Raw genomic sequence first — 106877 nt, 5'->3', positions numbered from 1 at the left:
CCGCCCGCACCGCGCGGGCGCACGACGCCCGAGCCGGCGACGCCGGCCGCAGCAGCGCCGCTCGAGGTCATCGAAGCGCCGCCCGCGGCGCGCGCGACGATGATCGTCGACAAGCCGCTGCGCTCGGGCCAGCGCGTCTATGCGAAGGGCGCGGACCTGGTCGTGCTGGCGGTCGTCAGCTTCGGTGCCGAGGTGATCGCCGACGGCAACATCCACGTCTACGCGCCGCTGCGCGGCCGCGCGCTCGCCGGCGCGCTCGGCGACACCGGCGCGCGCATCTTCACGACGTGCATGGAGCCGCAGCTGCTGTCGATCGCCGGCATCTACCGCACGACCGAGACCGAGCTGCCCGCCGCGGTGCTGGGCAAGCCGGCGCAGGTGCGCCTGGCCGGCGAGAAGCTCGTCGTCGAGGCGCTGAAATCCGATTGATGAAGAAACACTGACCAAAGAGGATCTGAAGACATGACCAAGATCGTCGTCGTGACCTCCGGCAAAGGGGGCGTCGGCAAGACCACGACCAGCGCCAGTTTCGCGTCGGGCCTCGCGCTCGCGGGCCACAAGACCGCGGTGATCGACTTCGACGTCGGCCTGCGCAACCTCGACCTGATCATGGGCTGCGAGCGCCGCGTCGTCTACGACCTGATCAACGTGATCCAGGACGAGGCGAACCTGCACCAGGCGCTGATCAAGGACAAGCAGTGCGACAACCTGTTCGTGCTCGCCGCGTCGCAGACGCGCGACAAGGACGCATTGACGCAGGAAGGCGTCGAGAAGGTCCTGAACGACCTCGCGGCGATGGGCTTCGACTACATCGTCTGCGACTCGCCGGCCGGCATCGAGACCGGCGCGCTGATGGCGATGCACTTCGCCGACGAAGCCCTGGTCGTGACCAACCCCGAGGTCTCGTCGGTGCGCGACTCGGACCGCATCCTCGGCATGCTCGCCTCGAAGACGAAGCGCGCGATCGAAGGCAAGGAGCCGATCAAGGAGCACCTGCTGATCACGCGCTACAACCCGAACCGGGTCGAGGGCGGGCAGATGCTCTCGCTCGGCGACATCAAGGACATCCTGCGCATCGAACTGATCGGCGTGGTGCCCGAGTCGGAGACCGTGCTCGACGCCTCGAACCAGGGCGTGCCGGCGGTGCACCTGAAGGGCACCGACGTCTCGGAAGCCTACAAGGACGTGGTCGCCCGCTTCCTCGGCGAGACGCGGCCGATGCGCTTCACCGATGCCGTGAAGCCCGGCTTCTTCAAGCGCGTGTTCGGAGGGAGGTAAGCATGTCCCTTCTCTCCTTTTTTCTCGGCGAGAAGAAGCACACCGCCAGCGTCGCCAAGGAGCGGCTGCAGATCATCCTCGCGCACGAGCGCAGCGGGCGCGGCGCGAGCCGGCCCGACTACCTGCCGGCACTGCAGCGCGAACTGATGGCGGTGATCTCGAAGTACGTCTCGATCAAGGCCGAAGACATCAAGGTGCACCTGGAGCGGCAGGAGAACCTCGAGGTGCTGCAGGTCAAGATCGAGCTGCCGGACGCGTTGCGCTGAGTCGGGCCGACCGGGCCATCATCAGGCTTCGGGGCAACCGTCGCCCATCTTCGCCATCTCCTGGCGGATCTGCTCGGGGGTCAGGTCGCGCGTGTGGGTCGCGACCGACCAGTGGTGGCCGAAGGGGTCTTCGAGCGTGCCGTAGCGGTCGCCCCAGAACATCTCGGCCACCGCCATCTTGACCTTCGCCCCGGCCGCCACCGCGCGCGCCACCGTGGCGTCCACATCGGGCACGTACAGGTGGATCGTGACCGGCGAGCCCTTCAGCGCCTTCGGCCCGAGCATCTGCCATTCGGGCGCTTCGTCGACCAGCATCAGCGTCGAATCGCCGATGCGGACCATCGCGTGCATCAGCTTGCCGTCGGGGCCTGGCAGGCGCGTCAGTTCGACGGCACCGAACGCCGATCGGTAGAACGCGATCGCGTCGGCGGCGCCGGCGCAGACCAGGTGCGGGGTCAGCGAATGCATGCCCTCGGGAATCGGTTTGACGGTGCTGGCTTGGCTCATGTCGGGTTCCTCGTTGCAAAGCGTGGATGGATCGTCCGAGGCGCGTGCTGTCGCGGGCCTCAATGCGACGACGCGCGAGCGCACTGCCTTTCGACACCGGCGGGACGGAATATTGCGGCAGCAGGGATCGTCTACCCCGTGCGGACATCCGTCGTCCGCGCCTTGGACGGAAGAACCCCATGCACTTCACGATGAAACGCGGCGTCTCACGCCTGATCCTGACCGGCGCACTGCTCGGCGGCTGCGCATCCCTGCTCGCCGCCCCGGCGAAAGTGACCGACGGCGTGCTCGTCGGGCCGAACGGCATGACGCTCTACACCTTCGACAAGGACACCGCCGGCAGCGGCAAGTCGGTGTGCAACGCCGGCTGCGCGACCAACTGGCCGCCGCTGATGGCGAGCGATGCCGATCAACCCGACGCCGACTACACGATCGTCACGCGCGACGACGGCAAGAAGCAGTGGGCGCTGAAGGGCAAGCCGCTGTACTTCTGGGCCAAGGACACGAAGCCTGGCGACAAGACCGGCGACGGCGTGCTCGGCGCCTGGCACACCGCGACGCCCTGACGCACGGCGCCGCGCGCCGCGGCCGGACTGGCGCGCGTCTTGCACGAGAATGCGCTGACCCTGGCGCACCGCATTGGGCGGCGCCGGTGGCCAGACGAGGGCGTGCACAGTGGCGAAGATTCCTCCCGGCGTGGGGCCGCGATTCCCGCAGGTCGTCGTGCTCTTCGGCGCGACCGGCGATCTGGCGCGGCGCAAGCTGCTGCCGGGGCTGTTCCACCTCGCGAGCGCCGGCTTCATCCCGGGCTGCCGGATCATCGGCGTCTCGCTCGACGACTTCGGCGTCGACGAGTTCCGCACTGCCGCGCGCGGCGCGCTCGATGAGTTCTCGAGCCGCAAGATCAGCGACGCCGCCTGGGCCGCGTTCGCCGGCAGCCTCGACTACGTGCCGCTCGGCGCCGGCGCGGCCGCGCTGCGCGCCGCGGTCGAGAAGGCCGAGCAGGCGCTCGATGGCCAGAGCCAGCGCCTGCACTACCTGAGTGTGCCGCCGAGCGCGGCGCTGTCGGCGGTGCGCCTGCTCGGCGACGCCGGGCTGGTCGAGCGCTCGCGCATCGTGATGGAAAAGCCCTTCGGCACCGACAGGGCCAGCGCGGTGACGCTGAACGCGAAACTGCACGCGGTCTTCGCCGAGGAGCAAATCTTCCGCATCGACCACTTCCTCGGCAAGGAGCCGGCGCAGAACATCCTCGCGTTCCGCTTCGCGAACGGGCTGTTCGAGCCGATCTGGAACCGCAACTTCATCGACCACGTGCAGATCGACGTGCCCGAGACGCTCGGCCTGGGCAAGCGCTCGGGCTTCTACGAGCAGACCGGCGCGTACCGCGACATGGTCGTCACGCACCTGTTCCAGATCCTCGCGTTCATGGCGATGGAGCCGCCGACCGCGCTCGAGCCGGCGCCGATCAGCGAGGAGAAGAACAAGGTCTTCCGCAGCATGCTGCCGGTGCAGCCGACCGACGTGGTGCGCGGCCAGTACAACGGCTACCGCAGCGAGGAGGGCGTCGACCCCGAGTCGGAGACCGAGACCTTCATCGCGCTGAAATGCTTCATCGACAACTGGCGCTGGGCCGGCGTGCCGTTCTTTCTGCGCACCGGCAAGCGGCTCGCGGAGGGCCAGCGCATCATCTCGATCGCGTTCCGCGAGCCGCCGAAGAGCATGTTCCCGGCCGGCTCGGGAGTCGGCGCGCAAGGGCCGGATCACCTGACCTTCGATCTTGCCGACGCGTCGAAGATGTCGTTGTCGTTCTACGGCAAGCGACCCGGCCCGGGCATGCGGCTCGACAAGCTGAGCCTGCAGTTCGCGATGCACGACACCGGCCTGATCGGCGACGTGCTCGAGGCCTACGAGCGCCTGATCCTCGACGCGATGCGCGGCGATCGCACGTTGTTCACGAGCGCCGAGGGCATCGAGCGGCTCTGGGAAGTCTCGACGCACCTGCTCGAGGCGCCGCCGCCGGTGCGGCTGTACCCTGCGGGCTCATGGGGGCCGAAGTCGATCCACCAGCTCATCGCGCCGCATGCGTGGCGGCTGCCGTTCGAGCGCGCGTGGCGCGATCCCAACAAGGTCGGCAGCTGAGAGGTCGAGAGGCTGTCGATTCGGCGCCGGCCGGTTCGTCGTCAAGACAGAAGCGGCCGAATTCCCGACCGCGCGCGACGCGGCAACGCGGCGCCTTGACCGATGGAGCGATGATGATCACCAAGCACCTTCCGACACGCGCCGCCGTGCTCGTGATGGCCTGCGCCGCGATCGCGGCGATCGCACTGGCGCTGGCCGGCCCCGCCGTCGCCGCGCCGGTGAACTACACGGTCGATCCGAACCACACCTACCCGAGCTTCGAAGCCGATCACATGGGCATCTCGGTGTGGCGCGGCAAGATGAACAAGAGCAGCGGCACGATCGTGCTCGACAAGTCGACCGGCGCCGGCAGCGTCGACATCGCGATCGACCTCGCAAGCATCGACTTCGGCCTGGAGCAGCTCAACGCCTGGGCCCGCGGCAAGGAATTCTTCGACGTGAAGAAGTACCCGAAGGCGATCTACAAGGGCCGCTTCGACGGCACGGCCGCCGACGGCCTGCCGACGCAGGTGCAGGGAGAACTCAACCTGCACGGCGTCACGAAGCCGGTCACGCTGAAGCTGAACCTGCTGAAGTGCGTCCCGCATCCGCTCTACAAGCGCGAGATGTGCGGCGCCGACGCGAGCGCGAGCTTCGAGCGCGATGCCTTCGGGCTCGACATGGGCAAGGCCTACGGCTTCAAGATGGACGTGACGCTGCGCATCCAGGTCGAGGCGCTGGCGGCTCGCTGAATCTCGACGGCGCCCGCCACGTCCAGGCCCTTGGCCGGCGGCCAACGCCGGCGTGCGCTCATGGGATATCGGCCACCGCCGGCCCTCCCATGGCGTCAATAGGCCCTGGCGGCAGACGCATGACGGTGCGTGATGCGGCGCGTCCATTGCACGACATCGTCGACGTAGGTGAACAGCACCGGAATCACCAGCAGGCTCAGGAAGGTGCTGGTGATCAGCCCGCCGATCACGACGATCGCCATCGGTGCGCGAAAGCTCGGGTCGGTGCCGATGCCCAGCGCGATCGGCAGCATGCCGGCGCCCATCGCGATCGTCGTCATCACGATCGGACGGGCGCGCTTGTGGCAGGCGTCGAGCAGCGCCTCCATGCGCGTCATGCCACGGTCGCGCCGCGCCATGATCGCGTACTCGATCAGCAGGATCGAGTTCTTCGTCGCGATGCCCATCAGCATGATCAACCCGATCATCGACGGCATCGACAGCGCCGTGTGCGTGATGAACAGGGCCAGGAACGCCCCCGGGATCGACAGCACCAGCGCCGACAGGATCGTGACCGGCTGCACGAAGTCGTGGAACAGCAGCACCAGCACGATGTAGATGCACAGCACGCCGGTCAGCATCGCCAGGCCGAAGCTCGCGAACAGCTCGCCCATCGCCTCGGCGTCGCCGACCGTCGTCTGCGACACGCCGGCCGGCAGGTTCTTCAGGCTCGGCAGCGCGAGCACCTGCTTCTCGACCTCGCCGAGCGGCATCTGGTTCAGCTCGATCTCGAAGTTGATGTTGCGCTGGCGGTCGTAGCGGTCGATCTGCGCCGGCCCGCTGTCGATCGCGAGGTTCGCGACATTGCCGAGCATCACCGGCCCGCGCGAGCCGGGCACCGCCAGCCGCGAGAGCAGGTCGAGATCGGTGCGCGCGTCGGCCTTCAGCTTCACGACGATCGGCACCTGGCGCTGGCTCAGGTTCAGCTTCGGCAGCGACTGGTCGTAGTCGCCGGCGGTGGCGATGCGCAGCGTGTCGGCGATCGCGGCCGAGGTCACGCCGAGGTCGGCGGCGCGCGCGGAGTCGGGCCGCACGATCAGCTCGGGTCGCACCAGGCTCGAGGTCGACACGACATTGCCGATGCCGGGGATCGTGCGCAGCTCGCGTTCGACCTGGCGCGCGTGGGCGCCGAGCGCATCGCCGTCTTCGCCGGCCAGCACCAGCACGTACTTCTCGTTCGAGCCGCCGAAGCCGACCTTGATGCGCGCGCCCGGCAGCACCGCGAGCGCGTCGCGCAGCTGCTGTTCGACGACCTGCTTCTTCACGCCGTGGCGTTCGTCGCGCGGTGTCATGTTGATCGTCAGCGTTGCCTTGCGGACCTCGGCCGCGCCGCTCGGCGCGAACGGGTCGCCGCCGGTGTTGCCGCCGCCGATCGCGGTGTAGATCAGCTTCACGTCCTTGTTCTTCTGGACGATCTCGCGCGCCGCCTCGGCCGTCGCGAAGGTCTGCGCGAAGTTCGCGCCCGGCGGCAGCGAGATCGAGACCTGCGTCTGCGAGAGGTCGTCCGGCGGGATGAAGCCGGTCGGCAGCAGCGGCACGAGCAGGAACGAGCCGACGAGGAACAGGGTCGCCGCGATCGTCGTCAGGATGCGGTGCTTCAGCGCCGCCTTGACCCAGCGCATGTAGATCTCGATCCAGCGGCCTTCCTTGTGCTCCTTCCTGGGCCGCTTCAGGATGTAGGCCGACATCATCGGCGTCAACATGCGCGCGACGACCAGCGAGATGAAGACCGCGATCGCCGCGGTCCAGCCGAACTGGACGAAGAACTTGCCCGGCACGCCGCTCATGAACGCGGTCGGCAGGAACACCGCGATCAGCGTGAAGGTGGTCGCGATCACCGCCAGGCCGATCTCGTCGGCCGCCTGCATCGCGGCGTCGAACGGCGACTTGCCCATGCGCAGGTGTCGCATGATGTTCTCGATCTCGACGATCGCATCGTCGACCAGGATGCCGACGACGAGCGAGAGCGAGAGCAAGGTCACGCCGTTCAGGGTGAAGCCGAACAGGTACATCACGCCGAACGCCGGGATGATCGACAGCGGCAGCGCGGTCGCGGAGACCAGCGTCGCGCGCCAGTCGCGCAGGAACAGCCAGACGACGAGCACCGCCAGTGCCGCGCCCTCGAACAGCAGCGTCATCGAACCGTCGTAGTTCTCCTGCACCGGATCGACGAAGTTGAAGGCCTCGGTGACGACGATCTCCGGGTGCGCCGCCTTCAGGATCTCGAGCTGCCGGCGCACGCCGGCCGCGACCTCGGTCTCGCCGGCACCGCGGGTGCGCGTGATCTCGAAGCCGACCACCGGCTTGCCGTTCAGCAGTGCCGCCGAGCGCTGCTCGGCGACGGTGTCCCAGACGGTCGCGACCTGGTCGAGGCGGATGCGCCGGCCATCGGAGAGCGTGACCTCCATGCGCGCGAGTTCCTCGGCCGACTTGACCGTCGCGATCGTGCGCACCGATTGTTCGGCGCCGCCGACATCGGTGCGGCCGCCCGACGCTTCCTGCTGCGTCATGCGCAGCTGGCGCGAGATGTCGGCGGCGGTCGCGTTCAGCGCCTGCAGCCGTGCCGGATCGAGCTCGACGCGCACCTCGCGCGTCACGCCGCCGACGCGCGCGACAGCGCCGACGCCGCGCACGCTGAGCAGCGTCTTGGTCACCGTGTTGTCGACGAACCAGCTCAGCGCCTCGTCGTCCATGCGCGTCGAGGCGACCGTGTAGGTCAGGATCGGCGAGCCCGACAGCTCCATCTTCGTGACGACCGGGTCGCGCAGGTCGCCGGGCAGGTCGGAGCGCACGCGCGCGACCGCGGCACGCACGTCGTCGACGGCCTCCTGGGTCGGCTTCTCGAGCCGGAACTCGGTCGTGACGATCGCACTGCCGTCTTGCACCGTCGTGTAGATGTGCTTGACGCCCTGCAAGGTTGCGATCGAGTTCTCGATCTTGCGCGCGACCTCGGTCTCGAGCTGCGACGGCGACGCGCCGGGCAGCGACGCGGTCACCGTGACGGTGGGCAGGTCGATGTCCGGGAAGTTCTGGATCTTCATCGCCTTGAAGGCCATCAGGCCCATCAGCGACAGCATGATGAACAGCAGCACCCCCGGAATCGGGTTGCGGATCGACCAGGCGGAGACATTCATGTCGCGCTCCTCACTTGCCGACCGTTGCCGGCGCGGCCTTGGCCGGGGCGGCATCGACGACGCGCACCGTGTCGCCGTCGCCGAGGAAGCCGCCGCCGGCCGCGACGACGCGCGCCGCGGCGTCGACGCCGCCCGTGATCTCGATGCGGTCGCCGATGCGCCGGCCGACGCCGACCTTGACCTGCGTCAGCTTCGAGTCCGGGCCGACGCGCAGCACGTAGCTGAAACCGTCGCGCAGCAGCACCGCGCTTTGCGGCAGGGTCAGCCCGGAACCGCTACCGACCTCGAACTCGCCGCGCGCGAACATGCCGGCGCGGGCTGCGCCGGCGCTTGTTCCTCCAGCGGCGGGCAAGTCGACGAAGACGATGCCGTTGCGCGTCTGCGGGTCGACGGTGGGCGCGACCATCCGCACCGTGCCCTTGATCGCCGGCCCGCTGCCGGCGGTGACGAGCGCGGCCATGCCGGGCTTCAGTGCCGCCATGTCGCTCGCGGCGACCTCGGCGCGCCATTCGAGCCGGCCCTGGCGGATCATCCGGAACAGCTCCTGCCCGGCCGGCAGCACCGCGCCGACGGTCGCGCTGCGCGCCGAGATGACCCCGAAGTCGGGCGCCAGCACCTGCGTCTGCTTCAGCCGCAGCTGCTGCATCTGCGCCATCGCGCGCTGCGCGTCGAGGCGCGCCTTCGCGGTGCGCTCGGCGGTCAGGTACTGGTTGATCGCGGCCTCGCTCAACGCACCCGTGGCCTGCAGCCCGCGCGCGCGCTGCGCGTTCGCCGCGGCTTCGGCGAGCGTCGCCTCCGCCTCGGCGACCGAGGCGCGGATCTGCGCGACATCGGCGTTCATCGTGTCGGGCGCGAAGGTCGCGAGCACCTGGCCGCGCTTGACGACGTCGCCGACGTTGACCTTCACGTCGGCCAGGCGCAGCCCGTTGGCCTCGCTGCCGACGCTGGCCTCCTGCCAGGCGGCGATGTTGCCGTTCGCGTTGACGCGCACCGGCAGCGCGGCGGCCTGCGGCTGCGTCACGTTGACCGTCAGCGCGGCCCTCGCGGGCGCCACTGGCGCGACCTTGTCGTCGGCCGCGCGCACGCTGAGCGTCAGTGTGGCAGCCGCCGTGAGAACGGCGACGGCCGAGGCGATTGCAGTGCGTGTGGTTTTCATTGGGTGGCGACAGAGGTGAGGGGGTTCGACCAGCCACCCCCGAGGGCGCGGTACAAGGTGATCCAGGCGGTCGCGCGCTCGCGCTTCAGATCGATCAGCGCGATCTCGGCCTGCAAGGCGGAGCGGCGCGCGTCCTCGAGCTCGTACAGGCTCGCGAGACCGCCGCGAAAGCGCGCTTCGGTCGCACGGAACGAGGCGGCGTAGCCCTCGGTCGCGACCTGCGCGTCGGTGCTGCGGTCGGCGCTGCTTCGCAGCGCGACCAGCGCCTCCTCGACCTCGCGTACCGCGCCGCGCAGCTTGCCGCGGTACGCCGTTGCGGCCTCGTCGAAGCGCGCCTGCGCGGCGACGACATTCGCGCGGCGGGTGCCGCCATCGAACATCGGCAGCGAGACCGTCACCGGGCCGATCGCCCACAGCGTACCGCTCTGGTTGCCGAAGTCCGACGACTCGAAGCGCGCCGCGCTGATGCTGCCGTTCAGTGCGATGCGCGGCAGCCGCGCGGCTTGCGCCTGCGCCACCTCGGCGCCCGCGGCGACGACCTCGCGCTCGGCGATCAGCAGATCGGGCCGCTGCGCCAGCGCCTGCGCCGGCACGCGCGTGATCGCGATCGACGCAGGCTGCGGCAGCCGAGCGGCACCGGCCGCGAGCTGGCCGCGCAGGGTCGGCTCGTCGACGCCCGTCAGCGCCACCAGGCCCTTGATCAGCACATCGCACTGCGCACGGCGCTGCGTCAGCAGGCTGTTGCCCTGCGCCGCGCTGGCCCGCGCGAGCGCCGCGTTCCCCGGCGATTCGAAGCCGGCCTTCGTGCTCAGGTCGGTCAGGCGCGCGGTTTCGCCGCGCGAAGCGCTGTCCAGCTGCGTCTGCAGCGCCTGCGCCTCGCACGCGCGCAGGCTGGTGTAGCTGGTCGCGACCTCGGCGGCCACCGCGACGCGCGCGTCGTGCCAGCCGGCCTGGGCGCCGGTGAAGCGCGCCCGCGCCGCGTCGCGCGCATGGCGGCGCGCGCCGAACAGGTCGAGCTCCCAGGTCGCCTGCAGCCCGACGCTGCCGGTGTTGCCGAGGCCGCTGACGAAATCCTGCCGGCCGCGCACCGCGCTGGCGTTCGCATCGAGCGATGGCAGCAGCGCCGCGCCGCTGGCGACACGCGTCGCGCGCGCCTGCTCGATGCGCGACGCCGCGGCGGCGAGGGTCGGGCTCGCGGCCTGCGCCGCGTCGATCAAGCGCAGCAGCACCGGGTCGTTGAACTGCTGCCACCAGGCCGTCAGCGTCGTGAGTTCGCCGCCGTGCGGCAACGGCGCCTGCCATTGCGCGGGGCTGTCGGCGGCCGCGGTCGATGCGCTCGTCGCCGGTGGCGGCCCGCTGCTGCAGGCCGCGAGGCCCGCGAGGGTGGCTGCGGCCGACGCGGCACGCAACAGGCTGAACCTGGACTTCATCACGAATCGCTTTCGAATTCTTCTGACACGCGGGTGGGGTGCTCGCCTCGGGTGACGGTGGGCGCGCGCGCGGATCGCACGGCGCCGCCGCAGTCGGCGAGGCTCGCAATATAGCAATGTGACGACGAACGACCTCCGCGAAAATCGACACGGCCGCACGCTGCTGACAACGCGGTGTCAGCAGCGTGCGGCCGGGCGGGTCGTGACGGGTGCGCTACCAGGCGAGCTGCTGCTGCGCCGACGGCGGGCGCGCACCGGCGTGCGGCACGTTCGCGGCATGCGGCACATAGCCGCGGGTCGCGAGGTTCCAGCCGTCGGTCGCGCCGGCGTCGGTCAGCGGCATCAGCACGGTCGTCGCCAGCTTGCGCGCGGCGGCGCGGGCCAGCAACGATTCGCACTGCGCGGCCGTCAGCTGGCGCGCGAAGCGGGTCCAGCGCTGCTGCACGAGCGAGGCACGCCAGGCGTCCTCGACCGCCCAGCGCGCGTGCAAGGCATCGCCGGAGCGGCCGGCCTCGATCACGCGCGGCAGCAGGCTCATGAAGAAGCTCTTGAAGTCGCCGCGCAGCGCCTTGCCGGGCAGCAGGTCTTCGAAGCGGCTGATGCGCTGGCTCCAGCCCGGCTTCAGCAGCTGCTGGCTGACGAAGGCCTGCAGCGCCTGCACCGGGTTGAACAGGCGCAGCCGGTTCGGCGGCAGCACCAGCAGCGGCAGCGCGCAGGCCTCGTCGTGCGAAAGCGGCTCGACGAAGCTGCACAGCACCGCGACCCGCGACCACTGCGGCGCGCTGAGGCCGCCGAGGCCGGGCACCCGGGCGGCGCCAGCGCCGTCCGGCCCGAGCGGTTTGGCGGCGCCAGCGCCGTCCGGCCCGAGCGGTTTGGCGGCGCCCGCGCCGTCCGGCCCGAGCGGTTTGGCGGCGCCCGCGCCGTCCGGCCCGAGCGCGTGCTCGGCCTCGATCTGCTGCACGAAGCGCTGCGCATCGCGAAAGCCGTGCGCCGCCTTCGCATGGTTCGCCTTCGTGCTCATCACCGCGAGGTTGCCGGCGGCGTAGCCGGCGTCGTTGCGGACGCGGTCGATCGACGCATCGCTGGTCTGCAGCGTCGCACTCGACAGCGCCACGCGCGTGATCGGACAATGGCTCGTGTCGATCTGCTGCAGGTAGTTCGGCGTGACCTGCACCAGCTCGACGCTGCGCCCGCGCAGCCAGGCGTGCAAGCGCAGCTGCAGCCACTTGCGCACGTGGCGGGTGGCAGCCAGCGTGCGCAGGCCGAACGCGGCCTGGCCGGCGAGCAGCCCGTGGCGCAGCGGCGAAGGTTCCTGCGCATACGGCGCAGGCAGGTTGACGCGGTAGTGCGCGTAGTCCCAGCCGAGCTCGAAGCCGACGTGCTCGTGCGCCGTCAGGCCGGTGTGGGGGAGGCCGGTTTGCAGATCGATCAGGTTCAGGGTCGTGGCGGTCATGGCGAGGCTCCGAGACAATCGCCGCGAACCGTTTCGCAGCGCTGATGCAAGTGTTGCGGCCGGGTGGCTCACAGCGTGAGCCAGCCACGGCGCGCGATCGCAGGGTATGCTCTGCGCCACTGGCTCACGCCATGAGCCACCCGCCTGTCAAGAACCCCGGCAAGGAATCCGCGCGATGGACCGCACCGAACGCTTCTACAAGATCGAGCTGCTGCTGAAGGGCCGCGGCTGCGTCAGCTTCGCCGCCCTGCAGGACGAGCTCGGCGTCTCGCCGGCGACGCTGAAGCGCGACCTGCAGTACCTGCGCGACCGCCTCAGCGCGCCGATCGTCTACGACGCCTTCAGCAACGGCTATCGCTTCGCCGAGGCGAACACCGGCGCGGCGAGCGCGACGCGCCACGAGCTGCCCGGCCTGTGGTTCAGCGAGAACGAGATCCACGCGCTGCTGACGATGCACCAGCTGCTCGCCGGGCTCGACGACGACGGCGTGCTCGCGCGCCACCTGCAGCCGCTGATGGAGAAGCTCCAAGGCATGCTCGGCACCGACGAAGGCACGGCGCGCGAGCTGATGCGCCGCGTCAAGGTGATCGTCACCGCGCGGCGGCGCGTGCCGAGCCGGCACTTCGAGCTGCTCGGCAGCGCGCTGCTGCAGCGCCGCCGGCTGCAACTGCGCTACTTCAAGCGCAGCGATCGCAGCGAGAGCCTGCGCGAGGTCTCGCCGCAGCGGCTCGTGAACCACCGCAACACCTGGTATCTCGACGCGTGGTGCCACGCGAGTGACGGCCTGCGCCGCTTCGCGCTCGACGCGGTGCGCGACGCGCGGCTGCTCGAGACGAAGGCGAAGAACGTCGCGCTGCGCGAGCTCGAGGCCGAGCTCGACGCCGGCTACGGCATCTACGGCGGCGGCGGCGCGAAGGTCAAGTGGGCCACGCTGGTCTTCGACGCCGACGCCGCGCAGTGGGTCGCGAACGAAGAGTGGCATCCGCAGCAGAAGGGGCGCTGGCCGGATGGCCCACCCGGCGAAGGCCGCTACGAACTGCAGGTGCCCTACAGCGACCCGACCGAGCTCGCGATGGACATCCTGCGCCACGGCGACAGCGTCGTCGTGACCGGCGACAAGGCGCTCGCCGCGCAGATCGGCCGGCGCCTGCGCAGCGCGGCGGCGCAATATCCGGGATGATCGGCACTGGTCGCATGCAACGGAGAGACTCTCGATGAAAGCCACCTGGAACGGCGTGACGATCGCCGAAAGCGACGACACCGTGATCGTCGAAGGCAACCACTATTTTCCCGAGGCCAGCCTGAAGCGCGAGTACGTCAGCTTCAGCAACCACCGCAGCAGCTGTGCATGGAAGGGGCAGGCGTACTACTACAGCCTGTTCGTGAACGGCGAGATGAACGAGAACGCGGTCTGGTACTACCCCGAGCCGAGCGAGGCGGCGGCGCAGATCAGGGGGCGCGTGGCGTTCTGGAAAGGCGTGCAGGTCACCGACTGAGCCGGTCGCTCGCCGTATCCGGCGAGCGGGGTGCTGTCACTTGCCCGCCTTGAAGGATGTGAAGATTCGGGTCTGCACGCGGCGAATCTCCTGCGGCGCGGCATCGGGCGGCGTCATGCGCTTCTTGTCGGCGTCGCTCAGGAAGATCGTCTTGTTCTCCGCCACGTCCTTCTTGACGAACTTCAGCGAGGCCGCGTTCGGGTTCGCGTAGAAGACCTTGTTCGTCAGCCCGGCCGCGACCTCGGGGCGCAGGATGTAGTTGATGAACAGGTGCGCGTTGTTCGGGTGCGGCGCGTCCTTCGGGATCGCCATCGTGTCGAAGAAGAGCGTCGCGCCGCCCTTCGGGATCAGCGCCTCGATCGCCGGCGGCGCCTTCGGATTCGCCTCGATGGCGCGCGCGCGGGCGATGTTGATGTCGCCCGAGTAGCCCATCACCGCGCACAGCTGGCCGCTCGCGAGATCGTTGATGTAGCCGGACGACGAGAAGCGCGTGACGTACGGGCGCACGCTCTTCAGCATCTTCGCGGCGGCGTCGTAGTCGGCCGCGCTCGTGCTGTAGGCCGGCTTGCCGACATAGAGCATCGCGACCGGCAGCACCTCGGAGGCCGAATCGAGGAAGTTCACGCCGCAGCCCTTCAGCGTGGCCGCGTACTTCGGGTCGAAGACCAGGCTCCACGCGTTGTCCGGCATCGGCAGGTCGCCGAGCGCGGCCTTGACCTTCGCGGTGTTGATGCCGACCGTGACGTAGCCCCACAGCCAGTCGACCAGGTACTGGTTGCCGGGGTCGACATTGGCGAGCTGCTCGAGCAGCCCCTTGTCGAGGTTGCCCCAGTTCGTCAGCTTCGTGCGGTCGAGCTTCTGCAGCAGGCCGCCGGCGATCTGCGTCTTCGCGAAATGCGAGCCGGGCACGACGATGTCGTAGCCGGTCTTGCCCGCCACCAGCTTGGCGTGCAGGATCTCGTTGGCATCGTAGTTGTCGTAGTTGACCTTGATGCCGGTCTCCTTCTCGAAGTTCTTGATCGTGTCGTCGGCGATGTAGTCGGACCAGTTGTAGATGTTCAGCAGCTTCGGCTCGTCGGCCGCGGCGGCGGCGAAGGCAAGCGCGCTCAGCGCGATCATCAGGGCGGTCTTCATCGGCTTCGACGTCATGACTGGCTGGCTCCTCAAGATGTTGGCAGTGCGTATGGCGCTGTGAGCGCGGGTTCCGCTTCGGGTTCCCCGAGCCGCAAATGCTAGCGGCAAACCTTCGGCGCGCCCGGATTTTGCTTGCCCGGGACTCCACACCGAAGGCATGATCCGTGCCGCTCGATCCGCCGTCTTCACAAGGAACACGCATGCGTCCGAACACCTTCAAGACCCTTCCCCTGCTGATCCTGACGGCGGCCCCGCTGCTGGCGCTCGCCCAGGCGGGCGGCACGCTCGACAAGGTCAAGCAGTCGGGCACGATCACGCTGGCCTACCGCGAATCGTCGATCCCGTTTTCGTACCTCGACGACAAGGCGCAGCCGGTCGGCTTCGCGTACGAGATCTGCCTGAAGATCGTCGACGAGGTCAAGAAGGCCACCGGCCGCGCCGATCTGAAGGTTGCACTGCAATCGGTGACCTCGGCGAACCGGATTCCGCTGCTGCAGAACGGCACGATCGACGTCGAGTGCGGCTCGACCACCAACAACAGCGAGCGCGGCAAGCAAGTGCAGTTCGCGACCAACTACTTCTACACCGGCACGCGCTTCCTCGTGAAGACCGGCACCACGATCAAGACGATCGACGACCTGAAAGGCAAGACCATCGTCTCGACCACCGGCACGACGAACTACAAGATCCTGCGCAACCTGAACGAGGAGAAGAAGCTCGGCATGGACCTGCTCGCCGCGAAGGACCACGCCGAGTCGGCGCTGATGGTCGAGAGCGGCCGCGCGGTCGCGTTCGGCATGGACGACATCCTGCTGTACGGCCTGCGCGCGAGCAGCCAGAACCCGGCCTCGCTGGCGGTCGTCGGCGAGCCGATCCAGGTCGAGCCCTACGCGATCATGCTGCGCCTGGACGACCCGGCGTTCAAGAAGCTGGTCGACGGCACGCTGGCGAACCTGATGAAGAGCGGCGAGTTCACGAAGCTCTACACGAAGTGGTTCATGTCGCCGATCCCGCCGAAGGGCATCAACCTGAATGCGCCGATGAGCAAGGAGTTGGTCGACAACATGAAGGCGCTCAGCGACAAGCCGGCGACATGACTTTGATCGTCACGGTTCCCGTGTTACACTGATTCAGTGTTACAAGGAGGTCTGCCGTGGCGAACGTGACGATTGCGGTCGACGATCAATTGCTGCGCGCCGCCCGTGTGAAGGCGGTGCAGCAAGGCACGAGCGTCAACGAGATCTGCCGCCAGGCGATCGAGGCGTTTGCGCAGGGCGCGGGCGACGCGCAGGCGCGCATCGCCAGGATCAAGGCAGTGGCGAAGAAGGTGCGCGCGGTCGACGAGCCGCTCTGGCCCGGCCGCGATGCGCTGTACTCGGAAATCGGCTCGAAGTGAGCTGCTTCTTCGACACCAACGTGCTCGTCTACGTGTTCGATCGCGGCGAGCCGCAGAAGCAGGCGCGCGCGCAAGAGCTCGTCACCGCGCACATGACGGCGCGCGACATGGTGCTGAGCACGCAGGTGCTGCAGGAGCTCTATGTCACGCTGACGCGCAAGAAGCGGCTCGGTGCGGCCGATGCGCTCGAAGTGGTGACGACCTTCGCGCAGGAGCGCATCGTGCCGGCCAGCGCCGACATGGTGCTGCGCGGCTTGGCGCTGAGCCAGCAGCGCCAGCTCTCGGCCTGGGATGCGCTGATCGTCCAGGCCGCGCTGCAGGCCGGTTGCACGACGTTGTTGTCCGAGGACTTTCAGACTGGCGCACGGTTCGACGAGCTTGTCGTCGTGAACCCTTTCGCGCCGCAGGTGCACGAGGCGAAGGCCGCCTACAAGCGCCGTTGATCGTGCGGCGCGTCGTAAGCTTCGCGCATGGTCGAAGTGCTGATCACCGTGGCGCATCGGCGCCGCCTGCGCGAGGTCTATCGGTCGGCCGGCTGGCCGTGCCAGGACACGCTCGAGATCGAGCTGCTTGCCGCCGGCCTGCTGGAACGCGTGCGCGGTCCGCTCGGCCACGAGTCCTTGCGCGTCACCGACGCCGGCATCGCGCTGATCGCCGAGACGCTGCAGCGCAATCGCGCGCGGCGCGATTTGCATGAGCTGCTGGTCGAACGCGTCGCGCGCGAGATGACGCGCGCCGGCCGCATCGCGTGGCGGGCCTTGAGCCTGCGCGCGAAGGTCGACGGGGCTTGGGCGATCGCGATGCCGGACGTGTTTTCGATCCGCCACACGACGGTCGAGGCCTACCTCGAACCGGTTGTGCACGAGGTCAAGGTGAACCGCGCCGATCTGCTCTCGGACCTGCGCAGCGCGGCCAAGCGTGCGGCTTACCTGCAGCTCAGCAGCGAGTGCTGGTACGTGATCCGCGCCGGCATCGCCGAGCCGGACGAGATCCCGACCGAATGCGGCGTGCTGATCGCGGGCGAGCAGGCGCTCGAGGTCGCACGCCCGGCACCGAAGCGCGCGATGCAGATGCCGTTCGGGCTGTGGATGGCGCTCGCGCGGTCCACGCCGCTCGAGGGGTGGCGACTCGAAGACGCGCAAGGCCAACTCGGCGACACTCGCGGGTTTCCACCCGAGATCTGACCCGGATGCCGCCCGCGATCGCCCCAACTGCGGCCCCGACCGCCACCCCGCCCGCCCGCATCGAGAGCACATTCCCGAGCCCCGTCGCGCCCGACCGCGCGCGCCAGGCGCTGTGGGCCGCGATCGCGATGGTCGTGGTCTGGGGCTCGAACTTCAGCGTGCAGAAGGCGGTGTTCGCGGCGCTGACGCCGGGCGGCTTTCTGTTCGCGCGCTACCTGATGATGCCGGTCGCGGCGGCCGCGCTGCTGCTCTGGCGCTTCGGCCCGAAGTGGCCGCGCGTGCCACGCGCCGACCTGTTCGCGCTGCTGCGGCTGGGGCTGGCCGGCCACCTGCTGCACGTCGGCCTCGTGACCTACGGCATCCACTGGTCGACCGCGTTCTCGAGCTCGCTGATCCTCGCCTGCGGCCCGGTGTTCACCTTGCTGATCCTGCGCTGGCAGGGGCTGGAGCAGCTGACGCGCGGCCAGGTCGCCGGTGTCGCGGTGGCCTGCGCCGGCGTGCTGGTCTTTCTCTCGGACAAGCTCTTCGGCGGCCACTGGCAGGCCGGCGGCGGCGACCTGACGCTGCTCGTCGCGGCCTCGTTCTTCTCGTACTACACGGTCAGCGCGAAGCCGCTGATCGAGCGCCACGGCGGCGTCACCGTGATGGCCTATGCGACGCTGCTCGGCAGCGCGCCGGTCGTCGCGCTGAGCCTGCCGGCCGGGCTGGCGGTCGACTGGAGCGAGGTTCGCCCGGCGATCTGGCTGGGGCTGGGCTACGCGGTGCTGATCTCGGCCTTCCTGGGCTGGCTGGTCTGGGGCTGGGTCAACGCGGTGCGCGGCGTTGCACGCAGTGCGCCGCTGATGTACCTGATGCCGCCGGTCGCAGGGCTGGTCGCGTGGGCCGTGACCGGTGAGCGCTACACCGGCGTCAAGCTGGCCGGCGCGGCCCTGACGCTCGCCGGAGTCGCCGTCGCGCAGTACGCTTCGACCCAACCCGGCGATCCGGTGCGCGAGGCGCCGGCGCCTGTCGACTGATCCGTACACTGCGCACTTCGACGAGGAGTTCATCCATGTTCCGCACGCCGCAACACGCCCTGACCGCGATCGCGATCGCCACGCTGCTGGCCGCCTGCTCGAAGCCCGCCGAGGTGGCAGCGCCCGCCACGCCGCCGCAGCCGCCGATCGCGAAGGTCGCGGCCGTCGATCACGCGGACTCGGGCATCGCCTGGAAGCACGCGTCCAGCGACGCCGATGTCGACGCCGCGTTCGCGCTGGCCAAGGCCGAGACCAAGCCGGTCTTCGTCTACTGGGGCGCGAAGTGGTGCCCGCCGTGCAACCAGGTCAAGGCGACGCTGTTCAATCGGCGGGACTTCATCGAACGCTCGCGCGCCTTCGTGCCGGTGTATGTCGACGGCGACAGCCCGGGCGCGCAGAAGCTCGGCGCCCGCTTCAAGGTCAGCGGCTATCCGACGATGGTGCTGTTCAACCCGCAGGGCACCGAGCTGACGCGGCTGCCGGGCGAGGTCGAGGCCGAGCGCTACACGCAGGTGCTGACGCTCGGAATGAACGCGCAGCGGCCCGTGAAGGACGTGCTCGCGCAGGCCAAGGCGGGCGGCGCCGGCCTCAGCGCGAACGACTGGCGCCTGCTCGCGTTCTATTCATGGGACACCGACCAGCAGCAGCTCGTGCCGAAGGACGGCGTGCCCGCGCTGCTGAAGCAGCTCGCCGACGCCTGCCCGGCCGACCAGACCGAGATCGCGACGCGGCTGCGCCTGAAGGCCCTCGCCGCGGTCGACGACAAGGCCCCCGCAAAGCCCGACCCGGCCGCGCAGGCCACGCTGCTGAAGGTGCTCGCCGACGCACCGACCGCACGCCCCTACATGGACGTGCTGACCAACTACGCCACCGACATCACGCGCGCGCTCAGCGCCAAGGGCACGCCGCAACGCACCGAGCTGCTGAACGCGTTCGACGGCGCGCTGAAGCGCTTCGAGGCCGACACGAGCCTGTCGCGCGCCGACCGCATGGGCGCGCTGATCGCGCAGGTCGACCTCGCGACGATCGACGCGCCGAAGGGCGACGCCGTGAAGGCGAGCCGACCCAAGCTGCCGCAAGCACTGCTTGCCGACATCCGCGAACAGACCGCGCGCGCCGACCGCGAGATCACCGACGGCTACGAGCGCCAGGCCGTCATCACCGCGGCCGCCTACCTGCTCGAGCGCGCCGACCTCGGCGATGAATCCGACACACTGCTGAAGGCCAACCTCGCGAAGAGCCATTCGCCGTACTACCTGATGAGCGAACTCGCGAGCAACGCCAAGGCGCGCGGCGACAAGACCGAGGCGCTGCGCTGGTACGAGGAGGCTTTCGACAAGAGCGAAGGCCCGGCCACCAGGCTGCAGTGGGGTTCGAGCTACGTCAACGCGCTGGTCGAGCTCGCGCCGCAGGACGAAGCCCGCATCGAGAGGGCCGCCGGCCAGCTGCTCGCCGAGGCAGCGAAGCAGCCGGACGCCTTCTACGAACGCAGCGGCCGCTCGCTGCAGCGCGTCGGCACGAAGCTGCAGGCCTGGAACAAGGCCGGCCAGCACAGCGCGGCCGTCAAGCGTCTGCAGGCGCAGCTCGACGGCGTCTGCGGCGCGCTCGCGGCCGACGACCCGAAGCGGGCGAATTGCGCGGGGCTGCTGAAGCCGGCAGCGAAGACCGCCGTGTGAGCCGGCACCGCGATGGCGGTGTAAACCTGATCTGCCCGGCATGGCGCTTGCCTTAGCATGCGCGCCATGCAAAAACTTGTTCCTCGAGGGCTGCTGCCGCGTCGCGCGGCGCTGCGGGCTGCGGCTTGCGGCCTCGCCTTCGTCGCCGCCGGGGCGATCGCCGCGGCGCCGGCCGCAGCACCGGCCAGCGGCGCTTCTGCCGCGGCGGCCGCTGCCAGCTGGGTCCATGCCTACGCCGCGTTCGGCGAGCCCAAGTACGCGCGCGGATTCGACCACTTCGAATACGTGAACCCCGCCGCGCCGAAGGGCGGCACGCTGTACCTCGCGAACCCGGATCGCCGCACGGCCTTCGACAAGTTCAACCCGTTCACCGTGCGCGGCGCCGCGCCGTCCGGCCTCGAGATCTTCATGCTGGAGACGCTGACCGCCACCAGCGCCGACGAGCCGATGACGATGTACGGTCTGCTCGCCGAGGAGATGCTGATCGCGCCCGACAAGAGCTCGATCACGTTCCGCCTGAACCCCAAAGCCAAGTTCTCGAACGGCGATCCGGTGACCGCGCAGGACGTGAAGCACTCGTACGACACGCTCGTCAGCAAGTACGCGTCGCCGGCGGTGCAGTCGACCTTCGCCGAAGGCGTGAAGCAGGCGGTCGTGGTCGACGATCGCACGATCCGCTTCGACCTCAGCGCGAAGACCAGTGCGACGCTGTTCAGGCTCGGCGGGCTGTACGTGTTCTCGCACAAATGGGGCCTGAAGCCCGACGGCAGCCACGTGCGTTTCGACGAGTTGCTGAACGAGATCCCGTTGCTGACCGGCCCGTACACGGTCTTCAGCCAGGACTCCGGGCGGCGCATCGAGTTCAAGCGCAACCCGGCCTATTGGGCGGCCGATCTCGGCGTGCGGCGCGGCTTCTTCAACTTCGACCGCGTCGTCTACCGCTACTACAAGGACGAAACCGTCTCGACCGAAGCCTTCAAGGCCGGCGAATACGACATCGTGAAGGTCTACGCCGCGCCGATCTGGGCGCGCCAGCATCGCGGCCCGAAATGGAACGACGGGCGCATCGTCAAGGACCCGTTCGAGACCAACGCCGGCAAGGGCCTGCAGGCCTATGAGCTGAACCTGCGCCGACCGATCTTTGCCGACATCCGGGTGCGCCAGGCGATCGCGCTGAGCTACGACTTCGAGACCAACAACCGCTATCACCGTCTGAAGCGCGCGAACAGCGTGTTCAACAACTCCGAGTTCGCGGCCCAGGGGCTGCCATCGCCGGGCGAACTCAAGCTGCTCGAGCCCTACCGGGCCGAGCTGCCGAAGGAGGTGTTCGGCCCGCCGTACCTCGCGCCACGCAACGACACCGACCAGAACGCGCTGCGCCGCAACCTGCTGAAGGCGCGCAGCCTGCTCGAGGCTGCCGGATGGAAGCTTGCGGCCGACGGCAAGCTGCGCAACGCCAAGGGCGAGCCCTTCATCTTCGAGTACCTGTCCGCGACCGGCCAGAACACCGATCAGCGGATGAACCCGTGGCGGCGCAATCTCGAGAAGCTCGGCATCGAGTTGCCCGACCGCAAGGTGGACTACGCGCTCTTCAACCGCCGCCTGACCGACTTCGATTTCGACATGGTGACGATCGTCGAGCCGGCGTTCACGCTGCCGCAGGTGGCCGACTACATCGACCTGTATGGCAGCAAGGCGGCCGACGAGCCCGGCAGCGGCAACTACCGCGGCGTCAAGAGCAAGGCGGTCGACCACGTGCTCGCGGCGATGGCGGGCGCGACGACGATGGAGGAGTTTCGCGACGCCTGCCGCGCCCTCGACCGCATCGTGACGTGGAACTATTGGCAGGTGCCCGAGCTGTACAGCAACTTCGAGGATGCCTCGTACTGGAACAAGTTCGGCAAGCCGGCCGTGCGCGCGAAGTACTTCCAGATCGACAACTCGCAGATGCTGACACCGCTGCTGGCCTGGCCGCTGGTCACGTGGTGGATCAAGGACCCGGCGCAGCGCTGAGACCGAAACAAGGGGCGAACCGCGATGCTGAGCTACATCCTCAAACGAATCCTGCTGATGATCCCGACCCTTCTCGGGGCGCTGACGATCACGTTCATCGTGATCCAGTTCGTGCCCGGCGGCCCGGTCGAGCAGATCATGGCCGAGCAGCGCGCCGGCATCGGCGGCGGCGCCTACAAGGCGCGCGCCGACAACAGCGCGCAGCAGATCGAGGAGCTCAAGAAGCTCTACGGCTTCGACAAGCCGGCGCATGTCCGCTATGTCGAGATGCTGAAGAACTTCGCGACCTTCCAGCTCGGCCGCAGCTTCATGCAGAACAAGGACGTGTGGGAACTGATCAAGGAGAAGCTGCCGGTCTCGATGAGCCTGGGGCTGTGGAGCTTCGTGATCTCGTACCTGATTTCGGTGCCGCTGGGCATCGCGAAGGCGGTGCGCGAGGGCAGCCGCTTCGACACGATCAGCACGCTGTTCGTGCTGATCGGCTTCGCGATCCCCGGCTTCGTGCTGGGCGTGTTCCTGATCGTGCTGTTTGCCGGCGGCTCGTTCTGGGACCTGTTCCCGCTGCGCGGCCTGACCTCCGACAACTGGGCCGAGCTCGCCTGGCCGGCCCGCATCACCGACTACCTCTGGCACCTGACATTGCCGCTGACCTGCCTGGTCATCGGCAGTTTCGCAATCATGACGATGCTGACGAAGAACACCTTCATCGAGGAGATGCGCAAGCAGTACGTGCTGGTCGCGCGCGCCAAGGGCCTGTCGCGGCAGAGCGTGCTCTGGAAGCACATCCTGCGCAACGCGATGATCCCGATCGTGACCGGCTTCCCGGCGGCGTTCGTCGGCGCGTTCTTCGCGGGGGCACTGCTGATCGAAAGCCTGTTTTCGCTCGATGGCCTCGGACTGCTCAGCTACGAGTCGATCGTGCGGCGCGACTATCCGGTCGTGCTCGGCACGCTTTACCTCTTCACGCTGATCGGCCTGGTCGTCAAGCTGGTCTCGGACCTGATGTACGTGGTGGTCGACCCGCGCGTGCAGTTCCAGGCGGTGGGCAAGTGATGGCAGAGATCATCACCCCGACCGCTCCTGCGCCGGCCACGACGGCGGCGAGCCTCGAGCCCGCAATGCCGCCGCTTTCGCCCAATCAGCGGGCGTGGCGGCGCTTCAAGCGCAGCCGGCTCGGCGCGTGGTCGCTGTGGATATTCGTGTTCCTGCTCGCGCTGAGCGCCCTTGCCGATGTGCTCAGCAACGACAAGCCGCTGATCGCGCGCTACAACGGCGAGCTGTTCTTCCCGCTGCTGAAGAATCCGAGCGAGGTGCGCTTCGGTGGCGACTTCATGACGCCCACCGACTGGAGCGACCCCTTCATCGCCGAGCAGTTCGCCAAGCCCGGCAACTGGATGCTGCGCCCGCCCAACCACCACTCGGCGACCTCGATCGAATACTTCGCGAAGCCACCGAACCCGGCGCCACCGAACAGCAACAACTGGCTCGGCACCGACGAGCTTGGCCGCGACATGATCGCGCGCTTGCTCTACGGCTTTCGCGTCAGCGTGCTGTTCGCACTGGCGTTGACCGCGATCGGCGTGGCGATGGGCCTCGCCGCGGGCGCCGTCCAGGGCTACTTCGCGGGCCGCATCGACCTGACCCTGCAGCGCCTGATCGAGATCTGGACCTCGATCCCCGAGCTGTACCTTCTGATCATCTTCGCGTCGATCTTCCGGCCTTCGGTGCTGCTGCTGTTGATCCTGTTGTCGCTGTTCGGCTGGGTCGGCCTGTCGGACTACACGCGCGCCGAATTCCTGCGCAACCGCTCGCTCGAGTTCGTCAAGGCCGCGCGCGCGCTCGGCCTGTCGAACCTGCAGATCATCTGGCGCCACGTGCTGCCCAACTCGTTGACGCCGGCGATCACCTTCCTGCCGTTCCGCATGAGCTCGGCGGTGCTGAGTCTCGTCGCGCTCGACTTTCTCGGCCTGGGCGTGCCACCCGACGTTCCCTCCCTCGGCGATCTGGTGCGCCAGGGCAAGGCCAATCTCGACGCGTGGTGGATCATCTTCCCGACCTTTGCGTTGCTGGTGTCGATGATGCTGCTGCTGACCTTCATCGGCGACGCGCTGCGCGACGCCTTCGACACGCGCAAGTCATGAGCGGCGACATGGGCACACGAAACCTCCTCGAAGTCGATCGCCTGACGGTGCGCTTCGACACCAGCACCGTCGTCGACGCAGTCTCGTTCAACATCGCGCCGGGCGAGAAGTTCGCGCTCGTCGGCGAATCGGGATCGGGCAAGTCGATCAGCGCGCTGTCGGTGCTGCGGCTCGTCGATGCGGCGGTCACGAGCGGCGCGATCCGCTTCGACGGCGACGACCTGCTGAAGAAGTCCGAGCGCCAGATGCGCGGCATCCGCGGCGCCGAGATCGCGATGATCTTCCAGGAGCCGATGACGGCGCTGAACCCGCTGTACACGATCGGCAACCAGATCGGCGAGGTGCTCGAGCTGCACGAGGGCCTGCGCAAGAACGAGGCGCGCGCACGCGCGATCGAGCTGCTGACGCGCACCGGCATCCCCGAGCCGGAACGCCGCATCGACGCGTTCCCGCACCAGCTCTCGGGCGGCCAGCGCCAGCGCGCGATGATCGCGATGGCGATCGCGTGCCGGCCCAAACTGCTGATCTGCGACGAGCCGACGACGGCGCTCGACGTGACGATCCAGGCCCGCATCCTCGCGCTCCTCGACGAGCTGCAGGCCGAGATGGGGATGGCGCTGCTGTTCATCACGCACGACCTGAACCTGGTGCGGCGCTTCACGCACCGCGTCGGCGTGATGGAGCGCGGCCGGCTCGTCGAGATCGGCGCAACCACCGAGGTCTTCGGCAACCCGCGGCATGCGTACACGCGCAAGCTGATGGCGAGCCGGCCGCGGCGCGTCGTGCAGCCGCTCGCGGCCGACGCGCCGATCCTGCTCGCCGGCGACGATGTCGGCGTCAGCTTCGCGATCGCGCAAGGCTGGTTCGGCAAGCGCGTGTTCGAGGCCGTGCGCCATGCGACCCTGCAGCTCAGGCGCGGCGAGACGCTGGGCATCGTCGGCGAATCGGGCTCGGGCAAGACGACGCTCGGGATGGCGCTGCTCGCGCTGCAGCCGATCTCGGGCGGCCAGGTCGAGATGGGCGGCCGGCGCATCGACAACGCCGAACGCAGCACCTTGCGCGCGATGCGCAGGCGCATGCAGGTCGTGTTCCAGGATCCGTTCGCGTCGCTGAGCCCGCGGCTGACGGTCGGGCAGATCGTCGGCGAGGGGCTCGCGCTGCACCGGCCCGAGCTGACGAAATCGGCGCGCGACAAGCTCGTGCTCGAGATGCTCGACGAGGTCGGCCTGAGCGAAGCGAAGGGCGTGGCCAACGTGCTGCAGCGCTACCCGCACGAGTTCTCGGGCGGCCAGCGCCAGCGCATCGCGATCGCGCGCGCGGTCGTGCTGCGCCCCGAGGTGCTGGTGCTCGACGAGCCGACCTCGGCGCTCGACGTCTCGGTGCAGCAGCAGGTGCTCGCGCTGCTCGGCGAGCTGCAGCGCCACTACGGCATGAGCTACGTGTTCATCAGCCACGACCTCGCGGTCGTGCGTGCGATGTCGCACCGCGTGATGGTGATGAAGAGCGGCGACGTGATCGAGCAAGGCGAGGCGCAGGCGCTGTTCGATGCGCCGCGCGAGAGTTACACGAAGGCGCTGCTGGCAGCGGCGCACCTGGCGTGACGCGTGGACTGACGAAGCGAAGGAACCCATGAACGAAGCGAACCCCGCGCCCCCGATTCCCGACCACCTGTCGGTCGACCCGCGCAGCCCTCATCACGTCGCCGCGGTGTTCGAGCGCGAGGTCGGCATCCGCCTGAACGACATCGAGCGCTTCGATGTCGAGGAATACTGCATCAGCGAGGGCTGGGTCAAGGTGCCCGCAGGCCGGGCGCTGGATCGCAAGGGCAAGCCGCTGCTGATCAAGCTGAAGGGCAAGGTCGAGGCGTTCTATCGGTAGCCGGCGGACGCTCAGCCCAGCGCCTCGCGCACGAACTCGAGCCGGTCCTGGCCGAAGAACATCTCGGTGCCGACGAACATCGTCGGCGCGCCGAACGCGCCACGCGCGACCGCCTCTTCGGTCGTCGCACGCAACGCGGCCTTGACCTCGGCGTCGCCGGCCCAGGCCATCACCTCGGCCGCGTCGAAGCCGGCGGCGGCGAGCGCCGCGGCCGCGGTGGCCGGATCGTTCAGGTTCTGCGGTTCGACCCACATCGCGTGGAAGACGCCGCGCAGATAGGCCTGGAGGCGCTCCGGCGCGCGCAGCTGCGCGCCGGTTGCACCGCGCATCAGCAGCAGGGTGTTGATCGGAAAGAACGGGTTCGCGGCCAGCGGCACGCCGTAGCGGCGCGCGTAGCGGGCCATGTCGACGTCCATGTAGCGCGCCTTCGCAGGCACCGCGGCGGGCGACGCATTGCCGGTCGCCTGGAACACGCCGCCGAGCAGCATCGGCCGATAGACGAGCTCGGCGCCGGCCTGCGCGCACAGCGCGGGCAGCTGGGTCCACGCGAGATACGTGGTCGGGCTGCCGACATCGAAGAAGAACTCGACTTGCTTCATGATGCTCACCTCGGGTCAAGCGCTCGCGGCGGTCTGCCGACGCGCTCGAACGATCCTAGTTCACGAAAGGACGGCAGCCGATGGCGACGAACCCGAACGAGGTGGCACTGGTGATCGGCGCCGGGGACGCGACCGGCGGCACGATCGCGAAGCGCTTCGCGGCCGGCGGCTACACCGCGTGCGTCACGCGGCGCGAGGCCGACAAGCTCGAACCGCTGCTGCAGAGCATTCGCGAGGCCGGCGGCCAGGCGCACGGCTTCGCCTCCGACGCGCGCAAGGAAGACGAGGTCGTCGCGCTGGTCGAGCGCATCGAACGCGAGATCGGGCCGATCGAAGTGCTGGTGTTCAACATCGGCGCGAACGTGCCCTGCAGCGTGCTCGAGGAGACCGCGCGCAAGTACTTCAAGATCTGGGAGATGGCGTGCTTCGGCGGCTTCCTGAACGGGCGCGAGGTCGCGAAGCGCATGGTCGCGCGCGGCCGCGGCACGATCATCTTCACCGGCGCGACCGCGGGGCTGCGCGGTGCCGCGAACTTCGCCGCATTCGCCGGTGCGAAGCACGCGCTGCGCGCGCTCGCGCAGAGCATGGCGCGCGAGCTCGGGCCGCAGGGCATCCATGTGGCGCATGTCGTCGTCGACGGCGCGATCGACACCGAGTTCATCCGCAGCAACTTCCCCGAGCGCTATGCGCTGAAGGCGCAGGACGGCATCCTGAACCCCGAGCACATCGCCGAGAACTACTGGCATCTGCACCGGCAGCCGCGCGACGCGTGGACCTTCGAACTCGACCTGCGCCCCTACATGGAACGCTGGTGACCATTCAGCGCCGGGGCCGCGTGAAGCGCAGCTCGTAGCGCGAGTTCCGGTCGTCGTCGACGAACTGCAGCGTGTCGCCGACCCACTCGTAAGGCACGCTGAACTCGTCGATCTGCACGACGTTGTGCATCACGACCACATCGACCTGGCTGCTGCGCAGCTGCAAGGTGTAGACGATGTCGTCGATGCGCACGCGCAGCGTGCCGTCGGGGCGCAGATCGATCTGGGCCGGGCCGCAGCTCGGCGCCTTCGGCAGCGTCGCGACGCAGAGCTCGGCCACGTGACGCCCTGCTGCGGGCCACTGCGCCGGCGCGGCCGACGACTGGCCGAACGCCAGCAGCGCGAGCAGCGCGATGCCCGGTCGCCATACCGCCCGTTTCACGTCAGCGAGGGAGCGTCGGGCGGGGTTGTCATGGGGCTTCATCGGTGGGTCGTTCGTCGGAAGTCGGCTGACGTCATTACACCGCGTCGCGGCACCCCCCGCTCGGACCTGCGCTCGAGCACGTTCAAGCGCTTTGAAGGCTGCATGCAGTCGCCCCGCCTGTCACAGCTCGACGGCGGCACTACATTGACTGCATGAACACCACCACTGCCCTGTCCTCCACTTCCTCCATCCAGCGCTCGCGCCAGGTCGAGCGGCTCGTGCGCGGTCAGCCCACGTCCGATGGCGACGGCGTCAAGCTGACGCGCGTGCTGACGCAACCGCTGCAAAAGCGCCTCGACCCGTTCCTGATGCTCGACGCCTTCGGCAGCGACGCCGCGAGCGACTACATCGGCGGCTTCCCGAGCCACCCGCACCGCGGCTTCGAGACCGTGACGATCATGCTCGAGGGGCGCATGCGGCACCAGGACAGCGTCGGCAACGTCGGCCTGCTCGAGCCCGGCAGCGTGCAATGGATGACCGCGGGCCGCGGCATCATCCACTCCGAGATGCCCGAGCAGCAGGAAGGCCGGATGGCCGGCTTCCAGCTCTGGGTCAATCTCGCCGCGAAGGACAAGATGACGGCGCCCGCGTACCGCGACGTGCCGCCAGCCGGCGTGCCCGTCGTCGATCTCGCCGGCGGCGTGCGGCTGCGCGTGATCGCCGGTCAGGTGCTCGGCGTCGCCGGCGCGGTGCAGCGGCCGACGACCGAGCCGTTGGTGCTCGACATCGCGCTGCCGGCCGGCCAGTCGTTCGACGCCGTGATCCCGGCGGGTCACAACGCGTTCGCGTACGTCTACGGCGGCGGCGTCGTGACGATCGGTGAAGGCGCGTCGGCGCGGGTCGACAGCGAGCGCATGGCGATCCTGACGAACGACGCCGCGGCCGACGGCGTGCGCCTGCGTGCCGATACCGACGCGCGCGTGCTGCTGGTCGCGGGCGCGCCGCTGAACGAGCCGATCGCGCAGTACGGCCCGTTCGTGATGAACACGACCGCCGAGATCCACCAGGCAGTGGCCGACTTCCGAGGCGGGGCGCTGGCGACCTGATTCATCTTCGGGCCGATGTCATCATGAGATAGGCTCTCGGCTTTCCGCACCCCCGGAGGCCGAGACCGATGCCCCGCCAGACCCTGGGCGAATCCCGCCTGCACCCCGCAGTCCGCGACGAGGTCGCGAACCTGCATGCCGACATCGTGCACAACGTGCAGGCGGCTTCGCTGTCGAACCCGGTGCTGGTCGTCGGCATGGCCGGCAACCCGTTCTGCCGCCGCGCCCGCCGGCTTCTCGGCGAGGCCGAGATCGCCTTCCACTACCTCGGCTACGGCAGCTACTTCAGCGAGTGGCGGCCGCGCGGCGCGCTGAAGATGTGGAGCGGCTGGCCGACCTTCCCGATGGTCTTCGTGAAAGGCCAACTGATCGGTGGCGCGCAGGAACTGGAGCGGCTGATCAAGAGCGGCGAGATCAAGCGCCTGCTCGGTGAGTAGGCGCCTTCTGCTGGTGCTCGCGCTGGTTGCGAGCACCGGCGCCGCAAGCGCTCAGGCACTCAGCGACTGCCGTGTCGCCGGGCTGCGCAACAGTGTCAAGTGCGGGGTCGTGACGCGCGCGCTCGACCCCGCTCGGCCCGACGGCCCGAGCATCGACGTGCATTACGTCGTCGTGCCGGCGATGGCCCGGCGCAAGCTGCCCGACCCGGTCTTCCTGATCGCCGGCGGGCCGGGCCAGAGCGCGATCGAGGTCGCGCCGCAGACGATGCCGCTGTTCGGCCGGCTCAACAACCGCCGTGACATCGTCTTCGTCGACCAGCGTGGCACCGGCCAGAGCGCGCCGCTGACCTGCGCCGACCCGAAGCACGAGGCGCTCGCCGAGCAGGCCGGCATCGAGCAGCAGCTCAGGCAGCTGCAGCAGTGCCGGGCCGAGCTGCTGCGGCGCCCGTACATCAAGGCGCCCACCGACCTCGGCTTCTTCACGACGACGCTGGCGATGCAGGATCTCGACGCCGTGCGCCGCCAGCTCGACGCGCCGCAGATCGATCTCGTCGGCATCTCGTACGGCACGCGCGCGGTGCTCGAGTACATGCGCCAGTTCCCGAACGCGGTGCGGCGCGCGGTGCTCGATTCGGTCGCGCCGCCCGACATGATTCTGCCGGCGAGTTTCTCGACAGACGGCCAGGCCGCGTTCGATGCGCTGCTCGGTGCCTGCGAGCAGCAGCCCGAGTGCCGCGCGAGCTACCCGACCTTGCGCGCCGAGTGGGCCACGCTGCTCGCGAGCCTGCCGAAGCCGGCAAGCGCGCCGCATCCGCTTTCGGGCGCGCCCGAGCAGTTCATGCTGACGCGCGAGATGGTGCTCGGCGCGGTGCGTGGGGCTCTGTACGGCGCGGCGACGGCGGCGGCGCTGCCGGCCGCGATCCATGCGGCCGCCGGCGGGCGCTACGAGGCCCTTGTCGGCATGGGTTCGCTGCTCGGCTCGCGCCGCGGCATGCAAGTCGCGACGGGCATGCACTTCTCGGTCGTCTGTGCCGAAGACGCGCCGCTGCTCGCGAACGCGCATGACACGCCCGGCGCCGATTTCGGCAGCGCGTTCGCGACGCTGTACCGGCGCGCTTGCGCCGACTGGCCGCGCGGCGCCGTGCCGCCCGCGTTCTACACGATCGCGCCGTCGCGCACGCCGACCCTGCTGCTCAGCGGCGGCCTCGACCCGGCCACACCGCCGCGCCACGGCGCGCGCGTCGCGCAGGCGCTCGGACCGACCGCACAGCACGTGATCGTGCCGAACGCCGGCCACAGCGTGCTCGGCATCGGCTGCGCGCGCGACCTGCTGTACCGCTTCATCGACGCGACCGACGACCGCGATGCGACCTCGATCGACGCGAGCTGCCTGAAGGCCATCCCGCGCCCGGGCGTGTTCAAGCCGATCGAGCTCGCCGCGGGAGACTCGAAGTGATCACGATCGAACGCCTTGCAAAGGCCTTCAGCGCGCCCGGCGGCGGCACGAAGTCGGCGTTGAAGCGCAACCCGCCGCGCGTCGTGCGGGCGGTGCGCGACGTGAATCTGCACGCGCCCGACGGCCGCATCACCGGCCTGCTCGGCCCGAACGGCGCCGGCAAGACGACGACGCTGCGCATGCTCGCCGGGCTGATCCCGGCGGATGCGGGCCGCATGCACGTCGACGGCATCGACGTCGCGAGCCAGCCGCGCGCCGCGCTCGCGCGCATGGGCGTGCTCTCGGATGCGCGCGGCTTGTACCCGCGCCTGACCGCGCGCGAGAACATCGTCTACTACGGACGGCTGCAGGGCATGGCGCGCGACGCCGCGAACGCGCGCGCCGAGCAGCTCGCGCAGATGTTCGAGATGCGCGCGCTGCTCGACCGCCGCACCGACGGCTTCAGCCAGGGCGAACGGATGAAGACCGCGCTTGCCCGCGCGCTCGTGCATGACCCGGCCAACATCATCCTCGACGAGCCGACCAACGGCCTCGACGTGCTCGCGACGCGTGCGCTGCGCGACAGCCTGCGCTGGCTGCGCACACCCGAAGGCGGCGCGAAGTGCATCGTGTTCTCGACGCACATCATGCAGGAGGTCGAGCGGCTGTGCGACGGCGTCGTCGTCGTCGCACAGGGCCGCAGTGTCGCAAGCGGCACCGTCGCCGAGTTGCTCGCGCAGACCGGCGAAGACGACTTCGAGGAGGCCTTTGTGAAGCTCGCGTTCACCGAAACGCAGCAACGCGAAGGGCTCGCCACATGACGCGCCTGCAAGCCATCGTCACGGTCTTCGCGAAGGAGATCGTCGACGCGCTGCGCGACCGCCGCACGCTGCTGACGGTGCTCGCGTCGTCGGTGCTGATGGGGCCGCTGGTGCTGCTGGCGATCTCGGCGCTGGTCGCGACGCTGGAGGCCAGCGCCGAGCGCCGCGAGGTCGTCGTCGCCGGCATCGCGCAGGCACCGACGCTGACGAACTTCTTCGAGCGCCAGACCTACACCGTGAAGCCGGCGCCGGCCGACTACGAGCAGCTGCTGCGCAAGGCGAAGCTGACCGACGCGGTCGTCCTCGTGCCGCGGGATTTCGAGGCTGCGTTGGTGCGCGGCGACGCACCGATCGTCGAGCTCGTCTCCGACAGCGCGAACCAGCGCTCGCAGGCCAGCGCCGGGCGCGTCGCGCGGCTGCTCGAAGCCTTCGGCCGCGAGCGCGCGACCTTGACCCTGGCGCTGCGCGGCATTTCGCCCGACGCACTGGAGGCGATGCGCGTCGCGGAACGCGATCTCGCGAGCTCGCAGACGCGCGCGACGCAGATCACCGGCATGCTGCCGTTCTTCGTGTTGATGGCAGTGCTGGCCGGCGCGCTGAACGCCGCGCTCGACACGACCGCCGGCGAACGCGAGCGCGGCTCGCTCGAACCGCTGCTGATGAACCCGACCGAGCGCTGGGTGCTCGTCCTCGGCAAATGGGGCGCGGTGGCCAGCGTCGGCATGCTGATCGCGGTGCTGGCCTGCTTCAGCTTCCTGCCGGGCCAGTGGCTGCTGCGCAGCGACACGCTGGCGGCGATGTTCCAGTACGGCGTGCGCGAGGCGCTGCTGTTCCTGGCGGTGCTGCTGCCGTTCGCGGCAGCCGCGTCGGCGCTGCTGATGGCGGTGGCGATCCGCTGCAAGAGCTTCAAGGAGGCGCAGGCCAGCACGACGCTCGTGATGCTCGCGGCCTCGCTGCTGCCGCTGATCAACGTGTTCAGCCTCGGCGAAGAGTCACCGTGGTATCTGTGGGTGCCGGCGCTGGCGCAGAACGTGTTGATGACGCATGTGCTGAAGGGCGAGGCATTGGCGGCCGAGCAGCTCGCGATACCGCTGACGGTGTGCGCGCTGCTCGCGGTCGGCGGCGTCTGGTTCGTCGCGCGGACCTTGCGCAGCGCCGCGGTACGCTAGCGTGCCGGGATGCGCATCTCGCGCACCCGATCGCCTTCGAGAACGAAGAGAAAGCGGCTCGCGCCGCCGTGCAAGTCGCTGCGCCAGTCGGCCTCGAACGTCACGATATCGCCGTGCTGCGCGCTTGTGGTAACCGTCATGCGGCCGTTCGCGCCAATGAACTCCGCGTCGCTCCAGGCACGGATCGCGGCCAGACCTTCGAAGCGCCGGCCCCCATCGTCGACGACAGCGTCGCCCACGAAGAGGGCCAGGAACGCGGCCGTGTCACCACGGTTCACGGCGTCGACCAGCGCGGCAATGGGCGCCGGCAGCGAAGGGTACGAATTCAAGGGAACGGCTCCGTGGGCTGCGGGTTGTCGTTCGTGCGGGATCGGGGCACGCCGTCGGAATTCTGCGAGCGACTGCGCTCGCGCGTCCTCGACGAAAGTGAACCTTTGCAAAATCTCGCGGCCCCTGCGGCGCCCGACAGCCCCTGCGAATCCACGATCATTGCGGGATGAATACGGACCCTTCGCTTCCTCCGACCTGGCGCTGCTGCCGTTTCGCTGAACTGAGCGTGTACGAGTTGCAGGCGATCTATCGCGCGCGCCAACTGGTGTTCGCGGTCGAGCAGGCCTGTGCGTACCTCGATGCGGACGGCTTCGACGAGCGTGCGCTCCATCTCGCCGCATGGCCATCGCCGACCGACCGTGCGCTGCCGCTGGCCTATGCGCGGATCCTCGAGCCGGGCTGCAAATACGCCGAACCATCGATCGGCCGTGTGCTCACCACCGGCTTCTCACGCAGCACCGGGCTCGGCCGCGAGCTGATGCGGCGATCGATCGCGCAGTGCACGGCCGCATTCCCGGGCCACGGCATCCGCATCTCGGCGCAGACACGGCTCGAGCGCTTTTACGCCGAGCTCGGTTTCGCGCCGGTCGGCGCGCCCTACCTGGAAGACGGCATCGACCACACAGAGATGCTCCGACAAGGCTGAGCGCGGGCTTCGCCCTTTGCGACGACGTGCCGTCGGCCACTGCCTACAATTCCGCTTTGCTCAAAAAGCAGGCGAGCGATGTTGTTCCCGAAGGAATTCGATGTGATCGTGGTCGGCGGCGGCCACGCCGGCACCGAGGCCGCGCTGGCCTCGGCGCGCATCGGTGCGGCCACGCTGCTGCTGACGCACAACATCGAGACGCTGGGCCAGATGAGCTGCAACCCGTCGATCGGCGGCATCGGCAAGGGGCACCTCGTCAAGGAGGTCGACGCGCTCGGCGGCGCGATGGCCGCGGCGACCGACGAAGCCGGCATCCAGTTCCGAATCCTGAACGGCTCGAAGGGCCCGGCGGTGCGCGCGACCCGGGCACAGGCGGATCGCATCCTCTACAAGGCGGCGATCCGGCGCCGATTGGAAAATCAGCCGAACCTCTGGCTGTTTCAAGGGGCCTGCGACGATCTGATCCTCGAGGGTGACCGAATTGCGGGCGCCGTCACGCAAGTGGGCATTCGCTTCAGGGCGCGTGCGGTGGTGCTGACGGCCGGCACTTTCCTCGACGGAAAGATCCACGTCGGGCTGCAGAGCCACAGCGCCGGCCGCGCCGGCGATCCGCCGGCAGTCGCGTTATCGGCACGACTGAAGGAGTTGAAGCTTCCGCAAGGGCGCTTGAAGACCGGCACGCCGCCGCGGCTCGACGGCCGCTCGATCGACTTCAGCCTCTTGACCGAGCAGCCGGGTGACGGCGTCCCCCAGGCCGACGGCTCGCCCGCGACCGAGCCGATGCCGGTATTCAGCTTCCTCGGCGATGCGTCGCAGCACCCGCGCCAGCTGCCGTGCTGGATCACGCACACCAACGAGCGCACGCACGAGATCATTCGTGCCGGCTTCGACCGCAGCCCGATGTTCACCGGTCTGATCGACGGCGTCGGGCCGCGCTACTGCCCGAGCATCGAGGACAAGGTCAATCGATTCAAGGACAAGGACTCGCACCAGATCTTCCTCGAGCCCGAGGGCCTGACGACGCACGAGTTCTACCCGAACGGCATTTCGACCTCCCTGCCCTTCGATGTGCAGCTGGCCGCCGTGCGCAGCATGGTCGGTCTCGCGGACGCCTACATCCTGCGGCCCGGCTACGCGATCGAGTACGACTACTTCGATCCGCGCGAGCTGAAGGCGAGCTTCGAGACGCGCTCGATCGGCGGCCTGTTCTTCGCCGGGCAGATCAATGGCACGACCGGCTATGAAGAAGCGGCCGCGCAGGGCCTGTTCGCCGGCGCCAATGCCGCGCGCCAGGCGCAGGGCCTCGCAGCGTGGCTGCCACGCCGCGATCAGGCCTACCTCGGCGTGCTGGTCGACGACCTGATCACGAAGGGCGTGACTGAGCCGTATCGGATGTTCACGAGCCGCGCCGAGTTCCGGCTGCAGCTGCGCGAAGACAATGCCGACCTTCGGCTGACCGACTCCGGCCGCGCGATGGGGTTGGTGGACGACGTGCGCTGGGCGGCGTTCAACCGCAAGCGCGACGCGTTGACGCGCGAGATGGAACGGATGAAATCGACCTGGGTGCACGCGAGCGCGCTGCCGGCCGCTGATGCATTGCGGTTGCTCGGCGCGCCGATCGAGCATGAATACAGTCTCGCCGAACTGCTGAAGCGCCCCGATGTTGATTTCGACGCCGTCGCCGAGGTCGCAGCGATCGCCCGGCCCGACGTCGCTGTTTCACGTGAAACCTTGCATGGCGAGCTTGGTGTGTCGCTCGCCGATGCAGTGATCGATCAGACACAGATCAGCATCAAGTACGCCGGCTACATCGACAAGCAGAACCGCGATGTCGAGCGCGCCGTGTCGTACGAAGCGTTGCGCTTGCCGGACGAGCTCGACTATGCACAGGTGACCGCGCTGTCGTTCGAAGCACGACAAAAGCTGAGTCAGCATCGACCGGAGACCCTGGGACAGGCCTCGCGCCTGTCCGGAATCACGCCGGCCGCGATCTCGCTGCTGCTGGTTCACCTGAAGAAGGGTCGGTTCAAGGGGTTCGCGCCCCTGCCCGCCGGCACCGACGCAACGCCGGTTCATTGAGTCGCGGTGAGGATGGAATCCGCGATCGAAGCGCTGCGACCGGCGCTAAAGACCCTGATCGAGCGGCTCGCGCTTCGCGATGTCGGCAACGCACAGCTCGACGCCCTGCTCGGCCATGTCGCGCTGCTGCAGCGCTGGAACGCGACCTACAACCTGACCTCGGTGCGCGAACCCGAGCAGATGTTGATCCAGCACCTCGCGGACTGCCTTGCGGTGATCGAGCCGCTGGGCCAGCGGCTCGAAGCCGGCCGCCTGCTCGATGTCGGCAGCGGCGGCGGCCTGCCGGGGGTCGTGATCGCCATCATGCGTCCGGGCATCAACGTCACCTGCGTCGACAGCGTCGGCAAAAAGGCCGCGTTCATCCAGCAGGTCGCCGGTGAACTGCGGCTGCGCAATCTGCACGCGGAGCACGCGCGGGTCGAACAGCTCAAGGCGGCCCCATTCGATGTGATCGTCTCGCGGGCGTTCGCGTCGCTGGCCGACTTCAGCGCGCTGACCCGCCGCCATCTCGCCGCCAACGGAATCTGGATGGCGATGAAGGGCAAATCGCCTGCCGAGGAGCTGGCGGAATTGCCGGCCGATGTCGAATTGTTCCACGTGGAACAGCTGACGGTTCCGGGCCTGGACGCCGAGCGCTGCCTGATCTGGATGCGCCCGAAGCGCTGATTCCGACCGCGGCGCGGCGGCGTCGCTCCCTATAATTCAGGCGGCGCCGGGGCACTTTCGAGCCCTGTTCTCGCCCTCTTCCCCAACCCTTCGAGCGTTCATGGCCAGAATCTTCTGCATTGCCAACCAAAAGGGCGGCGTCGGCAAGACCACCACCACGGTGAATCTCGCAGCCGGTCTCGCGCAGATCGGCAGGCGGGTGCTGGTCGTCGACCTCGACCCGCAGGGCAACGCGACGATGGGTTCGGGCGTCGACAAGCGCGCGCTGGACCTGACGGTCTACGACGTGCTGCTCGAGAACGCCTCGATCGTCGAGGCGCGTCAACTGCGCACCAAGGCCGGTTACGACGTACTGGGCGCGAACCGCGAGCTGGCCGGCGCCGAAGTCGAGCTGGTCGAGCTGGAGCGGCGCAACAAGCGATTGAAGGGCGCCCTGCAGGCGGTCGACGCCGATTACGACTTCGTTCTGATCGATTGCCCGCCGTCGCTGAGCCTGTTGACGCTCAATGGGCTGTGCAGCGCGCACGGCGTCGTTGTGCCGATGCAGTGCGAGTATTTCGCGCTCGAAGGCTTGAGCGACCTGGTCAACACGATCAAGCAGGTGCACGCAAACCTGAACCCCGATCTGGAGATCATCGGCCTGCTGCGGGTGATGTTCGATCCCCGCATCACGCTGCAACAACAGGTCAGCGAGCAGCTCAAGGCGCACTTCGGCGACAAGGTGTTCAACACCGTGATCCCGCGCAACGTGCGGTTGGCCGAGGCACCGAGCTATGGCCTGCCCGGCGTCGTGTTCGACCCTGCCTCGAAAGGTGCGCTCGCGTTCGTCGAGTTCGCGAAGGAAATGTCGGAGCGCCTCGGCGCGCCGGCCGCTGTCGCGGCGGCGGCCTGAACCGATGGCCGGCGAGCCGTTGAACCCGGCTTTCGATGCAAGACTGCTGTCGCGCATCGAAGATGCCGGGCTGAACGCCAGCGCCCCGCCCCAGCAACGCTGGCTCGATGGCTGGCTCGTGCGCTTCTCGCCCGGCAAGGCGAAGCGGGCGCGCTGCGTCAACGCGGTCGCTGCCGGCCGCCTGCCGGTCGCAGATCGGCTGGCGGCATGTGCGCAGGTGTTCGAGCACGCCCAGCTGCCGCTGATCGTCCGCATCACGCCATTCACATTGCCGACCGCGCTCGACGGCCTGCTCGAACAACAGGGGCTGCGGCGCTTCGACGATACCCGCGTGATGGTGTCGTCCGGTCTCCCCGATGCCGACGCATCGCCGAGCGGCAGCGACCCGTCGATCCGGGCAATCAGCCTCGAAGCCTTCGCGCAACGCGTCGGCGCCTTCCGCGGCTCTCCGCTGGCACAGCGCCAGGCGCATGCCGAGCGGCTGCTGAATTCACCAGTGCCGTTTTCTGCGTTCGAGCTCCGGATCGATGGCGAGTCATTGGCCTGCGCACAGTTCGCGCTCGAAGGCGACGTGGTCGGGCTCTACGATGTGTTCACCGCGCCGTCGGCGCGTGGACGAGGTCTCGCCGGGATGCTGTGCCGGCACCTGCTGGCGCAGGCCCGGTCACGCGGCGCGCGCAACGCCTATCTGCAGGTCGGGGCCGACAATCACGCGGCGCGTGCGGTCTATCGACGGCTCGGCTTCGACGATGGCTATGCGTACCACTACCGTACGCGGGACCCGTCGGCCGCCTGACGACTTCGACAGGCGCGTCAGAGGCCCTTGCCTTCGTCGAGCCCGAGGTGCACGTTCATCGATTGCACCGCCGCGCCGCTCGCCCCTTTGCCCAGGTTGTCGAGCCGCGCCGTCAGAATCACCTGTGTCTCGTTCGCGAACACGAAGATGTCGACACGATTCGTGTCGTTGCAAGCCTGTACATCGAAGTAGCCGTCGGCCAGTGCGGCGGGATCGCGCAATGGCATCACCCGGATGAAACGCTCGCCGGCATAACGCTGCTCAAAGACGGCCTGGATGCCTTTCGGTGTGGTACCGGCCTTCAATTCAGAAAGATGTAAGGGCACGCTTACAGACAATCCCTTGTAGAACTTGCCGACGATCGGCATGAAGATCGGCCGCGTGATCAAGCCCGTGTGCGCAGTCATTTCCGGCACGTGCTTGTGAGCCAGGCCAAGCGCGTAAGGCCGCGGCGAATCGAGCCGCGGGTCGCCGCCGGCCTCGTACTGCTCGATCATCTTCTTGCCGCCGCCCGAGTAACCGGTGATCGAACTGGCCGAAATCGGCAACTCCGCGGACACCAGGCCGGCGTCGACCAGCGGGCGCAACAAAAGAATGAAGGCCGACGCATGGCAACCGGGGTTGGAGATGCGCTTGGAGGCGCGCAGCAGTGCTCGCTGGCTCGGCGCCAGCTCAGGCAGGCCGAAGACCCAGTCCGGCGCCGTGCGATGCGCGGTGCTCGCGTCGATCAGGCAGGTCCTCGGGTTCGTCACGAGCGCGGCGGCTTCCCTGGCGGCCGCGTCGGGCAGGCACAGGAATGCGACATCGGCGGCATTCAGCAGGCGCGCGCGCTCTGCCGCATCCTTGCGCTTGTCGGCCGCGATGCGCAGCACCTCGATGTCGTCGCGCTGCGCGAGATACTCGTGAATGCGCAGGCCGGTCGTACCTTCCTGGCCGTCAACAAACGCAAGCGTCACCATCACCGATCCTCTCGTCCAAACAGCCGGCAAGGATAAACCACTCTGATGACGAACGACGACTTCGAGGCCGTGCGCCTGCTGCTGTTGCCGGGTTGGCTCAACTCCGGCGCGCCGCACTGGCAGAGTCGCTGGGAAGCGCTGCACGGCTGTCGGCGCGTCGAGCAGGACGACTGGCTCTGGCCGAAGCGCGGCGACTGGATGGCGCGACTCGATGAAGTCCTGCTCGAATCGGATCGCCCCGCCGTGTTGATCGCGCACAGCCTGGGCTGCCAGCTCGTCGCCGCATGGGCCGCGCACTCGCGCCATGTGTCGCGTGTGCGGGCCGCGTTGCTGGTCGCGCTGCCGGACACCGAGCGCGCCGACATGCCGCCGAACCTGTTCAACTGGCGGCCGATCGCGCGCGCGCCTCTGCCGTTCGCGAGCCTGGCCGTGATCAGCACCGACGACCCGTTCTGTGCTCCCGAGCGCGCCGAGCAAATCGCGCTCGACTGGGGCAGTGCGGCGTTCGACATCGGCGCGCGCGGCCACATCAATGGCGAAGCCGGGCTCGGCGACTGGCCTCAGGGCTGGCTGCTGCTGCGGGAGCTGCTGGGCCGATCGCAGACAATCGTCTGATGGTCACCAAGAAACCCAAAGGCCTCGGCCTCGGCCTGGAAGCGCTGCTCGGCCCCCGCGTCAAGGAACCCGGCGACATGCCCGCGGCCGCGAACGATGGAGCGCCGCATGTCCTGAAGCTCACGCAGCTGCAGCCTGGCAAGTACCAGCCGCGCACGCGCATGGACGAAGGCTCGCTGTACGAGCTCGCCGAGAGCATCAAGGCGCAGGGTGTGATGCAGCCGATCCTGGTGCGCCCGGTCGCCGGCGATCGCTTCGAGATCATTGCAGGTGAACGTCGCATGCGGGCCGCAAGGCTCGCGGGTCTCGACGAAGTGCCGGTGCTCGTGAAGGACGTACCGGACGAATCGGCGGCCGCGATGGCGCTGATCGAGAACATCCAGCGCGAAGACCTGAATCCGCTCGAGGAAGCGCAGGGTCTGAAGCGCTTGACCGACGAGTTCGGGCTGACGCACGAGATGGCCGCGCAGGCCGTGGGACGCTCGCGCAGCGCCGCGAGCAATCTGTTGCGCTTGTTGAACCTGACCGAACCGGTGCAACAGATGCTGATGGCGGGCGACATCGACATGGGCCATGCACGTGCATTGCTGCCGCTCGAAGGTGCGCAGCAGATCCTGAACGCCACCGAGATCGTCGCGAAGAAACTCTCGGTGCGCGAGGCCGAGAAGCTCGTCGCGCGCGCGAGCGCGAGCTCGGGGCGGCAAGCGCCGCTGCTGCGCGCGAAGCACGAGAAGCCGCGCGATCTGCAGCGCATCGAGCAGGAATTGTCAGATGCACTGACAGCGGCGGTCGAGATTCGCGTCAAGAAGCGCACCAAGCGCGGCGAACAGGGCGAGGTCGCGATCGCCTTCGGTTCTCTCGACGAGTTGAACGGCCTGCTCGACAAGCTCGGGCTCGCGCAACGCTGAAGCCAGCGGCGGAACTTCATGCATGCGCGCACAGTCTTCAACACATCGAGGTCAACCGACACATCATCGGCACGTTGTTTGCTAAACGAATTCCGATGCAGTTGATGCTGTTGGACTGCCGCTGAATTGGGCGGCCTTGAACCTTGTACTCGAAGGACCGACTGGCGCAGAATGAACGAAGCTTGAATCACTCGATCCGCTGACGACGGAAAGCTCTGATGGCGCCCCACCGGGTGTCATCAGAACTTCCCCAGACGTTGAAAGCGAAGCACATGCGCGTTCAACGTCTCCTTGCCCCGCACAGGAGATCAGCATGGATGTGATCAGCAACTTTGCCGCCCGCTTCGAGCGCAGTCGCGAAGAAGAACTCTCGATCGAGGAATACCTCGCCGAGTGCAAACGCAACCCGATTGCGTACGCGACCGCCGCCGAGCGCATGCTCAAGGCGATCGGCGAACCGAAGATGGTCGACACGCGCAACGACCCGCGCATGTCGCGCCTGTTCGCGAACAAGGTCATCAAGATCTATCCTGCGTTCGCCGAGTTCTACGGCATGGAAGACGCGATCGAACAGGTCGTCTCGTACTTCCGCCACGCGGCGCAAGGCCTCGAGGAAAAGAAGCAAATCCTTTACCTGCTCGGGCCGGTCGGCGGTGGCAAGAGCTCGATCGCCGAGCGGCTGAAGTTGCTGATGGAGCAGGTGCCGTTCTACGCGATCAAGGGTTCGCCCGTGAACGAGTCGCCGCTGGGTCTGTTCGATGCGCTCGAAGACGGCCCGCTGCTCGAAAAGGAATACGGCATTCCGGTGCGCTATCTCAGTCGCATCATGAGCCCGTGGGCCGTGAAGCGACTCGAGGAGTTCGGCGGCGACATCCGCAAGTTCAAGGTCGTCAAGCGCCACCCGAGCGTGCTCAAGCAGGTTGGCGTGTCCAAGACCGAGCCGGGTGACGAGAACAACCAGGACATCTCGGCACTCGTCGGCAAGGTCGATATCCGCAAGCTCGAGACCTTCGCGCAGGACGACCCCGACGCCTACAGCTTCTCCGGCGGCCTGTGCCTGGCGAACCAGGGCCTGCTCGAGTTCGTCGAGATGTTCAAGGCGCCGATCAAGGTGCTCCACCCGCTGCTGACAGCCACGCAGGAAGGCAACTTCAAGGGCACCGAAGGCTTCGGCGCGATCCCGTTCGACGGCATCGTGCTGGCGCACAGCAACGAGAGCGAGTGGAAGACCTTCCGCAACAACAAGAACAACGAGGCCTTCCTCGACCGCATCTACATCGTCAAGATCCCGTACTGCCTGCGCGTCGGCGAAGAGGTCAAGATCTACGAGAAGCTGCTGCGCAACTCGTCGCTCGCCGAGGCCAAGTGCGCCCCGGGCACCCTGAAGATGATGAGCCAGTTCGCGATGCTGACGCGCCTGAAGGAGCCCGAGAACTCGTCGCTGTATTCGAAGATGCTGATCTACGACGGCGAGAACCTCAAAGACACCGACCCGCGCGCGAAGAGCTATCAGGAATACCGCGACTACGCCGGGGTCGACGAAGGCATGAGCGGCGTGTCGACGCGCTTCGCGTTCAAGATCCTGTCGAAGGTCTTCAACTTCGACCCGGCCGAGGTGGCCGCGAACCCGGTCCACCTGATGTACGTGCTCGAGCAGCAGATCGAGCGCGAGCAGTTCCCGGCCGAGCTCGAGCAGAAATACCTCGGCTTCATCAAGGAGCACCTGTCGGCGCGCTATGCCGAGTTCATCGGCAAGGAGATCCAGACCGCTTACCTCGAGAGCTACAGCGAGTACGGCCAGAACATCTTCGACCGCTACGTGACCTACGCCGACTACTGGATCCAGGATCAGGAATACCGCGATACCGACACCGGTGAGGTCTTCGACCGCTCGTCGTTGAACGCCGAACTCGAGAAGATCGAGAAACCGGCGGGCATCAGCAACCCGAAGGACTTCCGCAACGAGATCGTCAACTTCGTGCTGCGCGCACGCGCCAACAACGCCGGCAAGAACCCGCTCTGGACCAGCTACGAGAAGCTGCGCACCGTGATCGAGAAGAAGATGTTCAGCAACACCGAGGAGTTGCTGCCGGTGATCAGCTTCAACGCGAAGGCCAGCGCCGACGAGGCGAAGAAACACGAGAACTTCGTCAATCGGATGGTCGAGAAGGGCTACACCGCGAAGCAGGTGCGCCTGCTGTGCGAGTGGTACCTCCGAGTGCGCAAGAGCAGCTGAGCCGAGCGCCGCAGCAGTATCCAGAGATCGGAGTCGGAATGCTTCAGCAGATCATCGATCGGCGCCTCGCGGGAAAGAACAAGTCGATCGGCAACCGCGAGCGCTTCCTGCGCCGCCACCACGCCCAGGTGCGCGACGCGGTACGGCGCGCGGTCGATGGTCGCGGCATTCGCGACATGGAGCGCGGCGAAGACATCCGCATCCCGAAGAAGGACATCAACGAGCCGGTGTTCGGCCACGGCCCCGGTGGCACCCGCGAGATGGTTCACCCGGGCAACCAGGAGTACGTCGCCGGCGATCAGATCGAGCGGCCCAAGGGCGGCAGCGGCAAGGGCAGCGGCAAGGGCGAGGCCAGCGACTCGGGCGAGGGCGAGGACGACTTCGTCTTCCACCTGACCAAAGAAGAGTTCATGCAGATCTTCTTCGACGATCTGGCCCTGCCGCGCATGACGCAGACCCAGCTCGCCGAGACGCCCGAATGGAAGAGTCATCGCGCCGGCTTCGTCAGCGACGGCACGCCGAGCAACCTCAGCGTCGTGCGTTCGATGCGCGGCGCGATCGGCCGGCGGCTCGCGATCGGCGCGGTCTCGCGCAGCGAATTGCGCGAGCTCGAAGAGCAGCTCGAAGCGGTGCTTGCCGAACCGGCGAGCGCACTGCGCGATGCGCAGCGCGACGTGCTGCAACTGAAGATCGATGCGCTTCGCGCCCGTCTCGAGCGCATCCCCTACCTCGATCCGATCGACCTGCGCTTTCGCAGCCGCGTGCGTGTGCCGGTGCCGACGACGAAGGCAGTGATGTTCTGCCTGATGGACGTCTCCGGCTCGATGGACGAGGCGCGCAAGGAGCTGTCGAAGCGCTTCTTCATCTTGCTGTATCTGTTCCTGACGCGCCACTACGACAAGATCGATCTGGTCTTCATCCGCCACCATACGCAGGCGCAAGAGGTCAGCGAGGAAGATTTCTTCCACGCCCGCGAGACCGGCGGCACGGTCGTCTCGAGTGCGCTGGTGCTGATGGACGAGATCATCAAGGCGCGCTACTCGCCGACCGAATGGAACATCTACGGCGCCCAGGCCAGCGACGGCGACAACTGGCACCACGACAGCGGCCGCTGCCGCGAGCTGCTGACCGAGAACCTGCTGCCGGTGTGCCGTTACTTCGCCTACGTGCAGGTCGCCGAGGAAGAGCAGAACCTGTGGGAGGAATACACCCGGGTCCAGAGCAGTCAGCCGCACTTTGCGATGCGCAAGGTGACGCAGGCCTCGCAGATCTATCCGGTGTTCCGCGAGCTCTTCAAGAAGGAAGGCGCGGCCGCATGAAGGAGCACACACCATGAGCAGCTTCCCAGGCGAGCGCCGGGTCAGTGTCGAGGCGCCGGCACCGTATCCGCGCGACCGCCGCAAAGCCGAGAGCGGCCCGTTGCAGGCCCCGCGCCCACCCGGCCCGCGCCCGGCCGCGCCGCTGCCCGACCCGAGCGACTGGACCTTCGAACTGATCGAGCAATACCACGAGGCGATCCGCGCGACCGCGCAGCGCTTCGGCCTCGATACCTACCCGAACCAGCTCGAGATCATCACCGCCGAGCAGATGATGGACGCGTATGCCTCGGTCGGCATGCCGGTGAACTACCGCCACTGGAGCTACGGCAAGGAGTTCATCGCCAACGAGAAGAACTACAAGCGCGGCCACATGGGGCTGGCGTACGAGATCGTCATCAACTCCGACCCCTGCATCGCCTACCTGATGGAGGAAAACACCACCGCAATGCAGGCGCTGGTGATCGCGCACGCCGCTTATGGCCACAACAGCTTCTTCAAGGGCAACTACCTGTTCAAGCTGTGGACCGATGCGTCGTCGATCATCGACTACCTCGTCTACTCGAAGAACTACATCGCCGAGTGCGAAGAGCGCCACGGTCTCGGCCCGGTCGAGGAGCTGCTCGACAGCTGCCATGCGCTGCAGAACTACGGCGTCGACCGCTATCGCCGGCCGAGCAAGCTCTCGTTCGCCGAGGAACTCGAACGCCGCAAGGATCGGCTCGAACATGCGCAATCGCAGGTCAACGACATCTGGCGCACCTTGCCGAAGAAACCCGAGAAGGCCGACGACGCGGTCGACACGAAGCGCTTTCCCGCCGAGTTGCAGGAGAACATCCTGTACTTCATCGAGAAGAATGCGCCGCTGCTCGAGCCATGGCAGCGCGAGATCGTACGCATCGTGCGCAAGATCGCGCAGTACTTCTACCCGCAGCGCCAGACACAGGTGATGAACGAGGGCTGGGCCACGTTCTGGCACCACCACCTGCTGAACACGATGTACGACGACGGCTACCTGACCGACGGCGTGATGATCGAGTGGCTGAAGTCGCATACCAACGTCGTGTATCAGCCGCCGGTCGGGCACCGCGCCTACAGCGGCATCAACCCGTACGCGCTGGGCTTCGCGATGTTCACCGACATCAAGCGCATCTGCGAGAACCCGACCGACGAAGACCGCGAGTGGTTCCCGAATTTCGCCGGCAAGCCCTGGCTGCCGACGCTCGATCATGCGATGCGCAACTTCAAGGACGAAAGCTTCATCGGCCAGTACCTGTCGCCGAAGCTGATGCGCGACATGCGGCTGTTCGCGATCCTCGACGACGAAAACGCCGAGAACCTGACCGTTTCGGCGATCCACGATCCCTCGGGTTTCAGGCGCCTGCGCGAGGCGCTCTCGCATCAATACGACCTCAGCTCACGCGAGCCCGACATCCAGGTCTGGAACGTGAACCTGCGCGGTGACCGCTCGTTGACGTTGCGCCACACGCGGCACAACAACCGGCCGCTGCACGACAGCGCGCACGAAGTGCTGAAGCATGTCGCGCGGCTGTGGGGCTTCGGCGTGCACCTCGACAGCGTCGACGCGACCGGAACGAGCCAGCAGAGCCTGTCGGTGCCGGCACCCGTGCACCCGTGATCTGACGCGCCGCGGACGCGGCGTGTCAGATCACGAAGATCTTGCCCGGGTTCATGATGTTCTTCGGGTCGAGTGCCCGCTTCAGCGTGCGCATCATCTCGACCGCGCCGGCACCGGCTTCGGTGACCAGAAAGTCCATCTTGTGCAGCCCGATGCCGTGCTCGCCACTGCAAGTGCCCTGCGCGTCGATGGCGCGCTGCACCACATCGCGGTTCAGGCGCTCGGCGGTCTCGCGCTCGCTCGGCACGTTCGGGTCGACGAGGTAGGCGATGTGGAAGTTGCCATCGCCGACGTGGCCGACGATGTAGTGCGTCATGCCGGCGGCTGTGGCGTCATCGGACGCCTGCGTCACGCACTCGGCCAGGCGCGAGATCGGCACGCAGGTGTCGGTCGTCACGGTGCGGCTGCCGGCCTTGAGTTGCAGCCCAGCGAAATAGGCATGGTGGCGGGCGGTCCAGAGCCGGGTGCGTTCTTCCGGCGTCGTCGCCCACTCGAAGCCGGCGCCGCCGAACTCGCTCGCGATTTCCTGCACGCTCGCGGCCTGCTCGGCAACGCTCGCGGTGCTGCCGTGGAATTCCATCAGCAGCATCGGCGCCTCCGGCAGCGTGAGCTTGTCGTGCCGGTTCACCGCGCGCACCGCATGCACATCGAGCAGTTCGCAGCGCGCGATCGGAATGCCCATCTGGATGATCTGGATCGTCGTGCGCACGGCCGCATCGATGCTCGGGAAGGTGCAGGTCGCCGCCGAGATCGCCTCGGGGAGCGGGTACAGCCGCAGCGTGATCTCGGTCATCACGCCCAGTGTGCCTTCGCTGCCGACCATCAGCCGCGTCAGGTCGTAGCCCGCCGATGACTTGCGCGCACGCGTGCCGGTGTGGATCACGTCGCCGCCCGCGGTGACGACCGTCAGCCCGAGCACGTTCTCGCGCATCGTGCCGTAACGTACCGCGTTCGTGCCGCTCGCGCGTGTCGCGCTCATGCCGCCCACGCTCGCATCGGCGCCGGGGTCGATCGGGAAGAAGAGCCCCGTGTGGCGAATCTCGTTGTTCAGCTGCATCCGCGTGACGCCGGCCTGCACAGTGACGGTCAGGTCCTCGGCCTGCACCGCGATGATCTTGTTCATGCGTGACAGGTCGATGCTGACGCCGCCCTGCACCGCCAGCAGATGTCCTTCGAGCGACGAGCCGACGCCGAACGGGATCACCGGCACCGCGTACTGGTCGGCGAGCTTGACGACCGCGGCGACGTCTTCGGTGCTTTCGCAGTACACGACCGCCTCGGGCGGCGGGGCATCGATCGGCGATTCGTCGCGGCCGTGCTGTTCGCGCACCACGAGCGCGGTCGAGCAGCGGGCGCCGAAGTGCGCCTGAAGCGCTTCGAGCATCGCGGCCGGAACCGGGCGCGGCTCCAGGCGTGGCAGCAGGTGGGCGGGCAGCGGTGCGTTCATCTCGGTCTCCATGGCCGCGCAAGCGGCGGCCTGACGCGATTGTGCCAAGGCTGCGGCCGCTGGCCAGTGCGGCCGACCCGCGCGCCGCAAGGGTCGAGGGCTGGTCGTACTTCTCGAGCGGACAAGCCCGTGGCGCCCGTACACAACGGCGCGGTGCGCGTTGCCACGCGAGGCCCGCCGGCGTGCTTTACCGCGCGCACGCGATGTCGAGAATCGCTCGGCCGGTACGGCGTCCTGAAACACTCCCGGAGCAATGCGATGAGCGGCAAGTTCGAAGTCAGCAAGACCAGCAACGACAAGTTCATGTTCAACCTGAAGGCCGACAACGGCGCCATCGTGCTGACCAGTCAGCCGTACGAAGCCAAGGCCGGCGCGTTGCAGGGCATCGAATCGGTCCGCGTCAACGCAACCCTCGGCGAACGCTTCGAGCGCCTGAACTCGACGCAGGACCGGCCGCACTTCACGCTGAAAGCCGCCAACGGCCAGGTCATCGGTCGCAGCCAGACGTACGCATCGCTCGCGGCGCTGGAGACCGGCATTGCATCCGTCGCCAGGAACGCGCCTTTCGCGCCGACGATCGACCTGACGCTCTGACCGTCCGGCGGCGCGCTAGCATTGGCGCATGGCCAATCGACTCACGCAGATCGCGACCCGCACCGGCGACGACGGCACCACCGGGCTCGGCGACGGCACCCGCGTTCCCAAGGACCACCTGCGCGTGCAGGCGATGGGCGATGTCGACGAACTGAACTCGCAACTCGGCCTGCTGCTCGCCGAACCGCTGCCCGACGACGTGCGCGAGTTGCTCGTCGTGATCCAGCATGAGCTGTTCAACCTCGGCGGCGAGCTGTCGATTCCCGGCTACGAGCTGCTGAAGGCCGAAGCGGTGTTGCGGCTCGACGAAGCGCTGGCGCACTACAACGCCACGCTGCCGCGGCTGAAGGAGTTCATCCTGCCGGCCGGCACGCGCAGCGCGGCGCTCGCGCACGTCGGCCGCACGATCGCTCGCCGTGCCGAGCGCGCAGTGGTGGCGCTGACCGCGGTCGACGCGGTGCGCGCCGAGCCGCGCCACTACCTGAATCGTCTGTCCGATCTGCTGTTCGTGCTCGCGCGCGTGCTGAACCGCGCGAACCTCGACGGCCTCGGCGGCGACGACGTCTACTGGCACAGCGAGCGGCTCGCGCGCGAAGACAAGTGACGTGGCGCCGGTGCCGACCCGCGCTACTGCTTGACCGGCGGCGTCGCACCGACCGCGAACTCGGCCAGCGACAGGAAGCCGTCACGGTTCGTGTCGAGCTCGTCGAAACGCGCAGCGATCTCGGGGAAGCGCTGCGACTCGTCGCGCGAGAGCTTGCCGTCGCCGTTGCTGTCGGCGCGCGCGAACGCGGCCTCGATCGCCTCACGATCGGTGGCCGACATCTCCGCCGCCGCCGGCAACGCTTCCGCGAGTGCGCAGGCGACCAGTGCGACTCGACCGCAGCGCCGCAGCCAAACCAAGTTCTGAACCATCCGATGCCCCGGGGCGTGAAACCGATCCGATTGGACCCGCTCGGCGCCCGGCCTGCCAGCGCGTTTGCGCGCCCTTACGCCGGTTACCTCGCGGCTGCGCGGGCCTTCACGGCTTGGCTGAGCACCTCCAGCACCTCGAGCGAGTGATCCCAACCGAGGCAGGCGTCGGTGATGCTCTTGCCGTACTCGAGCTTGCCCGGATCGTCCTTGCCGGCGCTGAACTTCTGCGCGCCGGCATGCAGGTGGCTCTCGACCATCACGCCGAAGATGCAGCGGCTGCCGGCCTTCATCTGGGCCGCGACGTCGCGCGCCACATCGACCTGGCGTTCATGCTGCTTGCTGCTGTTGGCGTGACTGCAGTCGACCATCAGCGTGCAATCGAGCTTCGCCGCCTCGATCTCCTTGCAGGCCGCGGCGACGTGCGCGGCGTCGTAGTTCGGCGTCTTGCCGCCGCGCAGGATCACGTGGCAGTCCTTGTTGCCACGCGTCTCGACGATCGCGACCTGGCCGTTCTTGTGCACCGAGAGAAAGTGGTGCGGCCGCGCCGCGGCCTGGATCGCGTCGATTGCGATCCGGATATTGCCGTCGGTGCCGTTCTTGAAGCCGATCGGTGCCGACAGCCCCGACGCCAGTTCGCGGTGCACCTGGCTTTCGGTCGTGCGCGCGCCGATCGCACCCCACGAGATCAGATCGCCGATGTACTGCGGCGAGATCACGTCGAGGAACTCGCTGCCGGCCGGCATCCCGGCGCGGTTGATCTCGAGGAGCAACTGGCGCGCGATGCGCAGGCCCTCGTCGATGCGGTAGGTCTCGTCGAGGTAGGGGTCGTTGATCAGGCCCTTCCAGCCGACCGTCGTGCGCGGCTTCTCGAAGTAGACGCGCATCACGACCTCGAGCGTGTCCTTGTACTTCTCGCGCTGCAGCTTCAGCTTGCGCGCGTACTCGATCGCCGCAACCGGGTCGTGGATCGAGCACGGCCCCATGATCACGAGCAGCCGGTCGTCCTTCTTCTGCATGATGCGGCGGATCGCCTGGCGCGTGTCGCCGATCAGCGTCTCGACGGGCGTGCCGGCGATCGGGAAGAACCGGATCAGGTGCTCCGGCGGCGGCAGCGGCATCACGTCCTTGATCCGCTGGTCGTCGGTCTGGCTGGTGCGCTCGCTGTGCGCATACCAACCCTCGCTGGCGGCAGTGCTGGATTTGGTCGTCGTCATCGCGAGAGGCTCCAAGAAGTGAAGGTCGAAAAAAAACCGCCGGGGGTCAGCCCGGCGGTTTTCGGAGATCGTTGCGCGTTTACTTGGCGTGTGCGCTGGCCTCTCCGGCCGCAGGGCGGTGCGAGAACCAAAAATACGCAAAGTAAAAGGCGCGGGAAAGCATGAGCGGGAATGTAGCACACGCATTCGGCGTCTCGGGCCAGCGCCGGGCCGCCCCAAGCGGTCCGAGCGCCCCTCGGGGGCCGGACGCCGAAGGCGGCCTTGGGGCTGTCATCGTCATGCGGTTCCGCCAACGGTGAGTCGGTCGATGCGCAAGGTCGGCTGGCCGACGCCGACTGGCACGCTCTGCCCTTCCTTGCCGCAGACACCGACGCCCGGATCGAGCTTCATGTCGTTGCCGATCATGCTGACGCGGGTCAGCGCGTCCGGCCCGTTGCCGATGATCGTCGCGCCCTTCACCGGGTACTGGATCTTGCCGTTCTCGACCCAGAACGCCTCGCTCGCCGAGAACACGAACTTGCCACTCGTGATATCCACCTGGCCGCCGCCGAAGTTGGTTGCGTACAGCCCGCGCTTCAGCCCCGCGACGATCTCTTCGCGCGTCTTGTCGCCGCCGAGCATGTAGGTATTGGTCATGCGCGGCATCGGTACCGCGGCGTAGCTCTCGCGCCGGCCGTTGCCGGTCGGGCCGACGCCGCTCAGCCGCGCATTCATCGAGTCCTGGATGTAGCCTTTCAGGATGCCGTTCTCGATCAGCACGTTGCGCTGGCTCGGGTTGCCTTCATCGTCGACGTTCAGCGAGCCGCGCCGGTCCGGGAGCGTGCCGTCGTCGAGCACCGTCACTCCCTTGGCCGCGACACGCTGGCCGACGCGGCCGCTGAACGCGCTCGAACCCTTGCGGTTGAAGTCGCCCTCCAGGCCGTGGCCGATGGCCTCGTGCAGCAGCACGCCGGGCCAGCCCGGGCCAAGCACCACGCTCATCTCGCCGGCTTTCGCAGGCCGCGATTCGAGGTTCGTCAGCGCGGCGTTGACGGCGTCCTGCACATAGCTCTCGATGATCTCGTCGTGAAAGTAGCCGAAGCCGAAACGCCCGCCGCCACCGCCCGAGCCGACCTCGCGGCGCACCTCGCCATCGATCGTCTGCTCGGCGATCACCGTGACGCTGAGGCGCACCAGCGGGCGCACGTCGGCAGCGAGCGTGCCGTCGGCGCGCGCGATCATCACCACGTCGTATTCGCCAGCCAGGCCCGCCATCACCTGCACGATGCGCGGGTCCTTCGAGCGCGCGAGCTTCTCGACCTTCTCGAGCAGCGCGACCTTCTGCGTGCTGTCGAGCGTCGCGATCGGGTCCATCGGCGCGTACAACACGCGGCTGCTCCCGACCTTCTGCTTCGGCCCGACCTTGACCTTGCGGCTCTGGCCGGCGGCGGCGATCGTGCGCACCGTCATCGCAGCATCCATCAGCGCAGCTTCGGTGATGTCGTCGGAGTACGCGAAAGCGGTCTTCTCGCCCGCCACCGCACGCACGCCCACACCCTGGTCGATGCCGAAGCTGCCGCTCTTGACGATCCCTTCCTCGAGGCTCCAGCCTTCGCTGCGCGTGTACTGAAAGTACAGATCGGCGTCGTCGATCCGGTGCGTCGCGATCGTCGCAAGCGCCTTCGACAGCGTCGCGTCGGTCAGGCCAAAGGGCTCGAGCAGCAGCGAGCGCGCGACGGCCAGGCGCTCGATCGTGGGTTCGCGGGAGATCATGGGCGGCGTCCTGAAGCGGTGTCGCGCGATTGTAGGAGTCGGCCGATCGCGCGCAATGACGCCGCCCGCTTGCCCCTGCAGTGCGCTTGCCGGCTATGCGTCGTCCGTCGCGTTCCTCAGCGCCAGCGCGCGCTCGTACAGCGCGTTGCGCGGCGCGCCCGTCAATTCGGCGGCGAGCGCGACGGCCTGCTTCAGCGGCAACCCAGCGAGCAGCGTGCGCAGCGTCGCATCGAAGGCGGTGGCCGGGTCGGCGTCGGCGACCGCGCCCAGCGCATGCAGCACCAGCACGAACTCGCCGCGGCTGCGGTTGGCGTCGCCCGCCAGCCAGCCTCGCAACTCGTTCGCCGGCAGGGTGTGCACGGTCTCGAACTGCTTCGTCAGTTCACGGCAGACGGTCAGCGCGCGCGCGCCGCAGGCCTCGGCCAGCGCCGCGGCGAGCGCGTCGACGCGATGCGGCGCCTCGAACAGCACCTGCGTCTGCGGGCTCGCGGCCAGCTGCTTCAGCGCGAGCGCGCGTTCGCCGCTGCGTTGCGGCAGGAAGCCGCTGAACGTGAACGGCCCGCCGATCGCGTCGCCGGCGACGCTGAGCGCGGCGGCCGCGCTGCTCGCGCCAGGGATCGGCAGCGCGCGATAGCCCGCGGCCCGCACCGCAGCCACCAGGGCCGCGCCCGGGTCGCTGATCGCCGGCGTGCCGGCATCGCTGATGTACGCGACGCGTTCGCCGCGCGCCAGGCGCAACAGCACGCCGGCGGCCGCCTCGCGCTCGTTGTGTTCGTGCACCGCGATCAGCGCCTTGCCGTCGATGCCGAGCTGGCGCAGCAGCGGTGCGCTGTGGCGCGTGTCCTCGCAGGCGACCGCATCGACCAGCGCGAGCACATGGATCGCGCGCAGCGTGATGTCGGCGAGGTTGCCGATCGGCGTCGCGACCACGTACAGTGCGCCCGGCGGGTACTGCTGCGCGCCGGCCGCGCTCGCGGCGGCCTGCAGCATCAACGAGGCGACGGGTGTGGTCACGACAGGGGTTTCGACAAAGGAAAGCGGCGACGCGGGCGAGGCACGCGCGCTGGCGCACCTCCTGGCCCAGGGCCTGACCCTGGTGCAGCGCAATTATCGGGTCGCGCGCGGGCCGAACGCGCGCGGCGGCGAGATCGACCTGATCCTGCGCGAACGCGACGGCACGCTGGTCTTCGTCGAGGTGCGCGCGCGGCGCGGCGCAAATCACGGCGGCGCGGCCGCCAGCGTCGGCGCAACCAAGCAGCGCAGCCTGATGCTCGCGGCCCAGCATTTCCTGCGCACCCAGCGCACGCTGCCGCCCTGCCGCTTCGATGTCGTCGCGATCGACGGCGGGCACATCGAGTGGCTGCGCGCCGCGTTCGATGCCTCGTGATGGAACCAGCCTGGTGCATCGGTGTCATATGATCCATGCCCATGCTTGAACAACGCATCCAACAACAGTTCTTCGACAGCGCCGACCTGAAATACGCGGCCGCCGAGGTGCTCGCCAAGCCGATCGCCGACGCGGTCAGCGCACTCGTCGGTTGCATCACCGCCGGCGGCAAGGTGCTGGCCTGCGGCAACGGCGGCTCGGCCGCCGATGCCCAGCACTTCGCGGCCGAATTCGTCGGCCGCTTCGAGCGCGAGCGCCCGGGCCTCGCGGCCATCGCGCTGACGACCGACAGCTCGATCCTGACCGCGATCGGCAACGACTACGACTTCAACTCGATCTTCTCGAAGCAGGTCCAGGCGCTCGGTGCCCCCGGCGACGTGCTGCTCGCGATCAGCACCAGCGGCAACTCGAACAACGTGATCGCCGCGATCGAAGCGGCGCGCGCGAAAGAGATGGTCGTGATCGCGATGACGGGCCACAAGGGCGGCAAGATTCGCGAGATGCTGACCGAGACCGACGTACTGATCTGCGTCCCGCACGAACGCACCGCGCGCATCCAGGAGGTGCACCTGCTGACGCTGCATTGCCTGTGCGACGCGGTCGACCTGCAATTGCTGGGCGAACAGGAAAACACATGACCTTGACGACACCTTCGCCGCGCCTGACCGCGCTGCTCGCCGCGCTCGCGGCCGTCACCACGCTGAGCGCCTGCGCCCCGCTGCTGCTCGGCGGCGCGATCGTCGGCAGTTCGATGGTCGTGACCGATCGCCGCACCTCGGGCACGCAGGTCGACGACCAGGCGATCGAGCTGAAGGGCGTCAAGCGCATCAACGAGATCCTCGGCGATCGCGGCAACGTCAGCATCACGAGCTACAACCGCATCGTGCTGCTGACCGGCACCGTGCTGGCCGAGCCCGACAAGGGCGCGGTCGAGCGCGTGGCGGCCGGCATCGAGAACGTGCGTTCGGTCGTCAACGAGGTCGCGATCGGCCCGGCCGCGTCGTTCGGCAACCGCTCGAACGACACCTTGCTGACGAGCAAGGTCAAGGCCAGCTTCGTCGACGCGAAGGACGTTCAGGTCAACGCATACAAGGTCGTCACCGAGCGCAGCATCGTCTACCTGATGGGGCGCGTGACCGAGCGCGAGGCGAATCGCGCGGCCGACATCGCACGCGGCGTCAGCGGCGTGCAGAAGGTCGTCAAGGTCTTCGAGATCGTCACCGAGGCCGAACTGGCCGACCTGCAGCCGAAGCCGGCGCCCCTGCCGGCCGCCAACAAGCCCTGATCAGCGCAGCCGGCGCAGCAGGCTCGAGGTATCGAGCCGGTTGCCGCCCTGCGCCTGGATGTCGGCATAGAACTGGTCGACCAGCGCGGTCACCGGAAGGCGTGCACCGTTGCGCCTGGCCTCGTCGAGCACCAGACCGAGGTCCTTGCGCATCCAGTCGACCGCGAAGCCGAAGTCGAACCGGTCGTCGATCATCGTCGGGCCGCGGTTGTCCATCTGCCAGCTCTGCGCGGCGCCCTTGCCGATCACCTCGAGGACGGCACGCATGTCGAGCCCGGCCCGGGTGCCGAACGCGATCGCCTCGGCCAGGCCCTGCAGCAACCCGGCGATCGCGACCTGGTTGACCATCTTCGCGAGCTGCCCGGCCCCGCTCTCGCCGAGCCTTGTCACGGCCTTCGCGAATGCCATCGCCACCGGCCGGATCGACTCGAACGCGGCCGAATCGCCGCCGCACATCACGGTCAGCGCGCCGTTGATCGCGCCGAGGTTGCCGCCCGAGACCGGCGCATCGATGAACTGCAGCCCGAGCGGCCGCGCCGCGGCGCTCAGCTCGCGCGCCACTTCGGCCGACGCAGTCGTGTGGTCGACGAACACCGCGCCAGGCTTCATCGCGGCGAACGCGCCCTGCATGCCGAGCGCGACCGAGCGCAGGTCGTCGTCGTTGCCGACGCAGGCGAACACGATGTCGGCCTGCGCCGCGGCCTCGCGCGGCGTGGCGGCGCTCGCGTGGCCGTGTTCGGCGACCCATTGCGCGGCCTTCGCCGGCGTGCGGTTGTAGACCGTCACCCGATGACCGGCGCGCGCCAGGTGGCCGGCCATCGGATAGCCCATCACGCCGAGGCCGAGAAAGGCGACGCGTCTTGCGGGCATCGGTTCGTAGGTCTTGCTGGTCATCGCGAAACGCTCCTTCAAATGCGAAGCGGCCTCCGAAGAGGCCGCCGGAATGGGATGGCACGAGCCTACACGATGGTCAGGTGCTCGGTGCCGGCCGAGAGATCGCTGCTGCGCGCGCGCTGGCTGTGCAGCTTGATCTGCAGGCGCAGGTCGTTGACCGAATCGGCGTTGCGCAGCGCATCCTCGAACGTGATCGCCTGGCCCTCGTACAGGTCGAACAGCGCCTGGTCGAAGGTCTGCATGCCGAGCTCGCGCGAGCGTTTCATGATCTCCTTGATCTCGGCGACCTCGCCCTTGAAGATCAGGTCGGAGATCAACGGCGTGTTCAGCATGATCTCGACCGCCGCGACGCGGCCGCGCCCTTCCTGGCGCGGCATCAGGCGCTGCGAGATCAGCCCCTTCAGGTTCAGCGACAGGTCCATCAGCAGCTGCGCACGCCGCTCTTCGGGGAAGAAGTTGATGATCCGGTCGAGCGCCTGGTTCGCGCTGTTCGCGTGCAGCGTGGCCAGGCACAGGTGGCCGGTCTCGGCAAACGCGACCGCATGCTCCATCGTCTCGCGGTCGCGGATCTCGCCCATCAGGATCACATCGGGCGCCTGGCGCAGCGTGTTCTTCAGCGCCGCTTCCCAGCCTTCGGTGTCGATGCCGACCTCGCGCTGCGTGACGATGCAGTTCTTGTGGGCGTGCACGAACTCGACCGGGTCTTCGATCGTGATGATGTGGCCGAACGAGTTCTCGTTGCGGTAGTCGACCATCGCCGCCAGCGAGGTGCTCTTGCCCGAGCCGGTCGCGCCGACGAAGATGACAAGGCCGCGCTTCGTGACCGCGACATCTTTCAGCACCTGCGGCAGGTTCATGCTGTCGATCGTCGGGATGACCTGCGGGATCGTCCGCATCACCATCCCGATGTTGCCCTGCTGCACGAAGGCGTTGACGCGAAAGCGGCCGACGCCCTGCGGCGCGACCGCGAAGTTGCACTCCTTCGTGCGCTCGAACTCCGCGGCCTGCTTGTCGTTCATCACCGAGCGCGTCAGCGCCAGCGTGTGCTGAGCCGTCAGCGGCTGCGGCGAGACCTTCGTGACCTTGCCGTCGACCTTGATCGCGGGCGGGAAGTCGGCGGTCAGGAACAGGTCGGAGCCGTTGCGCGAGACCATCAGCCGCAGCAGGTCGTTGACGAATTTGGAGGCCTGGTCGCGTTCCATGTCTTGTTCCTCTATCCAGGGAAGTTCTCGGGGAACTTGGCCTTGCCGCGCGCCTCGGCCGGCGACACGACGTTGCGCCGCACGAGGTCGGCCAGGTTCTGGTCCAGCGTCTGCATGCCCATCGCGTTGCCGGTCTGGATCGACGAGTACATCTGCGCGATCTTCGCTTCGCGGATCAGGTTGCGGATCGCCGCTGTGCCCAGCATGATCTCGTGCGCCGCGACCCGGCCGCTGCCGTCTTTCGTCTTGCACAGCGTCTGCGAGATCACGCCGATCAGCGACTCCGACAACATCGCGCGGACCATCTCCTTCTCGGCCGCGGGGAACACGTCGACGACACGGTCGACCGTCTTCGCGGCGCTCGAGGTGTGCAGCGTGCCGAACACCAGGTGGCCGGTCTCGGCGGCGGTCAGCGCGAGGCGGATCGTCTCCAGATCACGCAGTTCGCCGACCAGGATCGCGTCCGGGTCCTCGCGCAGCGCCGAGCGCAGCGCGTTGTTGAAGCTCAGCGTGTGCGGGCCGACCTCGCGCTGGTTGATCAGGCACTTCTTCGATTCGTGCACGAACTCGATCGGGTCTTCGACCGTCAGCACGTGGCCGAACTCGTTCTCGTTCAGGTGGTTGACCATCGCCGCCAGCGTCGTCGACTTGCCCGAGCCGGTCGGCCCGGTGACGAGCACGAGGCCGCGCGGCTTCAGCGACAGCTCGGCAAAGATCTTCGGCGCGTTCAGGTTCTCGAGCGTCAGGATCTTCGACGGGATGGTCCGGAACACCGCACCGGCACCGCGGTTCTGGTTGAACGCGTTGACCCGAAAGCGCGCGAGCCCCTGGATCTCGAACGAGAAATCGCACTCCAGCGCCTCTTCGTAGGCCTTGCGCTGCGAGTCGTTCATGATGTCGTAGACCATCCCGTGGACCTGCTTGTGGTCCAGTGGGTCGACGTTGATGCGCCGGACATCGCCGTGCACGCGGATCATCGGCGGCAGCCCGGCCGACAGGTGCAGATCGGAGGCCTTGTTCTTGACCGAAAACGCCAGCAGTTGGGTGATATCCATCGGGTCTCGGGTGGGTTGGCGCCGGGCCACAGCAGGCCGGGCAGCGCGCGCAGGCGCTGCGGGATACTCGGCGCATTATGGCGATGATCGCAGACAACATACAACAAGTGCACGAGCGTGTGGCGCGTGCCTGCGCGCAGGCCGGGCGGCCCGTGCGAAGCGTCACGTTGCTTGTCGTCGGCAAGACTTTCGGTCCCGAGGCGGTGCGCGAGGCTGTGGCGGCCGGGGAACACCGCTTCGGCGAAAACTACGTGCTCGAGGGCGTCGAGAAGATCGCCGCGCTCGGCGATCTGCGCGAGCGGCTCGAATGGCATCTGATCGGCCCGCTGCAATCGAACAAGACACGCGTGGTCGCCGAGCAGTTCGACTGGGTCCATTCGGTCGATCGGCTGAAGATCGCGCAGCGGCTGAGCGAGCAGCGCCCCGCGCATCGGGCGCCGTTGCAGGTCTGCCTGCAGGTCAACATCAGCGGCGAGCCGAGCAAGAGCGGGCTGCGGCCCGACGAAGTGCCCGAGCTCGCGCACGCGGTGGCGGCACTGCCGGGCTTGAACTTGCGCGGCCTGATGGCGATCCCCGAACCCGCGGCCGACTTCGCCGCGCAGCGCGCACCGCACCGCGCGCTGCGCGAACTGCTGGCCCGGCTGCAAGCGAGCGGGCTGGCGCTGGACACCCTGTCGATGGGCATGAGCGCGGACCTGGAAGCCGCGATCGCCGAGGGCGCCACGCTGGTGCGCGTCGGCAGCGCGATCTTCGGCGCGCGCCCGGCCGTGTCAGGCTGAGCGCAGCCGCGGCAGTCCGCCGCGCCAGAACACCACCGCGTTGCCGGCCGCGACCAGCATCAGGCCGAGCAGCGCCGGTGCGGTCCAGTGATAGCCCTCGACGAGCGCCGAGACGTTCAGCGCGACGATCGGGAACAGCACGGTGCAATAGGCCGCGCGGTCCGCGCCCATCCGGCCGACCAGTGTCAGGTACGCCGTGAAGCCGATCACCGAACCCGGGATCGCGAGATAGAGCCACGCGCCGACGTACTGTGGCGAGGCATCGAAGCGCATCGGCTGCCCGCTGACCACCGCCCACGCGGCGACCAGCGTCGCACCGATCGCCATCGCCCATGCGTTGGTCTGGATCGGCGTCTGGCCCAGGCGCTGCATCGCACCCGACAGCAGGTTGCCGAGCGAGAAGCAATATGTGCCGGCGAGCGCCAGCCCCAGACCCCACAGCGTCTGCGGCCGGCCCAGGTCCTTCAGCACCTCGCCGCCGAACAGCAGCAGCAGACCGGCCAGGCCGAGCCCGGCACCGAGGATCACGCGCGCCGACAACGCCTTGCCGTGGAACAGCCGGCCATTCAAGGCGTTCCAGACCGGCGCGGTCGAGAAGCAGACCGCGACCAGGCCGCTGGCGATCCACTGGCTCGCGTACAGGAAGCACATGAAGTTCAGGCAGAACAGGCACAGCCCCTGGCCGAGCAGATGCGGCCAGATCCCGCGCGGCGGCATGCGCCAGGCACGCCGCCACGCCAACCAGGCGAGCAGCACGGCGGCCGCGAGCCAGAAGCGGTAGGCGATCGACCACGGGATCGGCACCGGACCGAGTTGCAGCTTCAGCGCGATCCAGGTCGTGCCCCAGATCAGCACGGTCGTCAGGTAGAGCATCAGGTTCGTCATCGTGGCCGCAGTCTGCGGCGGCGCCGTTCCCTCGCGTGGCAGGAACTTGCGCATTTGTCGCCGAGCGCCGACGACGCAGCGCCGTCGCGGCTTAAGCTGCGCGCATGGATGCGTCCGGCCCGTCGTCTCCCGTCGCCCAGCTCTCGGTCGGCAGTGCGCTGCTGCGCTCGCGCGCGACGCTGCGCCGCGCGCAGGCGCTGCCCGGCGGCGCGTGGCTGGCGCACTGGCGCAACGCCGACACCGCGGCCGAGTATGTCCAGCCCGAACACCACACGCTGTCGTTCTACCTGACCGGCGGCCGCGCGGTGCGCTGCATCGAAGCGCCCGCGGCGCGTGGCGAGCCGGGCGCGATGTGCGTTCTGCCGGCTGGCCACGACTCGCGCTGGGTGATCGACGACGAGCTGCAGCTGCTGCACCTGTACCTGCCGCAGCTGCAGCTCGCGCAGGCGGCCGAGCGCTGGTTCGATCTGGATCCGCGCAGCGCGACGCTGGCCGATCAGATCTACTTTCGCGACGCCCCGCTCGAAGCGCTGCTCACCCGCATCGCCACGGCCGACTGGCAAGCGACCGACGCACCGCTGCAGCTGCAGCAACTCGCGCTCGACGTGCAGGCGCGCCTGCTGGCCCGACACACCGTGCATCGGCATTCGCCGCGGGCGGTGCGCGGCGGCCTCGCGCCCGCGGCGCGCCGCCGCGTGCTCGAGCGCATCGAGTCGGGCCTGCGCGAACCGATCGGCGATCTGAGCCTGGCCGCGCTGGCCGATGCGGCGTGCTTGTCCGAGCACCACTTCGCGCGCATGTTCAAGTCCAGTTTCGGCTGCAGCCCGCACGCCTGGGTGATGCAGCGCCGGCTCGCGCATGCACGGGACCTGCTGGGCGAGCGCCGGCTGTCGCTCGCCGAGATCGCCGCGCGCTGCGGCTACGCGCACCTGTCGCACCTGAACGCGGCACTGCGCCGCGCCGGGCTGGCCTCGGCCGCGCGCTATCGCGCGGCGGACGCGCCGCCGGCCGCGCGCGAGGCCGGTGCCAGCGCCAGCGTCATGAAGATGCTGTTCGGGTCCTCGGCGTAGGTGCCGAACGGGCCGGTTCGCGCGAAGCCAGCGCTCTCGTAGAGCCGGTGCGCCGCCTCGAAGGCGGCCACCGACCCGGTCTCCAGACTCAGGCGCTCGTAGCCACGGGCGTGCGCGACCTCGATGATGTGCGTCAGCAAGGCTCGTCCCGCGCCGGTGCGGCGCCGCGCCTCGGGTGTGCGCATCGATTTGATCTCGCCATGCCGGCGGTCCAGCTCGAGCAACGCACCGCAGCCGAGCAGCACCTCGCCCTCCCAGGCCGACCAGAACGTGATCTCGGGCTGGCGCAGTTTTTCGAGGTCGAGCGCGTGCACGCTTTCCGGCGGCCCGAGTGCGTGCATGTTGCGCAGGTGTTCGTCGAGCAGCGCGTGAATCGCCGGGCGGGAGAGGTCGTCGAGCTCGATCTTCATCGTGGCGCCTGTCGGCCGGCGGCCCGCAGCGGCGTGGCAGTCGCGATCACGACCGCGTAGCGCGCCGGGCGCCGGGTGGGGTTGTGGAATTCGATCGGCCCATCGATGTGCAGCGCGAGGCAGTCGCCCGCCTCCAATCGGTGGCTGGCGTCGCCGAGCGTCAGCGTCATCGCGCCCTCGAGCACCCAGACCTGCTCGTCGACCGCATTCGCCGGTGTGCCGCCTTCGAGCACGACGCAGCCACCCGCGGGAAACTCGACCTCGACGATGCGCAGCGGCGAGGGATAGTCCGGCGGCGAGACGTTGCGCCGCAGGTAGCCCGAGGCCGGATCGCGCCACTCGGTCTGCTCGGCACGCCGCATCAGCGGGCCGGGCGCATCGCGTTCGACCTCGAACAGCGCCGCGAGCGCGACGCCGAGCCCGCCGGCGAGCTTCTCGAGCACGACGGCGGTCGCGCTCGTCTCGCCACGCTCGATCAGCGAGATCGTCGAGCGGCTGATGCCGCTGCGCGCGGCCAGTGCGTCCAGCGACAGCGCGCGCTCGGCCCGCAGCGCGGCGACGCGGTGGGCGATGCGCTGGTTGATGTCGTCGAGATCGGGGAGAGCTTGTTCCGTCATGATGGATACATTGTCCAACATGTTGGAAACGTCGTCAAATCGGCAGCAACGTCGTGTTCTTGACCTCCTCCATCACGGCGTAGGTGCGCGTCTCGCGCACGCCTGGCAGCGCCCAGATCACCGAACCGACGAACTCGCGGTAGGCCTGCATGTTGGCGACCCGGGTCTTGATCAGGTAGTCGAAGCCGCCGGCGACGAGGTGGCATTCCAGGATCTCCGGTCGCACCTGCACCGCGGCCTTGAAGAGGTTCATCGCATCGTGCGTCGTGCGGTCGAGCACGACCTCGATGAACACCAGCAACCCGGCGCCGAGCTTGTCCGGGTTCAGCCGCGCCTCGTAGCCGAGGATGAAGCCGTCGCGCGTCAGGCGCTTGACGCGTTCGAGCACCGCGGTCGGCGAGAGATGCACCGCCTCGGCCAGCTTCAGGTTCGAGATGCGGCCATCCGCCTGCAGCACGCGCAGAATTCGCGCGTCGGTGCGGTCGAGCGCCGGCGGCGAAGGTTCTTCGATGCCCATGCCGAATTATTCTCCGTAGTCCGAGTTGATTTCGGAGATTAATGCTAGAGACATATCCATAACCTAGCAACCAATCCACCCCACGAGGTTGCCCATGTTCAGCGTCGCACCGCCCTCCGCCCGCCTGCCGTACCCGTACCGCGATGAATTCGCGGTCTTGTCGGCGCTGCTGCAGGACATCGAAGGCGCCGTCGACTGGCCCGCCGCCGCGCGCAGTGCGCGGCCCTGGGTGCAGGCCGTGCGCGAGCACCCGGCGCCGTTCTGGGCGATGGAATCGCTGCTGCGCGAGTACCCGATCTCGAGCGCCGAGGGCCTCGCGCTGATGCGCCTGGCCGAGGCGCTGCTGCGTGTGCCCGACGCCGAAACCGCGATCGCGCTGACCGCCGATCAGCTCGGCAAGGCCGAGTTCGATGCGGCAAAGGGCCACGAGGGACCGGGCGGAGCCCGGTCCGCGGGCGGCCCGCACAAGCTGCTCGCGAACCTGTCGGCAAGCGCGATCGCGCTGTCGAAACGCTTCCTGCCCGAGAACGATTCGGAAAGTGGCATCCTGAAGCGCCTGGGCGCGCAGACGGTCGTCGCCGCGACCGTGCGTGCGATCCAGCTGCTCGGCCGGCAGTTCGTGCTCGGCCGCTCGATCAAGGAGGCGATGAGCGAGGCGTCGTCCGCGCGCAAGGCGCAGGGTGGCCTGCGCTTCAGCTACGACATGCTCGGCGAAGGCGCTCGTACCGAGGCCGACGCGCAGCGCTACCTCGCGTCGTACCGGAACGCGATCGACGCGATCGCGAGCGGCCGCGTCGCCGACAGCCCGGAAAGCGCCGACGGCATCTCGATCAAGCTCAGCGCGCTGTTCTCGCGCTACGAGGAGGCGCAGCGCGAGCGCGTCTTCACCGAACTGCTGCCGCGCGTCTGGCAACTGATGGAGTCGGCCGCGCGCGCGAACCTGAACCTGACGATCGACGCCGAAGAGAGCGACCGCCTCGAACTCTCGCTCGACGTGTTCGAGGCGCTGAGCGCACGCGTGGCGCGCGAGTTCCCGCAGTGGCGCGGCTTCGGCCTTGCAGTGCAGGCGTACCAGACGCGCGCGCTGCAGGTCGTCGCCGAGGTCGCGCGGATCGCGCGGGCGCACGGGCTGCGCTTCATGGTCCGCCTCGTGAAGGGCGCGTACTGGGACGGCGAGATCAAGCGCGCGCAGGAGCTCGGCCTGAGCGGCTACCCGGTGTTCACGCACAAGCACCACACCGACATCTCGTACCTCGCCTGCGCGCGCGCGCTGATCGCGAACGCCGACGTGATCTACCCGCAGTTCGCGACCCACAACGCCGGCACGATCGCGGCGATCGTCGGCATGGCGCAATCCAAGGGCGCGGCTTACGAGATGCAGCGACTGCACGGCATGGGCGAAGGCGTTTACCGCGAGCTGATGCGCGACAGCGCGGTCCCGGTGCGCGTCTATGCGCCGGTCGGCGAGCACCGCGACCTGCTCGCCTACCTGGTGCGCCGGCTGCTCGAGAACGGCGCGAACTCGTCGTTCGTGCACCAGCTGTCGGACGAAGCGGTCGACATCGATGTGCTGCTCGCGTCGCCGCTCGTGCCGGCCGCACGCGCGGGCATCGCGCCGCCGGTCGCGCTGTACGGATGGGACGGCCACGACCCGCGCAGCGGCCGCGCGAACTCGGCCGGTGTCGATATCGCCTGCCTGGCCGAGCGCGCGCCGCTGGACGGCGCGCTTGCAGCGAGCGTGGTCGCGACCGTGCCCGAAACGACGAAGGCCGAAGTCGACGCCGCGATGGCGCGCCTGCACGCCGGCTCGCGCGGCTGGAGCCGCACGCCGCTGGCGCAGCGCGCCGCAGTGCTGCGCCGCGCTGCCGACGCGCTCGAGGCGCGCCTGCCCGAGTTCTGCGGCCTGCTCGTGAAGGAGGCGCACAAGACGCTCGGCGACTGTGTCGCCGAAGTGCGCGAAGCGGTCGACTTCTGCCGCTATTACGCCGACCAGGCCGAGCTGCGCCTCGCGACGCAGGCACTGCCCGGGCCGACCGGCGAAAGCAACGAGCTGCACCTGCACGGGCGCGGCGTGTTCGTCTGCATCAGCCCGTGGAATTTCCCGCTCGCGATCTTCGCCGGGCAGGTCGCGGCGGCGCTTGTCACCGGCAACGCCGTCGCGGCCAAGCCGGCCGAGCAGACGCCCGCCGTCGCGCAGCGCTTCGTCGCACTGCTCTTCGAGTCCGGCGTGCCGAGCGATGCGCTCGCGCTGCTGCACGGCCCCGGCGAAACGGTCGGCGCCGCGCTCGTCGCCGACGCGCGCGCCGCCGGCGTCTGCTTCACCGGCTCGACCGCGGTGGCCCGGATCATCAACCGCACGCTCGCCGCGAAAGACGGCCCGATGGTCCCGCTGATCGCCGAGACCGGCGGCATCAACGCGATGATTGTCGACAGCAGCGCATTGCCCGAGCAGGTCGTCGACGCCGTCGTGCAGAGCGCGTTCCGCTCGGCCGGCCAGCGCTGCTCGGCACTGCGCCTGCTGTGCGTGCACGAGAGCATCGCCGACGGCATGATTGAGATGATCCGCGGCGCGCTGCGGGAACTCAGCGTTGGCGACCCGGCGCTGCTCGCGACCGACGTCGGCCCGGTCATCGACGCCGAGGCCTTCGAGGGCCTGAGCACCCACATCGCGCGGCTGCGCGCGCAGGCCACGCTGATCGGCGCGGCGCCGGTCGAATCGGGCTTGCCGCGGCTGATCGCGCCGATCGCGTTCGAGCTCGCGCGCATCGCCGACGTGACCGAAGAGATCTTCGGCCCGGTGCTGCACGTCGTGCGCTGGGCCGGCGACGTCGACCAGGTCATCGCGCAGATCAACGCACTCGGCTACGGGCTGACGTTGGGCATTCAGACCCGCATCGACTCGCGTGCGCTGCGCCTCGCAGCCGCGGCGCGCATCGGCAACGTCTACGTGAACCGCAACATGATCGGCGCGGTCGTCGGCGTGCAGCCGTTCGGCGGCGAGGGGCTGTCGGGCACCGGACCGAAGGCCGGCGGCCCGCACTACCTGTATCGCTTCTGCGCCGAGCAGACCGTGACGATCAACACCGCGGCCGCCGGCGGCAACGCTGCGCTGCTCGCCGGGGCTCACTGAGGCGGCGGCGTGCTACTGCCACAGCCCGTGACGCTTGTGCCACGCCTCCAGCGATTCGCTCGGCATCTCGTCGACATGCACATGTCCGGGTCCGCGCGGCACATCGACCCAGGCCGGCGCCCACGCCAGACCGATCTCGAAGACCTCGGGCGGCTTCGGCAGCTCGGTATCGATCGCCGACGCATGCGGGTGCACGAGCTCAGGCCAGCGCGGGTCCCACAGCCACAGCGGACTGCCGCACTTGAGGCAGAAGTGTCGGCCGGCCTTCGAACGCGTCGTGCGCCGGCCCGGCTCGCGCAGCAGTGCGTGGTACACGCCGAGATGCCGGCGGCCGCGCACCTTCAGCGTCGCCGCGTCACCGCCGAGGTTGATCGCGTAGCCGCCGCTGCCGGCCGTCTTGCGGCAGATCGAGCAGTGGCAATGCATGAACGGCACCGCGCTCGACGACTCCAGCTCGAAGCTGACGGCACCGCAATGGCACGAACCTTCCAGATGCATGGCAACAACTCCTTCGATGTCGATGCGTACACTCTGCGCATGATCATGATCGCACCGTCACGATGAAGTCAAAGGCACTCGCTTTCATTGGCGGCGGCAACATGGCCGGCGCGATCATCGGCGGCCTGATCAAGAGCGGCCGCGCGGCCGGCTCGATCCTCGTCGTCGACCCGGGTGATGCCCAGCGCGCGAAGCTGCAGTCCGAGTTCGGCGTGCGCAGCTTCGCCGCCGCCGACGCCGCGCTCGCCGAGGCCGCCACGATCGTCTGGGCCGTCAAGCCGCAGTTCTTCCAGGCCGCCGCGGCGCCGTGCGCGGCGTACGTCGGGCAGGCCCTGCAGCTCAGCGTGATGGCCGGCCTGCGCAGCGACGCGATCGCGCACGCGACCGGCGCGGCGCGCGTCGTGCGTGCGATGCCGAACACGCCGGCGCTGATCGGCCAGGGCATCGCCGGGCTGTTCGCGCGCGACGCGGTCACCGCGGCCGATCGCACCGAGGTCGAGGCGGTGCTCGCGCCGACCGGGCGCACGCTCTGGGTCGATCGTGAGGAAGATCTCGACGCCGTCACCGCGCTGTCCGGCTCGGGGCCGGCCTATGTCTTCTATTTCATCGGGGCGATGATGCAGGGCGCGCGCGAGATGGGCCTGAGCGAGGCGCAGGGCAAGCAGCTCGCGCTCGCGACCTTCGCCGGCGCGACCGCGCTGGCGCAGGCATCGGACGAGGCGCCCGAGGTGCTGCGCGAGCGCGTGACCTCGAAAGGCGGCACGACCCATGCGGCGCTCTCGATGCTCGAGGCGCGCGGCGTCAAGACGGCCTTCGTGCAGGCGATGCGCGCCGCGCAGCAGCGCGCCCGCGAACTCGGCGACGAATTCGGGCGCTAGGCGCCTGGGCAGCGCGCCGCGGCGATGCCGGGTTCGCCGCGGCTCATGCAAAGCCCGCATGGGGGGAACAGCCACTTTGCGCTGCGGCGGGTCTACAGTCTCGCCCCATGCAGGCCCGCGCGCCACGAGCACGCGGCGCCGGAGCATGAACCCCAACCTCATCGAGACCCACATGAGCTACCTCTCCTACGTCAGCCAGAAGGGCGACACCGCTTGGGACACCTACATCTCGCAGGTCGACCGCGTGCTGCCCTACCTCGGCAACCTCGCGCGCTGGTCCGAAACGCTGAAGCGCCCGAAGCGCGCGCTGATCGTCGACGTGCCGATCGAGCTCGACAACGGCAGCGTCGCCCACTTCGAGGGCTACCGCGTGCAGCACAACCTGTCGCGCGGCCCGGGCAAGGGCGGCGTGCGCTACCACCCCGACGTGACGCTCGAGGAGGTGATGGCGCTGAGCGCCTGGATGACGGTCAAGTGCGCCGCGGTGAACCTGCCGTACGGCGGCGCGAAGGGCGGCATCCGCGTCGACCCGAAGCTGCTGTCGCTCAAGGAGCTCGAGCGCATGACGCGCCGTTACACCAGCGAGATCGGCATCATCATCGGCCCGCAGCGCGACATCCCGGCGCCCGACGTCAACACCAACGGCCAGATCATGGCCTGGATGATGGACACCTATTCGATGAACACCGGCGGCACCGCCACCGGCGTCGTCACCGGCAAGCCGCTGCACCTCGGCGGCTCGCTCGGCCGCGTCAAGGCGACCGGCCGCGGCGTGTTCGTGACCGGCCGTGAAGCGGCGCGCCGCATCGGCCTGAACCTCGACGGCGTGCGCATCGCGGTGCAGGGCATGGGCAACGTCGGCGGTGCGGCGGCCGAACTGTTCGTGCAGGCCGGCGCGAAGCTGGTCGCGGTGCAGGATCACACCGGCACGCTGGTGAACCCTAACGGCTTCGACATCGCCGGCACGATGGAGACGCTCAAGCGCGACGGCGGCATCGGCAACTTCGCCGGCGCCGAGCGCGTCGACAACGAGTCGTTCTGGGATGTCGACTGCGACATCCTGATCCCGGCCGCGCTCGAGTCGCAGATCACCGCCGCGCGCGCGCAGCGCATCCGGGCCAAGCTCGTCCTCGAGGGCGCGAACGGGCCGACGCTGCCCGACGCCGACGACGTGCTGCATGACCGCAACGTGCTCGTCGTGCCCGACGTCATCTGCAATGCCGGCGGCGTGACCGTCAGCTACTTCGAGTGGGTGCAGGATTTCTCGTCGTTCTTCTGGAGCGAGGACGAGATCAACGTGCGCCTGGACAAGATCATGGTCGACGCGCTGCGCAAGATCTGGGACACCGCGGACCGCCACAAGATCAGCCTGCGCACCGCCACGTTCGCGGTCGCCTGCGAGCGCATCCTGACCGCGCGCGAAGAGCGCGGCCTGTATCCCTGATCGACAGGATCGACACCGTGCAACCGGCCTCTTGAAAGCGCCGGCCCGGGCCAATATTTATCTTTTCGGCAGCGCCGGCCCGATCGCGGCGCCGCAGGTTTTTCAACGGACCCAGCGAAAGGAGATTTGGCCATGTATGAATCGTTGTTCAGTTTCCCCGGCGCGTTCGCCGGGGACTTTCAGCGCCTGTACGACCAGCTCGACGACCTGTTCGGCGTCGGCCGGCCCGCGGCGATTCGCTCGGTGGCGCCCGGCGCATTCCCGGCGATCAACGTCGGCAACACGCCGGAGAACGTCGAGGTCTACGCGTTCGCGCCGGGGCTCGACGCGTCCAAGCTCGAGGTGACGGTCGACCGCGGCGTGCTCACGCTCGCCGGCGAGCGCCCGGCGACCCTGCCGTCGGCCGATGGCAAGGTCAACGTCTACAGCCGCGAGCGCGTCGGCGGGGCGTTCCGCCGCGCGATCAGCCTGCCCGACGATGCCGATCCGTCGAAGGTCGACGCCAGCTACCGCGACGGCGTGCTGCACATCACCATCGCGCGCCGCAACCCGCCGGCACCGACGCGCATCGCGATCCAGTGAGCCCTCGAATGACAGGAGAACTCGCCATGGACAAGGAACAGTCTCTGACCACGGCCGACAAGGGCAGCAACGTCACCCCGACCACCGCAACGCAGGGCGCCGACAGCCGCTTCGTCGTGCCACGCGTCGACGTGCTCGAGGACGATTCGGGCATCACCTTGCTCGCCGACCTGCCCGGTGTGCCGAGGGACAGCCTCGAGCTGAAGATCGAGGGCGACACGCTGCTCGTCGAAGGTGTCGTCACGACGCCGATGCCGCAGCAGCTGCAATCGGTCTACGCCGAGGTGCGCGTGCCGCGCTACCGCCGCACCTTCACGCTGAGCCGCGAGCTCGACACCAGCCGCATCGAAGCGAACCTGAAGGACGGCGTGCTGAACCTGCGCATCCCGAAGCAGGAGCACGCGAAGCCGCGGCGCATCAGCGTTCGGGTCGGTTGAGCGCGGGGCGGCACTCCGTGCGCCGCCCTCAGACCATGCTGTCGAGCGCGACGCCGGCGAACACGGCAAGGCCGAGCCAGTGGTTCAGCCGGAACGCGCGAAAGCAGCCGTCGCGTGAGCGATCGCGGATCAGCGTGTAGTGCCATGCCGCGATCAGCGCCGCCGCCGCGAGGCCGGCGAAGTACGGCCAGTGCAGGCCGAGCCCGGTGCCGAGCGCGGCCCAGATCGCGATGAACAGGCCGTAGGAGGCCATCACGCCGGCCACGTCGAAGCGGCCGAGCGTGATCGCCGAGGTCCGGATGCCGATCTTCAGGTCGTCGTCGCGATCGACCATCGCGTATTCGGTGTCGTAGGCCAGCACCCAGAACAGGTTGCCGACGAGCAGCCCCCAGGCGAGCGCCGGCACCTGGCCCTGCACCGCGGCGAACGCCATCGGGATGCCGAAGCTGAACGCGACGCCGAGCACGGCCTGCGGCATCGAGAAGAAGCGCTTCGTGAACGGGTAGACGACGCTGACCGCGAGCGCGACGACGCTCCAGGCGATCGCCGCGGCGTTCGTCGTCAGCACCAGCGCGAACGCCAGCAGCGCGAGCGCGGCGCCGAACAGCAGCGCGTCGCGCGGGCGGATCGCGCCGCTCGTCACCGGGCGCTGCGCGGTGCGCTTCACGTGCTTGTCGAAATCGCGATCGGCGACGTCGTTGACCGCACAGCCCGCGCTGCGCATCAGAAACGTGCCGAGCACGAACACGGCGACCAGGTGCCAGCCGGGAAAGCCGCCGGCCGCGAGCCACAGCGCCGAAAGCGTCGGCCACAGCAGCAGATAGCTGCCAGCCGGCCGATCCCAGCGGATCAGGTCGAGGTACAGGTGCAGCCGGCTCGGCGGCGGGGCGGTGGGGAGATCGGTGCTCACGCGCGAATTATCCGCAGCCACGGCTGCCCCGCCGATGCGCGACACCGCTACGGCGTGCGCAGGGCCTTCAACCGGGCGAGCTTGCCTGCGTAGAGATCGTGGTCGCGTCGCGTCGTGCTCGTCTCCATCGCGCGCGCCAGGTGTTCGGCAGCGTGCGCCGTGTCGTTCAGTTCGGCATAGGTCACAGCAAGCCAGAAATGGAACTCGTGGTAGTCGGGCGCCCGCCTGACCTCGCGCTCGAACAGGCGCCGCGCGTCGTCGAAGCGGTGCTCGCGCAGCGCCGCCATGCCGAGCTGGAAGTCAACGAAGCGCGGGTGCGGATCGAGCCGATCGAGTCGCGCCTGCAGCGCACGGGCGTCGGCGAAGCGGCCCAGGTCGCGCAGCGCGAGGATCCGGTTCCCAAGCGCCTGCGTGTTGTCGGGCTCGCGCTCGTTGACACGGGCCCATGCCGCCTCGGCCAGCGCCGGCTGCTGGCGCTGACGATAGATCACGCCCAAGGTCACGTAGGCACTGAGCAGCTCCGGATCGCGTGCGATCGCCTCGCGCGCCCACCAATAGGCGTCGTCGGCGCCGCCGCGCACCAGCGCCTCGACTGCGCGGTTGTTCAGAAACATCGCGATGACGGTGTTCTCCTGCACGGTGCGCGTGCGCAGCACCCGGGTATCTTGCGACGGCAGGAAGTCGATCGTCCACGGATCGCGCTCGGTCGTCAGCACGCCGAGGCGCTGCATCCGGTCGTCCAGCGTCAGGTTGACATGCCCGATCGAGATCGCGATGTCGCCGGCGCGGTCGAAGGCTTCGTCGCCGAGCACCACCTGGTAGCGCACGGTCAGCCCGATCGCCTTCGCAAGCGCGCCGGTCATCATCACCAGGGCGAGGCAGTTGCCGGAACGCGCGTCGAAGGCCTGCGCGGCGGTGCGCGTCATGCTCGCGTCGTACTCAAGGCGCAAATCACCTTTGCGGTACAGCGCCTCCATCAGCCAGCGGCGCCGGTCGACGCCGAATGGCCCGTGGCGCAGGCGGGTCTCGATGTAGACACGCATCGGCTCGCTCAGCGCCATGGCCTGGGCCGCATCGACCGAGACCGTCGGCGCAGCGAAGAGTTCATCGTGGAACAGATCCGCGCTCGGCGGCATCGGCGGCGGCGTCGCGCAGCCGGCCAATAGCCACGCGATCAACGTGAGGGCGACGACGGCTTTCATGGGGGCGACCAGTCCCTCAATCTTCGGCCCCGCGCGGGGAAATTGCGACTGGTACTTTCACGGCGCCGGACAGGCCAGCACCCGCTCGACCCTAGCCGTCCAGCTGTTTCTGGAACACCAGCCCCGCATGCTCGCGCAGCGCATGGAACTTGATCTTCGGCCAGTTCGCCTCGATCGCGCGCAGCTCCGGGGCGTACTCGACCAGCACCGTCGGCGCATCGACCGCGTCGTAGGCGACGCGGTGGGCGTTGCCGTCGATGAAGCGCTGCAATTCCTTCGCGCCGCCGTCGGCCTCGCTGCAGCTGACCCAGCGCGCGACCTGGAAGCGGCTCGGCATGATGCGCGCCTTCACGCCGTATTCATGCTCGAGCCGGTGCGCGACGACCTCGAACTGCAGCTGGCCGACCGCGCCGAGCAGCAGCAGCGACGCGGCGACCGGCCGGAACACCTGGATCGCGCCCTCCTCGCCGAGCTGGATCAGCCCGGCCTTCAGCTGCTTCGTGCGCAGCGGGTCGGCGACCTCGACGCTGCGAAACATCTCCGGCGCGAAGAACGGCAGCCCGGTGTATTGCAAGGTCTCGCCTTCGGTCAGCGTGTCGCCGAGCTGCAGCACGCCGTGGTTCGGGATGCCGATGATGTCGCCGGCAAAGGCCTCGTCGAGCAGCTCGCGGCGCTGCGACAAGAAACTCACCACCGTGTTCGGCCGCATCTCCTTGCCGGAGCGCGAGACCCTGATCCGCATGCCGCGCTTGAAGTGGCCGCTCGCGACGCGCACGAACGCGATCCGGTCGCGGTGCGCGGGGTCCATGTTGGCCTGGATCTTGAAGACGACACCGGTCAGCTTCGGTTCGTCGGGCGCGACCTCGCGCTGGATCGCGACGCGCGGTCCCGGCGCCGGCGCCAGGTCGACGAGCGCATCGAGCACCTCGCGCACGCCGAAGTTGTTGACCGCCGAGCCGAAGAACATCGGCGTCTGGTGGCCGGCAAGAAACGCCTCGCGGTCGAACGGCGGCGCCGCGTCGGCGAGCAGCTGGATCTCGCCCTGGGCCTGCGCGTACTGCATGCCGAAACGCTCGGCGTAGGCCGGGTTGTCGAGGCCGGCGAGGATCTCGTCGTTCTGGTGGTTGCGGTCTTCGCCGGGGCGAAACACGCGCATCTGCTTTTCGCGCAGGTCCATCACGCCGTGAAACGCCTTGCCCATGCCGACCGGCCAGGTGAACGGCACGACCTCCATGCCGAGTTCGCGCTCGATCTCGTCCATCAGCGCCATCGGCTCCTGCACTTCGCGGTCCATCTTGTTCACGAAGGTCAGGATCGGCGTGTTGCGTGCGCGGCAGACCTGCAGCAGGCGCCGCGTCTGCGGCTCGACGCCGTTGGCCGCGTCGATCACCATCAGCGCCGCGTCGACCGCGGTCAGCACGCGGTAGGTGTCTTCGGAGAAGTCCTGGTGGCCCGGCGTGTCGAGCAGGTTGATCACGCAGTCGCGGTACTCCATCTGCATCACGCTCGAGGCCACCGAGATGCCGCGCTGCTTCTCGATCTCCATCCAGTCGGAGGTCGCATGGCGCGAGGCCTTGCGCGCCTTCACGCTGCCGGCGATCTGGATCGCGCCCGAGAACAGCAGCAGCTTCTCGGTCAGCGTGGTCTTGCCGGCGTCGGGGTGGGAAATGATCGCGAAGGTGCGGCGGCGGCGGACGTGGCGGCTGAGTTCGGACATGCGTGTGCGGCCGAAATCGCCGGCCGTCTCCTGGGACAACCGGCGATTATCGACGGCACCGCTCTCAGCGCCGCGGCGGCTCGAAATCCCGGCGCATCCAGTCGTCGATCAGGTTCTTCTCGTACGACAGCAATTCGCCGCTATGGAAACCGGTGCGGTGCAGGAAGCCGAGGTCGCGCAGCTGGCGCGAACCTTCCTTCAGCACCGCGCCCTGCGTCGACACCAGCTGGAAGGTCAGGTCAATGCGCGGCGGCGTCGAGTCGCGCACGATACGCACGTCCGACATCGGGGGCCGGCGCCAAGGCTCGAGCCTTCCAGCGCGCTGCACGTCGGTGATCGTGACCAGCAGGCGCTGCCCGTCGGGCAGCGCGCGTGCGGCGCGCTTCGCGACATAGCGGCTCAGCTCGTCGAGCCAGTCGGTGCGCTCCCCGAAGCTGCGGTCCATCTCGGTGAAGGCCGCCGGGTTGCGGTAGCTGACCTCGGCCTTGTCGGTGCTGAGGGTCGCACCCGGGATCGCGAATGCCGAGGCGGCTGCGGCAACGACGAGAAGCGCCGCCCCCAGCGCGGGGCGCAGCAGGCGGGGTGGGGTGATCGTGTTCATCGCGGGCTCCTGCGGTATGCGGGGGCGCGGCCGCCGGCGACTACGACGCCGGAACGAAGGGTCGCACCCGATCCAGCAACTTCGCAACATACGCCTCTTTTTCGCCGACCGGCGCGGCGTAGTGCAAAGCCCGCGCCGCCGCATCGAAGCCGGCGCCGCGCACCATCAGCCACGCGGCGAGGTACTGCGAGGCGAGGCACCCGCCGGCCGTGGCGATCGGCCCGCGCGCGTGGAACGGCGCGTCCTCGACCCGCACGCCGGCCTCGAGCAGCCAGGGCTTGGTCGTCAGGTCGGTGCAGGCCGGCATGTCGGCCAGCAGGCCGAGCCGCGCGAGCAGCAAGGCGCCCGAACACTGCGCGCCGATCAGCTGGCGGACGGGGTCGAGCTGCAGCCGGTCGAGCAGCGCGCCGCGCTTGCCGAAATCCTGCGCGATCGCGCGGCTGTAGAGGCCGCTGCCGAAGATCACCGCGTCGGCCTCGTTCGCGAATTCGAGTGGCTGCTGCGCCTGCACGGTCACGCCGCCCATCGACGTGACGTGCGCGGTCGGGCTCGTGATCTCGGCCTTCCAGCCCTGCGCGCCGAGGCGGTTCAGCAGCCCGAGCGCAATGAACGAGTCGAGCTCGTTGAAGCCGTCGAACGTGAGGATCGCGATGCGCACGCGCGAGGCTCAGGGCTCGAGCAACGCGCGCAGCATCCACGCGGCCTGCTCGTGCACCGTCAGGCGCTGCGTCAGCAGGTCGGCGGTCGGCTCGTCGCCGGCCTTGTCGGCGAGCGGGAACATGCTGCGTGCAGTGCGCGCCACGGCCTCGTGGCCCTCGACCAGCACGCGCACCATGTCGAGCGCGGCCGGCGGTGTAGCGGGGGCGTCCTTCAGCGAAGTGAGCGTGCCGAACTGGGCATACGACCCCGGCGCCGCGTGGCCGAGCGAGCGGATGCGCTCGGCGATCGGATCGACCGCGTTCCACAGCTCGGTGTACTGGACCATGAACATCGCGTGCAGCGAACTGAACATCGGGCCGGTCACGTTCCAGTGGAAGTTGTGCGTCGTCAGGTACAGCGTGTAGGTATCGGCGAGCAGCCGCGACAGGCCGTCGGCGATCGCCCGGCGGTCCTTGTCGCCGATGCCGATGTGGATGCCCGCGCGCGATGCCGCGCCGGGGGCGATGGATTTGGACTTGCTCTTGGCCATCGGGGACTCCTGCTGGATGAGGTTCTCGCGCAATGTAGCGCAGCTGATCAGGTTTTCGCGGCGACCGACAGCGTCGTCGCCGCGTCGGGGTCGACGGCACCAAGCGCGGCCAGCTTGCGCGCCACCGCCGCGCCGTAGGCCGGATCAGCCTTCGTGAAGTGGCCGATCTGGCGCTGTTTGGTCTCGGCGCTGACGCTCTTCATTGCGCCGGCGATGTTGCTGGTCAGGCGATCCTGCGCGGCCGCGTCGAGCACGCGGAACAGGTTGCCGGCCTGCGTGAAGTCATCCGACGTGCCGCGCTCGTCGAAGCGGCCCGCGGCAGCGCTCAGCGCCCAGCCCGCATCGCCGTGGCCGAAGCCGCGCGGTGCCGTGCCGGCCGCGTCGACGTTCGCGTAGTTCCGTGCCGACCCGCCGTTCTCGACCGCCATCGCACCGTCGCGCTGCTGGTGATGGACCGGGCAGCGCGGCCGGTTCACCGCCAGCTGCTGGTGGTTCGTGCCGACGCGGTAGAGCTGCGCATCGTGGTACGCGAACAGCCGGCCCTGCAGCATCTTGTCCGGGCTGTAGCCCATGCCCGGCACGATATTGGCCGGGCTGAACGCGGCCTGCTCGACCTCCTGGTGGTAGTTGTCCGGGTTGCGGTTGAGCTCGAGCACGCCCACCGGGATGCGCGGGAAGTCGCCGTACGGCCAGACCTTCGTCAGGTCGAACGGGTTCCAGCCGGTCCTGCGCTCCCAGGCCTCGGCCTGTGCCTCGGTCATCACCTGGATCGCGACGTCCCACTTCGGGAAGTCGCCCGCCGCGATGGCGTTGAACAGGTCGCGCTGCGCGTGGTCCGGGTCGGCCCCGGCGAGGCGCGCGGCTTCATCGGCGCTCAGGTTCCTGATGCCCTGGCGCGTCTTCAGGTGCCACTTGACCCAGACGCGCTCGCCGGTGGCGTTGATCAGGCTGAAGGTGTGGCTCCCGAAGCCGTCCATGTGGCGGTAGCCGTCGGGCGTGCCGCGGTCGGAGAACAGCATCGTGACCTGGTGCAGGCTCTCCGGCGCATGGCTCCAGAAGTCCCACATCATCTGCGGCGACTTCAGATTCGTCTGCGGGTCGCGCTTCTGCGTGTGCACGAAGTCGGGGAACTTGATCGGGTCCTTGATGAAGAACATCGGCGTGTTGTTGCCGACCAGGTCCCAGTTGCCGTCTTCGGTGTAGAAGCGCATCGCGAAGCCGCGCGGATCGCGTTCGGTGTCGGCCGAACCCTTCTCGCCGCCGACGGTCGAGAAGCGCACGAAGGTCTCGGTGGTCTTGCCGACCGCGGCGAACAGCCTGGCCTTCGTGTACTTCGAGATGTCGTGCGTGACGCTGAAGGTGCCGTAGGCGCCCGATCCCTTGGCGTGCACCACGCGCTCGGGAATGCGCTCGCGGTTGAAGTGCTGCAGCTTCTCGATCAGGTGGAAGTCCTGCAGCAGCAGCGGGCCGCGCGGGCCAGCGCCGAGCGAGTTCTGGTTGTCGGCGACCGGGAGGCCGGAGGCGGTGGTCAGGCGTTCGGACATGAGCGTTTCCTGGCGGTGAGGGGATGAACGCAAGTCTACGAAGGCACAATAGTCAACGCCAATTGATGATTGTTATCCGATAGATAGGCGTGAGGCCCACACCGCGTCGCCGCGTTGCTCAGGAGAGCCGCTTCACGCCCTCGAGCGGGCACGCGTAGATCGCGTTGCGCAGCGCCGCGATCGCTTCGTAGCGCGTGAACGTGCGGCGCCACACCAGCACGACGCGGCGTGTCGGCGCCGGCTTCGTGAATGCGATGTACTTGATGTGCGGTTGCGCGTCCTTCGGCACGCTGAGCTGCGGCACGACGGTCACGCCCATGCCCGACGCGACCATGTACTTGATGGTCTCCAGCGACGAACCTTCGAAGCTCTTGCGGATGCCGTCGGCCTCGCCGCTCCCGAAGCGCGCGTACTCGGGGCAGACCTCGAGCACGTGGTCGCGAAAGCAGTGGCCGGTGCCGAGCAGCAGCATCGTCTCGTTCTTCAGCTCGTCGGTGCTGATGCTCTTGCGTTTCGCGAGCGGGTGTAGCTTTGGCACCGCGGCCATGAACGGCTCGTCATAGAGCGGCGCGACCGCCAGCCCGGTGTCCGGGAAGGGCTCGGCCATGATCGCGCAATCGAGCTCCCCGGTGCGCAGCATCTCGAGCAGCTTCGCGGTGAAGTTCTCCTGCAGCATCAGCGGCATCTGCGGCACGTGCTCGATCGCCTGGCGCACCAGATCGGGCAGCAGGTACGGGCCGATCGTGTAGATCACGCCGAGGCGCAGCGGGCCCGAGACCGGGTCCTTGCCGCGCTGGGCGATCTCCTTGATCGCCGCGGCCTGCTCGATCACCGACTGCGCCTGGCGCACGATCTCTTCGCCCAGCGGCGTCACCGTCACCTCGTTCGCACCGCGCTCGAAGATCTTCACGTCGAGTTCTTCTTCGAGCTTCTTGATCGAGACGCTGAGCGTCGGTTGCGAGACGAAGCAGGCTTCGGCGGCGCGACCGAAGTGGTGCTCCCTGGCGACGGCAACGATGTAGCGGAGTTCGGTGAGCGTCATGGCGCGATTCTGGCCGAGGATCGCGCGCCAGGCCCGACACGATGCGCGCTCACGCCTTCAGGTAGTCCGAACGGCCGCCGAGCCAGCGCACGACGTGGTCGAGTGCGACCTGCGGGTAGCGGTCGAGCAGGACCGTCGCCGCCGCGTGCGCCTGATGCACGAGCGCTTCGTCGAGCGCCAGATCGGCGAAGCGCAGCAGTGGCGCGCCCGACTGGCGCGCGCCGAGAAACTCGCCCGGTCCGCGGATCTCGAGGTCGCGGCGCGCGATCTCGAAGCCGTCGCTCGTCTCCAGCATCGCCTTCAGGCGCGCCTTCGCGGTGTCCGACAGCGGCGTGCCATACATCAGCACGCAGGCGCTCGCGGCAGCGCCACGGCCGACGCGCCCGCGCAGCTGGTGCAGCTGCGACAGACCGAAGCGCTCGGCATGCTCGATCACCATCAGCGACGCGTTCGGCACGTCGACGCCGACCTCGATCACCGTCGTCGCGACCAGCACCGCCATCTGGCCGCTCGTGAAGGCCTGCATCACCGCGGCCTTCTCGGCCGCCCTCATGCGGCCGTGCAACAGGCCGACCGCCTGCCCCGGCAGCGCGGCGCTCAGGTGCTGGTGCGTCGCGGTCGCGTTCTGCAGATCGAGTGTCTCTGATTCCTCGATCAGCGGGCAGACCCAGTAGACCTGCTGGCCCTGCGCGACCGCGTCGCGGATGCGGCCGATCACCGCCTCGCGCTTCGAGTCGGCGAAGAGCTTCGTGACAACCGGCGTGCGGCCGGGCGGCAGCTCGTCGATCGTGCTGACATCGAGGTCGGCGAACAAGGTCATCGCCAGCGTGCGCGGGATCGGCGTCGCGCTCATCATCAGCGTGTGCGGCTCGATGGCGTTCGCGCGCAGTTTCTGGCGCAGGGCGAGCCGCTGCTGCACACCGAAGCGATGCTGCTCGTCGATGATCGCCAAACCCAGCTTCGCGAACACGACCTGCTCCTGGATCACCGCGTGCGTGCCGACGACCAGCGCGGCCTCGCCGGATGCAACCTGCTCGAGCATCTTCGTACGCGCCTTGCCCTTGCGGCTGCCGGTCAGCCACGCGACCGTGATGCCGAGCGGCTCGAGCCAGCCGACGAGCTTGCGCAGATGCTGCTCGGCAAGGATCTCGGTCGGCGCCATCAGCGCGCATTGCCAGCCGTCGTGGATCGCGATCGCCGCGGCAAGTGCGGCGACCACGGTCTTGCCCGAGCCGACATCGCCCTGCAGCAACCGGTGCATCGGCACCGCGCGCTGCAGATCGCGCGCGATCTCTTCGCAGACGCGGCGCTGGGCCGCCGTCAGCGTGAACGGCAGCGCCGCGAGCAGTTGCTGCTGCAGTCCCGCCGCGCGCACCTTGAAGCGCGGCGCGCGTTGCAGCTCGCGCTCGCGCTTGGCCTGCAGTTGCGAGAGCTGCTGCGCCAGCAGTTCCTCGAACTTGAGTCGCTGCCAGGCCGGATGGCTGTGGTCTTCGAGCGTCGCGATGCCGACGTTCGGTGCCGGGTGGTGCAGGAAGGTCAGTGCGTCGCGCAGCCCGAGCATGCCGCGCGGCACGACCTCGGCCGGCAGCAGTTCGGAGAGCTCGGCGCGCGCGAGGTTCGCGTCGACCGCCTTGCGCAGGTACAGCTGCGGCAACTGCGCGCTCGTCGGATACACCGGTGTCAGCGCGCTCGGCAGCGGCGTGTCCTCGGCGACGACCCGAAAGCTCGGGTGCACCATCTCGAGCCCGAAGAAACCGCCACGCGCCTCGCCGCGGACGCGCACGCGCCGGCCGACCGCCAGCGCCTTCTGGTGCGACGGGTAGAAATGCAGGAAGCGCAGCACCAGATCGTCGCTGCCGTCGTGCAGCCGCACGACCAGCTGGCGCCGGCCGCGGATCTGCACCTGGCTGTCGGTGACGACGCCCTCGACCTGCGCGCCGCTGCCGTCGCGCAGGCTCGCGATCGGCACCAGGCGCGTCTCGTCCTCGTAGCGGATCGGCAGGTGCAGCGCGAAGTCGATCGGCCGCACGAGGCCGAGCTTTTCCAGCGCCCGCTGCGGGCCGGACTTCTCCTGGCCGGCGGGAATCGCGGGAGCGGGGGGCATGGGAGAATTCTGCCTCCTCCTTGTTGGCACGGGCCGGTCCAGCCCTCAACCGATGACCTCGACCTACACGCTGAGCGATTTCGACTTCGCTCTGCCCCCCGAACTGATCGCGCAGCAGCCTGCTGCGCAACGCAGCGCCTCGCGGCTGCTCGACGGCACCGGCGCGCAGCCGGTCGATCGCGTGTTCCGCGAACTGCCATCACTGCTGTGCGCAGGCGACCTGCTGGTCTTCAACGACACGCGCGTGATCAAGGCGCGGCTGCTCGGCGCGAAGGCCAGCGGCGGCGCGGTCGAGGCGCTGGTCGAGCGCGTGCTGCCGGATCGCGAGGTGCTGATGCACCTGCGCGCAAGCAAGTCGCCGAAGCCGGGCAGCGTCGTGCACTTCTGGGGCGTCGACGGGGCCGACGCGTTCGAGGCCGAGGTACTGGGCCGCGCCGGCCCCCACGATGCGCTGTTCCGCCTGCGCTTCCCGGACGATCCGCTCGCGCTGCTCGAACGCCATGGCCACGTGCCGCTGCCGCCGTACATCACGCATACCGACACCGCCGACGACGAGCGCCGCTACCAGACCGTGTTCGCGGCGAACCCGGGCGCCGTCGCCGCGCCGACGGCCGCGCTGCACTTCGATGCGGCCCTGCTCGCCGAGTTCGCCGCGCGCGGCATCGCGACCGCGAACGTCACCTTGCACGTCGGCGCCGGCACCTTCCAGCCGGTGCGCACCGAGAACCTCGCCGAACACGCGATGCACAGCGAATGGTTCGACGTGCCGGCGCCCACCGTTGCCGCGATCGAGCGCACGCGCGCCGCGGGCGGGCGCATTGTCGCGGTCGGTACGACGACGCTGCGGGCACTCGAATCTGCGGCGTGGTCGGCCCCGGCAGGTGGCCTGCTCGAAGCCGGCCAGCGCGACACCGACATCTTCATCACGCCGGGCTTCGACTTCCGCGTCGTCGACGCGCTGGTGACGAACTTCCACCTGCCGAAGAGCACGCTGCTGATGCTGGTCAGTGCGCTCGCCGGCTTCGAGCACGTGCACGCGCTGTACGCGCACGCGATCCGCGAGCGTTACCGCTTCTTCAGCTACGGCGACGCGATGCTGCTCGCGCGCACGCCGGCGGCGGATCGATCGGCCTGAAATGCGCCTGCGACAATTCCGCGCATGTTGACGTTCGATCTGCTTCGCACCGAAGGCCTCGCGCGCCGTGGCCGCCTGACGCTGAACCACGGCAGCGTCGAGACGCCGGTGTTCATGCCGGTCGGCACCTACGGCACCGTGAAGGGCGTGATGCCCGCGTCGCTCGAGGCGATGGGCGCGCAGATCATCCTCGGCAACACCTTCCACCTGTGGCTGCGGCCGGGGCTCGAGGTGCTGCGGCAATTCGGCGGGCTGCATCGCTTCGAGGCCTGGAGCAAGCCGATCCTGACCGACAGCGGCGGCTTCCAGGTCTGGTCGCTCGGCGAGATGCGCAAGATCAGCGAAGAGGGCGTGAAGTTCGCGTCGCCGGTGAACGGCGACAAGCTGTTCCTGACGCCCGAGGTCAGCATGCAGATCCAGCGCACGCTGAACAGCGACATCGTGATGCAGTTCGACGAGTGCACCCCGTACGAGACCCACGGCCACGTGACGACCGAGCACGAGGCGCGCGTCTCGATGGCGCTGAGCCTGCGCTGGGCGCGACGCTGCCTGACCGAGCACACGCAGCTCGAGAACCCGAACGCGCTGTTCGGCATCGTGCAGGGCGGCATGTTCGAGTCGCTGCGCGAGGAGTCGATCGCCGCGCTGGTGGAACTCGACCTGCCGGGCTATGCGATCGGCGGCGTCAGCGTCGGCGAGCCGAAGGAGATGATGCAGCGCATCGTCGCGCACACGCCGCACCGGCTGCCGGCGCACAAGCCGCGCTACCTGATGGGCGTGGGCACGCCCGAAGACCTGGTCGAAGGCGTCGGCGCCGGCGTCGACATGTTCGATTGCGTGATGCCGACGCGCAATGCGCGCAACGGCCACCTGTTCACGCGCTTCGGCGACCTGAAGATCCGCAATGCCCGCCACAAGACCGACGAGCGCCCGCCGGACCTGAGCTGCGTGTGCCATACCTGCGCGAACTTCTCGCGCGCCTACCTGCACCACCTCGACCGCTGCAACGAGATGCTCGGGCCAATGCTCGCGAGCATCCACAACCTGCACTACTACGTGAACCTGATGCGCGAGGTGCGCGAGGCGCTCGACGCCGGTGCGTTCGCGGCGTTCGCGGCGCGCTTTCGCGAGGATCGCGCCCGCGGCGTGTAGCGGCGCTCGCGCGGCGCGCTGTTGGCGCGGATCCGGTTGACGTCGGACAAGTCTTACGCAGCCCTGTCGTGCTCTCCCGATGGACGGCGCGGGCAGCGCGGCCTAGCCTCGGCACGTCGTCGCGGCACGTGCCGCCATTTGACGCACAGGGGGCCGCACCATGGCAACGATCAACGACATCATGACCCGCAAGGTCTCGGTCATCCAGCTCACGGAGCCGCTGCAGGCCGCCGCCGAGCGCATGCGCGACCTGAACGTCGGTGCGTTGCCGGTGTGCGATGGCGAGACGCTCGTCGGCATGGTGACCGATCGCGACATCGCGGTGCGCGGCGTCGCGGCCGGCCTGGTGCCGGCCGATGCGCTGGTGTCCGATGTGATGACCGACGAGGTGCACGTTTGCGCGCCCGGCGACACGGTCGAGTCGGCGATGCAGCAGATGGGCGAGGCGCAGGTGCGCCGGCTCGCGGTGCTGGACGGCGAGCGCAAGGTCGTCGGCATCGTCTCGCTCGGCGACCTCGCGACGCGCCAGAGCGCGCCGACCGACGCGACTCTGCGCGAGATCTCGGAGCCCGACGCGATCAAGTGAGCGTCGCGTGAGCGCGCCCGCCGACCGGCCGCGCGGCACCCGCCGCGCCGGTCGGTTTCAGCAGTTGCTGCCGCCGCAGGCCCGCTCGCTGCTGCGCCATCCGGGCGCGTTCGCGTGGCGCACGCTGAAGGCCTTTCGCGCCAACCAGGGGCTGCTGCTCGCCGGCGCGGTCGCGTACTACGCGCTGCTGTCGATCGTGCCGCTGCTGATCCTGATCGTGATCGCGCTGTCGCACCTGATCGACCAGGCGGCGCTGCTCGACACGCTGGCGCGCTACCTCGAATGGCTGGTCCCCGGCCAGTCGCGCGCGATCGTCCGCGAGCTGGCGGACTTTCTCGCGCACCGCGAGCTGATCGGCTGGGTGCTGGGCATCACGATGCTGTTCTTCAGCTCGCTCGCGTTCACGGTGCTCGAGAACGCGATGTCGGTGATCTTCCTGCACCGCGTCGTCGCACGGCGGCGGCGCTTCGTGGTGTCGGCGCTGCTGCCGTACCTGTACATCCTGTCGCTCGGCGTCGGCCTGCTGCTGGTCACGCTGGTCGCCGGCAGCCTGCAGGCGATCGGCCAGGAGCGGGTCGAGTTCCTCGGCCGCAGCTGGTCGCTGCACGGCGTGTCGGGCGCCTTGCTGTACCTGCTCGGGCTGGTCGGCGAGATCTTCGTGCTGACTTCCGTCTACCTCGTGATGCCGGTCGGGCGGCTGCGCGTCAGCCACGCGCTGATCGGCGGGGTGACGGCCGCGCTGCTGTGGGAGCTGATGCGCCACGTGCTGGTCTGGTACTTCGCGACCTTGTCGCAGGTCAGCGTGGTCTACGGTTCGCTGACGACCGCGATCGTCGTGCTGCTCAGCCTCGAGATCGCGGCGACGCTGCTGCTGTTCGGGGCGCAGGTGATCTCGGAATACGAACGGCTGGGCCGCGAGCCCGCACTGGCCTGAGCGTCACCAGAAGACCCAGTTCCCCGTCGTCACGACCCACACGCCGAGCGCCCCGTTCGTCACCGCGTGCGCGATCACCGGCACCCACAGCTTGCCGGTGCGCACGTAGAGCCACGCGTACGCGAGGCCGGCGACGATCGCCGCGAGCCACAAGGTGTGCGCCAGCACGAAGACGAAGGTCGACAGCACGATCGCCCTCAGCGCGACCCGCTGCGGCAGCACCGATTCGAATTGCGGGCTCTGGATCCAGCGCATCAGGAACGAGCGCCAGAACAGCTCCTCCATCACCGGCACGATCAGCGCCGCGCCGATCCAGCGCAGCACGACCAGCGGCCAGATCAGCTGCCCCTGCGCATCCAGCGGCAGAAAGCTCGCGGACGGGCTGCCAATCGTCATCCACGGCGCATCGAGGTGGATCCACAGCGCGTACACGACCGCGCCGACGCCAGCGCCGAGCGCAATCTCGCCCGGGCCGGGCCAGGTCTGCGGGACCAGCTCGCCGTATTCGCGCCAGAAGTAAGCGAGCAGGCCGCCGACCACGACGACCGTCACGCCGTAGACCCAGCGCGGGTCGATGCCCCACGAGCCGTCGGCCGGCACTTCGCCGCGCGCCACCAGCAACAGCATGAACACCGCGAACGGAACGATGCGCGCGATGGCCGCGCGGCTCAGCTGCAAGGCCATGGCGCGCGGCTTCCCGGAGGTTGGCAAAAGGCGCTCAGGATGCCAGAAGGTGCGAGACCCGCTCGCGCAGCCCCGCCGGCGTCACGGCCGCGGCCGGCAGCGCATCGCCGGCGACGAGCCCGACGCGGCTGAACCAGCCGCGCCGGAAAGGCTTGCTCATCGCCGCACCGTCCTTGCGCGAGAAATACGAGCCCCACAGGTTCTGCAACGCCAGCGGCACGACGGGCACCGGGTTTGATTCGAGCAGCTTCATCACACCGCCCTTGAACTCGCCGAGCTCGCCGTCGCGCGTCAGCGCGCCCTCCGGGAAGATGCACAGCAGGTCGCCGTCGTTCAGCACCTCGCGGGCGCGCGCGAAGGCCTGCTCGTACGCGACCGGGTCCTCGCGCTGCGGCGCGATCGGGATCGCCTTGGCAAGGCGGAAGAACCAGCCGAGCACCGGCATCGCGAAGATCCGGTGGTCCATGATGAAGCGGATCGGCCGCGGGCTCGCCGCCATCAGCAGCACCGGATCGACGAACGCGACGTGATTGCAGACCAGGATCGCCGCGCCCTCGGTCGGGATGTGCTCGTCGCCACGCACCCGGAAACGGTAGACGAAACGCGTGACGATGAACGCGACGAAGCGCAGGAAATACTCGGGCACCAGCATGAAGATGTAGAAAGCGACGACCGCGTTCAGCAGCCCGGTGATCAGGAACACCTGCGGGATCGTGAAGTTCGCCGCCAGCAGGGCACCGACACCGATCGAGCTGACGATCATGAACAGCGCATTCAGGATGTTGTTCGCCGCGATGATCCGGGCGCGGTGGCTGGGCTGCGAGCGCAGCTGGATCAGCGCGTACATCGGCACGCTGTAAAGCCCCGCGAACAACGACAACAGCGCCAGGTCAGCCATCACGCGCCAATGCGCCGGCTGCGCGACGAACGCGCTCAGGCCGAAGCCTGCCGACGGTGCAAGCCCGCGCGCCGCGAAATACAAGTCGATCGCGAACACGCTCATGCCGATCGAACCCAACGGCACCAGCCCGATTTCGACGTGGCGCTTGCTCAGCATCTCGCACAGCAGCGAGCCGGTGCCGATGCCGATCGAGAACACCACCAGCAGCAGCGACGCAACCTGCTCGTTGCCGTGCAGCACATCTTTCGCGAACGCCGGGAACAGCGACAGGAACACGGCGCCGAAGAACCACATCCACGAGATGCCCAGCAACGAGCGGAACACGACGATGTTCTCGCGCGCCAGCATCAGGTTGCGCCAGGTCTCGGTGACCGGGTTCCAGTTGATGCGCAGGTTCGGGTCGCTGCTCGGCGACGCCGGTACCGCCTGCGCGGTGATGCGGCCGACCAGCGCGACCGCGACGCAGGCGAACGCGACGTAGTACCGGCCGACCTCGGGGATCGCGACCAGCAGTCCGCCCGCGACCTGGCCCAGCAGGATCGCGACGAAGGTGCCCATCTCGACCATGCCGTTGCCGCCGGTCAGCTCGCGCTCGCCGAGGTGCTGCGGCAGGTACGCGAACTTGACCGGGCCGAAGATCGTCGAGTGCAGGCCCATCAGCAGCACGCAAGCGAGCAGCACGACGACGTTGCCGGTCCAGAACCCGAACGCCGCGAGCGCCATGATCGCGATCTCGAGGTTCTTCACGAAGCGGATCACGCGCGTCTTGTCGAACTTGTCGGTCGCCTGGCCCGCGGTCGCCGAGAACAGCAGGAACGGCAGGATGAACAGCGCACCGATCACGAGGCCGGCCATGCTGGCCGGCAACCAGCTCACCTGCAGCTGGTACGTGATCATCACGGTGAACGCGAACTTGAACAGGTTGTCGTTGCCGGCGCCGAGGAACTGGGTCCAGAAGAAGGGCGCGAAGCGGCGTTGCTTCAGCAGCGCGAACTGGTTCGGGTGAGCGTGCTCGTTCGGGTTCATGCGGTCCCTTGTCGGTTTGTGAGCTTGAGCGCAGGCGGAATCTACCGGATCACCTGCACCGGCCCGCCCAGCCCACTGCGATTCAACCACGCGAACACCGAGTCGACCGTGACGGTTTCGATGCGATCGCTGAACCGCTTCGCGTTCGGATGATCGTCGAACGCGATGTTCGCCGCGGTCAGGCGCCCGCCGAGTCGCTTCAGCGCCGAGATGCGCAGGGTCGTCGGCTCGTAGCCCTGGAGCTGCAGCCAGGCCTGCGCCCGCTCGCGCGTCTGCGCGGCCGGCTCCTGCGCCATCGCGAAGGTCTCGAGCGCCCACTGGTTCGACTGCTGGTAGGTCTGCGCCCACGGATACGCGACCATGCTGTAGGCCGGCGTGTTCAGCTGCGCGAGGCGCGCGTTGTCGCGCACAACCCCCAGCAACTTGGCCTGGACCTCCGGCTGCGGGATCACCAGCGCCGCCTCGTACTCGTACAGATCGTCGAGGAAGAATTCACCGAGGCCCTGGCGATACACCGCGGCGCGGGCGCTGCCGCACTGGTTCAGCTTGTGCACGATGCGCCAACGCTTGTTGGCGTCGCGATACGCGAGTCCCAGGTGCGAGTAGCGCACATGGTATTCGCTCAGGTTCTGGCCGGCGCGGGCGAGCACGACGACCTGCGCGCCACTCCGATCGAGCTCCGCGGCGACGTGCTCGGCCAGTTGCATCGCGCGCTGGATCGCATCGACGCTCGGCAGCCTGTTCTCGCAGCTGCGGCCGGCGTGTGCGGCGGTGCTGGCCGCGATCCAGGCCGCGACCAGCGCGGCGCGCGCGCGGGCGTTCACCGCGTCACCCGTTCGTTGTAGAGCAGCGCCGCGCCGATCTCGTTCGGGATGAACGCGATCGCCTGGCTTGCAGTCGAGAGCACCCAGCCGGTACTGACCGCCGTGACGACGACGACCGTGCCGGCCGCGACCGACAGCGCACCGGCCGCCTGCGCGCCGAGCCTGACACTGGCCCGCGCACCGTCGGACGCGCGCTCCAGCACCCAGATCGCCCCGGTCGCCGACGCCTCGACCGCGACGACCGTCAGCGTCGCCCCGGCCGAGAGGATCATCACCGGTGCGGCGATCGAGACCGCGATCGGCAGCGCCGACAGCGCGCTGACTGCGGACACCTCGGACTGCGCCCGTGCGCCGGCGAGGCTGGCCGTCAGCAGCGCCGCGACGGCGGCGGACAACAGGCGGCGGCGAATCGTTGGGATCTTCATGTGAATGCTCTCCAAGGTTGAGGTTCAGCGCTGATCGGCGTCGCGCATCGCGATACCTTGCAGGCGCGCCTCGGCCAGCGCGGCCTCGTGCGCATCGCGCAGCGTCTTCGCCAGCGTGAACACGGTCGAGATCAGGAACAGCCAGCCGACGCCGAGGAACGCCTTGTAGGTCGGGTTCACGTCCATGCGCCACAGGCCCCAGGCCGTCAGCCCCATCGCCAGCATGAAGCCGCCCCAGACGACCGCGCCCCACATCGGCGTATCGGTCTTGCGCAACTCGTTGTCGCGCACGTATTTGGCGAGCGCGAACGCGGTCGACAGACAGAACATGTAGCCCATCACCATGAACGCGCGGTCCAGATCGGCGCCTGGCAGGTAGGCGAGCCCGGTGCCGCAGAGCAGGACCGCGAGGCCGAACGAGACCCAGACCTGGAGGCGCCAGGCGCGCGTGTCTTTGCGGATCATGGGGGCTTGCATGACGGGTCTCTCGATCGGTTGTTGAACACGAGCGCATGTTCGGCCGCGTGCCCGACGGTATCAATCACCCGAAGGAGGGTCGCGGTCGCTCACCCCTCTGGTATCTTCTGACGCTACTTTCTGGAGGACTTCCTGTGAGCACCACGCACGATCTGGTCACCGCGCTGAAGGCCGAGCTGAAGGCCGCCGGCATCACCTACGCGGACCTCGCCGCACAGCTCGGCATGGCCGAATCGAGCATCAAGCGCATCTTCGCGAAGGCCGACATGCCACTGTCGCGCATCGACGAGGTGCTGCGCGTGCTGAAGATGGACTTCGCCGAGCTCGCGCGCAAGATCGCCGACGCGCAGCCGCTGCGCCGCGAGCTCACGCTCGAACAGGAGCGCGCCGTTGTCGCCGACCGCAAGCTGATGCTGCTGGCGATCTGCTGCGTCAGCCAATGGACCTTCGAGCAGATGGTCGCGACCTACGCGATCAGCGACGCCGAGTGCGTGCGCTACCTGCTGCAGCTCGACCGGCTCGGCTTCATCGAGCTGCGGCCGCTGAACCGCTACCGGCTGAAGGTCGCGAAGGGCTTTCGGTGGCGGCCGCACGGACCGGTGATGGCGTACTTCCGCGAGCACGTCGCCGACGACTACTACAGCGGCGGCTTCGACGGCGAGGGCGAGACCCTGATGCTGGTGCACGGCCAGATCAGCACCGCGCAGGCGGCCAACTTCGTCGAGCGGCTCCAGCGCGTCGGTCAGGATTTCGCGCAGCAGCACCTGGCCGACCAGAAGCTCGGCGCCGAGCACAAGCGGCCGTACACGCTGGTCGTCGGGATGCGCTCGTGGCTGTTCGCGGCGTTCCGCGATCTGAAGCGTGCGCCGGCACCGGTCGGCGGCTAGGATCGCGGCGGGAGGAACCTTCGACATGCGCCACGCCATCATCGTTGCCAGCCTGCTGACGTCCACGCTCGCGAGCCATGCCGCCGAACGGGCGATCGACAAGGAGCTTGTCGTTGCCGCGCCGGTCGAGGCGGTCTGGCAGGACTGGACGACGAAGGCCGGTATCGAGTCCTTCTTCGCGCCCGAGGCCGAGATCGAGCCGCGCGTCGGCGGTGCATTCCACATCCACATCGATCCCTACGGCGAGCCCGGCCTGAAAGGCGCCGACGACATGCGCTTCATGGCGCTGCAGCCGATGAAGATGCTCAGCTTCGACTGGAACGCACCGCCCTCCTTGCCGCAGGCGCGGCAGCAGCGCACCTTCGTCGTCGTGCGGCTGTTCGATGTCGACGGCAAGACGACGCGCGTGACGCTGCACCACGTCGGCTGGGGCGACGGCGGCGAATGGGACAAGACCTTCGCCTATTTCGACCGCGCCTGGGGCAACGTGCTCGCCAACCTGAAGAAGCGCCACGAAACGGGCCCGCAAGACTGGAGCGACTGGCGCGAGCAGCTTCGCCGCATGCACGCGGCGCCGGCCAGGTAGGCGCCGCAGGCGCCCAGGGGCTGTCATCAGCCGGGGCGCTGCTCCAGCAGGTAGTTCGCGCCGTCGTACTGACCGAGCGTGTCGGTCAGGTAGGGCAGCACCTTCAGCAGCTCGTCGTGCAAAGTGAACGGCGGGTTGATGACGAACATGCCGCTGCCGGCGAGGCCGAAGCCTTGCTGGTCCGGCTGCTGCACCGTCAGCCGCGCGTGCAGCCAGCCTTTCGGCGCGAGCGCCTCCAGGCGCTTGGGCAGCTGCGCCGCCTCGAGCTTGCTGACCTGCGGGTACCAGACCAGGTAGACGCCTTCGGCGAAGCGGCCGATCGCCTCGCGCAGCGAAGCGATCACACGCCCGTAGTCCTTGTGGCCCTCGTAGCTCGGGTCCATCAGCACCACGCCGCGGCGCGAACCCGACAACAGCGGCGGCACCTGGCTCTTCAGGCCGTCGAAGCCGTCGGTGTCGTAGACCTCGGCACCCTTGAGCTCGCCGATGTAGGACTGCAGGATGCGGTGGTCGGTCGGGTGCAGCTCGAACATCCGCAACTGATCCTGCGCGCGCAGCAGCATCTGCGCGAAGGCCGGCGAGCCCGGGTATTGCTCGAGTCGGCCATCGGGATTGAATCGGCGCACCAGTTGCACGTAGTCAGCGACCGCCTCGGGCAGGTCGTCGCGGTCCCAGAGGCGCAGGATGCCCTGCTCGAACTCGCCCTTCTTCTGCGCGAAGCGGCCCTCCAGCGAATAGCCACCGGCCCCGGCGTGGGTGTCGACGAGCCGGTACGGCTTGTCCTTCTGGTTCATGTAACGCAGCACGAGCGTCAGCACGGTGTGCTTGAGGACGTCGGCGTGGTTGCCCGCGTGAAAGGCGTGTCGGTAGGCGAGCATGGTGCCAAGTGTCGGTGAAATCAGCCCGGCACTGTAGCCGGTGCGACACCGTGCTCGGAACGCAAAACGGGCGGTCTCGCGACCGCCCGTTCGTCATTCGCCGCGCCGCGCGGTCACGCGGGGATGCGCAGCACCTGCCCCGGGTAGATCTTGTCCGGGCTCGAGAGCATCGGCTTGTTCGCCTCGAAGATCTTCGGGTACTCGTTCGCGTTGCCGTACTGGTTCTTCGCGATCGCCGACAGCGTGTCACCGCGCACCACCGTATACCAGCGCGACGCGTCGGCCGGTTCCGCGACCGTCATTGCATCGTCGACCTGCGTCACGCCGGCGACGTTGCCGCAGCACAGGATGACCTTTTCCCGGGTGGCCTGGTCGGGCGCTTCGCCGGCGACCGAAACGGTGCCGGTCGCGCCGTCGAAGGCGATGTCCAGCGCGTCGACCTTCAGATTCTGCGTGCCGACGTAGGCGGCGATCGCATCGGCCGCGGTCTTGTTCGCCGCATCGACGTCGACCGCCGGCGCGTCGGGCGCGGGTGTCTTGTGACCGAAGAGTTTTTCGCCGGCGTCCTTGATGAAACTGATGAGGCTCATGAGCTTGCTTCCGTGGTGAGGTCAATGAACGACAGCGCGGGATGCAACGCACCCGGGCCAGCGCTCACGCAATGTAGCGAGGCCGCACGGCCGGCGACATCCCCAACGAATGCCGGTGTAACAGGCGCCATGAAGGTCGCGCCCAGCGTCGGCCCGGCGCGACGCGCGCGCGACGGAGTGCCGAAAAGCGGGCTCGCGCGCCGGCGATGCGGCCTCAGCCGACGCGGTAGCCGCGGTGCGCCGCGACGACGCGCTGGCCCTTCGGCCCCGCGATCCAGGCGACGAACAGCTTGCCTGCCGGGTGGCTGACGCGAAACGCCCGCATCACGTGCACGGCCTCGACCAGTTGCGGATCACCTTCGACCAGCACCGCGAGCGGCGCGCCGCCCTGCGCGGCCCACGCGCCGCGCTCGACCAGCGCGTAGGCACCACGCTCGCGGGCCTGCGCAATCAGGCTTGACCGCGCGTCGGCCGCCACGTACCACGGCGCCGCCGGGCCGACCTTCGCGCCACGCCACAAGGCCTGCTCGAGCACGTGCGTGCCCGAGCCGTCGGCGGCCGATGCGAACACGACCGCGTCGGGCAGTGCGAGCGCCGCGTTGCGCAGCTGGATCAGCGCGTCGGTGGCGCTGGCCAGGCCTTTGATACCGGCCGGGTCCTTGGCCTTGCCGCGCGGCGCCGGGCCGACAAGCACGAAGTCGCCGCTGGCGATCGCGTGGCGGTCGTGCGCGAGGCCTTGCTGTTCGCGCCTGATCTCGGCCTCGGGGACGTTCGTCAACGCGGCATCGAATTCCCCACGGTCGAGCGCATCGAGCAGCGGCAGCGCCGGCGCGCTGACGAGCTTGACGGCCACGCCGGTGTCGCGCCCGAAGCCTTGCTGCAAGGCCTTTGCCAGGCCGGCGTCGAACAGCGCGGTATCGACGCCGAGCCGCATCGGGTCGGCCAACGAGCGCCGCTGCTGCGCCTGCAGCGCCGAAGCCGGCAACAGCGTGGCCAGCGGCATGGACAACAGATGGCGGCGCGAGATCATCGGCGCATTATTGCCGTCAGGGCCGTGCGCGACGCCCCCCGCTGCGTGCGCCGCGGGCGCCGGAAGCGTCAGAAATTGCACGCATGACCCCATACAGAAACCGCATAACGCCCCGGATCCCGGTGGTTACGAGGCCATTACACTGACCCGACAATCGATCCAAGGAACTGTGCAGGGGGCGCGTCGATCCGACCAGGCCCACCGCCTGAAACCGGCTGTAACCCAGAAGGTTGCGACCCAGCGCCCAGCGGCATTGGGCAAGCCCGCCAGACCCGAGAACCGGGCGCGGCGGATTTGCCCAATCCCGCTTTTTTTGACTTCACTGATTGGATCCGCCATGAATCGTCCCGTGATGGAAGGGCTCGCGCTGAACGTTCCCGCCAACTTGCGCCACGCCAAACTGATCGCCTGGGTGGCCGAGATGGCCACGCTGACCGAGGCCGCCGGCGTCCACTGGTGCGACGGCAGCACCGCCGAGTACGACCGCCTGTGCGGCCAGCTCGTCGCCGCGGGTACCTTCAAGAAGCTGAACCCGGAGCTGCGTCCGAACAGCTACCTCGCCTGCAGCAGCCCGAGCGACGTCGCGCGGGTCGAAGACCGCACGTTCATCTGTTCGGAGCGCAAGGAAGATGCCGGCCCGACCAACAACTGGATGGCGCCGGCCGAGATGCGCCAGCTGCTGCAGACCGGGCCGAACGCGCTGTTCCGTGGTGCGATGCGCGGCCGCACGATGTACGTCGTGCCGTTCTCGATGGGCCCGTTGGGCTCCCCGATCGCGCACATCGGCGTCGAGCTCTCCGACAGCGCGTATGTCGCCGTCAACATGAAGGTGATGACGCGCATGGGCGCGAAGGTGCTGGCCGAGCTCGGCACCGACGGTCGCTTCGTGCCCTGCATGCACAGCGTCGGCGCGCCGCTGCAGCCGGGGCAGAAGGATGTGAGCTGGCCCTGCAACGAGACCAAGTACATCGTCCACTACCCCGAGACCCAGGAGATCTGGAGCTACGGCTCGGGCTACGGCGGAAACGCGCTGCTCGGCAAGAAGTGCTTCGCGCTGCGCATCGCGTCCAACATGGGCCGGCTGGCGTCGCAGGGCGCTGCCGGCAACCCGGGCTGGCTCGCCGAGCACATGCTGATCCTCGGCGTGACCTCGCCCGAGGGCAGCAAGCACTACGTCGCTGCGGCGTTCCCGAGCGCCTGCGGCAAGACCAATTTCTCGATGCTGATCCCGCCCGCCGGTCTGGCCGACTGGAAGGTCACGACGATCGGCGACGACATCGCCTGGATCAAGCCCGGCGCCGACGGTCGCCTGTATGCGATCAACCCCGAGGCTGGCTATTTCGGCGTCGCACCCGGCACCAACGACCTGACCAACCTCAACTGCATGGCCAGCCTGAAGCGCGACGTGATCTTCACGAACGTCGCGCTGACCGACGACGGCGATGTCTGGTGGGAAGGCCTGACCGAGACGCCGCCCGCGCACCTGCTCGACTGGCAGGGCAAGGACTGGACGCCCGCGCTCGCAAAGGAAACCGGCACCGGCGGCAAGCCCCGGCCCGCCGCGCACCCGAACTCGCGCTTCACGGTGGCCGCGACGAACAACCCGGCGCTCGATCCCGACTGGGACAACCCGGCCGGCGTGCCGATCAGCGCGTTCATCTTCGGCGGCCGGCGCTCGACGACCGTCCCCCTCGTCACCGAGGCGCGCAACTGGGTCGAAGGCGTCTACATGGCCGCGACGATGGGCTCGGAGACGACCGCGGCCGCGGCCGGCGCGCAGGGCGTCGTCCGGCGCGACCCGTTCGCGATGCTCCCGTTCGTCGGCTACAACATGAGCGACTACTTCCAGCACTGGCTCGATCTCGGCAAGACGCTCGAGGCCTCGGGCGCCAAGCTGCCGAAGATCTACTGCGTCAACTGGTTCCGCAAGGGGCCCGATGGCAAGTTCGTCTGGCCGGGCTACGGCGAGAACATGCGCGTGCTGCAGTGGATGATCGGACGCGTCGAGGGTCGCGCAAAGGGTAGTGAGAACGCGTTCGGCACGACGCCGCGCTACGGCGATCTGAACTGGAATGGCCTCGATTTCACGCCAGCGCAGTTCGACCAGGTCACCAGCATCGAGCTCGGCGCCTGGAAGACCGAGATCGGCCTGCACGCGGAGCTGTTCCAGCAGCTCGACTATCACCTGCCAGCCGAGATGACCGCCACACGGGCGGCGCTCGAGAAGCGGCTCGCGGCCTGAGCGTCGCGGTCGGGCCCTGACGGAAAGGCCGGCAATCGCCGGCCTTTCGCGTTTCCGGGTGTCCGGCGCTCAGTCGGCGTGCTGGCCTTCGTGACGGGCGGCCGCAGCGTACAGGTCGGCGGCAAAGCCGGGGTCGGTCTTCGAGTAGCTGTAGGCCAGGCGGCGAACCTTCTGGGCTTCGAGCGCCGCCGATTCGGACGCGCTGCGAGCCGCCGGCGCGCGCAGGCTGGCAGGGATCAGGCTGGCCAGCGTCGCGAGGGCATGCTGGGCGAAACGGCTGCGTTGCACTTGGGCGTGCAGGATGGCGGTGGTCATGGTGTGTTCCTTGCTTGAATCGGTTGAGTGATCGGCGGCTTCAGGCCAGGGGCCCTTGGCGGCTGGCGGCGCGAAGCTCCTTGGCCAGTTCGGGCTGAAGCGCTTCGCATTGGTCGGCAAACGCCATCAGATGGCGCTGGGCGCGGGCGCGGCCCGAGGCCTCGAGGACATCCCACAGGCCGTTCGCGGCGCGACGCAACCAACGGGTCAACCCTGCGCCAGCCGAGACGGCGGCCTGAGCTGCGGAGCCCGACGGCAGTGATGTGACAGCGGTGTTCATGCGAAATCTCCTTGAAGCGGCGGGGCCGAAGCTCCGGATGCCCCGAAGATTAGGGTTAACCCGCATAATTCACCAATCAATCTTATGAATCGCCGGTATCACCGTGGCGCATGACGATGGCTTCCGCCCTGAACTTCCGCACCCTCGACCTGAACCTGCTTCGGGTTTTCGACGTCGTGATGGCCGAGCGCAACTTGACGCGCGCCGCCGAGCGCCTGTCGATCACCCAACCTGCAGTCAGCAATGCGTTGAAGCGCCTGAAGGATTCAGTAGGTGAGGACTTGCTCACAAGAGCCGCCTCGGGCGTCAAGCCGACGCCGCGCGCCGAGGCCTTGTGGCCCGAGGTGCGGGCGGCGCTGGGCCACTTGCGGGCCGCGTTGTCGCCGGGCGAATTCAATCCACAGACCGATGCGGCGACCTTCCGCATCGCGATGGCCGACGCCACCGCGGCGCTGTTCATGCCGCCATTGGTGCAGCAGATCGAACACGGCCAGGCGCTCGCCAGCGTGCGCGTGCTGCCGCTGCAGACGCGCGACCCGGCCCCGATGCTCGAACGTGGCGACGCCGACCTCGCGATCGGCTACTTCCCCGAGACCGTCTCGGCCCTGACCGGCCAGGGCGCCGATTCGCCGCTGCGCCACGCCCGGTTGCACGACAGCGAGTACGTCTGCGTGATGCGCGAAGGTCACCCGCTCGCCGAAGGCGAACTGAGCCTCGACGCTTACTGCGCCGCCGACCACCTGCTGGTCAATTTCGCCGGCCGCCCGTATGGCCTGGCCGACCAGGCGCTCGCGGCGCTGAACCGCAAGCGCCGTATCGTGCTGACCGTGAACCAGTACTTCACGGCCGGCCGCGTCGTCGCGAACAGCAACCTGTTGACCGTCCTGCCGGCGTATTTCGTCGGTGCGACCGGCTATCGCGAGCAGGTCGTCACGCGCCCGCTGCCCTTCCACCTCGCCGGGCTGCACGTCGCGATGCTCTGGCACCAGCGCCACGACCGCGTCAGCAGCCACCAGTGGCTGCGCGCGCGGCTCCTCGAAGCGGCGTCGCAGCAGGCCGTGTGAGCCTCGTCCGGCCGCGCCCGGTTGACGCCGCGCGCGTCTTCCCGCATGCTCACCAAGTGGTCTAGACCACTTGGCCTTCCCAGCATGAAAGCGACGCGCCCGATGAATTCCAGCACCGACCTCAACACCGTCGCCGACGCCGCGCGCCGCGGCGCCCGTTCCGCCCCCGGCCGCATCGTGCGCGCGCCGCACGGCAGCACGTTGCACTGCAAGTCGTGGCTGACCGAAGCGGCGTTCCGGATGCTGCAGAACAACCTCGACCCCGAAGTCGCCGAGCGCCCCGAAGAGCTCGTCGTCTACGGCGGCATCGGCCGCGCGGCGCGCGACTGGGCCTGCTTCGACAGGATCCTTGAATGCCTGCGCGTGCTCGAGGACGACGAGTCGCTGCTGATTCAGTCGGGCAAGCCGGTCGGCGTGTTCAAGACCCACGCCGACGCGCCGCGCGTGCTGCTCGCGAATTCCAACCTCGTACCGAAATGGGCCACCTGGGAACACTTTCATGAGCTCGACCGCCAGGGCCTTTTCATGTACGGCCAAATGACTGCTGGATCGTGGATCTACATCGGCACGCAGGGCATCGTGCAGGGCACCTACGAGACCTTCGCCGAGGCGGGCCGCCAGCACTACGGCGGCGACCTCGCCGGGAAGTGGATCCTCACCGCCGGTCTCGGCGGCATGGGCGGCGCGCAGCCCCTGGCGGCGACCTTCGCCGGCGCGGTTTCGTTGAACATCGAGTGTCGACAGGCCAGCATCGACTTCCGGCTGCGCACCCGCTACGTCGACGAGCAGGCCACCGATCTGGACGACGCACTCGCTCGCATCGCGAGATACACGGCCGAGAAGAAGGCGGTGTCGATCGCGTTGCTCGGCAATGCCGCGCGCATCCTGCCGGCGCTGGCCGAGCACTTCAAGAACGGCGCGGGCAACCGGCCCGCGCTGGTGACCGACCAGACCTCGGCGCACGACCTGATCCACGGTTACCTGCCGCTCGGCTGGTCGGTCGAGGAATGGCGGGCAGCGGCCGCCGACTCGTCGCGGCACGCCGAACTGAAGGCCGCGGCCGCGAAGAGTTGCGCCGAGCATGTCAAGGCGATGCTGCTGTTCCAGGCGATGGGCGTGCCGACCGTCGACTACGGCAACAACATCCGCCAGGTCGCGTTCGACGAAGGCGTGAAGAACGCGTTCGACTTCCCCGGCTTCGTGCCGGCCTACATCCGGCCGCTGTTCTGCGAGGGCAAGGGCCCGTTCCGCTGGGTCGCGCTGTCCGGCGACCCGGAAGACATCCGCAAGACCGACGCGAAGATCAAGCAGCTGTTCCCGCACAACGCGCACGTGCACCGCTGGCTCGACATGGCCGGCGAGCGCATCGCGTTCCAGGGCCTGCCGGCGCGCATCTGCTGGCTCGGCCTCGGCGAGCGCCATCTGGCGGGGCTGGCCTTCAACGAGATGGTCGCGAGCGGCGAGCTGAAGGCGCCGATCGTGATCGGCCGCGATCACCTCGACACCGGTTCGGTCGCGAGCCCGAACCGCGAGACCGAAGCGATGCGCGACGGCACAGATGCCGTCTCCGACTGGCCACTGCTGAACGCGCTGCTGAACGTCGCCGGCGGCGCGACCTGGGTCTCGCTGCACCACGGCGGCGGCGTCGGCATGGGCTACTCGCAACACGCCGGCATGGTGATCGTCGCCGACGGCAGCGCGGCCGCGGCCAAGCGCCTCGCGCGCGTGCTCGTCAACGACAGCGGCTCGGGCGTGATGCGGCACGCCGATGCCGGCTACGACCTGGCCGTCCAGACCGCGCGCGAACAGAAGCTGAACCTGCCGATGATCTCGACGTGAGCCCGCAGCGCATCGATCTGCCGGCGATCGCGCCGCAGCTGTGGAAGAACGGCGCCGGCTTGACGCGCGAAATCGCGTTCGGCGACGCGAGCCGGGCGGACTTCGACTGGCGCATCAGCCTGGCCGAGGTCGAGCGCGACGCGGCTTTCTCGGCCTTCCCCGGCATCGACCGCTGCATCGCGCTGTGGCGTGGCGCCGGGATGCGGCTGCGCTCGCCCGACGGCGCGATCGAGCACGTGCTCGCCGAGCCGCTCGCGCCGTGGCACTTCCCGGGCGACCTCGCGCTCGATGCGACGCTGCTCGACGGCCCGAGCAGCGACTTCAACGTGATGACGCGGCGCGGCGTGTTCCGCAGCGAGCTGAGGCGCCACCGCAGCGCCGCGGCGCTGCGCGGCGGCGATGTCACGCTGCTGCTGTGCCGCAGCGGCAGCTGGTCGGTCGCGGCCGAAGCGCCGCCGCTGATGCTCGGCCCGATGCAGGCGCTGCTCTGGTGCGAGCCCGTCGACGCCTTGCACGTCGAGCCGATCGCCGGCGCGGCAGCCCTGCTGTTCGTGCGCCTGTGTCACGATCGCCGACCATGAGCCCCGAGACGCGCAGCCTCTTCGCCGCCCACGCACTGCTGCCCGAAGGCTGGGCGCCCGACGTGCTGCTGCGCTGGGACGAAAACGGCGCGCTGACCGGGGTGACTCCGCGGACGACCGCGCCTGCCGCGACGCCACGCGCCGCCGGCGTTCTGGTCCCGGGCCTGCCGAACCTGCACTCGCATGCGTTCCAGCGCGCGTTTGCCGGCCTGTCCGAATACCGCGGACACGCCACCGGCGGCGCGAACAGCTTCTGGACCTGGCGCGACCTGATGTACCGCGTCGCGAACGCGGTCTCGCCCGAACAGCTCGAAGCGATCGCGACGCAGCTCTATGTCGAGATGCTGCGCGCCGGCTACACCTCGGTCTGCGAGTTCCACTATCTGCACCACGACCCGCACGGTCGACCGTATGCCGACCCGGCCGAAATGGCGCTGCGCCTGCTTGCCGCGGCGCGCCGCGCCGGCATCGGCCTGACGCTGCTGCCGGTGCTGTACCAGCAGGCCGGCTTCGGCGGTCAGCCGCCGCGCGCCGACCAGCGGCGCTTCGTCAACGACACCGACGCGCTGCTCGACATCGTGCAGCGCCTGCGCGCGGAAGGCGTGGCCCGCGTCGGCGTCGCGCCGCATTCGCTGCGCGCCGTCGGGCATCGCGCGTTGCACGAGCTCGTCGCCGGCCTGCGCGCGATCGACGCGGACGCGCCGGTCCACATCCACATCGCCGAGCAGCAGCAGGAGGTCGACGACTGCGTCGCGTGGAGCGGCCAGCGCCCGGTCGACTGGCTGCTCGCGAACGCGCCGGTCGATGCGCGCTGGTGCCTGGTGCACGCGACCCACGTGACCGACGCGGAACGCCTCGCCCTCGCCGCGAGCGGCGCGGTCGCCGGACTGTGCCCGAGCACCGAGGCGAACCTCGGGGACGGCGTGTTCGACGCCGCCGCGTACCTCGCCGCCGGCGGCGCGTGGGGCATCGGCTCCGACAGCCACGCCAGCGTCGACCCGGCCGAGGAACTGCGCCTGCTCGAGTACACGCAACGCCTCGCGCGCCAGCAGCGCAACCTGCTGGCGAGCGACACGCAGCGCCACGTCGGCGACCGCCTCTGGCTCGGCGCCGTCAGCGGCGGCGCGCGCGCGAGCGGCCGCTCGATTCGCGGCCTCGCGGTCGGCGAGCAGGCCGATTTCATCGTGCTCGACGGCGGTGGCCTGCTGGCCGGCCTGGCGCCGGCGCAGGCGCTCGCGAGCCACGTGTTCGCGAACCAGCGCGCCAGCGCGGTGCGCGACGTGTGGGTCGGCGGCATCCAGCGGGTGCACGGCGGCGAGCACGCGCTCGCGCGCGTCGCCGGCGAGCGCTTCGTCGCGGCGCGCAACGCCTTGCTGGGCGAGGTCTGACGATGTCTGTCGCGTCGGCGATCGATCTGTTGATCCGCAATGTGCGGATCGTCAGCGGCGCCGACGACGACTGCGCCCCGTCGGCCCCGGCCTGCGTCGCGATCGCGCAGGGCGCGATCGTCGGCATCGGGCCGATCGGCGCGCCCGACCCGCAGCTCCCGGTGCGCGCCGAGCTCGACGGCGGCGGCGCCCTGCTGACCCCCGGCCTGATCGATTGCCACACCCACCTCGTCTACGCCGGCGATCGCGCGCGCGAATTCGAAATGCGGCTGCAGGGCGCGAGCTACGAAGACATCGCGCGGGCCGGCGGCGGCATCGTCTCGACGGTGCGGCAGACGCGCGATGCCGATCCGCTCGCGCTGCAGGCGCAATCGGCGCGCCGCCTGCAAGGCCTGATGCGGCACGGCGTGACCACGGTCGAGATCAAGTCGGGCTACGGTCTCTCACGAGACGCCGAGCTGAAGATGCTGCGGGTCGCACGCGCGCTCGGCGAGCAATTCCCGATCGACGTGCGCACGACCCTGCTCGCGGCGCACGCGCTGCCGCCCGAGTTCGCCGGCCGGCCCGACGCCTACATCGACGAGATCGTCGACCACATCCTGCCCGAGGCCGCGCGGCTGCGGCTCGCCGATGCGGTCGATGCCTTCTGCGAAACCATCGGCTTCACGCCGGCGCAGACGCGGCGCGTGTTCGAGGCGGCGCGCGCGCACGGGCTGCCGGTCAAGCTGCATGCCGAACAGCTGTCGAACCAGCACGGCGCCGCGCTCGCGGCCGAGTTCGGTGCGCTGTCGGCCGATCACCTCGAGCACGTCGACGAGGCCGGCGTGCAGGCGCTGGCGCGCGCCGGCACGGTCGCGGTGCTGCTGCCCGGCGCGTACTACTTCCTGCGCGACACGCAGGCGCCGCCGATCGCGCGCTTCCGTGCGCACCGCGTGCCGATGGCGATCGCGACCGACTGCAATCCCGGCACCAGCCCCGGCATGCACCTGCCGCTGATGATGAACATGGCCTGCACGCTGTTCCGCATGACGCCGGCCGAGGCGCTGCTCGGCGTCACGCGCCACGCGGCGCGCGCGCTCGGCCTGTCGTCATCGCGCGGGACCGTCGAGCTCGGCAAGCGCGCCGATCTGTGCCTGTGGGATGTCGATCACCCGGCCGAGCTGTCGTATGCGATCGGCAGCAGCCCGCTACGCGCGCGCCTGCAGAACGGCGTCGAGCATCCGCTGTAGCAACGGCCGGACCTGCGCCGCGAGCTCGGGCCGGTAGTCGAACGGCGCGGCCTCGCTCATGTAGGTCGACTGGCACATCTCGAGCTGAAGCGCATGGACGCCGGCGCCGGGATCGCCGTAGTGGCGCGTGATGTGGCCGCCCTTGAAGCGGCCGTTGCTGACGTGCGTGAACTGCGACTGTGCACTCAGCGCGGCCTCGGCCGCCGCCTGCAGCGCCGGCGCGCAGGCGCGGCCGTCGGCGGTGCCGAGGTTCAGGTCGGGCAGCTTGCCGTCGAAGAAGCGCGGCATCCTGCTGGCAATCGAATGCGCGTCCCACAACACGACGCTGCCGTGCAACGCGCGCAACCGGTCGAGCTCGGCGCGCAGCGCGTCGTGGTAAGGCTGCCAGTAGTCCGCGCGGCGCTGCTGCGCCTCGGCGGCATCGGGCGCCTGGCCGGGTCGGTACAGCGGCTGCTTGCGGAAGGTGTCGAGCGGCAGCAGGCCGGTCACGTCCTGGCCCGGGTAGAGGCTGGTGTCTTCGGGCGGCCGGTTCAGGTCGATCACGTGGCGCGCAAAGCGCGCCGCGATCGTGCTCGCACCCATCGCATGGACGAAGTCGTAGAGCCGCGGCAGGTGCCAGTCCACATCGGCACGCTGCAGCGCCTCGGGCGTCATCCGCGCCGCGAGGTCGTCGGGAATCTCGGTGCCGGCATGCGGGAACGAGACGAGCAGCGGCGCAGTGCCTGAGGTCAGCGTGAACATCGTCAAAGTGGTCTAGACCGGTTGAGCGCCAAGTGTAGACTGCGCGGCACGCCGCTTGCATCAAGCGCGCACCCCATCCACCCCCCGGGAGACACGATGAGTTCCGTTCGCCGACTGACCACGATCGCCGCCGTTGCCGCCAGCCTGTTCGCGGTTTCCGCGAACGCCGAAGACACCAAGGTCGCCATCGCGATCTCGGGCTGGACCGGCTTCGCGCCGCTGACCCTCGCGAACGAAGCCGGGCTGTTCAAGAAGAACGGCCTGGACGTGACGATCAAGAAGATCCCGCAGAAAGACCGCCACCTCGCGATCGCGTCGGGCGACGTGCAATGCGCCGCGACCACCGTCGAGACCTGGATCGCGTGGAACGCGAACGGCGTCGCGACGACGCAGATCTTCCAGCTCGACAAGAGCTACGGCGCCGACGGCCTGGTCGTGAAGCCGAACATCGCGAAGATCGCCGACCTGAAGGGCAAGACCGTCGCGGCGTCGGCCCCCGGCACCGCGCCGTACTTCGGCCTCGCGTGGATCCTGAAGAAGAACGGCCTGTCGGTGAAGGACGTGAAGGTGCTGACCCTGGAGCCGCAGCCGGTCGCCAACGCGATGATCGCCGGCACCACCGACTTCGACGCCGGCATGACCTACGAACCCTACCTCAGCGCGGTGCGCGCCAAGCCCGAGGCCGGCAAGATCATCGCGACGACGCTCGACTACCCGATGGTGATGGACACCTTCGGCTGCGCGCCGAAGTTCCTGAAAGAGAACCCGAAAGCCGCGAAGGCGCTCGCCGACGGCTACTTCGCCGCGCTCGACATGATCAAGGCGGAGCCGAAGAAGTCGTACGAGATCATGGGCGCCGACGTGAAGCAGTCGGGCGAGGCGTTCGAGAAATCGGCCGCCTACCTGCGCTGGCAGGACAAGGCCGCGAACCAGAAGTTCTTCGCCGGCGAGCACCAGCAGTTCACGAAGGAAGCGGCCGACCTGCTGCTCGAGATCGGGACGATCAAGCAGATCCCCGACCTGAAGAGCCTGGCCGACACGAGCTTCATCAAGTAGTCGCCTGAAGCACCGCCTTTGAAACCCAGCATTTGAAGCCGCTTCGCGAGATCAGCCCCGGCCGGCGCAATGCGCTCGGGCTGGCGTTCTTCATCCTCTTCTTCGCGCTGTGGGCCGCCGCAACGCTGGGCGGCTTCGTGCCGAAGACCTTCCTGGCCGATCCGATCGCGATGGTCAGGTCGGGCTGGACCCTGCTGACCGAGCAGGGCTTCAGCAAGGACATCGGCTTCACGATCTGGCGCGTGCTCGGCGGCTTCGTGCTCGCCGCGCTGCTCGCGGTGCCGCTGGGCGTCGCGATGGGCGCGTACAAGGCGGTCGAGGCCTTCTTCGAGCCCTTCGTGTCGTTCGCGCGCTACCTGCCGGCCTCGGCCTTCATCCCGCTGTTGATCCTGTGGGCCGGCATCGGCGAGGCACAGAAGCTGGCGCTGATCTTCATCGGCTCGTTCTTCCAGCTCGTGCTGATGATCGCGCTGCAGGTCGGCGGCACGCGGCGCGACCTGGTCGAGGCCGCGTACACACTCGGCGCGAGCGACCTCGGCATCGTCAAGCGGGTGCTGATCCCGGCCGCCGCGCCGCAGATCGCCGAGACCCTGCGGCTCGTGCTCGGCTGGGCCTGGACCTACGTGATCGTCGCCGAGCTGATCGGCGCATCGAACGGCATCGGCCACATGATCACCGACAGCCAGGCATTGCTCGCGACCGACCAGATCATCTTCGGCATCATCACGATCGGCGCGATCGGGCTCGTCTCCGATCTCGCGTTCAAGCGCGCGAACCGCGCGATGTTCAAGTGGGCATCGATCTGAGATGAGCACCTTGTCGATACAAGGCGTTGGCCGCACGTTTGCGGGCGTCAACGGCGGCAAGCCGACGCTGGCGCTGCAGCCGACGAACCTCGAGGTCGCGCACAACGACTTCATCACGATCCTCGGGCCGTCGGGCTGCGGCAAGTCGACGCTGTTGCGCATCGTCGCGGGCCTCGACACGCCGACGGTCGGCCAGGTACTGCTCGACGGCCAGCTCGTCACCGGCCCCGGCGCCGACCGCGGCATGGTGTTCCAGAGCTACACGCTGTTCCCGTGGCTGACCGTGCGCGAGAACATCTGCTTCGGCCTGCGCGAGAAGGGCATGCCGGCGCCGGAACAGGCGCAGATCGCGGGCCGCTTCATCGCCGAGGTCGGGCTGACCGGCTTCGAGTCGCACTTCCCGAAGCAGTTGTCGGGCGGCATGCAGCAGCGCGTCGCGCTCGCGCGCGCGCTCGCCAACGACCCGAAGATCCTGCTGCTCGACGAACCCTTCGGCGCGCTCGACAACCAGACCCGCGCGCTGATGCAGGAACTGCTGCTGTCGATCTGGGAGCTGCACCGCAAGACCGTGCTGTTCGTGACCCACGACATCGACGAAGCGATCTTCATGGCGAACCGCTGCGCGGTGTTCAGCGCGCGCCCCGGGCGCATCAAGAACGAACTGCGGATCGACCTGCCCTACCCGCGCCACTACACGGTGAAGACGACACCGCGTTTCTCCGAGCTGAAGGCGCAGGTCACCGAAGACATCCGCGTCGAGACGCTGCGCGCCGTGCAGATGGAGAGATGACGACCCCTCGCCCGACGGGTACATCGGGCGATCCCCCGAGGGGATGCGGGCCGGCAGAGGGCCACGAGGTGGGCCTCTTCGTGGCCCATGGCGGCCCGGCGCTCGGCCCGCTTGCGCCGCCGCGAATTACACGCCGGCCTCGACGAGCGCGATCGCCGCGTCGATGTCGGGCGCCATCAGCCGGTCGACGCTGAGCCGCGCGACGCGCTCGCGCAGCCGGGCGAGCAGCGCCTCGATCGCGCTGGAGGAGCGCAGCGGCCGATGGAACTCGATCGCCTGCGCCGCGCACAGCCACTCGATCGCGACGACGCCGGCGGTGTTGTCGAGCATCGCATGCAGGCGGCGTGCCGCGAAGGTCGCCATCGAGACGTGGTCCTCCTGATTCGCCGAGGTCGGCAGCGAATCGACGCTCGCCGGGTGCGCAAGTGACTTGTTCTCCGACGCGAGTGCGGCCGAGGTCACCTGCGCGATCATGAAGCCCGAGTTCAGCCCGCCATGCTCGATCAGGAACGCCGGCAGGCCCGACAGCACCGGGTCCATCAGCATCGCGGTGCGGCGCTCGGCCAATGCGCCGATCTCGGCGATCGCGAGCGCGAGGTTGTCTGCCGCGAACGCGACCGGCTCGGCGTGGAAGTTGCCGCCCGACAGCGCCTGGTGTTTCGTCGGGTCGGGGTCGGCGAAGACGAGCGGGTTGTCCGAGACGCCGTTCGCCTCGACCAGCAGGATGCCCCAGGCGTGCTCGATCTGGTCGAGGCACGCGCCCATCACCTGCGGCTGGCAGCGCAGGCAGTACGGATCCTGCACGCGGTCGCAGGTCAGGTGCGAGGCGCGCAGCGCGCTGCCGGCGAGCCAGTCGCGATAGCGCGCCGCGACCTCGCGCTGGCCGCGCTGGCCGCGCACCGCATGGATGCGGTCGTCGAACGGCGTGTCGGAGCCTTTCGCCGCGTCGACCGTCATCGCGCCGATCGCGACCGCTGCGTCGAACACACGACGCAGCCGCTGCACCGCATGGATGGCGAGCGCGGTCGAGGCCTGCGTGCCGTTCAGCAGCGCGAGGCCTTCCTTCGGGCCGAGCGCGAGCGGCGCGAGGCCGGCGTGCGCGAGTGCCTGCACGGCGGGCACACGCTCGCCGTTCACGAAGGCCTCGCCGACACCGATCAACACGCCTGCGAGGTGCGCGAGCGGCGCCAGGTCACCCGACGCGCCGACCGAGCCTTTCTCCGGCACGACCGGCAGCACGTCGGCATTCAGCAGCGCCAGCAGCGCGGTGATCACCTCCATGCGCACGCCCGAGACGCCGTGCGCGAGGCTCGCGGCCTTCAGCAGCAGCATCAGCCGCACGACCGGCGGGCTCAGCGGCCGGCCGACGCCGGCGCTGTGCGACAGCACCAGGTTCGTCTGCAGTTGCGCGAGGTCGGCATCGGCGATGCGCGTCTGCGCGAGCTTGCCGAAGCCGGTGTTGATGCCGTAGACCGCGGCGTGCTGCGCGACGAGTTCGCGCACCGCGCCGACGCTCGCCTCGATGCCGGCGTGGGCCGACGCGGCGATCGACCAGCGCGCGCCGCCGGCCGCCGCCTGCTCGAGCATCGATGCGTCGAGCCGACCGGGAACGATGGTGTGATGCGGCGAGTTGTCCATGCAGGCGGGCTCCCAAGTGGTCTAGACAACTTTAGCATGCGCGTCGCTAGAATGAGCCGATGAAAGCGCTGCCCGCGTCGCCCCGTGTGCTCCCTTACGCCACCGTGAAGGCCGCGCTGCGCGAGCGCATCGCGCAAGGCGGTTGGGAGCCCGGCGTGCGGCTGCCGTCGGAACGCGAACTCGTGCAGGCCTTCGGCTGCGCCCGCATGACCGTGCACCGGGCGCTGCGCGAGCTCGAGGAAGAGGGGTTGATCGAACGCCGCCAGGGCTCGGGTTCGTATGTGGCCGAGTTGCACCCGATCTCGAACCTGCTGCAGGTGCGCGACATCCACGACGAGATCCGCGAACGCGGCCACGCGCACGCGACCCGCGTCTGCAGCGTCGTGCGCGAAAGGGCCGATGCGCGCACCGCGGCGGCGATGCGGCTCCCGAAGGGCGCGCCCGTCTATCACGTGCGGCTCGTGCACCTGGAGAACGGCGTGCCGATCCAGCTCGAAGATCGACACGTCAACCCGGCTCTCGCGCCGGACCTGCTGGCGCGCGACTTCACGCAGGTCACGCCGTCGTTCGTGCTGTTCGAGCACGCGCCGCTGACCGAGGCCGAGCAGGTCGTCGAGGCCGTGCTCGCGAGCGACGAGCAGGCCGCGCTGCTCGATGTTGCGGTGGGCAGTGCGCTGCTGATGGTGTCGCGCCGCACCGTGTCGCAAGGCGCGGTCGCGTCGGTCGCACGGCTGTACCACCCCGGCAGCCGCTATCGCCTGATCGGCAGCTTCTCCGTGTAGCTGTCGCCCCCGGCTGCGAGTACGCAGCCACCCCCCGAGGGGGTCGCCCCTGGCTTGGGGCGGCCCGGCGCTCAGGGGCGATCACAATGGCGTTCCAACGCGCCGAGAACCGCCATCATGCAACCCAAAGAAACCCCGCCGTCGGTCGCCGCCCGCGCCCACGACCTGACCGATGCCGAGTTCGCCGAGCTCGACGACCTGCTGCTCGAAACCCCCGAACCGCTGGAACCGCTCGACGCGGTGATGCTCGACGGCTACCTCTGCGGCGTGATCGTCCAGCCGGTGCTGCTCGAGCCGGCGACCTGGCTCGCGCACGTGTTCGATTTCGACGGCCGCCCGCTGCCCGACGATGTCGACGCCGACTGGCTGCAGCGCACGAGCGCGCTGATCCTGCGCCGCCACGCGGCGCTGAACCGTGCGATCGTCGAAGACGGCTGGTTCGACCCGCTGGTGCTGGAGTTCGACGACGAGCATCCGCGCGAGCCGGTCCCCGAAGGCGAGGTCGATCCGATGGCCGGCCTGAGCCCGGTCTCGCAATCGCTGATGCCCTGGGTCGCCGGTTTTCACCATGCCGCCGAGACCTTCCCCGACCTCGCGGAGATGGACGACGACGCGGTGATGACGGCGCTCGCGCGCCTGTACCGCCACCTGCCGGTCGAAGACGACGAGCAGCGCGAGCTCGTCGCGCTGCTCGATCGCGAGCACCCGCTCGCGACACTCGACGACGCGATGGAAGAACTCGTCGTGACGATCGCCGATCTGCAGGACCTGACCCACGAGCAACGCTACAAGGTCGAGACCGTGAAGCGCGAAAC

The 106877-nt window shown here is 68.8% G+C and carries 107 protein-coding genes and 1 pseudogene (1 of these 108 running past the window's edge); 64 read left to right on the top strand and 44 right to left on the bottom strand.

The annotated features are described in order from the left end of the window. From minC to minE, 3 genes are all read left to right on the top strand, one after another. Window positions 1-429, top strand: a 429-nt coding sequence (gene minC / locus AC1DTW_RS15445; RefSeq protein ID WP_477982101.1) for a septum site-determining protein MinC, incomplete at its 5' end; no start/stop codon positions are given. A gap of 33 nt (window positions 430-462) precedes the next feature. Beyond that, entirely contained in the window at window positions 463-1278 is an 816-nt protein-coding gene (gene minD / locus AC1DTW_RS15440) for a septum site-determining protein MinD (protein ID WP_477982100.1), read from the top strand. A 2-nt stretch (window positions 1279-1280) separates the two neighbouring features. Further along, window positions 1281-1544 carry a cell division topological specificity factor MinE gene (minE, locus tag AC1DTW_RS15435; RefSeq protein ID WP_477982099.1) on the top strand — a complete coding sequence of 88 codons (264 nt, stop codon included), beginning with the start codon at window positions 1281-1283 and terminating at the stop codon, window positions 1542-1544. A gap of 21 nt (window positions 1545-1565) precedes the next feature. Here minE and AC1DTW_RS15430 read toward each other — a convergent pair whose 3' ends face one another. Further along, window positions 1566-2051 (bottom strand): VOC family protein, encoded by a 486-nt coding sequence (locus tag AC1DTW_RS15430; RefSeq protein ID WP_477982098.1) that lies wholly within the window; start codon window positions 2049-2051, stop codon window positions 1566-1568. Between the two features lie 191 nt (window positions 2052-2242). Here AC1DTW_RS15430 and AC1DTW_RS15425 point away from each other — a divergent pair, with 191 nt between their 5' ends. From AC1DTW_RS15425 to AC1DTW_RS15415, 3 genes are all read left to right on the top strand, one after another. Continuing rightward, window positions 2243-2617, top strand: coding sequence for a COG4315 family predicted lipoprotein (locus AC1DTW_RS15425; protein WP_477982096.1), 375 nt, complete (start codon window positions 2243-2245; stop codon window positions 2615-2617). 109 nt (window positions 2618-2726) lie between these two features. Next, window positions 2727-4190, top strand: coding sequence for a glucose-6-phosphate dehydrogenase (zwf, locus tag AC1DTW_RS15420; RefSeq protein ID WP_477982095.1), 1464 nt, complete (start codon window positions 2727-2729; stop codon window positions 4188-4190). A gap of 110 nt (window positions 4191-4300) precedes the next feature. Further along, window positions 4301-4921: a YceI family protein gene (locus tag AC1DTW_RS15415; RefSeq protein ID WP_477982094.1), complete on the top strand. Its 621-nt coding sequence runs from the start codon at window positions 4301-4303 to the stop codon at window positions 4919-4921. Between the two features lie 95 nt (window positions 4922-5016). Here AC1DTW_RS15415 and AC1DTW_RS15410 read toward each other — a convergent pair whose 3' ends face one another. From AC1DTW_RS15410 to AC1DTW_RS15395, 4 genes are all read right to left on the bottom strand, one after another. Beyond that, window positions 5017-8094 carry an efflux RND transporter permease subunit gene (locus tag AC1DTW_RS15410; RefSeq protein WP_477982093.1) on the bottom strand — a complete coding sequence of 1026 codons (3078 nt, stop codon included), beginning with the start codon at window positions 8092-8094 and terminating at the stop codon, window positions 5017-5019. A gap of 10 nt (window positions 8095-8104) precedes the next feature. Further along, on the bottom strand, window positions 8105-9250 hold the full coding sequence (locus AC1DTW_RS15405; protein WP_477982092.1) for an efflux RND transporter periplasmic adaptor subunit: 1146 nt from the start codon (window positions 9248-9250) through the stop codon (window positions 8105-8107). Continuing rightward, the gene (locus AC1DTW_RS15400; protein WP_477982091.1) at window positions 9247-10680 is read right to left on the bottom strand and encodes an efflux transporter outer membrane subunit; all 1434 of its coding nucleotides are present in this window, start codon (window positions 10678-10680) and stop codon (window positions 9247-9249) included. Before AC1DTW_RS15400 ends, AC1DTW_RS15405 begins: the two co-directional genes overlap by 4 nt. Window positions 10681-10894: 214 nt before the next feature. Beyond that, window positions 10895-12133 carry a hypothetical protein gene (locus AC1DTW_RS15395; RefSeq protein WP_477982090.1) on the bottom strand — a complete coding sequence of 413 codons (1239 nt, stop codon included), beginning with the start codon at window positions 12131-12133 and terminating at the stop codon, window positions 10895-10897. A 175-nt stretch (window positions 12134-12308) separates the two neighbouring features. Between AC1DTW_RS15395 and AC1DTW_RS15390 the strand changes: the two genes are divergently transcribed. Together AC1DTW_RS15390 and AC1DTW_RS15385 are read left to right on the top strand one after the other, a co-directional pair. Further along, a complete protein-coding gene (locus tag AC1DTW_RS15390) occupies window positions 12309-13313 on the top strand; it encodes a helix-turn-helix transcriptional regulator (RefSeq protein ID WP_477982088.1) in 1005 nt (334 codons plus the stop codon). A 34-nt stretch (window positions 13314-13347) separates the two neighbouring features. After that, window positions 13348-13629 carry a DUF427 domain-containing protein gene (locus AC1DTW_RS15385; protein ID WP_477982087.1) on the top strand — a complete coding sequence of 94 codons (282 nt, stop codon included), beginning with the start codon at window positions 13348-13350 and terminating at the stop codon, window positions 13627-13629. Between the two features lie 36 nt (window positions 13630-13665). Here the strand turns inward: AC1DTW_RS15385 and AC1DTW_RS15380 are convergent, their stop codons facing one another. After that, complete coding sequence (locus AC1DTW_RS15380) at window positions 13666-14763, bottom strand: polyamine ABC transporter substrate-binding protein (protein WP_477982086.1); 1098 nt, start codon at window positions 14761-14763, stop codon at window positions 13666-13668. 200 nt (window positions 14764-14963) lie between these two features. Between AC1DTW_RS15380 and AC1DTW_RS15375 the strand changes: the two genes are divergently transcribed. From AC1DTW_RS15375 to AC1DTW_RS15325, 11 genes are all read left to right on the top strand, one after another. Next, window positions 14964-15860 (top strand): amino acid ABC transporter substrate-binding protein, encoded by an 897-nt coding sequence (locus AC1DTW_RS15375; protein WP_477982085.1) that lies wholly within the window; start codon window positions 14964-14966, stop codon window positions 15858-15860. Window positions 15861-15916: 56 nt separating this feature from the next. Next, window positions 15917-16159 carry a hypothetical protein gene (locus AC1DTW_RS15370; RefSeq protein WP_477982084.1) on the top strand — a complete coding sequence of 81 codons (243 nt, stop codon included), beginning with the start codon at window positions 15917-15919 and terminating at the stop codon, window positions 16157-16159. After that, window positions 16156-16602 carry a PIN domain-containing protein gene (locus AC1DTW_RS15365; protein ID WP_477982083.1) on the top strand — a complete coding sequence of 149 codons (447 nt, stop codon included), beginning with the start codon at window positions 16156-16158 and terminating at the stop codon, window positions 16600-16602. Before AC1DTW_RS15370 ends, AC1DTW_RS15365 begins: the two co-directional genes overlap by 4 nt. Before the next feature lie 27 nt (window positions 16603-16629). Then, window positions 16630-17343: a hypothetical protein gene (locus AC1DTW_RS15360; protein WP_477982082.1), complete on the top strand. Its 714-nt coding sequence runs from the start codon at window positions 16630-16632 to the stop codon at window positions 17341-17343. 5 nt (window positions 17344-17348) lie between these two features. After that, window positions 17349-18359 carry a DMT family transporter gene (locus tag AC1DTW_RS15355; RefSeq protein WP_477982081.1) on the top strand — a complete coding sequence of 337 codons (1011 nt, stop codon included), beginning with the start codon at window positions 17349-17351 and terminating at the stop codon, window positions 18357-18359. A gap of 35 nt (window positions 18360-18394) precedes the next feature. After that, window positions 18395-20035: a thioredoxin family protein gene (locus AC1DTW_RS15350; RefSeq protein WP_477982080.1), complete on the top strand. Its 1641-nt coding sequence runs from the start codon at window positions 18395-18397 to the stop codon at window positions 20033-20035. Window positions 20036-20101: 66 nt separating this feature from the next. Further along, on the top strand, window positions 20102-22048 hold the full coding sequence (locus AC1DTW_RS15345) for an extracellular solute-binding protein (protein WP_477982079.1): 1947 nt from the start codon (window positions 20102-20104) through the stop codon (window positions 22046-22048). 24 nt (window positions 22049-22072) lie between these two features. After that, window positions 22073-23101 carry a microcin C ABC transporter permease YejB gene (locus tag AC1DTW_RS15340; protein ID WP_477982078.1) on the top strand — a complete coding sequence of 343 codons (1029 nt, stop codon included), beginning with the start codon at window positions 22073-22075 and terminating at the stop codon, window positions 23099-23101. Then, entirely contained in the window at window positions 23101-24189 is a 1089-nt protein-coding gene (locus AC1DTW_RS15335) for an ABC transporter permease (RefSeq protein ID WP_477982077.1), read from the top strand. The genes AC1DTW_RS15340 and AC1DTW_RS15335 overlap by 1 nt, the downstream gene beginning before the upstream one ends. Before the next feature lie 8 nt (window positions 24190-24197). Further along, the gene (locus tag AC1DTW_RS15330; protein WP_477982076.1) at window positions 24198-25790 is read left to right on the top strand and encodes an ABC transporter ATP-binding protein; all 1593 of its coding nucleotides are present in this window, start codon (window positions 24198-24200) and stop codon (window positions 25788-25790) included. 28 nt (window positions 25791-25818) lie between these two features. Beyond that, window positions 25819-26067, top strand: a complete 249-nt coding sequence (locus tag AC1DTW_RS15325; RefSeq protein WP_477982075.1) for a DUF3297 family protein — start codon at window positions 25819-25821, stop codon at window positions 26065-26067. An 11-nt stretch (window positions 26068-26078) separates the two neighbouring features. Here AC1DTW_RS15325 and AC1DTW_RS15320 read toward each other — a convergent pair whose 3' ends face one another. Further along, window positions 26079-26669, bottom strand: a complete 591-nt coding sequence (locus tag AC1DTW_RS15320; protein WP_477982109.1) for a 2-hydroxychromene-2-carboxylate isomerase — start codon at window positions 26667-26669, stop codon at window positions 26079-26081. 77 nt (window positions 26670-26746) lie between these two features. On the opposite strand from AC1DTW_RS15320, the gene AC1DTW_RS15315 reads away from it, so the two are divergent. Then, on the top strand, window positions 26747-27481 hold the full coding sequence (locus AC1DTW_RS15315; RefSeq protein ID WP_477982074.1) for an SDR family oxidoreductase: 735 nt from the start codon (window positions 26747-26749) through the stop codon (window positions 27479-27481). A gap of 4 nt (window positions 27482-27485) precedes the next feature. Here AC1DTW_RS15315 and AC1DTW_RS15310 read toward each other — a convergent pair whose 3' ends face one another. Beyond that, window positions 27486-27863 carry a hypothetical protein gene (locus AC1DTW_RS15310; RefSeq protein WP_477982073.1) on the bottom strand — a complete coding sequence of 126 codons (378 nt, stop codon included), beginning with the start codon at window positions 27861-27863 and terminating at the stop codon, window positions 27486-27488. A 194-nt stretch (window positions 27864-28057) separates the two neighbouring features. Here AC1DTW_RS15310 and AC1DTW_RS15305 point away from each other — a divergent pair, with 194 nt between their 5' ends. The 5 genes from AC1DTW_RS15305 to AC1DTW_RS15285 all read left to right on the top strand — a co-directional run bounded on the left by AC1DTW_RS15305 (window position 28058) and on the right by AC1DTW_RS15285 (window position 32813). Beyond that, on the top strand, window positions 28058-28951 hold the full coding sequence (locus AC1DTW_RS15305; protein ID WP_477982072.1) for a pirin family protein: 894 nt from the start codon (window positions 28058-28060) through the stop codon (window positions 28949-28951). A 68-nt stretch (window positions 28952-29019) separates the two neighbouring features. Then, on the top strand, window positions 29020-29388 hold the full coding sequence (locus tag AC1DTW_RS15300) for a glutaredoxin (protein ID WP_477982071.1): 369 nt from the start codon (window positions 29020-29022) through the stop codon (window positions 29386-29388). Beyond that, entirely contained in the window at window positions 29381-30844 is a 1464-nt protein-coding gene (locus tag AC1DTW_RS15295; RefSeq protein ID WP_477982070.1) for an alpha/beta hydrolase, read from the top strand. The genes AC1DTW_RS15300 and AC1DTW_RS15295 overlap by 8 nt, the downstream gene beginning before the upstream one ends. After that, a complete protein-coding gene (locus tag AC1DTW_RS15290; RefSeq protein WP_477982069.1) occupies window positions 30841-31644 on the top strand; it encodes an ABC transporter ATP-binding protein in 804 nt (267 codons plus the stop codon). The genes AC1DTW_RS15295 and AC1DTW_RS15290 overlap by 4 nt, the downstream gene beginning before the upstream one ends. Continuing rightward, window positions 31641-32813, top strand: coding sequence for an ABC transporter permease (locus AC1DTW_RS15285; protein ID WP_477982068.1), 1173 nt, complete (start codon window positions 31641-31643; stop codon window positions 32811-32813). Before AC1DTW_RS15290 ends, AC1DTW_RS15285 begins: the two co-directional genes overlap by 4 nt. On the opposite strand, the gene AC1DTW_RS15280 is transcribed toward AC1DTW_RS15285, so the two are convergent. After that, the gene (locus AC1DTW_RS15280; RefSeq protein ID WP_477982067.1) at window positions 32810-33142 is read right to left on the bottom strand and encodes a nuclear transport factor 2 family protein; all 333 of its coding nucleotides are present in this window, start codon (window positions 33140-33142) and stop codon (window positions 32810-32812) included. The genes AC1DTW_RS15285 and AC1DTW_RS15280 overlap by 4 nt on opposite strands. Window positions 33143-33369: 227 nt before the next feature. On the opposite strand from AC1DTW_RS15280, the gene AC1DTW_RS15275 reads away from it, so the two are divergent. From AC1DTW_RS15275 to AC1DTW_RS15255, 5 genes are all read left to right on the top strand, one after another. Then, window positions 33370-33789: a GNAT family N-acetyltransferase gene (locus AC1DTW_RS15275; RefSeq protein ID WP_477982065.1), complete on the top strand. Its 420-nt coding sequence runs from the start codon at window positions 33370-33372 to the stop codon at window positions 33787-33789. 78 nt (window positions 33790-33867) lie between these two features. After that, window positions 33868-35868 carry a tRNA uridine-5-carboxymethylaminomethyl(34) synthesis enzyme MnmG gene (gene mnmG, locus AC1DTW_RS15270; RefSeq protein WP_477982064.1) on the top strand — a complete coding sequence of 667 codons (2001 nt, stop codon included), beginning with the start codon at window positions 33868-33870 and terminating at the stop codon, window positions 35866-35868. Between the two features lie 12 nt (window positions 35869-35880). After that, complete coding sequence (gene rsmG / locus AC1DTW_RS15265) at window positions 35881-36534, top strand: 16S rRNA (guanine(527)-N(7))-methyltransferase RsmG (protein WP_477982063.1); 654 nt, start codon at window positions 35881-35883, stop codon at window positions 36532-36534. A 100-nt stretch (window positions 36535-36634) separates the two neighbouring features. Then, window positions 36635-37426, top strand: coding sequence for a ParA family protein (locus tag AC1DTW_RS15260; RefSeq protein WP_477982062.1), 792 nt, complete (start codon window positions 36635-36637; stop codon window positions 37424-37426). Between the two features lie 4 nt (window positions 37427-37430). Continuing rightward, complete coding sequence (locus tag AC1DTW_RS15255; protein ID WP_477982061.1) at window positions 37431-38222, top strand: GNAT family N-acetyltransferase; 792 nt, start codon at window positions 37431-37433, stop codon at window positions 38220-38222. A 17-nt stretch (window positions 38223-38239) separates the two neighbouring features. Here AC1DTW_RS15255 and argC read toward each other — a convergent pair whose 3' ends face one another. After that, window positions 38240-39181, bottom strand: coding sequence for an N-acetyl-gamma-glutamyl-phosphate reductase (argC, locus tag AC1DTW_RS15250; protein WP_477982060.1), 942 nt, complete (start codon window positions 39179-39181; stop codon window positions 38240-38242). A gap of 45 nt (window positions 39182-39226) precedes the next feature. On the opposite strand from argC, the gene AC1DTW_RS15245 reads away from it, so the two are divergent. From AC1DTW_RS15245 to AC1DTW_RS15225, 5 genes are all read left to right on the top strand, one after another. Beyond that, the gene (locus tag AC1DTW_RS15245; protein ID WP_477982059.1) at window positions 39227-39796 is read left to right on the top strand and encodes an RBBP9/YdeN family alpha/beta hydrolase; all 570 of its coding nucleotides are present in this window, start codon (window positions 39227-39229) and stop codon (window positions 39794-39796) included. Further along, window positions 39796-40704: a ParB/RepB/Spo0J family partition protein gene (locus AC1DTW_RS15240; protein ID WP_477982058.1), complete on the top strand. Its 909-nt coding sequence runs from the start codon at window positions 39796-39798 to the stop codon at window positions 40702-40704. The genes AC1DTW_RS15245 and AC1DTW_RS15240 overlap by 1 nt, the downstream gene beginning before the upstream one ends. A 313-nt stretch (window positions 40705-41017) precedes the next feature. After that, window positions 41018-42940 carry a PrkA family serine protein kinase gene (locus AC1DTW_RS15235; RefSeq protein ID WP_477982057.1) on the top strand — a complete coding sequence of 641 codons (1923 nt, stop codon included), beginning with the start codon at window positions 41018-41020 and terminating at the stop codon, window positions 42938-42940. Between the two features lie 38 nt (window positions 42941-42978). Further along, the gene (locus tag AC1DTW_RS15230; protein ID WP_477982056.1) at window positions 42979-44259 is read left to right on the top strand and encodes a YeaH/YhbH family protein; all 1281 of its coding nucleotides are present in this window, start codon (window positions 42979-42981) and stop codon (window positions 44257-44259) included. A gap of 13 nt (window positions 44260-44272) precedes the next feature. Next, on the top strand, window positions 44273-45895 hold the full coding sequence (locus tag AC1DTW_RS15225; RefSeq protein ID WP_477982055.1) for a SpoVR family protein: 1623 nt from the start codon (window positions 44273-44275) through the stop codon (window positions 45893-45895). A 25-nt stretch (window positions 45896-45920) separates the two neighbouring features. Here AC1DTW_RS15225 and AC1DTW_RS15220 read toward each other — a convergent pair whose 3' ends face one another. Next, on the bottom strand, window positions 45921-47342 hold the full coding sequence (locus AC1DTW_RS15220) for an FAD-binding oxidoreductase (protein WP_477982054.1): 1422 nt from the start codon (window positions 47340-47342) through the stop codon (window positions 45921-45923). 258 nt (window positions 47343-47600) lie between these two features. Between AC1DTW_RS15220 and AC1DTW_RS15215 the strand changes: the two genes are divergently transcribed. Both AC1DTW_RS15215 and AC1DTW_RS15210 read left to right on the top strand, forming a co-directional pair. After that, entirely contained in the window at window positions 47601-47936 is a 336-nt protein-coding gene (locus AC1DTW_RS15215; RefSeq protein WP_477982053.1) for a YegP family protein, read from the top strand. A 28-nt stretch (window positions 47937-47964) separates the two neighbouring features. Beyond that, entirely contained in the window at window positions 47965-48540 is a 576-nt protein-coding gene (locus AC1DTW_RS15210) for a cob(I)yrinic acid a,c-diamide adenosyltransferase (RefSeq protein ID WP_477982052.1), read from the top strand. 23 nt (window positions 48541-48563) lie between these two features. Here the strand turns inward: AC1DTW_RS15210 and AC1DTW_RS15205 are convergent, their stop codons facing one another. The 4 genes from AC1DTW_RS15205 to rsmI all read right to left on the bottom strand — a co-directional run bounded on the left by AC1DTW_RS15205 (window position 48564) and on the right by rsmI (window position 52807). After that, complete coding sequence (locus tag AC1DTW_RS15205; protein ID WP_477982051.1) at window positions 48564-48761, bottom strand: EF-hand domain-containing protein; 198 nt, start codon at window positions 48759-48761, stop codon at window positions 48564-48566. Between the two features lie 173 nt (window positions 48762-48934). Next, on the bottom strand, window positions 48935-50065 hold the full coding sequence (locus tag AC1DTW_RS15200; RefSeq protein WP_477982050.1) for a 3-deoxy-7-phosphoheptulonate synthase: 1131 nt from the start codon (window positions 50063-50065) through the stop codon (window positions 48935-48937). Window positions 50066-50341: 276 nt separating this feature from the next. Then, window positions 50342-51817 carry a metalloprotease TldD gene (gene tldD, locus AC1DTW_RS15195; RefSeq protein ID WP_477982049.1) on the bottom strand — a complete coding sequence of 492 codons (1476 nt, stop codon included), beginning with the start codon at window positions 51815-51817 and terminating at the stop codon, window positions 50342-50344. 93 nt (window positions 51818-51910) lie between these two features. Next, window positions 51911-52807: a 16S rRNA (cytidine(1402)-2'-O)-methyltransferase gene (gene rsmI / locus AC1DTW_RS15190; RefSeq protein WP_477982108.1), complete on the bottom strand. Its 897-nt coding sequence runs from the start codon at window positions 52805-52807 to the stop codon at window positions 51911-51913. 16 nt (window positions 52808-52823) lie between these two features. Between rsmI and AC1DTW_RS15185 the strand changes: the two genes are divergently transcribed. Genes AC1DTW_RS15185 through AC1DTW_RS15175 form a run of 3 tightly spaced genes read left to right on the top strand, consistent with a single transcriptional unit; the run spans window position 52824 to window position 54489 of the window. After that, entirely contained in the window at window positions 52824-53204 is a 381-nt protein-coding gene (locus AC1DTW_RS15185) for a YraN family protein (RefSeq protein ID WP_477982048.1), read from the top strand. A 41-nt stretch (window positions 53205-53245) separates the two neighbouring features. Next, window positions 53246-53842, top strand: a complete 597-nt coding sequence (locus AC1DTW_RS15180; protein ID WP_477982047.1) for a phosphoheptose isomerase — start codon at window positions 53246-53248, stop codon at window positions 53840-53842. Next, a complete protein-coding gene (locus AC1DTW_RS15175; RefSeq protein ID WP_477982046.1) occupies window positions 53839-54489 on the top strand; it encodes a BON domain-containing protein in 651 nt (216 codons plus the stop codon). The genes AC1DTW_RS15180 and AC1DTW_RS15175 overlap by 4 nt, the downstream gene beginning before the upstream one ends. Here the strand turns inward: AC1DTW_RS15175 and AC1DTW_RS15170 are convergent, their stop codons facing one another. From AC1DTW_RS15170 to AC1DTW_RS15160, 3 genes are all read right to left on the bottom strand, one after another. Then, window positions 54490-55383, bottom strand: coding sequence for an NAD(P)-dependent oxidoreductase (locus AC1DTW_RS15170; protein ID WP_477982045.1), 894 nt, complete (start codon window positions 55381-55383; stop codon window positions 54490-54492). It lies immediately after the preceding gene. 65 nt (window positions 55384-55448) lie between these two features. After that, a complete protein-coding gene (locus AC1DTW_RS15165) occupies window positions 55449-56585 on the bottom strand; it encodes a PilT/PilU family type 4a pilus ATPase (protein WP_477982044.1) in 1137 nt (378 codons plus the stop codon). Between the two features lie 11 nt (window positions 56586-56596). Beyond that, window positions 56597-57640 carry a type IV pilus twitching motility protein PilT gene (locus AC1DTW_RS15160; RefSeq protein ID WP_477982043.1) on the bottom strand — a complete coding sequence of 348 codons (1044 nt, stop codon included), beginning with the start codon at window positions 57638-57640 and terminating at the stop codon, window positions 56597-56599. A 77-nt stretch (window positions 57641-57717) separates the two neighbouring features. Between AC1DTW_RS15160 and AC1DTW_RS15155 the strand changes: the two genes are divergently transcribed. Continuing rightward, window positions 57718-58419: a YggS family pyridoxal phosphate-dependent enzyme gene (locus AC1DTW_RS15155; protein WP_477982042.1), complete on the top strand. Its 702-nt coding sequence runs from the start codon at window positions 57718-57720 to the stop codon at window positions 58417-58419. Here the strand turns inward: AC1DTW_RS15155 and AC1DTW_RS15150 are convergent. Beyond that, window positions 58411-59304: a DMT family transporter gene (locus AC1DTW_RS15150; protein WP_477982041.1), complete on the bottom strand. Its 894-nt coding sequence runs from the start codon at window positions 59302-59304 to the stop codon at window positions 58411-58413. The two genes, AC1DTW_RS15155 and AC1DTW_RS15150, sit on opposite strands and share 9 nt — an antisense overlap. A gap of 104 nt (window positions 59305-59408) precedes the next feature. On the opposite strand from AC1DTW_RS15150, the gene AC1DTW_RS15145 reads away from it, so the two are divergent. Then, on the top strand, window positions 59409-60374 hold the full coding sequence (locus tag AC1DTW_RS15145) for a helix-turn-helix transcriptional regulator (RefSeq protein ID WP_477982040.1): 966 nt from the start codon (window positions 59409-59411) through the stop codon (window positions 60372-60374). Here AC1DTW_RS15145 and AC1DTW_RS15140 read toward each other — a convergent pair. The 3 genes and pseudogenes from AC1DTW_RS15140 to AC1DTW_RS15130 form a co-directional block, all read right to left on the bottom strand. After that, on the bottom strand, window positions 60287-60784 hold the full coding sequence (locus AC1DTW_RS15140; protein WP_477982039.1) for a GNAT family N-acetyltransferase: 498 nt from the start codon (window positions 60782-60784) through the stop codon (window positions 60287-60289). The two genes, AC1DTW_RS15145 and AC1DTW_RS15140, sit on opposite strands and share 88 nt — an antisense overlap. A gap of 443 nt (window positions 60785-61227) precedes the next feature. Beyond that, window positions 61228-61401, bottom strand: a pseudogene (locus AC1DTW_RS15135) (helix-turn-helix domain-containing protein); the annotation flags it as partial. A 34-nt stretch (window positions 61402-61435) separates the two neighbouring features. Further along, window positions 61436-61918, bottom strand: coding sequence for an Lrp/AsnC ligand binding domain-containing protein (locus AC1DTW_RS15130; RefSeq protein WP_477982038.1), 483 nt, complete (start codon window positions 61916-61918; stop codon window positions 61436-61438). A 94-nt stretch (window positions 61919-62012) separates the two neighbouring features. Between AC1DTW_RS15130 and AC1DTW_RS15125 the strand changes: the two genes are divergently transcribed. Then, window positions 62013-65048, top strand: coding sequence for an L-glutamate gamma-semialdehyde dehydrogenase (locus AC1DTW_RS15125; protein WP_477982037.1), 3036 nt, complete (start codon window positions 62013-62015; stop codon window positions 65046-65048). Window positions 65049-65060: 12 nt separating this feature from the next. Here the strand turns inward: AC1DTW_RS15125 and AC1DTW_RS15120 are convergent, their stop codons facing one another. Next, window positions 65061-65546: a GFA family protein gene (locus AC1DTW_RS15120; protein ID WP_477982036.1), complete on the bottom strand. Its 486-nt coding sequence runs from the start codon at window positions 65544-65546 to the stop codon at window positions 65061-65063. 62 nt (window positions 65547-65608) lie between these two features. On the opposite strand from AC1DTW_RS15120, the gene proC reads away from it, so the two are divergent. From proC to AC1DTW_RS15100, 4 genes are all read left to right on the top strand, one after another. Continuing rightward, window positions 65609-66424, top strand: a complete 816-nt coding sequence (gene proC, locus AC1DTW_RS15115) for a pyrroline-5-carboxylate reductase (RefSeq protein WP_477982035.1) — start codon at window positions 65609-65611, stop codon at window positions 66422-66424. 172 nt (window positions 66425-66596) lie between these two features. Beyond that, on the top strand, window positions 66597-67868 hold the full coding sequence (locus AC1DTW_RS15110) for a Glu/Leu/Phe/Val family dehydrogenase (RefSeq protein WP_477982107.1): 1272 nt from the start codon (window positions 66597-66599) through the stop codon (window positions 67866-67868). A gap of 132 nt (window positions 67869-68000) precedes the next feature. Continuing rightward, entirely contained in the window at window positions 68001-68450 is a 450-nt protein-coding gene (locus tag AC1DTW_RS15105) for an Hsp20/alpha crystallin family protein (protein ID WP_477982034.1), read from the top strand. A 26-nt stretch (window positions 68451-68476) separates the two neighbouring features. Beyond that, a complete protein-coding gene (locus AC1DTW_RS15100) occupies window positions 68477-68887 on the top strand; it encodes an Hsp20/alpha crystallin family protein (RefSeq protein ID WP_477982033.1) in 411 nt (136 codons plus the stop codon). A 28-nt stretch (window positions 68888-68915) separates the two neighbouring features. On the opposite strand, the gene ubiA is transcribed toward AC1DTW_RS15100, so the two are convergent. From ubiA to recG, 9 genes are all read right to left on the bottom strand, one after another. Next, window positions 68916-69797 carry a 4-hydroxybenzoate octaprenyltransferase gene (ubiA, locus tag AC1DTW_RS15095; protein ID WP_477982032.1) on the bottom strand — a complete coding sequence of 294 codons (882 nt, stop codon included), beginning with the start codon at window positions 69795-69797 and terminating at the stop codon, window positions 68916-68918. A 47-nt stretch (window positions 69798-69844) separates the two neighbouring features. Next, window positions 69845-70999, bottom strand: a complete 1155-nt coding sequence (locus tag AC1DTW_RS15090; protein WP_477982031.1) for a tetratricopeptide repeat protein — start codon at window positions 70997-70999, stop codon at window positions 69845-69847. A 91-nt stretch (window positions 71000-71090) separates the two neighbouring features. Further along, window positions 71091-72716 carry a peptide chain release factor 3 gene (locus AC1DTW_RS15085; protein ID WP_477982030.1) on the bottom strand — a complete coding sequence of 542 codons (1626 nt, stop codon included), beginning with the start codon at window positions 72714-72716 and terminating at the stop codon, window positions 71091-71093. A 64-nt stretch (window positions 72717-72780) separates the two neighbouring features. Further along, a complete protein-coding gene (locus tag AC1DTW_RS15080) occupies window positions 72781-73317 on the bottom strand; it encodes a DUF3016 domain-containing protein (RefSeq protein ID WP_477982029.1) in 537 nt (178 codons plus the stop codon). Between the two features lie 40 nt (window positions 73318-73357). Beyond that, on the bottom strand, window positions 73358-73975 hold the full coding sequence (locus AC1DTW_RS15075; RefSeq protein WP_477982028.1) for a DJ-1/PfpI family protein: 618 nt from the start codon (window positions 73973-73975) through the stop codon (window positions 73358-73360). A gap of 9 nt (window positions 73976-73984) precedes the next feature. Next, the gene (locus AC1DTW_RS15070; RefSeq protein ID WP_477982027.1) at window positions 73985-74506 is read right to left on the bottom strand and encodes a Dps family protein; all 522 of its coding nucleotides are present in this window, start codon (window positions 74504-74506) and stop codon (window positions 73985-73987) included. Window positions 74507-74553: 47 nt separating this feature from the next. Then, the gene (locus tag AC1DTW_RS15065; protein WP_477982025.1) at window positions 74554-76050 is read right to left on the bottom strand and encodes a catalase; all 1497 of its coding nucleotides are present in this window, start codon (window positions 76048-76050) and stop codon (window positions 74554-74556) included. A gap of 118 nt (window positions 76051-76168) precedes the next feature. Then, entirely contained in the window at window positions 76169-77092 is a 924-nt protein-coding gene (locus tag AC1DTW_RS15060) for a LysR substrate-binding domain-containing protein (protein WP_477982024.1), read from the bottom strand. 49 nt (window positions 77093-77141) lie between these two features. Next, window positions 77142-79196 (bottom strand): ATP-dependent DNA helicase RecG, encoded by a 2055-nt coding sequence (recG, locus tag AC1DTW_RS15055; protein ID WP_477982023.1) that lies wholly within the window; start codon window positions 79194-79196, stop codon window positions 77142-77144. Window positions 79197-79248: 52 nt separating this feature from the next. Between recG and queA the strand changes: the two genes are divergently transcribed. From queA to AC1DTW_RS15035, 4 genes are all read left to right on the top strand, one after another. Next, on the top strand, window positions 79249-80331 hold the full coding sequence (gene queA, locus AC1DTW_RS15050; protein ID WP_477982022.1) for a tRNA preQ1(34) S-adenosylmethionine ribosyltransferase-isomerase QueA: 1083 nt from the start codon (window positions 79249-79251) through the stop codon (window positions 80329-80331). 24 nt (window positions 80332-80355) lie between these two features. Further along, on the top strand, window positions 80356-81483 hold the full coding sequence (gene tgt, locus AC1DTW_RS15045; protein ID WP_477982021.1) for a tRNA guanosine(34) transglycosylase Tgt: 1128 nt from the start codon (window positions 80356-80358) through the stop codon (window positions 81481-81483). Between the two features lie 160 nt (window positions 81484-81643). Beyond that, entirely contained in the window at window positions 81644-82069 is a 426-nt protein-coding gene (locus tag AC1DTW_RS15040) for a CBS domain-containing protein (RefSeq protein ID WP_477982019.1), read from the top strand. 67 nt (window positions 82070-82136) lie between these two features. Next, the gene (locus AC1DTW_RS15035; protein ID WP_477982105.1) at window positions 82137-83003 is read left to right on the top strand and encodes a YihY/virulence factor BrkB family protein; all 867 of its coding nucleotides are present in this window, start codon (window positions 82137-82139) and stop codon (window positions 83001-83003) included. Window positions 83004-83006: 3 nt separating this feature from the next. Here AC1DTW_RS15035 and AC1DTW_RS15030 read toward each other — a convergent pair whose 3' ends face one another. From AC1DTW_RS15030 to AC1DTW_RS15010, 5 genes are read right to left on the bottom strand one after another with little or no spacing between them, the layout of a single operon-like run. Beyond that, window positions 83007-83687, bottom strand: a complete 681-nt coding sequence (locus AC1DTW_RS15030) for a CAAX prenyl protease-related protein (protein ID WP_477982018.1) — start codon at window positions 83685-83687, stop codon at window positions 83007-83009. A 34-nt stretch (window positions 83688-83721) separates the two neighbouring features. Beyond that, a complete protein-coding gene (locus AC1DTW_RS15025) occupies window positions 83722-85614 on the bottom strand; it encodes an MFS transporter (protein ID WP_477982017.1) in 1893 nt (630 codons plus the stop codon). A 41-nt stretch (window positions 85615-85655) separates the two neighbouring features. Continuing rightward, window positions 85656-86438, bottom strand: a complete 783-nt coding sequence (locus AC1DTW_RS15020; RefSeq protein ID WP_477982016.1) for a DUF2145 domain-containing protein — start codon at window positions 86436-86438, stop codon at window positions 85656-85658. Beyond that, complete coding sequence (locus AC1DTW_RS15015; protein WP_477982015.1) at window positions 86435-86863, bottom strand: hypothetical protein; 429 nt, start codon at window positions 86861-86863, stop codon at window positions 86435-86437. Before AC1DTW_RS15015 ends, AC1DTW_RS15020 begins: the two co-directional genes overlap by 4 nt. Before the next feature lie 24 nt (window positions 86864-86887). Next, the gene (locus AC1DTW_RS15010; protein WP_477982014.1) at window positions 86888-87340 is read right to left on the bottom strand and encodes a YiaA/YiaB family inner membrane protein; all 453 of its coding nucleotides are present in this window, start codon (window positions 87338-87340) and stop codon (window positions 86888-86890) included. Between the two features lie 134 nt (window positions 87341-87474). On the opposite strand from AC1DTW_RS15010, the gene AC1DTW_RS15005 reads away from it, so the two are divergent. Next, on the top strand, window positions 87475-88227 hold the full coding sequence (locus tag AC1DTW_RS15005; protein WP_477982012.1) for a helix-turn-helix domain-containing protein: 753 nt from the start codon (window positions 87475-87477) through the stop codon (window positions 88225-88227). 25 nt (window positions 88228-88252) lie between these two features. Next, a complete protein-coding gene (locus AC1DTW_RS15000; RefSeq protein ID WP_477982011.1) occupies window positions 88253-88813 on the top strand; it encodes an SRPBCC family protein in 561 nt (186 codons plus the stop codon). 26 nt (window positions 88814-88839) lie between these two features. Here the strand turns inward: AC1DTW_RS15000 and AC1DTW_RS14995 are convergent, their stop codons facing one another. The 3 genes from AC1DTW_RS14995 to AC1DTW_RS14985 all read right to left on the bottom strand — a co-directional run bounded on the left by AC1DTW_RS14995 (window position 88840) and on the right by AC1DTW_RS14985 (window position 91311). Beyond that, the gene (locus tag AC1DTW_RS14995; RefSeq protein ID WP_477982010.1) at window positions 88840-89691 is read right to left on the bottom strand and encodes a 23S rRNA (adenine(2030)-N(6))-methyltransferase RlmJ; all 852 of its coding nucleotides are present in this window, start codon (window positions 89689-89691) and stop codon (window positions 88840-88842) included. Window positions 89692-89804: 113 nt separating this feature from the next. Continuing rightward, window positions 89805-90281, bottom strand: coding sequence for a peptidoglycan-binding protein LysM (lysM, locus tag AC1DTW_RS14990; protein ID WP_477982009.1), 477 nt, complete (start codon window positions 90279-90281; stop codon window positions 89805-89807). A gap of 214 nt (window positions 90282-90495) precedes the next feature. Continuing rightward, window positions 90496-91311, bottom strand: coding sequence for a substrate-binding domain-containing protein (locus tag AC1DTW_RS14985; RefSeq protein WP_477982008.1), 816 nt, complete (start codon window positions 91309-91311; stop codon window positions 90496-90498). A gap of 337 nt (window positions 91312-91648) precedes the next feature. Between AC1DTW_RS14985 and AC1DTW_RS14980 the strand changes: the two genes are divergently transcribed. After that, window positions 91649-93553: a phosphoenolpyruvate carboxykinase (GTP) gene (locus tag AC1DTW_RS14980; protein WP_477982007.1), complete on the top strand. Its 1905-nt coding sequence runs from the start codon at window positions 91649-91651 to the stop codon at window positions 93551-93553. Window positions 93554-93622: 69 nt separating this feature from the next. Here AC1DTW_RS14980 and AC1DTW_RS14975 read toward each other — a convergent pair whose 3' ends face one another. Further along, the gene (locus tag AC1DTW_RS14975; protein ID WP_477982006.1) at window positions 93623-93868 is read right to left on the bottom strand and encodes a hypothetical protein; all 246 of its coding nucleotides are present in this window, start codon (window positions 93866-93868) and stop codon (window positions 93623-93625) included. A gap of 40 nt (window positions 93869-93908) precedes the next feature. Further along, entirely contained in the window at window positions 93909-94148 is a 240-nt protein-coding gene (locus AC1DTW_RS14970; RefSeq protein WP_477982005.1) for a hypothetical protein, read from the bottom strand. Window positions 94149-94264: 116 nt separating this feature from the next. Here AC1DTW_RS14970 and AC1DTW_RS14965 point away from each other — a divergent pair, with 116 nt between their 5' ends. The 5 genes from AC1DTW_RS14965 (at window position 94265) to hutI (ending at window position 100249) form a co-directional block, all read left to right on the top strand. Beyond that, on the top strand, window positions 94265-95212 hold the full coding sequence (locus AC1DTW_RS14965; RefSeq protein WP_477982004.1) for a LysR family transcriptional regulator: 948 nt from the start codon (window positions 94265-94267) through the stop codon (window positions 95210-95212). A gap of 102 nt (window positions 95213-95314) precedes the next feature. Then, window positions 95315-97051, top strand: coding sequence for a urocanate hydratase (gene hutU / locus AC1DTW_RS14960; protein ID WP_477982003.1), 1737 nt, complete (start codon window positions 95315-95317; stop codon window positions 97049-97051). Continuing rightward, window positions 97048-97632 (top strand): HutD/Ves family protein, encoded by a 585-nt coding sequence (locus AC1DTW_RS14955; protein ID WP_477982002.1) that lies wholly within the window; start codon window positions 97048-97050, stop codon window positions 97630-97632. Before hutU ends, AC1DTW_RS14955 begins: the two co-directional genes overlap by 4 nt. Continuing rightward, window positions 97629-99020, top strand: a complete 1392-nt coding sequence (locus tag AC1DTW_RS14950) for a formimidoylglutamate deiminase (RefSeq protein ID WP_477982001.1) — start codon at window positions 97629-97631, stop codon at window positions 99018-99020. Before AC1DTW_RS14955 ends, AC1DTW_RS14950 begins: the two co-directional genes overlap by 4 nt. A gap of 2 nt (window positions 99021-99022) precedes the next feature. Further along, the gene (gene hutI / locus AC1DTW_RS14945; RefSeq protein WP_477982000.1) at window positions 99023-100249 is read left to right on the top strand and encodes an imidazolonepropionase; all 1227 of its coding nucleotides are present in this window, start codon (window positions 99023-99025) and stop codon (window positions 100247-100249) included. Here the strand turns inward: hutI and hutG are convergent. After that, a complete protein-coding gene (hutG, locus tag AC1DTW_RS14940) occupies window positions 100208-100990 on the bottom strand; it encodes an N-formylglutamate deformylase (RefSeq protein WP_477981999.1) in 783 nt (260 codons plus the stop codon). The genes hutI and hutG overlap by 42 nt on opposite strands. A gap of 96 nt (window positions 100991-101086) precedes the next feature. Between hutG and AC1DTW_RS14935 the strand changes: the two genes are divergently transcribed. From AC1DTW_RS14935 to AC1DTW_RS14925, 3 genes are read left to right on the top strand one after another with little or no spacing between them, the layout of a single operon-like run. Continuing rightward, window positions 101087-102046, top strand: coding sequence for an ABC transporter substrate-binding protein (locus tag AC1DTW_RS14935; protein WP_477981998.1), 960 nt, complete (start codon window positions 101087-101089; stop codon window positions 102044-102046). 32 nt (window positions 102047-102078) lie between these two features. Beyond that, window positions 102079-102852: an ABC transporter permease gene (locus AC1DTW_RS14930; RefSeq protein ID WP_477981997.1), complete on the top strand. Its 774-nt coding sequence runs from the start codon at window positions 102079-102081 to the stop codon at window positions 102850-102852. A 1-nt stretch (window position 102853) separates the two neighbouring features. Beyond that, on the top strand, window positions 102854-103642 hold the full coding sequence (locus tag AC1DTW_RS14925; RefSeq protein ID WP_477981996.1) for an ABC transporter ATP-binding protein: 789 nt from the start codon (window positions 102854-102856) through the stop codon (window positions 103640-103642). 126 nt (window positions 103643-103768) lie between these two features. On the opposite strand, the gene hutH is transcribed toward AC1DTW_RS14925, so the two are convergent. Beyond that, window positions 103769-105280 (bottom strand): histidine ammonia-lyase, encoded by a 1512-nt coding sequence (gene hutH / locus AC1DTW_RS14920; protein WP_477981995.1) that lies wholly within the window; start codon window positions 105278-105280, stop codon window positions 103769-103771. Window positions 105281-105339: 59 nt separating this feature from the next. On the opposite strand from hutH, the gene hutC reads away from it, so the two are divergent. Beyond that, window positions 105340-106062 (top strand): histidine utilization transcriptional repressor HutC, encoded by a 723-nt coding sequence (gene hutC, locus AC1DTW_RS14915; protein ID WP_477981994.1) that lies wholly within the window; start codon window positions 105340-105342, stop codon window positions 106060-106062. A gap of 117 nt (window positions 106063-106179) precedes the next feature. Continuing rightward, window positions 106180-106877: the 5' portion of a UPF0149 family protein gene (locus AC1DTW_RS14910; protein WP_477981993.1), read on the top strand. It continues 76 nt past the right edge of the window; only the first 698 of its 774 coding nucleotides appear in the window; its start codon is at window positions 106180-106182; the stop codon falls past the right edge of the window.

The sequence above is a fragment of the Rhizobacter sp. P5_A1 genome, from assembly GCF_056400745.1.
The sequence above is the reverse complement of the archived record's forward strand: the minus strand, read 5'-3'. Positions and strand labels throughout refer to the sequence as shown.

What these genes read in the sequence shown, in the direction of transcription:
- hutH (WP_477981995.1), bottom strand. Translation starts at nt 105,280, where the DNA reads ATGGACAACTCGCCGCATCACACCATCGTTCCCGGTCGGCTCGACGCA.
- AC1DTW_RS15125 (WP_477982037.1), top strand. Translation starts at nt 62,013, where the DNA reads ATGTTCAGCGTCGCACCGCCCTCCGCCCGCCTGCCGTACCCGTACCGC.
- AC1DTW_RS15385 (WP_477982087.1), top strand. Translation starts at nt 13,348, where the DNA reads ATGAAAGCCACCTGGAACGGCGTGACGATCGCCGAAAGCGACGACACC.
- AC1DTW_RS15345 (WP_477982079.1), top strand. Translation starts at nt 20,102, where the DNA reads ATGCAAAAACTTGTTCCTCGAGGGCTGCTGCCGCGTCGCGCGGCGCTG.
- AC1DTW_RS15315 (WP_477982074.1), top strand. Translation starts at nt 26,747, where the DNA reads ATGGCGACGAACCCGAACGAGGTGGCACTGGTGATCGGCGCCGGGGAC.
- AC1DTW_RS15330 (WP_477982076.1), top strand. Translation starts at nt 24,198, where the DNA reads ATGGGCACACGAAACCTCCTCGAAGTCGATCGCCTGACGGTGCGCTTC.
- AC1DTW_RS15000 (WP_477982011.1), top strand. Translation starts at nt 88,253, where the DNA reads ATGCGCCACGCCATCATCGTTGCCAGCCTGCTGACGTCCACGCTCGCG.
- AC1DTW_RS14950 (WP_477982001.1), top strand. Translation starts at nt 97,629, where the DNA reads ATGAGCCCCGAGACGCGCAGCCTCTTCGCCGCCCACGCACTGCTGCCC.
- hutU (WP_477982003.1), top strand. Translation starts at nt 95,315, where the DNA reads ATGAATTCCAGCACCGACCTCAACACCGTCGCCGACGCCGCGCGCCGC.
- AC1DTW_RS15300 (WP_477982071.1), top strand. Translation starts at nt 29,020, where the DNA reads ATGCCCCGCCAGACCCTGGGCGAATCCCGCCTGCACCCCGCAGTCCGC.
- AC1DTW_RS15355 (WP_477982081.1), top strand. Translation starts at nt 17,349, where the DNA reads ATGCCGCCCGCGATCGCCCCAACTGCGGCCCCGACCGCCACCCCGCCC.
- rsmG (WP_477982063.1), top strand. Translation starts at nt 35,881, where the DNA reads ATGGAATCCGCGATCGAAGCGCTGCGACCGGCGCTAAAGACCCTGATC.
- AC1DTW_RS15415 (WP_477982094.1), top strand. Translation starts at nt 4,301, where the DNA reads ATGATGATCACCAAGCACCTTCCGACACGCGCCGCCGTGCTCGTGATG.
- AC1DTW_RS15070 (WP_477982027.1), bottom strand. Translation starts at nt 74,506, where the DNA reads ATGGCCAAGAGCAAGTCCAAATCCATCGCCCCCGGCGCGGCATCGCGC.
- hutC (WP_477981994.1), top strand. Translation starts at nt 105,340, where the DNA reads ATGAAAGCGCTGCCCGCGTCGCCCCGTGTGCTCCCTTACGCCACCGTG.
- AC1DTW_RS14995 (WP_477982010.1), bottom strand. Translation starts at nt 89,691, where the DNA reads ATGCTCGCCTACCGACACGCCTTTCACGCGGGCAACCACGCCGACGTC.
- AC1DTW_RS15155 (WP_477982042.1), top strand. Translation starts at nt 57,718, where the DNA reads ATGGCGATGATCGCAGACAACATACAACAAGTGCACGAGCGTGTGGCG.
- hutG (WP_477981999.1), bottom strand. Translation starts at nt 100,990, where the DNA reads ATGTTCACGCTGACCTCAGGCACTGCGCCGCTGCTCGTCTCGTTCCCG.
- AC1DTW_RS15170 (WP_477982045.1), bottom strand. Translation starts at nt 55,383, where the DNA reads ATGACCAGCAAGACCTACGAACCGATGCCCGCAAGACGCGTCGCCTTT.
- AC1DTW_RS15340 (WP_477982078.1), top strand. Translation starts at nt 22,073, where the DNA reads ATGCTGAGCTACATCCTCAAACGAATCCTGCTGATGATCCCGACCCTT.
- rsmI (WP_477982108.1), bottom strand. Translation starts at nt 52,807, where the DNA reads ATGCTGCAGGCCGCCGCGAGCGCGGCCGGCGCGCAGCAGTACCCGCCG.
- mnmG (WP_477982064.1), top strand. Translation starts at nt 33,868, where the DNA reads ATGTTGTTCCCGAAGGAATTCGATGTGATCGTGGTCGGCGGCGGCCAC.
- proC (WP_477982035.1), top strand. Translation starts at nt 65,609, where the DNA reads ATGAAGTCAAAGGCACTCGCTTTCATTGGCGGCGGCAACATGGCCGGC.
- AC1DTW_RS15025 (WP_477982017.1), bottom strand. Translation starts at nt 85,614, where the DNA reads ATGAACCCGAACGAGCACGCTCACCCGAACCAGTTCGCGCTGCTGAAG.
- AC1DTW_RS15305 (WP_477982072.1), top strand. Translation starts at nt 28,058, where the DNA reads ATGAACACCACCACTGCCCTGTCCTCCACTTCCTCCATCCAGCGCTCG.
- AC1DTW_RS15060 (WP_477982024.1), bottom strand. Translation starts at nt 77,092, where the DNA reads ATGACGCTCACCGAACTCCGCTACATCGTTGCCGTCGCCAGGGAGCAC.
- AC1DTW_RS15425 (WP_477982096.1), top strand. Translation starts at nt 2,243, where the DNA reads ATGAAACGCGGCGTCTCACGCCTGATCCTGACCGGCGCACTGCTCGGC.
- AC1DTW_RS14980 (WP_477982007.1), top strand. Translation starts at nt 91,649, where the DNA reads ATGAATCGTCCCGTGATGGAAGGGCTCGCGCTGAACGTTCCCGCCAAC.
- AC1DTW_RS15395 (WP_477982090.1), bottom strand. Translation starts at nt 12,133, where the DNA reads ATGACCGCCACGACCCTGAACCTGATCGATCTGCAAACCGGCCTCCCC.
- AC1DTW_RS15235 (WP_477982057.1), top strand. Translation starts at nt 41,018, where the DNA reads ATGGATGTGATCAGCAACTTTGCCGCCCGCTTCGAGCGCAGTCGCGAA.
- AC1DTW_RS15145 (WP_477982040.1), top strand. Translation starts at nt 59,409, where the DNA reads ATGGATGCGTCCGGCCCGTCGTCTCCCGTCGCCCAGCTCTCGGTCGGC.
- AC1DTW_RS14975 (WP_477982006.1), bottom strand. Translation starts at nt 93,868, where the DNA reads ATGACCACCGCCATCCTGCACGCCCAAGTGCAACGCAGCCGTTTCGCC.
- AC1DTW_RS15085 (WP_477982030.1), bottom strand. Translation starts at nt 72,716, where the DNA reads ATGTCCGAACTCAGCCGCCACGTCCGCCGCCGCCGCACCTTCGCGATC.
- AC1DTW_RS15100 (WP_477982033.1), top strand. Translation starts at nt 68,477, where the DNA reads ATGGACAAGGAACAGTCTCTGACCACGGCCGACAAGGGCAGCAACGTC.
- AC1DTW_RS15160 (WP_477982043.1), bottom strand. Translation starts at nt 57,640, where the DNA reads ATGGATATCACCCAACTGCTGGCGTTTTCGGTCAAGAACAAGGCCTCC.
- AC1DTW_RS15255 (WP_477982061.1), top strand. Translation starts at nt 37,431, where the DNA reads ATGGCCGGCGAGCCGTTGAACCCGGCTTTCGATGCAAGACTGCTGTCG.
- AC1DTW_RS15245 (WP_477982059.1), top strand. Translation starts at nt 39,227, where the DNA reads ATGACGAACGACGACTTCGAGGCCGTGCGCCTGCTGCTGTTGCCGGGT.
- tgt (WP_477982021.1), top strand. Translation starts at nt 80,356, where the DNA reads ATGTTGACGTTCGATCTGCTTCGCACCGAAGGCCTCGCGCGCCGTGGC.
- recG (WP_477982023.1), bottom strand. Translation starts at nt 79,196, where the DNA reads ATGCCCCCCGCTCCCGCGATTCCCGCCGGCCAGGAGAAGTCCGGCCCG.
- AC1DTW_RS15205 (WP_477982051.1), bottom strand. Translation starts at nt 48,761, where the DNA reads ATGTCGGCCACCGATCGTGAGGCGATCGAGGCCGCGTTCGCGCGCGCC.
- AC1DTW_RS15350 (WP_477982080.1), top strand. Translation starts at nt 18,395, where the DNA reads ATGTTCCGCACGCCGCAACACGCCCTGACCGCGATCGCGATCGCCACG.
- AC1DTW_RS15390 (WP_477982088.1), top strand. Translation starts at nt 12,309, where the DNA reads ATGGACCGCACCGAACGCTTCTACAAGATCGAGCTGCTGCTGAAGGGC.
- AC1DTW_RS15225 (WP_477982055.1), top strand. Translation starts at nt 44,273, where the DNA reads ATGAGCAGCTTCCCAGGCGAGCGCCGGGTCAGTGTCGAGGCGCCGGCA.
- AC1DTW_RS15260 (WP_477982062.1), top strand. Translation starts at nt 36,635, where the DNA reads ATGGCCAGAATCTTCTGCATTGCCAACCAAAAGGGCGGCGTCGGCAAG.
- minD (WP_477982100.1), top strand. Translation starts at nt 463, where the DNA reads ATGACCAAGATCGTCGTCGTGACCTCCGGCAAAGGGGGCGTCGGCAAG.
- argC (WP_477982060.1), bottom strand. Translation starts at nt 39,181, where the DNA reads ATGGTGACGCTTGCGTTTGTTGACGGCCAGGAAGGTACGACCGGCCTG.
- AC1DTW_RS15040 (WP_477982019.1), top strand. Translation starts at nt 81,644, where the DNA reads ATGGCAACGATCAACGACATCATGACCCGCAAGGTCTCGGTCATCCAG.
- AC1DTW_RS15110 (WP_477982107.1), top strand. Translation starts at nt 66,597, where the DNA reads ATGAGCTACCTCTCCTACGTCAGCCAGAAGGGCGACACCGCTTGGGAC.
- queA (WP_477982022.1), top strand. Translation starts at nt 79,249, where the DNA reads ATGACCTCGACCTACACGCTGAGCGATTTCGACTTCGCTCTGCCCCCC.
- AC1DTW_RS15335 (WP_477982077.1), top strand. Translation starts at nt 23,101, where the DNA reads ATGGCAGAGATCATCACCCCGACCGCTCCTGCGCCGGCCACGACGGCG.
- AC1DTW_RS14970 (WP_477982005.1), bottom strand. Translation starts at nt 94,148, where the DNA reads ATGAACACCGCTGTCACATCACTGCCGTCGGGCTCCGCAGCTCAGGCC.
- AC1DTW_RS15220 (WP_477982054.1), bottom strand. Translation starts at nt 47,342, where the DNA reads ATGAACGCACCGCTGCCCGCCCACCTGCTGCCACGCCTGGAGCCGCGC.
- AC1DTW_RS15200 (WP_477982050.1), bottom strand. Translation starts at nt 50,065, where the DNA reads ATGACGACGACCAAATCCAGCACTGCCGCCAGCGAGGGTTGGTATGCG.
- AC1DTW_RS15015 (WP_477982015.1), bottom strand. Translation starts at nt 86,863, where the DNA reads ATGAAGATCCCAACGATTCGCCGCCGCCTGTTGTCCGCCGCCGTCGCG.
- AC1DTW_RS15150 (WP_477982041.1), bottom strand. Translation starts at nt 59,304, where the DNA reads ATGACGAACCTGATGCTCTACCTGACGACCGTGCTGATCTGGGGCACG.
- AC1DTW_RS15410 (WP_477982093.1), bottom strand. Translation starts at nt 8,094, where the DNA reads ATGAATGTCTCCGCCTGGTCGATCCGCAACCCGATTCCGGGGGTGCTG.
- AC1DTW_RS15230 (WP_477982056.1), top strand. Translation starts at nt 42,979, where the DNA reads ATGCTTCAGCAGATCATCGATCGGCGCCTCGCGGGAAAGAACAAGTCG.
- AC1DTW_RS15180 (WP_477982047.1), top strand. Translation starts at nt 53,246, where the DNA reads ATGCTTGAACAACGCATCCAACAACAGTTCTTCGACAGCGCCGACCTG.
- AC1DTW_RS14935 (WP_477981998.1), top strand. Translation starts at nt 101,087, where the DNA reads ATGAGTTCCGTTCGCCGACTGACCACGATCGCCGCCGTTGCCGCCAGC.
- AC1DTW_RS15430 (WP_477982098.1), bottom strand. Translation starts at nt 2,051, where the DNA reads ATGAGCCAAGCCAGCACCGTCAAACCGATTCCCGAGGGCATGCATTCG.
- AC1DTW_RS14925 (WP_477981996.1), top strand. Translation starts at nt 102,854, where the DNA reads ATGAGCACCTTGTCGATACAAGGCGTTGGCCGCACGTTTGCGGGCGTC.
- AC1DTW_RS14985 (WP_477982008.1), bottom strand. Translation starts at nt 91,311, where the DNA reads ATGATCTCGCGCCGCCATCTGTTGTCCATGCCGCTGGCCACGCTGTTG.
- AC1DTW_RS15285 (WP_477982068.1), top strand. Translation starts at nt 31,641, where the DNA reads ATGACGCGCCTGCAAGCCATCGTCACGGTCTTCGCGAAGGAGATCGTC.
- AC1DTW_RS15105 (WP_477982034.1), top strand. Translation starts at nt 68,001, where the DNA reads ATGTATGAATCGTTGTTCAGTTTCCCCGGCGCGTTCGCCGGGGACTTT.
- AC1DTW_RS15375 (WP_477982085.1), top strand. Translation starts at nt 14,964, where the DNA reads ATGCGTCCGAACACCTTCAAGACCCTTCCCCTGCTGATCCTGACGGCG.
- minE (WP_477982099.1), top strand. Translation starts at nt 1,281, where the DNA reads ATGTCCCTTCTCTCCTTTTTTCTCGGCGAGAAGAAGCACACCGCCAGC.
- AC1DTW_RS15175 (WP_477982046.1), top strand. Translation starts at nt 53,839, where the DNA reads ATGACCTTGACGACACCTTCGCCGCGCCTGACCGCGCTGCTCGCCGCG.
- AC1DTW_RS15030 (WP_477982018.1), bottom strand. Translation starts at nt 83,687, where the DNA reads ATGGCCTTGCAGCTGAGCCGCGCGGCCATCGCGCGCATCGTTCCGTTC.
- AC1DTW_RS15210 (WP_477982052.1), top strand. Translation starts at nt 47,965, where the DNA reads ATGGCCAATCGACTCACGCAGATCGCGACCCGCACCGGCGACGACGGC.
- AC1DTW_RS15090 (WP_477982031.1), bottom strand. Translation starts at nt 70,999, where the DNA reads ATGAAAGCCGTCGTCGCCCTCACGTTGATCGCGTGGCTATTGGCCGGC.
- AC1DTW_RS15065 (WP_477982025.1), bottom strand. Translation starts at nt 76,050, where the DNA reads ATGTCCGAACGCCTGACCACCGCCTCCGGCCTCCCGGTCGCCGACAAC.
- tldD (WP_477982049.1), bottom strand. Translation starts at nt 51,817, where the DNA reads ATGATCTCCCGCGAACCCACGATCGAGCGCCTGGCCGTCGCGCGCTCG.
- AC1DTW_RS15405 (WP_477982092.1), bottom strand. Translation starts at nt 9,250, where the DNA reads ATGAAAACCACACGCACTGCAATCGCCTCGGCCGTCGCCGTTCTCACG.
- AC1DTW_RS15240 (WP_477982058.1), top strand. Translation starts at nt 39,796, where the DNA reads ATGGTCACCAAGAAACCCAAAGGCCTCGGCCTCGGCCTGGAAGCGCTG.
- AC1DTW_RS15130 (WP_477982038.1), bottom strand. Translation starts at nt 61,918, where the DNA reads ATGGGCATCGAAGAACCTTCGCCGCCGGCGCTCGACCGCACCGACGCG.
- AC1DTW_RS15360 (WP_477982082.1), top strand. Translation starts at nt 16,630, where the DNA reads ATGGTCGAAGTGCTGATCACCGTGGCGCATCGGCGCCGCCTGCGCGAG.
- AC1DTW_RS14965 (WP_477982004.1), top strand. Translation starts at nt 94,265, where the DNA reads ATGGCTTCCGCCCTGAACTTCCGCACCCTCGACCTGAACCTGCTTCGG.
- AC1DTW_RS15140 (WP_477982039.1), bottom strand. Translation starts at nt 60,784, where the DNA reads ATGAAGATCGAGCTCGACGACCTCTCCCGCCCGGCGATTCACGCGCTG.
- AC1DTW_RS15165 (WP_477982044.1), bottom strand. Translation starts at nt 56,585, where the DNA reads ATGGAACGCGACCAGGCCTCCAAATTCGTCAACGACCTGCTGCGGCTG.
- AC1DTW_RS15215 (WP_477982053.1), top strand. Translation starts at nt 47,601, where the DNA reads ATGAGCGGCAAGTTCGAAGTCAGCAAGACCAGCAACGACAAGTTCATG.
- hutI (WP_477982000.1), top strand. Translation starts at nt 99,023, where the DNA reads ATGTCTGTCGCGTCGGCGATCGATCTGTTGATCCGCAATGTGCGGATC.
- lysM (WP_477982009.1), bottom strand. Translation starts at nt 90,281, where the DNA reads ATGAGCCTCATCAGTTTCATCAAGGACGCCGGCGAAAAACTCTTCGGT.
- AC1DTW_RS15080 (WP_477982029.1), bottom strand. Translation starts at nt 73,317, where the DNA reads ATGAACACGATCACCCCACCCCGCCTGCTGCGCCCCGCGCTGGGGGCG.
- AC1DTW_RS15380 (WP_477982086.1), bottom strand. Translation starts at nt 14,763, where the DNA reads ATGAAGACCGCCCTGATGATCGCGCTGAGCGCGCTTGCCTTCGCCGCC.
- AC1DTW_RS15400 (WP_477982091.1), bottom strand. Translation starts at nt 10,680, where the DNA reads ATGAAGTCCAGGTTCAGCCTGTTGCGTGCCGCGTCGGCCGCAGCCACC.
- AC1DTW_RS15120 (WP_477982036.1), bottom strand. Translation starts at nt 65,546, where the DNA reads ATGCATCTGGAAGGTTCGTGCCATTGCGGTGCCGTCAGCTTCGAGCTG.
- AC1DTW_RS15325 (WP_477982075.1), top strand. Translation starts at nt 25,819, where the DNA reads ATGAACGAAGCGAACCCCGCGCCCCCGATTCCCGACCACCTGTCGGTC.
- AC1DTW_RS15010 (WP_477982014.1), bottom strand. Translation starts at nt 87,340, where the DNA reads ATGCAAGCCCCCATGATCCGCAAAGACACGCGCGCCTGGCGCCTCCAG.